The following is a 109,797-nucleotide window of genomic DNA, read 5'->3' as shown; positions in this document are numbered from 1 at the left end:
GCCGGCCGACCGCATCTGGACCCCGGCGGACTGGGCGTGGATCGGCGGCCTGCTCGACGTGCTGATGCCCGCCTGGCACCATGGCGTGACCGTCGTCTCCCACCGCTTCGAGAAGTTCGACGCGGAGGAGGCTTTCCGCCTGATCGCCGACTTCCAGGTGCGCAACGCCTTCCTGCCGCCGACCGCGCTGAAGATGATGCGCGCGGTGAAGGACCCGCAGACGCGCTGGAATTACAGCATGCGCTCCGTCGCCAGCGGCGGCGAGACGCTGGGGGCCGAGCTTCTGGACTGGGGCCGCCAGACCTTCGGGCTGACCATCAACGAGTTCTACGGCCAGACCGAGTGCAACATGATCGTGTCCTCCTGCGCCAAGGTCATGCCGCCGAAGCCCGGAGTCATGGGCCGCCCGGCGCCCGGCCACGACGTGGCGGTGATCGACGGGCAGGGCAACCGCCTCGCCCCCGGCGAACTGGGGCTGATCGCCGTGCACCGCCCGGACCCGGTGATGTTCCTGCAATACTGGAACAACCCGGAGGCCACCGCCGCGAAGTTCGTCGGGGACTGGCTGGTCACCGGCGACCAGGGCGAGCTGGACGAGGACGGCTACATCCGCTTCGTCGGGCGGGACGACGACGTCATCACGTCGGCGGGTTACCGCATCGGCCCCGGCGAGATCGAGGATTGCCTGATCGGCCATCCCGCCGTCCGCATGGCCGCCGTGGTCGGCGTGCCGGACCCCCTGCGCACCGAGATCGTGAAGGCCTTCATCGTCCTCCAGGACAGCGTGCGCCCGAGCGACGAACTGGCCGCGGAGATCCAGACCCATGTGAAGACGCGGCTCGCCGCCCACGAATACCCGCGCGCCGTGGAGTTCGTGGACAGCCTGCCGATGACGACCACGGGCAAGATCATCCGGCGCGAGCTGCGGACGAGGGGGTAGGTTGTTGAGCCCTTCTCCCCTCTGGGGAGAAGAGTATGGGATGAGGGGGCGGCCGCAGGCCGACAACGCTTCCTCATTGCAGTGCTTAAACGCCCTACGGGCGCCCCCTCACCCTAACCCGGTTGCTCGCAAGCCTCGCACCCTCTCTCCGCCTTTGATCGCCTTCGGCGTTCAACCGGCCTTTGGCCGGCGGCTCTGAGCCCCGGAGGGGCGAGGGGATATACAAACAACAAGAAAAGACAACGACCCGAACGATGGTGACGACATCCCTGCTCCTGCTCGCCGCGGCCTTCCTGGCCGGGGCGATGAACGCCGTTGCCGGCGGCGGCAGTTTCCTGACCCTTCCCGCGCTGATCTACGCCGGGGTGCCGCCGGTGACGGCCAACGCCACCGGCACGGTGGCGCTGCTGCCCGGCTATGCCAGCGGCGTCTACGGCTACCGCCACGACCTGGAGCCGGTGGGCGGGGTCGGGCTGGTCACGCTGTCGGCGGTCACTCTGGCCGGCGGGCTGATCGGGGCGGCGCTGCTGCTGGTCACGCCGGATTCGGTGTTCCGCAGCATCGTGCCCTGGCTGCTGCTGGTCGCGACCGCGCTGTTCGCCTTCGGCGGCATGCTCGCGGCCCGGCTGCGGGCGGTGGGGCTGCACGGGACGGGGGCGATGCTCGCCACCCTGTTCGTGGTGTCGGTCTATGGCGGCTATTTCAACGGCGGGCTCGGCATCCTGCTGCTGGCGCAGCTGAGCCTGTTCGGGATGACCAACCTGAACGCCATGAACGGGCTGAAGAACCTGTTCTCCACCGTGCTGACGGCCATCGCGGTGGCAACCTACGCGGTCGGCGGCGCGGTGGAATGGTCCTACGCCGCGCTGATGACCATCGCGGCGGTGGCCGGCGGCTATGTCGGGGCGCGGGTCGGGCGGAAGATCCCGTCCCACATCCTGCGCGCGGGCATCATCGCCGTGGGGCTGGTGATGAGCATCCTGTTCTTCCTGAAGTAAAAGCCGTTCGGTTCCGGCGGCGCCTGCGTTAAGGTGGCGGCCTTTCTTCCCAAGGCCGCCACGACGCAAGACCCCGCATGCTGACCGTATCCGACCTCGACCTCTTCTACGGCGACGCCCAGGCGCTCGACGGCGTGTCCATCGCGGTGGCGGAGGGCACGACGACGGCCATCGTCGGCGCCAACGGGGCGGGCAAGACCTCGCTGATCCGGACCATCTCCGGCATCCTGAAGCCGGCCCGCGGCACCATCCGCTTCCGCGGCAAGGACATCGCCGGCCTGCCGAGCCACGTCGTCTGCGACCTCGGGATCGGTCAGGTGGCGGAGGGGCGGCAGATCTTCCCGACGCTCAGCATCCGCGAGAATCTGGAGATGGGTGCCGTCATCCCGCGCGCCCGCGCCGGGGCGAAGGACACGTTCGAGCGCGTGCTGACCCTCTTCCCCCGCCTGAAGGAGCGGCTGGAGCAGGCCGCCGGCACCCTGTCGGGCGGCGAGCAGCAGATGCTGGCCATCGGGCGCTGCCTGATGGGCAAGCCCGACCTGATCATGTTCGACGAGCCGTCGCTCGGCCTGTCCCCGACCATGGTGCAGGAGCTGTTCCGCACCATCCGCGCCCTGGCGGCGGAAGGCATGACGATCATCCTGGTGGAGCAGAACGTCGCCGCCTCGCTGAAGCTGGCACAGCGCGCCTATGTGCTGGAGAACGGGCGCGTCGTTCTGGCCGGCACGGGCGAGGAACTGCTGGCCGACCCGGCGGTGAAGCAGGCCTATCTCGGCCTGTGAGGTGATGGCGGTCCCGGTGACGGAATCTCTCTTGACTTAGAGCGCGCTCGAACTCGTAGCGTCCTGTGCATCGTGATGAGAAGCAGACGCGCATGAAGATCGGAGACCTCGCGAGACGTTCGGGACTGACGGCCCACACCATCCGCTATTACGAGCGGATCGGGCTGCTGCCCTACGCCGACCGGAACCAATCCCGCCACCGCGATTACGACGCCTCGATCCTGACCTGGATCGAGTTTCTCGGCCGTCTGAAGACGACCGGCATGCCGATCCGCGACATGCTCCGCTACGCGGCGCTGCGCGAGGCGGGCGCCGGCACCGAAGCGGAACGGCGGGCGTTGCTGGAACAGCACCGCGAGCGCGTGCGTGCCCAGGTCGAAGACCTGAACGCCTGTCTTCTCGTCCTCGATACCAAGATCGACGGTTATGTCGAAACGGAACAGAGGAAGAATGACGATGACGCACTTGTCCAAAATCGAATCCGGGGGCGAGGAAAGCCGGCTTGAGCGCGGGCAACGGGCGCTTGCCGACATCGACGGCGAGGCCGGCCACAAGGTGGTGGCGGCGCTTGCCGACATCGCGCCGGACTTCGCGACCTATGTGTTCGAATTTCCCTTCGGCGACATCTATTCGCGGCCCGGCCTCGATCTGCGCTCGCGCGAGGTTGCCACCATCGCGGCGCTTGCCGCGATGGGGAACGCGGCACCCCAGCTCAAGGTGCACATCGAGGCCGGCTTGAACGTCGGGCTGACCCGCGACGAGATCGTCGAGATTCTCATCCAGATGGCGGTCTATGCGGGTTTCCCGGCCGCTCTCAACGGGCTGTTCGCGGCCAAGGAGGTGTTCGCGGCGAAAGACGGGCAACGGCCGCAGGGGCCGGCATGACATCTACCGCGCCAGCAGGTCGTGATGCTCGCGGTGGCGGTGCATCCAGTTGGCGGCGTAGCCGCAGATCGGGATGATGGTCAGCCCCTCGGCGCGGGCGATGGCCATCACCCCCTCCATCAGCCGTCCGGCGGCCCCGGTGCCGCGCAGGGACGGCGGCGCCTCCACATAGGGGATGTGCAGGATGGTCCCGCGGCGGCGGTAGGTCGCGAAGACCGTCTGGCCGTTCACGTCCAGTTCGAACCGGCTCATGGCCGGGTTGTCGGTCACGGTATCGCTCATGCCCATTCCAACAGCCGAAGCCTTTGGTTGTTCACTGCAAATGTCATGAGCCGGAAATGTCATGAGCCGGGCGCGCGCGGCGCGCTCCAGCCGCGCAGCACGCTGACCACCCGCAGCAGGAAGGCCGCCGCCGCCCCGGCGATGGCGACCGGCGCCTTCGGCAGGTCCAGCATGGCCCCGGCGATGACGATCGCCGCCCCCAGCAGGGCGGCCACCGCGTAGATCTCCTCGCGCAGCACGCGCGGCACCTCGGCCACCAGCACGTCGCGCACCAGCCCGCCGCCGCAGGCGGTCAGCACGCCCAGCAGAACCGCGGGCAGCGGACCCAGCCCATAGGCCAGCGCCTTGCCGCAGCCGGCCACCGCGAAGATGCCCAGACCGGCCGCGTCCAGCACCATCACCGGCTTGACCAGCCGGTTGATGAAGGGGTGGAAGAAGAAGGCGAACAGGCCGGAGGCCAGCGCCGTGATCAGGTACCGCTCGTCCTGCATGGTGGCCGGCGGGATCGCTCCGATCAGCAGGTCGCGCAGCACGCCGCCGGCCAGCGCCGTGACCAGCGCCAGCACCATCACGCCGAAGATGTCCAGACGGTGCCGCACGGCCAGCGTCCCTCCCGTCAGCCCGAAGATGAAGATCCCGGTCAGATCCATGGCGAGGAGGAGGGGTGAAACGTCGGGTATGATGGCGGGCATGATGGCGGTCGGCGGTGCTGGTTGAGGGGAGCCGCCATGATAGCCGTTTGTTGCGTCTCACGGAACAGATAAGCCGCAACTCCGGCAATTGTTGTTTTGCGGAAACGGGGGCACATTCCTCTCCAGACGAGGGGCCACTGGGCCTCGCAAGGGAACAGGAGGACCGGAGATGATCACGATCCGCAACCGCGACGAACGGGGCGCCGTCAACATGGGCTGGCTGAACAGCAAGCACAGCTTCTCGTTCGGCCATTACTACGACCCGGCCCACATGGGCTTCCGCGCGCTGCGCGTCATCAACGACGACCGCGTGATCCCCGGCGCCGGCTTCCCCACCCACGGGCACGCCGACATGGAGATCGTGTCCTACGTTCTGGACGGCGCGCTGGAGCACAAGGACACGCTGGGCACCAGCTCGGTCATCCGCCCCGGCGATGTGCAGCGGATGAGCGCCGGGTCGGGCATCCGGCACAGCGAGTACAACGCGTCCAAGAAGGACCCGGTGCACTTCCTGCAGATCTGGATCCTGCCCAACGAGGAAGGCATGGTCCCCGGCTATGAGCAGAAGGCCTTCGAGCGGGAGGAGAAGCAGGGCCGCCTGCGCCTCGTCGGCTCGCAGGACGGGCGCGACGGCAGCGTGACCATCCACCAGGACGTGGACCTCTACGCCACGCTGCTGGACGAGGGTGACAGCGTGACCCACGAGCTGCGTCCGGGCCGCCACGCCTGGGTGCAGGTCGCCCGCGGTCAGGTCCGGCTGAACGGCACGGTCCTGAAGGAGGGCGACGGCGCCGCGATCAGCAATGAAAGCGCCCTGACGCTGGACGGCGTCGTCAGCGCCGAGGTGCTGCTGTTCGATCTGGCCTGACGAGCGGAAGGCCCTTGCCCCATCGCGGGGCGGGGGCCTTCACATCCCCTCCGGCGCAGCGAGGCGGATGCCCATGCGGCGGGCCTCCAGCATGAAGGCGCGGGTCATCTGCACGAGGTCGGTGCGCCAGTAGAGCTGCTCCAGCGGGTTGTCGAGGAAGTCCTCCGGCAGCATCGCGTAGCAGTAGGTCTCCACCACGCGCCGGTCGGGCTGCCAGGGGTCGGTGCCGTCGCGCCAGCCGATGGTCCAGCCGGCGTGGCCGGCACCGATGGCCCAGCGCTCGAAATGCGGGGAGATGGTGGCGCTGGCCACCGGATCGGCGACCGGCACCTGATAGATCGCCACGAAGCGGCGGACGTTCAGTTGCAGCCGCATCACCAGCGATTCCTCGAAGGCGTCGACGCGGTACAGGCAGTCGGACGCCCCCTCGACGTGGCTGAAGCGCACCGCGGCCCGCCTTGCCGCCTCCAGCGTCAGGCCGGACGGCCGGTCGGCCAGCGGCGGCGATTCGTAATCCACGGCGCGCAGCGCCTCCACCATGTCGCCGGTCAGGAAAAGGCGGATGCGCTGCTGCGCCTCGTCGATGGTCAGGCGGGTCATCGCGGGGTCGGTGTCCTCTGTTTCCGGTGCCAGGACAACAGGCCGGGGCCGACTTGGTTCAGGGCTCCACATAGCCCAGCACGCGCAGGCGCAGGGCATGCGCCCGCGGGTCGCGGTCGAAGAACAGGCCGCCCTTCTGTTCGGACCCGGCGGGGACATAGTCGAACTCGGCCACCGAGGTTTCCACGGCCTCGCCGTCCGCCATCAGCTGCCCCTCGACCTGAACCTTCGCGCCGGTCTTGCCGCCGTCGTTGGTGACCAGGATGTGGGCGAGCCAGCGCGGGCCGGCGGGAACCACCCCCTCCACGACGGCGGCGATCACCGGGGGGCCGCTGCCGCGGGTGATGCCCTCGTAACCCAGCACCCCCACCGATCCCAGGAACAGCAGCAGCCCCAGGCCCGACGAGACCCAGGCCAGCCGCGACACCGACGCGCTGCCGTCCTCGTCCCTGGATGCGCTCCTGGATGCGGTGTCGTTTTCCCGGATGTCGGCCATCGGCGTCCCTCCCGTCAGACGATCAGGCGGGCGGTGGCGGCGCCCAGCGCGCTGGGGAAGCCCAGCACCACCGTGGCGGTGACCAGCTCCATCATCGACAGGCCGGCGATCCGCTCGAAGGTCCACAGCAGGTAGAGGCTGATCAGCAGGGCGATCCCGTAGCCGGCGACCGAGAAACGCAGGAAGACGGACATGAACCCGTCGTCCCCGGCGCTCTCCTGCCCGGCGAAGCCGACCGTGTAGACGAAGACGTGCAGCAGCCCCAGCGACAGCACCGCCAGAGCCACCGCGTGCCAGGGCGACATCTTGTAGGAGATCAGGATCATCTCCTCGGTCGGGGCGACATTGAAGCCGACGAACAGCGCCCCCGCCCCCATCAGGAACAGCTCGCCGGGGTAGCTGGAGCGGATGCGCCGCTCCCGATCGGCGTCGTCCTGCTGGCCGAGCTGCTTGCGCGCCAGCATGGCGCCGATGCTGGCCGGCACGGACTGGAGCGCGATCTTGCCGATGATCTCCGGCAAGGGCTGGTCGAGATGGACGATGGCGAAGACGGTCAGCAGCACCGCCGACATCAGGAAGCCGACGGCGAAGGCCGACAGCGCGTCGATCAGGTCGTCCTGCCAGCAGAAGGTTTCCTCGAACCCGGCGAAGTAGGACAGTCCGAACAGCACCGGCAGGGTCACCAGGATGAACAGGGCCAGCCGGAAGCGGTCCATGTAGAAGCCCAGCTCCCACATCTCCATGGTCATCAGCAGGGGCAGGGCGAAGATGATCGCCCCCGCCGCCGCGCGGGCCAGCGCGCGGGCGAATTGCGCTTCGTCATGGAGAAAGCTGCGCTGGCGGGTGATGTCCATGGCCCATGAATGCGCGGGCGCGGCGGTTGGTTCCGGCGGTACCACGGCAGCGATCGGGGCCATGATCGGGGTCGTGATGGGGGCCGTGATGAGGGCCGCGAATTTCCTCTTGACCTTCCAATCGTTGGAAGGTGGAGGCTGACGGCAACACCACCTCGTGGGAAGGAGTTCGTCATGGTTGCGTTCAAGGTTCCCGGCATGACCTGCGGCGGCTGCGCCGCCTCGGTCCGCCGCGCGCTCGGCGCCGTCGCCGGGGTCGAGGATGTGCAGATCGACCTGGACTCGAAGGACGTCCGCGTCGGCGGGGCGCCCAGCGCCGACGCCCTGCGGGCGGCCCTGGACAAGGCCGGCTTCGAGGCCGAAGGGCTTCCGGTTGCATAACGGTTTTCGGCCCCTTGACCTTCCAGTCATTGGAAGCCTTATCTGAGGGAGCCGGTTGACGGCGAAGAAAGGACGATCATGTCCGCCACCACCACCGACCTCGACATCGGCATTTCCGGCATGACCTGCGCCTCCTGCGTGGGGCGGGTGGAGAAGGCGCTGTCGCGCCTGCCGGGCGTCACCAACGTGTCGGTCAACCTCGCCACCGAGCGGGCGCGGGTCGCCTTCGCGGGCGATCCCGATCCGCGGGCCGTGGCGGAGGCCATCGAGAATGTCGGCTTCGAACCGCAGAGGCAGGACTTCGACCTGACGGTCGGCGGGATGACCTGCGCCTCCTGCGTCGCGCGCGTCGAGAAGGCGTTGCTGCGCGTGCCGGGGGTGGAATCCGCCGCTGTGAACCTCGCGACGGAGCGGGCGCACGTCACCGCCTACGCCGGAACGGTGGACGCCGCCCGGCTGGCCGAGGCGGTGGAGATGACCGGCTTCACCGCCGCCCCCGTCGCCGAGACCGAGGCCGCGGCGGCGGCGGAAGACCCGGCGCAGGACCGCGACCGGCGGGATCTCCACCATGTGCTGATCGCCGCCGCGCTGTCGGCGCCGCTGGTTCTCGGCATGGCGGGGGACCTGCTGGGCCTCGACCTGATGCTGCCGCCCTGGGCGCAGTTCCTGCTGGCGACTCCGGTGCAGTTCTGGTTGGGCTGGCGCTTCTACCGGGCCGGTTTCATGGCGGCGCGCGCCGGGTCCGGCAACATGGACCTGCTGGTCGCGCTCGGCACCTCCGCGGCCTGGGGACTCAGCGTCTACATGATGCTGACGGCGCATCCGGGGCACATGCCGCACCTCTATTTCGAGGCGTCGGCGGTGCTCATCACCTTCGTGCTGCTGGGCAAGTGGCTGGAGGCCCGCGCCAAGGGCCGGACGGCGGCGGCGATCCGCGCGCTCATGCGGCTTCGCCCCGACACCGCCCGCGTCCGCCGCGACGGCGTGGAAATGGAGCTTCCCATCGCCCAGGTGCGCGTCGGCGATCTGGTGGCGGTGCGACCCGGCGAGCGCATCCCCGTCGACGGGCGCGTGGCGCAGGGAGCCGGCAGTGTCGACGAATCCATGCTGACCGGCGAGAGCCTGCCGGTGGAGAAGGCGCCGGGCTCCCGCGTCACCGGCGGCTCCATCAATGTGGACGGGCTGTTGCTGGTCGAGACGGTGGCGGTGGGCGCCGAGACGATGCTCGCCAAGATCGTCCGCATGGTCGAGGGCGCCCAGGCGTCCAAGGCGCCGATCCAGCGGCTGGTCGACAAGGTGGCCGCGGTCTTCGTGCCGGTGGTGCTGGGCATCGCCGCGGCGACGCTGGCCGGCTGGTGGATCGGCACCGGGAACGCTGAGACGGCGATCATCACGGCGGTGTCGGTGCTGGTCATCGCCTGCCCCTGCGCGCTGGGCCTCGCCACGCCGACCGCCATCATGGTCGGCACCGGGGCGGCGGCCCGCCACGGCATCCTCATCAAGGACGCGGAGGCGCTGGAGCGCGCCCACGCCATCACCGCCGTCGCCTTCGACAAGACCGGTACCCTGACCGAGGGCAAGCCCCGCGTCACCGATCTGGTGCCCGCGGATGGCTTCGACGACGCGGAGTTGCTGCGGCTGGCCGCGGCGCTCCAGACCGGCAGCGAGCATCCGCTCGCCCGCGCCGTCCGCGACCGCGCGGCGGAGCGCGGCGTGCCGTCCGCGACGCCCGAGGGCTTCAAGGCGCTGGCCGGGCGCGGCGTGTCGGCCAGCGTGGAGGGCCGCGCCCTTCTGCTGGGCAGCAGGCGGCTGATCGCGGAAAGCGGCCTGTCCGACGCGGCGCTGGAGGCGCGGGCGGCGGCGCTGGAATCCGCCGGGCGCACCGTGTCCTGGCTGGCCGAAACGGCGCCGGAGCGGCGCGTTCTGGGCCTCGTCGCCTTCGGCGACACGGTGAAGGAGAGCGCCCGCGCCGCCGTCCGGTCCCTGAAGGCGCAAGGTGTGGAGACGGTGATGGTCACCGGCGACGGCGCCGGGGCCGCCCGCGCGGTGGCCGCCGACCTGGGCATCGACCGCGTCTTTGCGGAGGTGCTGCCGGACGGCAAGGCCGACGTGGTGGCGGCGCTGAAGGCGGAGGGCAAGGTGGTCGGCATGGTCGGCGACGGCATCAACGACGCGCCGGCGCTGGCCGCCGCCGATGTCGGCATCGCCATGGCGACCGGGACCGACGTGGCGATGCACACCGCCGGTGTCACGCTGATGCGCGGCGATCCGGCCCTGGTCGCCGGCGCCATCGACGTGTCGCGCCGCACCTACTCCAAGATCCGCCAGGGGCTGTTCTGGGCCTTCATCTACAATCTGGTGGGCATCCCGCTGGCGGCGTCGGGCCTGCTCAGCCCGGTGCTGGCCGGGGCGGCGATGGCGCTGAGTTCGGTCAGCGTCGTCCTGAACGCCCTGTCGCTGCGGGGGTGGAAGCCATGAGCATGGGCGGCATGACCATCGGGGACGCGGCGAAGGCGTCCGGCGTCAACGCCAAGCTGATCCGCTACTACGAATCGATCGGCCTGATCCCGGCGGCCGGACGAACCGCAGCGGGCTACCGGGTCTATTCGTCCAGCGACGTGAACGTCCTGCGCTTCGTCAAGCGGGCGCGGACGCTGGGCTTCAGCATCGAGCGCATCCAGATCCTGGTCGGGCTGTGGCAGGACCGCAGCCGCTCCAGCGCCGAGGTGAAGCGGGTGGCGCTCGACCATGTGGCGGAGCTGGAGGCCAAGATCGCCGAACTGCGGGCGATGAGCGACACGCTGACCCATCTGGCGCACGCCTGCCACGGCGACGAGCGGCCGGATTGCCCGATCCTGCGGGATCTGGAGGAGGGTGGGGGGATTTGTTGCCACGAGCCCCCGCCCTAGGTCCTGTTCTCAAACCCTGAGCCATAGTCGGATAGCCCCGATGTGGACCATGGCGAGGTAGTTGGCGGCGAGTTTCTCGTATCGGGTGGCGATGCGACGGAACTGTTTGAGGCGGTTGATCAGGCGCTCGATGGCGTTGCGGGAGCGATAGGCGGCCCAATCCACCAGAGCACAGGGCTTCTGGCTGGAGGGCTGTGGGATCACCGCCCCGATCCCGCGCCGACGCAGGTAGCGGCGGATGGCTTGGCTGGAGTAGGCGCGGTCAGCGACCACGCGCTCGGGTCTTTCCCGCGGTCGTCCACCTGCCACTCGGCGCACTGCGACCGCCTCCATCAGCACCGTCAACGCGCTCTGGTCGGCGGCTTGACCGGGGCTCAGCACGAAAGCGAGCGGTTGGCCGTGGCGGTCGGCGCGCAGGTGGATCTTGGTTGAGAAGCCGCCGCGCGAGCGGCCAAGCGCTTGGTTCAACTGCCCCCTTTTGCGCCGGCGGCGTGCTGGTGGGCGCGGACCATTGTGCTGTCGACTTGGTGCAGGCTCCAGTCCAACTTGCCGGCCTCATCCGCCTCGGCCTGAACCAGTTCCAACACGCGCTCCCATACCCCGGCCTTGCGCCAGCGGTAGAAGCGGTTGGCCGCCGTCTGCCAGGGACCGTACTCGGCCGGAAGATCGCGCCAGGGCGAGCCGGTGCGGTTCACCCACAGGATCGCCCGCACGGTGCGCTCCAGGTCCCGCGCCGGCCGGCCCGTCCACGGGCGTTCCGGCGGAAGCAACTCCAGCAAATGCTGAAGCTGCTCATCGCTCAGTTCAGATCGTGCCATCCCCCTTCAACAGGGCACAGCCAAACCCTCACAGCCTTTGAGAACAGAACCTAACTCCACCCCACGAGCCCCCTCCCTGACCCTCCCCCGCTTCGCAGGGGAGGGGGTAAGCTCCCTCTCCTGCGAAGCGGGGGAGGGAAGGGGCCCATGCGCAGCATGGGAAGGGTGGGGGCAAGCCGCTACCCCAACGCCGCCCTTAGACTCGCCTCCAGCGGCCGCACCGTATAGCCCAGCTCCCGCACCGCCTTGCCGCTGTCGAACCCGCCGCCGCCCAGCGCCAGCCGGACCCCGGTGACCGACGCGGTGGGCGGGCGGCCGGTCACATGGTCGGACAGCCATTCCTCCACCCGCGCGCCCGCCAGCGCCAGGGCGGGCGGCACGGAATGGCGGCGGAGCGGCACCCTGCCGCACAGCCGGTCGATCCGCTCCGCCAGATCGCCCAACCCGATGTCCTCTCCCCCCAGGATGTAGCGCTCCCCCAACCGCCCGCGCTCCGCGGCCAGGATCATCCCCTGCGCCACGTCGCGCACGTCCACGAGATTCAGCACGCAATCGAGGATCAGCCGTGGTCCGCCGCGCCGGAACAGGCGCAGCATGGCGTTCGGCGGGGTGGGCAGCCGGTCGCCGGGGCCGATGGGCGCCGTGGGATTGACGACGACCACCGGCAGACCCTGCGCGGCGGCGGCCAGCGCGTCCTTTTCCGCGAGATACTTTGACCGGCAATAGGGACCGGCCAGCGCCTCCAGCCCCGGATCGGCGCTCTCGTCCAGCCGTTGGGGCAGCCGTTGGGACAGCCGTTGGGGCAGCCGGCGGGGCGGCGGATGGCCGATCATCACGGCCTCGGTCGAGCAATGGACGAAGCGCCGCAACCCCGGCGCCCGCGCCGCCGCGTCCAGAACCACCCGCGTGCCCTGCCGGTTCACCCGGTCGAAGACGGTCGGATCGCGGTCCCACAGCGTGGCGACGGCGGCGAGGTGATGGACCCGCTCCACCCCCTCCAGCGCGCGGGCCACCGCCGCCGCGTCGAGGATGGAGCCGCGCCGGACCTCCACGTCCGGCGGCAGGCCGTCCGGCGGGTCCTGGAGGTCGAGGACGCGCACCCGCGCGCCGCGCGCCGCCAGCGCCGCCACCAGATGCCCGCCGATGAAGCCGCTGCCCCCGGTGACGAGGGTGATGCCCATGCGCCTACGCCCCCGCCTCTAGGCCCCGCCGAGGATGCGGTCGGCGTTGCTGTTCAGGTCGCGGGTCAGGGCGGCCAGCCCGCCGCCGCGCAGCGTGTTCTGGAACTCCGAGCGCTGGGTGGCGAGCTGGCTGACCGTGCCCTTCGCCAGCACGTCGAGGATGCGCCAGCGGTCGCCCTCCGGACGCAGCAGATAGCTCAGACGCACCGGCGCCTTGCCCGCGCGCACCAGATCGGTGTCGACCAGCAGCATCCCGCGCGGGGCGGGCCGCTCGCCGACGATCTCGAGCCGCTGGCCGTCGTAGCTGTCGAAACGGTCGACATACTGGGCGGCGCTGCGCCGGGCGAAGGCGTCCAGCGCCTGCCGCTTCTCCGGCTCCGCCGACTGGTCGAAATAGGGGGCGGCGGCGACGCGGAGCGCCGCTTCCAAATCGAAGGTGTCGAGCATCACCGGCAGGAAGCGCTGAAGCCGCGCCCGCGCCGGCTCCCGCCCCGCGGCCTCCCGCATCAGCGACAGGATGGCCTCGTTCAGCCGCGCCACCGTGGCGCGGGCGCCCGGCGTGTTGCCGGCTGCGGTGCCGGGGGCTTGCTGCGCCACGGCGGGGACCGGCAGCAGGCCAGCCGCCAGGACGGCCAGCGCGAGCGCGGCGCGCATCCATGTTCGGCGTGAGGAAGACCCAGTCATCGCGGTGCGCCCCGTCCTGTTCCGGCAAGAGTCGACGGAAAATCTGCCCGTTCGGGGCAGGCGGATTCAACCGTCCGTGTGGGATGTAACAGCGTCCGGCCCGGTCTATCCTCCTGCGCGACGCTGTCGAAGGGAGGTGTCCGGATGGGTGGATCGGCGAAGAGGGGAAGCGGATGGATGCCGATCCCGGACCATCCGCTGTATGGCTGCGACGCCGTCACGCTGCTGACCGTGCTGGCGCGCAACGGCGGGCCGCGGGGGCGCGGCTGGCCCACGGCGCTGGCGGCGTTGGCCTCGGCCATCGGGCGGGCGCCCTTCTCGCTGGCGGAGGCCGGTTGGGTGGCGGCGCGGCGCCGGAAGACCGCCGGCCTGCCGCCGCCGGTCTTCATCCTCGGCCACTGGCGCAGCGGCACGACCCATCTCTACAACGTGCTGAGCCGCGACCCGCAGTTCGGCATCATCGACCCCTTCGCGGTCGGCCTGCCCTGGGACATGCTGGGGTTGGGATCGGTCCTGCGGCCGTTGCTGGCCCGCGCCCTGCCGGAGCGGCGCTACATCGACAACGTGCCGGTCAAGGCCGACAGCCCGCAGGAGGACGAGATCGCGCTGGCGAACATGTCGCCGGTCTCCTTCTACCACGGGCTCTATTTCCCGGAGCGCTTCGACGAGAACCTGCGCCGCGGCCTCTACTTCGACGGCTGCACGGCGGCGGAGCGGGACGCCTGGAAGCGCCGCTTCCTCTATTTCCTGGAGAAGGTGTCGATCGCCCAGGGCGGACGCTGCATCCTGCTGAAGAACCCGGTCTACAGCGCGCGGGTCGCCATGATGCGGGAGATCTGGCCCGACGCGCGCTTCATCCACATCCACCGCGACCCGCGGGCGGTGTTCGTGTCCACGGTGGGCTTCTACCGGACTCTGCTGGCGCGTCTGGCGCTCCAGCCGCACGGGCACATCGACGTGGAGCGTGTGGTGCTGGACCACTACCCACGCATCATGCAAGCGCTGATCGACGACACCGCGGACCTGCCGGCGAACCGCTTCGCCGAAGTGCCCTTCGAGCGCTTCGAGCAAGCGCCGCTGGAGGAGGTGGAGCGGCTGTACCGGACGCTGGACCTGCCGGGATTCGCGGCGGCGCGGCCGAATTTCGAGGCGTATCTGGGGGCGGTGAGCGATTACGCGAAGAACCGCCACCGCCTGTCCGACGAGGGGCGGGAGCGGGTGGACCGCGAATGGGCGCCCTTCGTCGCGCGCTGGGGGGCCGGTGTGGCGTGAGGGGCGTTTGGCGTTGCGGAGTCTGGCCCCCACCCTGACCCTCCCCCGCTTCGCAGGGGAGGGAATGTGGCCCTCCCCTGCGAAGCTCTCGCGCAAACCAAAGGTTTGCGCTGACGCGTCAGGCGGACCAAAGGTCCGCCGAGAGCGGGGGAGGGAAGGGACCCACGCCGTGGGGAGGGTGGGGGCAATGACCCTTCTCCTCTTCACACTCCTGACCCATCCCGCTCAAGCCACCTGCCGCACCGTCTCCATCACCGCCAACGGCCACCCGGTCATCGGCATCGAGGACATGGCGCTCGACGCCGCGCGCGGGCAGGCGGTGCTGTCCGCTTACGACCGCCGGACCGGAACCGCGGGGGGGCTCTACCTGCTGACGCTGGACTCCCTCGACGCGCCAACGGTTGCCGCCGTCCCCCTCGCCACCGGCCTGCGCCCGGCGGGGATCGACCTGCGCGCGGAGCCGGACGGGTCGCGCTCCCTGCTCGCCATCAGCCGCCGGGAGGACGGGTCGGCCACGGTCGAGCGGTACCGCCTGGACGGCTCTGCCCTGACCCACCAAGGCACCATTGCCAGCCCTCTGCTCTGCCGGGGCAACGACGTCGCCTTCCTGGACGGCGACCGCTTCCTGTTCACCAGCAGCCACGGCGGCTGCGGCTGGGGGGCGGTGATCCGGGACAACGTCCTCGGCGGGCGCCACGGCTTCGTCGGCCTCGTCGAAAACGACGACGCCCGCGTCCTGATCGGCGGGATCGGCTTCGCCAACGGCCTGTTCGCCGACCCGAGCCACGACCGGCTGACCGTCGCCGCGACGCGGGAGGACGCGCTGCTCGTCTACCGCCTGTCCGACCCGCAGGCGCCGCCGCGGCGCATCGCCGTCCCCGGCGGGCCGGACAATCTGACGATGGCCCCGGACGGGCGGCTGCTGGTGGCGCTTCACCCGTCGCCGTTCCGGCTGGCGCTGCACCGCTACGGCTGGCCGGGCGGGGCGGCGGCCCCGACCCGCATCGCGGCGCTCGGGCCCGCCGGGACGGAGGTCCTGCTCGACGAGGATGGTGAACGCTTCCCCGCCGCCACGGTCGCGCTGGGCTGGAACGGACGGCTGATCGCCGGGTCGGTCACCGCGCCGGGGCTGCTCGTCTGCGACGCAGCCGCCAGCGGTGCCACAGGATCATCAGCGCCGGCAGGACCACCAGCGACGAGATGACCGTGTAGGTGATCGACACCGCCAGCAGCACCCCCATGCTGGACAGCCCTCGGTGATTGGACAGCGCCAGCGTGGCGAAGGCGGTGCTGGTGGTCAGCGTGCTGACCAGGACGGCGCGCGGCGTGCTGGTCACCAGAAGCTCGATGCCGAAGGCGCTGTCCGACGCCCCCTCCCGCACCAGATCCTGCCCGCGCGTGACCATGTGGATGCTGCTCGACACGCCGAGCGCGAACAGCAGCGGAATGACGATCACGTTGGCGAAGTTGAAGGGGATGTCCAGCAGGCCGGCGGTCGCCATGGTCCACAGGGCGGCCAGGATCAGCGGCGCCAGGATCAGCACCATCCCGGTCACCGAGCGCTGCACGGCGACCAGCAGCAGCACCATCAGCACCAGCGTCAGCGCCGTCGCCTCCAGGAAGGAGGAGCCGACGACCCGCGCCGCCTCCGTCACCGTCACCGGGGCGCCGGTGGCGTTGGGCGCCACGGCCAGCACCGCGTCGGCGAAGTCGGCCATCGCGCGGCTGTCGGAAATGTCGTGGGTGGGCAGCACCTCGACGCGGGCGCGCCCGTCCGTGGCGATCCAGCGGGCCTTCAGGCTGTCCGGCACGTCGGCGGCGGTGACCGGCTGCTCGACCGCCATGCCCTCGCGCAGCCGGTCGAGCAGCGGCGGCACGCCCCCGGTCAGGGCCGCGTCGAGCGTGGCGAGCCTTGCCGGCTGGATGCGGGCCAGGGCGTTGCCGAAACCCTGCACGGCGGCGCGCATCTCGGGTGGACCGTCGCGCTTGTCCGCCAGATAGCCCTCCAGCACCGTCTTCAGCGTGGTGAAGGCCCGTTCCAGCCCGCCCTGGTCCAGCGCCGCCGAGGTGGCCGGCGCGGCGAGGCTGGGGCCGAGCAGCAGCGACATGTCCGCCAGGATGGGCAGCTTGGCCTCCTGGTCCTTGGGAATGAAGCTGGCGAAGGTGCGCACGCCGCCCGACTCCGGCAGCGCGCGCAGCCGGTCGGCCAGCGCCTGCGCCGCCGCGAGGTCCGGCGTCAGGATGTTGACGGAATAGGGCGAGGTGCGCGGGGTGACGGCCAGATCGCGGTAGGTGGCGACGGCCTCCGTCCGCTCGTCCTGCAGGTTCAGCGGGTTGACGTCCAGCCGCACCAGGGGCAGCGCCGCCATGGACAGGACGGCGCTGGCCCCGGCCAAGGCGAGGATCGCGCGGTGGTGGCGGGTGACCCAGCCGGCGAAGCCGCGGTCCTCGCGCTCCGGCGCCGGGACGCCGGGGCCGGGGCGCAGCAGGACGATCAGGGCGGGCAGAAGGCTCAGGCTGATGAGCAGGGCGACCACCATGCCGACGGCGGAGATGATGCCGAACTCCGCCAGCCCCAGATAGGCGGTCGGCACGAAGGACAGGAAGCCGATGATGGCGCACAGGGTGCTGAGCACCAGCGCCGGCCCCACCGCCCGGACCGCTTCGATGGCGGCGGCCAGGGGCGGCAGGCCGCGTCTCAGCTCCTCCTGGTAGCGCAGGCCGAGGTGCCCGCCGTAATCGTCGCCCAGCCCGAAGAACATCACCGCGCAGGTGACGGAGATCAGGTTCAGCCGCCCCACGGTCAGCGCCGCCGCACCGGCGCTCAGCGTCAGGCCCAGCAGCAGGACCACCATGATGCAGGCGATCAGCCGCCCCGACCGCATCCCGGCGATCAGCACCGCCGAAACCAGGATGAAGGACAGGATGGTGGCGACGCCGGCGCTGTTGGCGACCGTGTCCAGCTCCGTCTGGCGCAGCGGCACGGCGCCGGTGACGCGCATCTCCACCCCTTGGCCGACCGGCTCCGCCATCACCGCGCCGATGGCCTCGTGCACCGCGGTCACCGCGGGCCGGCCCCGCCCGAAGGAACTGTTGTCCAGGATGGGCCGGGCCAGGACGAAGCGGCGGTTGGCCGCCCGGTCCTCCTCCTCGGCGGCCTGCACCAGCCCGGTCCAGGACAGCGGCACGGGGCGGCCGTCCGCCACCGTCGCGGTGCTCACCGCCAGCCGGTTCAGCAGTTCGGTGGGGGTGGCCGGCGCGCCCTCGTCCGCGTGGGTCAGGATCAGGTCCAGCAGATCGGCCAGCCCCTGAAGGTTCGGGGCGGCGTTCAGCGCGCCCAGCGCCGCCTGCGCCCCGGCCAGCCGGGTGGCCAGATCCTGCAATTTTTCCGTGTCGAGAAAGAGCAGGCCGTACCGGTGGAAGTACGGATCGGCGGACGGCACCTCCACCGCCGACAGCACGTCCGTACGGGCGGACATGCGCTCCGCCAGACGTACGGCGGCGGCGTCCGACTGGTCGGGGGACGGGCTGTCCACCACCACGACGATCTGGTCGTCCGCGAAGGGAAAGGCCTGCCGGTACTCTTCCGTGTGCTGGCGGAAGGCGGTGTCCGGCGCGATCATGTCCGACGTGCTGGTGCTCATCGTCAGATTGTCGGCGGAATACCAGCCGGCCAGGACCGACAGCAGCACCCAGACGCCCAGGGTCACCTTCGGCCTTCGGCAGGACAGGGCGCCCAGGCCCCCGATCATGGCGCGGCCGAAGTCCGCCATCCGGTCCAGGACACCTTGCCGTTCTGTCACGCTGTACGTCTCCCTCGAAAGCGTACGCAGTCTGCCAGGACAACCTGTGGCACCCAACGTACGCTACTGTATGTTACTTCCAACGAATGGGCGAACCGCGGCACCTCGTTACCCTGATACCTCCACCCCCAACACCTCCACCATGGGACACCGGGGCAAAGCGGGAGCGCCGATGAAAGACCACAACGCAAGCACAACCTTGCGGGTCCACCGGGCCGAGCCGTCGGCCAAGGCCGTGAGCGACGCCGTGGCCGAGGCCACGGACGCCCTGATCCGCCGCCAGCAGGCCGATGGCCATTGGGTGTTCGAGCTGGAGGCCGACGCCACCATCCCGTCCGAATATCTGCTGCTGCACCACATCCTCGACGAGATCGATCCGGAGCTGGAAGCCGGTCTGGCGGCCTTCATCCGCGGGCGGCAGGGCAGGGACGGCGGATGGCCGCTGTTCTTCGGCGGCGCCATGGACATCAGCTGCAGCGTGAAGGCCTATTTCGCGTTGAAGGCCGCGGGGGACAGCCCCGACGCGCCGCACATGCGCCGCGCCCGCGAGGCGATCCTGGCGCGCGGCGGGGCGGCGCGCTGCAACGTCTTCACCCGCATCCTGCTGGCCCAGTTCGGGCAGATTCCCTGGCGGGCGGTGCCGGCGATGCCGGTGGAGGTGATGAACCTGCCGCCCTGGTCGCCCTTCCACATTTCCCGCATCTCCTACTGGTCGCGGACGGTGGTGGTGCCGCTGCTCGTCGTCATGGCGCACCGGCTGCGCGCCCGCAACCCGCGCGGCATCGACATCGCGGAGCTGTTCACCGAGCCGCCGGAGCAGGTGCGCAACTGGCACAGCAACACCAGCCGCGGCGGCTGGGCCACGCTCTTTCGCGCGCTCGACGCGGCGCTGCACGCGGTGGAGCCGCGCCTTCCGGCCAACGGGCGCCAGACGGCCATCGACCGCGCCGTGCGCTTCGTGAGCGAGCGGCTGAACGGGGAGGACGGGCTGGGCGCCATCTTCCCGGCGATGGTCAACGCCGTGTTGATGTTCCATTGCCTGGGCGTGCCGCCCGACCATCCCGACGCGGCGACGGCGCGCCGCGCGTTGCGCGGGCTGGTGGTGCGCCAGCCGGGGCGCATCTATTGCCAGCCCTGCCTGTCGCCGGTCTGGGACACCGCGATCATCTGCAACGCCCTGCTGGAGACCGGAAGCCCGCTGGCCCGCGCCGCGGCCCGGCGCGGCGCGGACTGGCTGATCGACCGCCAGATCCTGGACGTCGAGGGCGATTGGGCGTGGCAGCGGCCGGGGCTGGCGTCGGGCGGCTGGGCCTTCCAGTACAACAACGCCCATTACCCGGACACCGACGACACCGCCATGGTGGTGATGGCCCTGCAACGGCTGGACGCCGACCGCTATGGCGAACCGATCCGCCGCGCGCGGGACTGGATCGTCGGGATGCAGAGCCGCAACGGCGGCTGGGGCGCCTTCGACGCCGAGAACCAGCACGACTTCCTGAATCACATCCCCTTCGCCGACCACGGCGCCCTGCTCGATCCGCCGACCTCCGACGTGACGGCACGCTGCGTCATGATGCTGGCCCGGCTGGGCGAGGGGCGCGACACCCTGCCGACCCGCCGCGGCCTGACCTTCCTGGAGCGCGAGCAGGAGAGCGACGGCGCCTGGTTCGGGCGTTGGGGCACCAACTACGTCTACGGCACCTGGTCGGCGCTGGAGGCGCTGAACGCCGCCGGGGTGCCGCACACGGCACCGGCGGTCCAGCGCGCCGCGCAGTGGCTGCTGGCGCACCAGCGCGCGGACGGCGGCTGGGGCGAGGATGGCGCCAGCTATTGGGCCGGCAACCCCCGCGGCGAGGGACCGGTCTCCACCGCCTCGCAGACCGCCTGGGCGCTGCTGGGGCTGATGGCGGCGGGCAAGGGCAACCACCCGGCGGTGGACCGCGGCGTGGACTATCTGCTGTCGGCCCGCGACGCCGAGGGGCTGTGGAGCGAGGAGCCCTTCACCGCCGTCGGGTTCCCGCGCGTCTTCTACCTGAAGTACCACGGCTACGCGGCGAGCTTCCCGCTGTGGGCGCTGGCCCGCTACCGGGCCCTGAGGACGTGATGGGGTGGAGGTGAGGGCAGCGGCGGTTCTGGCCGCGGCGCTGACCGTGACCGTCCAGGGCGTGCGCAACGGCGAGGGGCAGGTCGTCCTCGCCGTCTGCGAGGAGGCGGCCTACCCGGCGGGACGCTGCGCCTTCCGGGTCACCGCCCCGGCGGTCGAGGGGGCGGTGCGCATCGCCGTGCCCGACGTGCCGCCGGGGACCTACGCGCTGCGCGCCTATCACGACGAGAACGGCAATGGGCAGTTGGACCGCAACCTTCTCGGCGTGCCGCGGGAGGGCTTCGCCTTCGGCAACGACGCCCCCGTGCTCCTGGCGCCGCCGAGCTTCCGCGACGCCGCCGTGACGGTGGGGGAGGATGGCCTCGAAACGGTGTTGACGCTGCGTTACTGGACATCGCCGTAGGGAGGCGTCATGACCGCAGCGATCCTTACCGGCATGAAACTGGAAGCCCGTCTGGCCCGGCGCAGCGGGCTGACCGTCGCCTGCGCCACCGGGGATGCCGCGGCGACGGTGGCGGCGCATCGCTTGCTGGAGGGGGGCGCCTGCGGGATCGTCAGCTTCGGCATCGCGGGCGGCCTGGCGGCCGATTTGCGGCCCGGCTCGCTGGTCCTGGCGAGCGCCGTCGTCGATGAGGACGGCGCCGTCTACGAGGCGTGCCGGGCCTGGAACGACCGCCTGCGCCACGCCCTGCCGCAGACCCGGCCCGGTGTGGTGGCCGGCGCCCGGATGCCGGCGGCGACGGTGGGGGACAAGGCGCGGCTGCGGGCGCTGACCGGCGCCGTGGCGGTCGATCTGGAGAGCCTTGCCGTCGCGCGGGCCTGCCAGGCCTGGGGGCGGCCCTTCGCCGTGCTGCGCGCGGTCGCCGACCCGGCATGGCGGGCGCTGCCCAGGGCGGCCCTGGCCGGTCTGGACGGGGCGGGGCGCATGGCCCCCGGCGCCGTGCTGGCCCGGCTGGCCGCCGACCCCCGCGACCTCGTCGCGCTGGGCCGGCTGGCCTGGGACCTCGGCAAAGCCCTGGCGTCACTGCGCAGGGCCGCCAAGGCCGTTCCCGACGATTTACTCGGCGGCGGTCCGCTCGGCCTCGATCCGTCGGAGCGTGTCCGCGACGTGGCGTGAGAAGACCTCCTCCGCCGGGCGCTGGTGGTCCAGCGGGATTTCCGGAGCCATCGGCCCCTCCGTGCGCGGCCCGCGCAGGCTGACCGCGAGCGCCGCCAGAGGGTTGCGCAGCGTGTCCTCGACCGCGGTCGGCTCATAGCCGCTGTGGACCATGCAGTCGGCGCATTTCTCGTAATTGCCGGTGCCGTAGGCGTCCCAGTCCGTCTCCTCCATCAGCGCCTTGAAGGTCGGGGCGTAGCCCTCGCCCAGCAGGTAGCAGGGGCGCTGCCAGCCGAAGACGTTGCGCGTCGGGTTGCCCCAGGGCGCGCAACGGTAGCTGCGGTTGCCGGCGAGGAAGTCCAGGAACAGGGACGATTGCGAAAAGCGCCATTTTTTGCCGCGGCCCCGCGCGAAGACGTCGCGGAACAGCTCCTTGGTCTTGCGGCGGTTCAGGAAATGCTCCTGGTCCGGCGCGCGCTCGTAGGCGTAGCCGGGGGACACGGTGACGGCGTCGATGCCGGCGGCCATGGCCTCGTCGAAGAAGGCGGCGACCTTCTCGGGCTCCGCCCCGTCGAACAGGGTGCAATTGATGTTGACGCGGAAGCCGCGCGCCTTGGCGGCGCGGATCGCCGCGACGGCGCGGTCGTAGACGCCCGGCTGGCAGACCGCCCTGTCATGCTCCTCCCGCCCGCCGTCGAGATGGACCGACCACGTGAAGAAGGGGCTGGGGGTGAAGCGGTCGAGCCGCTTTTCCATCAGCAGGGCGTTGGTGCACAGATAGACGAACTTGCGCCGGGCCACGATGCCGGCGGCGATGGTGTGGATCTCGGGGTGCAGCAGCGGCTCCCCGCCGGCGATGGACACCACCGGGGCGCCGCATTCGTCGACCGCGCCCAGCGCCTCCTCCACCGACAGGCGGCGGCGCAGGATCGGGTCGGGATAGTCGATCTTGCCGCAGCCCGCGCAGGCGAGGTTGCAGCGGAACAGCGGCTCCATCATGAGAACCAGCGGGAAGCGCCGTCTGCCGCTGAGGCGTTGGCGCATGACATAGGCGCCGACCAGCGCCGCCTGGATCGCGGGAACGGCCATGGCTAAGCCAATCCCCGTCCATCATGGATCGCCGTCTGGTGGATCGCCGTCATGCGCTCATCCCTGAAATTGCGTCGCGCTCCAGTGTGGAGCGTCCGGGAACGCACGGCAGGTAGGTTACTGTATGATACTTGCCGTGCGTGGCGCGGTACGGCGGCGCGCCGGCCCCCGTACGTTTCCTAATGGCGGGTCGAACGCGGCATGAGGCGTACGGGCACGCGTACGGCCCCTTCGGCGCCGGTCCTGGCGCAAATGTTAAGGCTGCGGCGTCCTGCGCTTGTTTCGCGTGGGCTTGGCCTTTTGGGATTTGGCTTTCTGAGGCTGGGCGAGGTGCTTCAACTCCTCGTACCGGTCCAGGAAAAGGGTGTAGGCGCGGTCGGGACCGACCGGGACGATCCTGTCCGGGTGGGCGGGCGGCAGATGCCCCCAATCCAGCCAGGCGGGCGGCAGGAGATCGCGCAGTTCCGTCGCCATGCAGACGAGGTCGGCCTGCTTGATGGCCGGCGCCTCGTCATCGAAGCCGAACCAGTGGCGCAGCGCGTCCTTGACCGGATGGAGCCGCTGTTTGACGTAGTCGCGGTCGAGCATCACCTTCACCGGCGACGGCCAGTCGCCGAGGAACTCCTCGCAATCGTGCATCAGGGCCGAATAGGCCAGGGGCGGCGGCACGAGACGCGACACCATCACCGAATGCTCGGCCACCGAATACCAGGGCCGGGCGGCGCCGCCCCAGCGCGGCTGCGACGACAGGCACTGGGCGATGTCCGCGATGGGCATGCCCGTGGCGTCCGGCGTCAGCAGATCGAGAACGAAGCCGGACGGCATCAGGATGGCGGTGCGTCCGTCCGGTCTCTTGAGAAGGTCGAGTTGCATGATGGATGGCTGTTCCGAAACCGCAGGTGGGGTGCAGGGCTGTTCCCAAGGGGCGTCACCGGCCGTCGCCCCCGATCATTGACTCGGTCGTTGACCTCGGCGGGTTTAGCAGATCGCGGGCGGCGCGGACAACGGACCCCCGGCGCACGGCCGCGATCGGCCACGACAGGGCGCCGCCAGCCCTTTCCTCAGGTTGCATAAATTACAAATTTTGCATCATTTACAGGCTTTTCCGGTCCTTCCCAGCGATGTAACGTGTGTCGGCGTTTCCCCAATGCAACGACACGGATAGGGATGGCCGCGCCGATGCTCAACGAACCTGCGAAGGATGGGCTGCCGAGCCGCAGCATCGCCGACCTGCGCGTCCTGCTGATCGAAGACGACGATTTCACCCGCCGGCTGATGAGCCGCCTGCTCCAGGATCTGAAGGTTCGCCACGTGTGGGAGGCGTCGGACGGCGTGTCGGCGCTGGCCATCCTGCGCGACCATCCGGAAAAGGTCGATCTCGCCATCTGCGACCTGGAGATGCCGCGGATGAGCGGGCTGGACCTGCTGCACGCGCTGCGGACGGCCACGGGCAACCCGCTGGCCGATCTTCCGGTGATCGTTCTGACCGCGCACCGCGAGGCGGACACCGTCAAGCGGGCCATCGCCTACGGCATTTCCGGCTATCTGGTGAAGCCGGTGTCGAAGGCCGACCTCCAGAAGCGGCTGACCTTCGTCCTTCAGAAAGGCCGCTGAAGGGCGTTCCGCAATCATAAGGCGTGATCGGTCGGAATCTGAACCATTCGGCACAGTCGGGCGTTGCAGGAACGGACGGGAGGGAGCACCTTCCTTCCGAACCGCCCCTCTGACCGGAGACGCCGTGCCATGCCGGGGACCGTCCGGCCCATTCCTGCTCCGCTGCGGATCGCCTCGAATCCCATCGTGGACCGCCGCGAGGAATTGGCGCGCGCGGTCGTGGCGATCCAGTTCGAGCGCTGGCCGGCGCTCTACGCCCGTTACGGCGAGGCCGGCCGGGAGCGCTGTGTCGAGGATGTCGGCTTCCACCTCCTTTATCTGGCGGAGGCGCAGGCGAGCGACAGCCCGGCGCTGTTCCGCGAGTATGTGGCCTGGGTCAAGATCCTTTTCGCCGGAATCGGCATCCCCGACGGAGAACTGGGCGAAAGCCTGGAAATCCTTCGCGACGTGGTGGCCGCCCGGGTCGATTCCGCCACGGCGGCGCGTGTCCGCGCGTGTGTGGAGCAGGGGCTGGCCGCATTGCCCGGCCTGCCACGGGACGTGCCGCCCTTCGTCCGGTCGGACGCGCCGCTCGGCGCGCTCGCGCGCTCCTATGTGGACGCGCTGCTGGCCGGCGACCGGCGCCGGGCGGCGGTGCTGGTGACGGAAGCCGCCGCCGGCGGGGCCAGGGTGCCCGATCTCTACCTGCATGTGTTCCAGCCGGCCCTGCGCGAGATCGGTCGGCTCTGGCAGACACGGGCGATCACCGTGGCGCACGAGCATTTCGCCACCGCCGCCACCCAGGCGATCATGGGCCAGCTCTACCCGGCGATCTTCGCCACGGAGCGGAGGGGCCTGTCCATGGTCGCCACCTGCGTCAGCGGGGAGCAGCACGAGATCGGCATCCGCATGGTCGCCGACTTCTTCGAGATGGCCGGCTGGGACAGCCATTACCTTGGCGCCAACACGCCCGCGACCAGCATCATCCACACGCTGCGGGAACGGAACGCCCGGATTCTGGCGGTGTCCGCCACCATCACCGCCCATGTCGGGCGGGTCGCCGCCCTCATCGCCGCGGTGCGCGCCGAACCATGGGAACAGCCGCCGCACGTGCTGGTCGGCGGTTACCCCTTCAACCTCGTTCCGGACCTGTGGAAGACGGTCGGCGCCGACGCCTTCGCCCCCGGCGCCGAGGAGGCGGTCGCCATCGCGGAGCGGCTGATCGGCCCGGCGGCCCCGGACCGCGCCGCCGGTGTGGCGTGACGGGTTTGGTGGGACGGGCATGGCGTGATGTGTGCGGCTTGAGGGAGAGGGCATGGACGGGCTGGTCCTGACCTGCGATCACGACGGGCGTCTGCGCGCCCTGCACCGGGTGGGCGCCGGACTGCCGGGATTGACCGGAAAGCCGGGCACCCCCTTTCCGGTGCTGTTCGGACCGGACGCGGTGGCGGGCGCGCTGGACCTGTTCACCGGCTTGCGGAAGTCCGGCCGGGTGATCGACCAGCCCCTGTCCAGCCGGCTCGATCCCATGGGGGCTTTCCATGTCAGCGGGCTCAGCGACGCGGAGGGGCTGCTGTTGGCGGTGGCGCGGGCACCCGGCGGGCTCCCGGCCCTGCTTGAGGAGATGGAGGCGCTGAACCCGCGGCTGGCCCAACGGCTCGCTCCGCTCCGGACGGGGGTGCCGGGGCCGGAGGTTCCCACCGTGGACGCGCTGTTCGACGAAATGACCCTCCTCAACAACGAACTCGCCACCGTCCAGCGGGCGCTCGCCAAGGCCAACGCCGAGCTGGCCGCCAGCAACGAGCAGAAGAACCGGCTGATGGGCATGCTGGCCCACGATCTGCGCACGCCGCTCCAGGTCGTCGTCGGTTTCGCGGAGTTGCTGGAGCAGCGGCTGGACAGGCGGCTGGAGGCGACGGAGCGCGCCTGCCTGGAGCGCATCCGGGAATCCAGCCTGTCCATGCGCCACATGGTGGAGGACGCGCTGTCCCTGGCGGCCCTCCAGGCCGGGCAGCTCCGGCTGGCGCGGCGACCGTCCGATCTGGTGGCGCTGGTCCGGCGGAACGTCTCGATGAACCGCGTGTTGGCCGAGGGCAAGTCCATCACCATCGAGCTGTCCGTGCCCGAACACCCGTTGCCCATGGCCGACATCGACCCGGCCAAGCTGGATCAGCTTCTCAACAACCTCCTGTCGAACGCCATCAAATATTCCGACCGCGGCGGACGGGTCCGTGTCGCCCTGAGCGAGGCGGGCGGCCGGGCGCGCCTGCGCGTGTCCGACGACGGGCGGGGCATTCCCACGGCTGAGTTGACCCAGCTCTTCCAGCCCTTCGCCCGCACCGGCCGGCTGGGCACCGAGGGGGAGGGGACGGTCGGCCTCGGCCTCTACATCTGCCGGTCCATCGTGGAGGGGCATGACGGGCGCATCACCGCCGATTCGGCGCCGGGGCGCGGCTCGACCTTCACCGTGGATCTGCCATTGGTGGCATCATCCCCTTGAGAAACGGCGCATTCCACAGATGGGCTGGCGCGCCGACCGGCGATGCTGTAAAAGGAATCCCTACGATGTTGCGACGCGAAAGGTCCATGGGTTTACCCTTCCGCCGTTTCGGGCGGCCTCCGTGGGGAGCGCCGTGAGCGACGGCCGACCTCCCGACACGTCCCTGGACCGTCAGGCTCCGGAGGACGTTGACCGCGGCGATGCCGCGACCACCGGCTCCCCGCCGGTGAACCCCGCTTCGGCGGTGCTGGACGATTTCCTGAACCACGATCACGGTGCGCGGATCGCGCTGGGCGACCTCGTGGGCATTCTGGGCGACCGCGCCTTCGGCGCCCTGCTTCTGATCCTGTCCATTCCGAACATCCTGCCGGTGCCGGGCCTGTCCACAGCGACGGGCCTGCCGATGCTGCTGATCGGCGCGCAGATCGCCGCCGGGCGCGACCGCCCCTGGCTGCCGCGCCGGCTGGCCGCCCTCACGCTCGACCGCGACGCCTTCCTGCGCGTGATCGCGAAGGCGAAGCCGCACGTCGACCGGCTTGAGCGGCATCTGCGCCCGCGCCTGCCGGCGATGACCGCCCCCACGGCGGAGCGGCTGCTCGGCGTGGCCGTGATGATCCTGGCCGGAGTCCTGGCCCTCCCCATCGTTTTCGGCAACCAGCCGCCGGCCTTCGCCATCGCGCTGATCGCGCTGGGGCTGATCGAGAAGGATGGGGCCTTCGTCGTCGCCGGCCTCGTCGCCGGTCTGATCGCCATCGTCATCGTTGCTGCCGTCCTGTTCGGTTTCGGGCAGGCCGGCATGCTGATCTTCGACAAACTGTCTTCATAAAAGGGAGCGCCCGCGGGCTCGACGCCATGATTTGGGAAGTTCTGGTCATCATATTGCTGATCCTGCTGAACGCCTTTTTCGCGATGTCGGAAATGGCGCTGGTGTCGTCGCGACGCGCGCGGCTTCAGCAGATGGCCGAGGAAACACGCAGCAAGGGCGCCCGCGCCGCGCTGAAACTGTCGGAGGACCCCGGCAACTTCCTCTCCACCGTGCAGGTCGGCATCACGCTGATCGGCATCATCGCCGGCGCCTATGGCGGCGCGACCCTGGCCGACCGTCTGGGCTCCGTCCTGGACGCCAACGTCTCCTGGATCGCCCCCTACGGACAGCAGGTCGGCTTCGCGCTGGTCGTCGCGGCGATCACCTACCTGTCGCTGATCGTCGGCGAGCTGGTGCCCAAGCGCATGGCGCTGGTGAACGCGGAGCGCATCGCCGCCGGCGTGGCCGGTCCGATGAGCGTCCTGTCGCGCATCGCCATGCCGCTGGTCTGGCTGCTCGGCGTCTCGACCGAGGGCCTGATGAAGCTGCTGCGCCTGCCCACCGCGCGCGAGCAGACCGTCACCGAGGAGGAGGTCAAGAGCCTCATCAAGGAGGGCACCCAGACCGGCGTCTTCGAGCCGGCCGAGCGGCAGATGATCGAGGGCGTGTTCCGCCTGTCCGACCGCACCGCGCGGTCGATCATGACGCCGCGCCCGGACCTCGTGTGGATCGACCTCAACGACCCGCCCGACGCCATCGCCAAGGAGATCCAGGCCAGCGGCTATTCCCGCTTCCTGGTCTGCCGCGGCGACGTGGACGAGGTGCAGGGCATCGTGTCCAGCAAGGCGCTGCTCAACCAGGCGCTCCAGGGCCGCAGCTTCGACCTGCGCGAGGCCATGGTGGAGCCGCTGATCGTCCATGACGGCACCCCCGTCCTGCGGCTGCTGGAGCTGTTCAAGCAGGCCAGCATCCACATGGCCGTGGTGGTGGACGAGTATGGCAGCGTCGAGGGCATCGCCACCGTGACCGACATCATGGAGGCCATCGCCGGCGAGCTGCCCGAACAGGGGCAGGAAGGCGACGGATTCGCGGTCCAGCGCGAGGACGGCTCCTGGCTGGTGGACGGCATGACCCCGGTGGAGGAGGTGGAATCGCTGGTCGGCGTGAGGGGGCTGAAGGGCGAGGGCGACTACCACACCATCGCCGGCTTCATGCTCGACCGGCTGGGCCATGTCCCCACCGCCGCGGAGCATTTCCGCTGGAACGGCCTGCGCTTCGAGGTCGTCGACATGGACGGCCGCCGCATCGACAAGGTGCTGATCCAGAACCAGGACGAAAGCGCGGTGCGCACGGACGCGTGACGCGGTGCGCACGTCGCCCCGACCTGCATGGCCATGACCGGCGTGCATGGCCCGACAGAAGCGTGGGATGTGAAGGGGGGATTGGCGGCGGGGGAGCGTCAGACCCCAGCCGGTTCGACCGTCCGAATTCCTTCGCCCACTCGAATCCGGCCGGTCGCGACGCCCATGACGGGGCGTCGTACGCCGCCTCCCCGGTATCGTTTTTGTTCTGTGAACGGCGTCGTCACCTCAGCGTCGCGTAGAAGGCGCAGTTGCCGACATAGCTGGTTCGCAGCGCGGGAGGCAGGAGTTCCTTGAGCGCTGGAGACTGTGCCTTCAGGAGGTTCCGCATCGCCAGCTTCTGTTCGCATGACAGTTGGCTGTTCTGATACACGAGATCGAGAATGCCGAGGCCCTCGTTGAAGCCGGCTTTCAAGGGGTCCGCGCCATCCCTCATCGCGGCCGTCGCGGCGGCCGCGTGTCCGCTGATGGCGGCCGTGACCAGGACGAGGTGGAAGGCCTTGTCCTTCTCCGAAAGCCACTTGCTGCGATCATCATAATCCATGATCTCCGCCGTCTTGGCCTGTTCCGCCGACAGGCATTTCACCATCCTGTGCGCGGGATGCGCCGGTCGGCCGTCATATTCGAGGTGCTGATCCAGCGTTGCGTCGGAGCGGTTGTATTTCATGCGGAATTTAATCTTCGGGAAATTCTCGACGATGAACACGACGTTTCCGTCGCCCTCGTCCACATACTTTCCCAGGTAACCACCCATCAGATACGCTTCGCGGGGCGTCCGCCGCGCATCGCTCATGCCGTCGCTGATCACCTGGAGGAACTCACCCGGACGGTGGATCGTGTAGATCGTCCGTCCGCAGATCGTGCTGCCCCTGCTCCAAGCGCCCTCGATCGCCTTGATGGAGAGGGAGCCTTCGACCCCCGCTGGCGGCGTCCTGCTGGCGATGGCCCGGCCGTTGGTGGCGGACTCCCGGAAATCCTGCGGACGCACAGTCACAAGCACCTCGGCGTGCCGCCCTTTCAGGCGATCCGGTCCTCTCAGATGCTTGCAGGTCCTGAAGGTCTGGATGAGAGACTGGGCAACGCTGCGGTAGATCGGATCGGCCATCGCGCTGCGGTCGACGAGCGATATGCCGGAATAGTTCCCCTCCTCGTCAAAGAAGAGGCGGGCCGGGATCGACCGGCCGTTGAGCTTGGCGAGTTCGCCCGCGCTCCAGCAATCGGCGAGATTCCCCGTCAGTTCGGTCATCTCGGTCTGGGTGAGCGGGGTGGCTGCGTCCTGCGCCTTCACGGGGGTGGTGAATGCCACCAGATACAGCAGAGACGCCAACAACGCTGTCTTCAAAATCACCTCCAAGGCCGCGCAATGTTCCAAGCCTGACCGGCTTGGCCGGCGTCACTGCCGGCTCACATCGATGCATTGTTTCAGCGCGCCGGCAAAAACCTCCTCCATGCCGGGAAGTTTGAACTCCAGGCTGGTGGAGGCAAGAATCCCCGTCCCGGTCATTGCCCGGACCTGTCGGTCGACGATGTCCGCCATTTGATTGCAGACCTGCATGCACATGAAGTTGCCGCCGGTTTCGCATTGCTTGTGGACGCCGAGAATCCGGATGTACGTCTTCTTCGGATAAAGCCCGAGGGCCACCATCGAGCGCCACTCGGCCTGGGCTTTTTCCTTCTGAGCGCGGCAATCGGTGTCGGCCATGCACCGTTCATGGGCTTCCTTCGCGCGCTTCTGTCGAGCGATCTCCTCCTGGCGAAGCTTCTCCTGCTGCGCCATCTTCCGGCGGGCCTCCTCTTCGGCTTGCCGGGCCTTCTCCCGCTCGGCGGCGAGGCGGGCCTCCTCTTGCCGGGCGAGCGCGGCGTTCCGGTCGGCGATCTGCCGCTTGCACTCCTTCACGTTGCCTTCCAATGCCGCCACCTTGTCTTGCTGCACATAGGCGTCAAGATCGCCGACGCACCGCCGCTCCTCGGCGCTCGCCGCGGCATACAGGCGCTTGGCATCATCGTAGGTTTTCAGCGCGCCGTTGAACTCGCCATATATTGTCTGCCTCAAATCATTTGAGTTGTATTGTGCCGGATTGCTTCGCGAGTTCTTGTCGATGTCGTTGAACTTGACGCGTGCGTTCTGGAAAATTACCTTCGCGGTCCGGGATGATATGCTGCGCTGACCGACCGCCGCGGCCAGCGCGTTGGTGAACGCCACCATTTCGTCCTGGATCGACTGCAACGTGGGATTGGCATTTCCCGGCATAAACTCACGGAGATTGGCGGTGTAGCATTGTGCGAAGCTGACAAAGTCCGGGCCGCCGTGGCTTTCGCACAGCATGATCATCTCACCGACGCTTGCGTAGTTCCTCGCCGAAACGTTGCCCGTCGTGCACAGCGTCATCGCCGAGCCGAGGGCCATCGCGCCCACGATCCGCGCCGCGGTCCAAAAGTTCCCTGTTGCTGCCATGGTCGCGGATCTCACCTGATCGAATCGTTGCGCGTTGTCGGGACGAGTGCGGGACGCCCGGAACAGTGGAAGCGGCCGGACGGTCGGATGAATGCCACCCGGCGTCCGGCCATATAGGAAGCACTGCTTAGAAAATTATGCTAAGCAGTGATGCATTAATGGGTCGTTAAAGGGCGGGCGGTGGCGCCTTCGGCGGAACGCGGCTATTGTCGCCATCAGCGGTTCGGAACGGATTCAGACAGGCGCAATGGTCCAAAAACTGTCGATGACGGGGTTGGCGACGGTCGTGGAGAACACATCGCGGTTGCTGCACGCATCAGGGCATGCGGAGGGGCTGTACCCGGCCCAATGGGTGGCCCTGCGCTATTTTGTCGAGGCGCCGGAGGCGCAGCGCACCGCATCGGCGCTGGCGCGCTATCAGGATCTGGCGATCGCCAGCGTGGCGCGCACCGTCGTTACCCTGGTCGACAAGGGCTTGCTGAACAAGCGCTCCAACCCGCGCGACGCGCGGGCGGATCTGTTGGAATTGACGGACAAGGGCCGGGATCTGCTGAAGCATGACCCGCGCCAGGTGCTGGAGCGCGCGCTCGCGGAAATGCCGGACGAGGAAGCGGAGGTCTATGCCCGTGCGGCGACGCGACTCCTGCAACGTCTCTTGGAGTTGCGGCAGGGAAAGGCCGACGCGTGATTTTAGCGAGCGGCGTCGCGCTGCCGGATCGCGGCGATCAGATCGTCGTTGTCGAACGGCTTGTAGAACACCTGATCGGCCCCCCACGTCCGCGCCATCGCCGCCGTGCTTTCGATGGGAATGCGGGCTGCTCCACCCGTAATGATAAAGACGGGTGTTTGCGGGCTGATGTCGCGCATCCTCTGCAGCAGATCGATGCCGTTCAAGCGCGGCATCCACACGTCCGCCACAATGAAATTGAAAGCCTCCGATTGCAATTTGGCAAGCGCGACTTCGCCATCGGGCGCTTCGTCAACATCGTATCCGGCGTCTTCCAGGCTGGCGCGGAGCGAGTAGCGGACGTTCTCGGCGTCGTCGACGATCAATATCTTCATAGACTTCCCGCTCGGCAGTGCTCCGCAAGGGTTAGCACGAAGCGAGCCCCTTGGGGAGCCTGCGTCACGAGGCGGATGCCGCTGCCGCGCCGAAGCAGCAGATCCTGCACCACGGCCAGACCGAGCCCCGTTCCCTGCCCGTGGGGCTTGGTGGTGAAGAAGGGCTCCATGACGCGCTCCGCATCCGGGGCAGGGATGCCCGGGCCGTCATCCTCGGCCGTCATGGTCACAAATCCGCCGGCGGGCCGCCCGATGCGGATGCGCAAATGGCCTCTCTGGCCGGTGGCGTCCAGCGCGTTGACGGCGAGGTTGGTCACGATCTGCCCGATCTCCGTCCGGGTCAGGCGGACCGAAACCTCGGGCGCTTCGCTGGTCAGGGTGATGGTGAAGGTGGGCGGCAGGGTGGCGTCCAGAAGGGCGGTCACGTCGCGCACCGCGGACACCAGTTCCGCTCCCTCCTCGTCGTGGTCGCTGCCGCGGGCGAAGGACAGGACCTGCCGCACCAGCGCGGCGGCGCTGCGGGCGCTGTCCTCGATGATGGCCAGCGCGCGGCCCAGCCGCTCCGGACGGGTCGTCGCATCCGTTCGCGCCTGCCGGCTGAGGTTGAGGACCGGATGGAGCAGGTTGTTCAATTCATGGGCCATGCCGCCGGCGATCTCTCCGATGGCGACCATGCGGCGCTGGTGCTGCTCCGCCCGCTCGTTCCGGCGCTGCTCCGTCACGTCCTGGACGATGGCGATCATCGCCCCGCCCGATGGCGAGGCGGAGGCCGGCTTGACCGTCCAGGCCAGCGTCCGGCCGCCCCGCTCCACATCCTCCTCCAAGCCCTGACCGTGCGCCAAGCGGCGAGCGACGGGGGTGATGTCGGGTTCGAAGCGCCGGAAGGTGGCGTTGGCGAAGGCAACCCTCACCCCGGCGTCCCGTTGCCGCTCCAGCAGGGCGATGCCCAGCGGCGCCTCCTCGATGGCGCGCACCAGTTGCGCGTTACGCCCGAGCAGCTCCATGCGCGTGCTGCCCAGGGCCCCCAGGAGCAGCCCCGTCGCTCCGGCGGCCAGCATGAAGACCTGAAGATCGACGGCTTCAGCGGGGGTTAGCGTCCCATGCATCGTCAGCACGAGCCCGCCGTTGGTCAGGAAGGCGGTCAGCGTGGAGGCGGCGAACCCCCACAGGAAGCCCGCCGTGGCGATGGGCAGGATGAGCAGGAAGAACGCGCTGGCCGGCGTGGCCATCCGGTCGTGCGTCAACGACCAGGCCAGCAATCCGGCGGCGCTGAGCACGGCCGCCCGCAGCACCGTGCCCACGCCCGGCGACAGCCAGCGGTCCGCCCCGCCGGGCGACAGGCCGATCCGACGGAAGACGGCCAGGAACACGGGTGTGCCGAGCAGAAGCCCCGACAGGTCGCCCAGCCAATAGGCGAAATCCACGTTGCCGGCGATGGTGATGCGCTGCGCCGTGATGGCCTGCACCGCCGCGGTGGAGAGGACGAGCAGGAGGGAGACGGCGGCCAGCGCCGCGACCATGAAGACACCGATGCCCTTCGCGCTTCCGAAGACGTCGCCTCCCGGCCACCGCCGCAGGGCAAGCCCGGTGGCGCCCACCACGAGCGCCTGCGGGATGATCAGCAGGCTGAAGCCGTTCACCGTCCCGTAGACAAGCAGGTCGGACGGGAGGAGGAGAAAGGGAAGGGCGGTCCAGCCGCCGTGCAGCACGAACGCCAGCATCAGCCCGATGGGCGGGTACCAGGCGCTTGCGTTGGGCGCCACCTCGAATAGTCCGGCGGCCCGGTACAGGATGACCTTGAGCACGAGGTAGAGAAGGACGGCCGGCAGCAGGCGGCCGAAGCGCGGACGGCTCATGGCGGCGTCACAATTCGGTGACGCCGCTCTTCGGGATGCGGACCTCGCGGTGGACCGACATGCTGAGCAGAAGCCCCACGCCGATCATCAGCGTCATCATCGCCGACCCGCCGTAGGACACCAGCGGCAGCGGGATGCCCACCACCGGGATCAGGCCGGTGACCATCGACACGTTGACCATCACGTAGAGGAAGAACTGCGCGGTCATGCCGACCGCCACCAGCCGGGCGAACTGGCTGCGGCAGCTCAGCGCGATGACCACGCCGTAGATGAACAGCATCAGGTACAGCGCCAGCAGGATCAGCGCGCCGACCATCCCGAACTCCTCCGCCAGCACGACGAAGATGAAGTCGGTGTGCTTCTCCGGCAGGAACATCAGCTGGCTCTGCGAACCGGACATGAAGCCCTTGCCGAACAGCCCGCCCGACCCCAGGGCGATCTTCGACTGGAGGATGTTGTAGCCGGCGCCCAGCGGGTCGGTCTCCGGGTCGAGGAAGGTGTAGACCCGCTGCTTCTGGTAATCATGCAGGAATTCCCAGGCGATGGGGATGGCCGACAGGCCGCCGCCGATGACCACCAGGAACTTCCAGATGCGCACCCCCGCGGCGAAGAAGACGGCGCCGCTGCCCATGATCAGCAGCAGCGAGGTGCCCAGGTTCGGCTGCATCAGCACCAGGGCCACCGGGGTGAAGACCAGCAGAAGCGGTGGGATCAGCAGCAGCGGGCGGCCGATCTGGTCCAGCGAGATGCCGTGGAAATAGCGGGCCAGCGCCAGGGTCAGCGCCGGCTTCATCAGCTCCGACGGCTGGAGCTGGAAGAATCCCAGGTCGATCCAGCGCTGGGCGCCCATGCCGATGCGGCCCATCAGCTCCACCGCGACCAGCAGGCAGAGCACGATCAGGAAGATGGCGTAGGCCGATTTCATCAGATGCCGCACATCGACCAGCGCGATCATCAGCATCAGGATCAGCCCGGGGACGGCGCGCACGAGCTGCGGCTGCGCCCAGGGCTTCCAATTGCCGCCGGCGGCCGAGTAGAGCAGGGCCACCCCGACCGACGTGATGATGCAGACCAGGAGCACCAGCCCCCAGTTGATCATGCGGAACTTGCTGCCGAGCGTCAGTTCCGGGCGCTGCGGGGCCAGCCCGCCCGACCCGTGGTTCGAAAGGACCGCGACCATGAGGAAACGTTCGTTGTGTCCGGGGGCATCCGTGCCGGAAGGGCAAGCGGCGGCGCCTTGCGCGGCGGATACTGCACCAGCGCCGCCCTCCGGTAAAGCCGCCCGGTTCCCCCGGCTTAAAACTGCTTCAGCGGCCGGTCAGAACTGCTTCAGCAGGCGGTCGATGTACTCGCGCTCCATCTGCGGGCGGCCGTACTGGCCGGAGCGGCGGCGCAGCTCGTCGAGGATTTCGCGGGCGCGCTGGAGTTCGGCCTCCTCGGGGATCTTCACGTCCTCGTTGTTGTAGTTGCCGAAGCCGGAGGGGCGGCGGCCGAGCGGATCGCGGTTGCGGCCCTGGCCCTGGCGCTGCTGCGCCTGTCCGGGCTGCTGCCCGCTCATCGCCGGGCCCTGCTGCCCCATCATCTGCTGCATCATCTGCTCGGCCATGGCCTGCATGCCCTGCTGAAGCTCGTCCATCGCCTGGGTCTGCGGCGGAACGGCGGAGCCGGGCTGCCCCTGCTGGAGCGCTTGTCCGGCGTCGCGCATCGCCCGTTCGGCGCGGCCCAGCGGGCGCGGGATCTCGCCGCCCTGCTGCTCGCCCATGCGGCGCATCAGCTCGCCGAGCTGGCGGCGCAGCGCCTCCTGCTGTTCGGCCTGCTGCTGCATCAGCGGGCTGCCGGACTGACCCTGCTGGCCTTGCTGACCCTGCTGCGGACGGCCCTGGCGGTTGCGCGGCCCCTGCTGCTGGCCCTGCTGGCCGTCCTGCTGGCCCATCTGCTCCTGCGACTGGCGGAAGGTCTGGTCGAGCAGCTGCTGCTGCCGCTGCGTCAGCTCCTGAAGCTCGCGCATCATCTGCGCCGCCTCGTTCTGGCCCTGCTGCTGCATCTGGGCCATGGCGCCGTTGCGCATCTGCTCCATCATCTGCTGGAGCTGGGACAGCATCTGCCGCGCCGCGTCGCGGGCGCCGGTCTCGGCCATCTGCCGCATCTGTTCCATCATGCGCTGAAGGTCCTGGCGGTCCATCATCTGGTCGGCCATTTCCGGCGGCACCATGGGGATCTGCTCGCCGCGCTCCAGCGCCTCGCGCATCTGCTGCTCCATGGCGTCGAGGAACTTGTCGAGCGCCGCCTGAAGCTCGTCCATCAGCTTCTTCAGCTCCTGGTCGTCCGCGCCGCGCTCCAGCGCCTCGGCGAGGCGTTGCTCGGCGTCGCGCAGGTCGCGCTCGGCCAGCGACAGCCCGCCGTCCTCGATGCGCAGCGCGGTTTCCCAAAGCAGCTGCTGAACGGCGGGGACGGAGGCCCCCTCCTCGTCGAGCAGCAGGCGGTTCACCGCGGTGCGCATCGCCAGGAAGGCCACCAGATCGCCGCCGAACTGGCTGGGCCGGGAGGAAATCTCGGCCAGCGCGCGGGCCACTTCGATGCGGAGCTGCTGGGGCCGCAGGGTCAGCTTCTTGCGCTCCTCCACGATGGCGCGGGCGACGGGGTGGTTGAAGACGCGTTCAGGCAGGACCATCGCCACGTCCTCGGTGCTGCCGGTCTGGCCGGCGCCGTCGAGGGCGGTCAGGCGGATGGTGACGTTCAGCCCGGCCCAGGGATGGGCGGTGAGGTCGTGGAAGGCGGCGTTGCGCGCCTCGCGCGGGCGGACGCCGGGCAGGGCCAGCGGCAGCTCCAGCGGGCTGCGGTCGAGCGCCGGGGCCTCGCCCTCCGGCAGGTCCAGCCGGACGACGGCCTTGGCCTCGGCCAGCCCATAATCGTCCTGCGCGGTGTAGTCCAGCCGCAGCGCGCCGCGCTCGCCCTTGGCCGGGGGGCTGGCGTAGGCGATGGTCGGCGGGTTGTCCGGGATGATCCGGACGTTCCAGCCGCCCAGCAGGTTGGAGCCCTGGGTCACGGCGATGCGGTTGCCGTCCTCGATGGGCTGCTGGATCTGGAAGGTCGCGGAGTCCACGGCCTCGAAAGCGGTGGTCTTGCTGCCGGCCTCCAGCGACGGCGTGCCGCCGCCCCCGGTGACGCGGGCCAGCACGAGGCTGCCCTTGGGGACCGGAACGGGATCGGCGAGGCTCGGCGTGTGGGCGGGATTGGCCGACTTCAGGAAGACCGGCGGCAGGCCGGTGTATTCCGGCGGCGTCACCCAGAGGTCGAGCGTCGCGACGGTGGCCGTCGCCGTTCCGCCGAAATGCGGGGTGATTGCGGCGGTCAGGCGCGGCTTCCAGTCGCCCCAGGTCGCCCCGCCCGCGGCGATCAGCACCAGCGCCACCAGCGCCCGCAGGGCGTAGCGGTCCCGGGCGGCAAGCCCGTCGGACAGCGGCATGGCGACGCGCAGCCGCCGCATGGCGGCGCGCACCCGCTCCTGGTGCAGGCGCCACAGCTCCGCGGCGACGGGGTCGTTGCCGGCGGGCGTGTCGCGCAGGGCATGGAGGGGGCGGTGCGACAGGCCGCTGTCGCGCTCCAGCCGGCGGCGGGCGGCGTCCTCGTCCGGCAGGCGGAAGGCGCGCAGCCCGCGCCACCCCGTCCAGCCGATGGCAGCGGCGAACAGCAGCAGGACCAGGGCGTGCAGCCAGCCCGGCAGAAGCAGGAAGACGTTCAGCAGGGCCAAGGCCAGGAAGGCCCCGGCGATGGTGATGGGCGCCCAGAGCGCTGGCCACAGGCGTTCCCAGAGCAGGGCGGCGCGGGCCTGCCCCATGCGGAGGCGGGGCTCCCGCGGGGCGGGTGCGGGGGGCGCCTCCTTGCGCAGGGGGAAGCGGAACCCGTCCTTGCTGTCGCTCATGCCGCTCTCCCGTCAGGTCAGGCACCGGGCGGGAGGAGAAACCGCCGCCGGAACATCGTCAGGATATAGGCTCGGCTGCGCCGTCTGTCGCGGTCCGGCATGCCGGTTGGCTACCGAAACATCGGGCCATGTCCAAATTAAGGCAACCCGACGGATGGTAGAGGGGGAGCCCTTTCCAGTTCACGGCCGCGGAGGGTGGGACGTTCTCCAGAAGGCGAGGCGCAGCGCGCCCGTGCCACCGTGTCCGATCAGGAGCGTTTCCATGCCAAGCCCCAAGACATTCTCGACCGCGACCGCCGCCGGGGAACGATACACCCTCGACCCCAACAAGGCCGGACAGGTCCTTGTCTATCGGTTCGCCGACAAGGCGAAGGCGACCGACTGGAGGTCGCGCCGCCGGAACACCGTCGGCGGCGGCTTCGCCAAGCCCGGCGATTCGGCGTTGAACGACTGGGCGATCAAGCAAAGCTCGTTCGGCAGCCAATCCGAGAACTCGAACGACAACCCCTTCGTGTCCGTCGCCACGGATTACGAGACCCTCTATGTAAGAGCCGAGGGGTGGGTGAAGAAAATTCTCGAGACGGCCCCCGACCTGGACGTTTTCTCGGTGCCTTACGACAAGCTTTACCGGCCGTCACCGACAAAGCCGCTGTCGAAGGAGGAAACCGAGTGGCTTTACTATGATGGCGACGCCGAACTCGTGACTTATCTGCAGTCGTGGATGGCCAATCCCTACAAGAAATAGACGGCGCGCGGTCGCAACGTTTCGAGGGCCGGGCTGCGGCGGCCCGGCCGCTCAGGTCGTCGGGGCCGCCGCGCCGGCCTTTTCACCCCGCCCGTCGAGCCATTCGCCAAACCACTTGTCCATGACCAGGATATGGCCGCAGAGCCACATCTCGACGTAGCTCTGGAGGAACTGGACCTCCTCCAGATCGCGGGCGCCGGAGTCGGATTGCCGGCGGACGAAGTCGGCGAAGGTATCGTGCATCTTCTTGTGCTTGGCGTAGTCGGGGTAGCCGACCGCGTGCATCAGCCCTTCCTCGCGGCGGAAGTGATAGGCCGAGTAGTCGGCCAGTTCGCGCAGGAAGCGGTTGGCGGATTCCCGCGTTTCCCCCGCGGCGATCGCCGCGCTGAACTGGTTGAAGAGCTGAAAAAGCCGCTGGTGGTCTCCGTCCACCGCGCTCTGCCCGATGGCATAGGCCGCGTCCCACTCCATGATGTTCCCCGCCCGTTTCTCGAACGGGGAATCATACGCCTTATGGGTGGTTCTGTGCAGAGGTTATCGCACGTCCTTTTTTTGTGCTTCGACCCCCAAGGCCTCAGCCCTTGTGCCGGTCGGCCCACAGATAGACGTCGGCCTTGACGATTCCCGCGAACTCCGCGACGGCGCCGTAGGCCTGGGCGTCGATGCGGATGTCCTCCTGGTAATAGGCGAGGAAGCAGATGCGCCAATCGTTGGCGGGCTTCGCCAGGACGAGCTGGCGCAGTTTGGACGAACAGCCCGGCGGCCAGGCCCCGCCGGCCATCTGACGGTCCGGAGAGCGGTCCATGCAGGGGCTCTTGGTCAGCAGGATCTCGACGGTGTTGGGTTCCTGCCCGCCGTTCTGCGCGACATAGCCGGCCCAATTGACGATCAGCGCCTCCTCGGCGTGCGCCGCGCCGCCGCCCGGGACGGTGTTCTGCCCGTTGGGCAGGGAGTTGAGCGTCCAGAGGAGGGTGTCGTCCTCGTTCCAGCGCATGACCAGCGCGACGAGGTTGGGGTCCTGGGCGACGGCCAGGGCGATGTCGGCGACGGCGTCGCGAAAGGCGCCGTTGAGGCGGATGGACGTCATGGAAAGGGGCTCCCTTCGGGTTGGATGCCCCCTTCCTGACGGTCTTCGGCCGGCTCGCGTGAAGGGCCGGCTGCCGGTGCACCGGATCAGTCCTTCAGCCAGTCCGGCACGCGGTCCAGCGCCAGAAGCTCCTCCACCGGCACGCGCGGCCGGATGACCGAGAACCGGTCGCCGTTCACCAGCACCTCCGGGATCAGCGGGCGGGTGTTGTAGGTGGAGGACATGACCGCGCCATAGGCCCCCGCCGACAGGATCGCCACCAGATCGTCCGGGGCCATGGCCGGCAGCGCGCGCTGGAGCGCGAAGGTGTCGCCGCTCTCGCAGACCGGACCGACGACGTCGTAGGGCTCGGTGGCGGCGCCCCTGGCGGGCTCGGTCACCGGGACGATGCCGTGGTAGGCCTCGTAGAGGGTGGGGCGGATCAGGTCGTTCATCGCCGCGTCGATGATGACGAAACGGCGGTGCAGCCCCTGCTTCAGGTAGATCACCCGCGACACCAGGATGCCGGCGTTGCCGACCAGCGAGCGCCCCGGCTCCAGCGAGATGCGGCAGCCGAGGTTGCCGGTGATCGACTTCACCATGGCGGCGTAGTCGGCGATGTCCGGCGGCGCCTCGTGCTTGTAGACGATGCCCAGCCCGCCGCCGAGGTCGAGGCGGGTGATGTCGTGCCCGTCCTCGCGCAGGACGTGGAGCAGAGCCGCCACCCGCTCGTAGGCGGCGCGGAAGGGGGCGAGGTCGGTCAGCTGCGACCCGATGTGGACGGCGATGGCCACCGGCTTGATGCCCGGCAGCTTGGCGGCCTGGGCGTAGACCTCCCGCGCGTGGTCGTAGTCGACGCCGAACTTGTTCTCTTTCTTGCCGGTGGCGATCTTGGCGTGGGTCTTGGCGTCCACGTCCGGATTCACGCGGAAGGCGATGGGGGCGGTGACCCCCAGGCTGACCGCCACCTCCGACAGGGCCTCCACCTCCGGGATGGATTCCACGTTGATCTGGTGGATACCGGCCTCAAGCGCGGCGCGCATCTCCTCGCGCGTCTTGCCGACGCCGGAGAAGATGATCTTGCCAGCCGGGATGCCGCCGGCCAGCGCGCGGCGCATCTCGCCGCCCGACACCACGTCGGCGCCGGCGCCCAGCCGCGCGAAGGCGCGGATGACGGCGAGGTTGGAATTGGCCTTCACCGCGTAGCAGACGTCGGCGTCCTGCCCCGCGAAGGCCCCGGCGTAGGCGCTGTAATGCGCCTCCAGCGCCGCGGTGGAATAGCAGTAGAAGGGCGTGCCGACCTCCGCCGCGATGGTGGACAGCGGCACGGATTCGGCGTGCATCACGCCGTTGCGGTAGGCGAAGGCGCTCATGGGAAGCGGGCTCCGGAGGACGGCTGACCGGGCTTGGGGTCGGTCTTCGGGTTCGGGTAGACGCCGGGGAACTTGTCGGCGGCCTTGCCCTGCGGAGGATCGACGAAGCTCGGCTTCTTGCCGCAGCCAGCCAGAGTCAGAGCGACGGCGGCGGTCGCCAGGATCAGCAGCGGGCGCCTCACAGGAAGCGCTCCCGCGCCGCCTTGACGGCCTCGCGCACGCGGACGGGGGAAGCGCCGCCGAAGCTGCGCCGGCTGTCCAGCGACGCCTCGATGCTCAGCGCCGGGAAGACGGACCCGGTGATGCGCGGCTCGATGGCCTGCATCTCCTCCAGCGTCAGGGCGGTCAGCCCGACGCGCTTGTCCTCCGCCGCCTTCACGGCGCGCCCGGTGATGTGGTGCGCCTCGCGGAAGGGGATGTTCAGCTCCCGCACCAGCCAGTCGGCGAGGTCGGTGGCGTTGAGGAAGCCGCGGTCGGTCGCCTCGCGCAGCGCCGGCACGTTCGGCTGCATGTCGCGGACCATGCCTTCCATGGCGGCGATGCACAGGGCCAGCGTGTCGTCGGCCTCGAAGACCGGCTCCTTGTCCTCCTGCATGTCCTTGGAATAGGCCAGCGGCAGGCCCTTCATGGCGACCAGCAGGCTGTTCAGGCTGCCGATGACCCGCCCGGCCTTGGCGCGCACCAGCTCCGCCGCGTCCGGGTTCTTCTTCTGCGGCATGATGGAGGAGCCGGTGGTGAAGGCGTCCGTCAGCTTGATGAAGCGGAACTGGGCCGAGCACCACAGAACGATCTCCTCCGCGAAGCGCGAGAGGTGCATGCCGCAGATGCTGGCGGCGGCCAGATATTCCAGCGCGAAGTCGCGGTCGGACACGGCGTCCAGCGAGTTGGCGGTGGGCCGGTCGAAGCCCAGCGCCTCCGCCGTCATGAAGCGGTCGATGGGGTAGGGCGTGCCGGCCAGCGCGGCGGAGCCCAGCGGGCATTCGTTCAGCCGGGCGCGGGCGTCGCGCAGGCGGCCGCGGTCGCGCCCGAACATCTCCACATAGGCCAGCAGATGGTGGCCGAAGCTGATCGGCTGGGCGGCCTGGAGGTGGGTGAAGCCCGGCATCACCGTGTCGGTGTGCTTCTCCGCCAGATCGATGAGGGCGGCCTGGAGCGCCTTCAGCCCCTGGTCGGCGCGGTCGAGCGCGTCGCGCACCCACAGCTTGAAGTCGGTCGCCACCTGATCGTTGCGCGAGCGCCCGGTGTGCAGGCGCTTGGCCGGCTCGCCGATCAGTTCGGCTAGCCGGGCCTCCACGTTCATGTGGATGTCCTCCAGTTCCACCTTGAAGGTGAAGGCTCCGGAGTCGATCTCTTCCTTGACCCGGTCCAGCCCATCGCGGATGGCATCGGCGTCGGCCTGGGTTATGATGCCCTGGCGCGCCAGCATGGCGGCGTGGGCTTTCGACCCGGCGATGTCCTGGTCGGCCAGCCGCTTGTCGAAGCCGATGGAGGCGTTGATCTTCTCCATGATGGCGGCGGGACCGCGGGCGAAGCGGCCGCCCCACATCTGGCTGGCGGCCGGGGCCGAGCCGTCTTGGGTGGCGCGGTCTTGAGAGTTCGGCTTGGGCTGTTCGGCGCTCATGGCGGACACAATACGGATGGGAGGACGGGAAGCGTGAGTATGCGGACTTTGGCGGCCACCGCAATCTTTTGTGTGACGCTGGGCGGTGCCGGGCTGTGGATGGCGCTGGCCGGGCCGTCGGCCCCGCCGCCGCCCGCCGTGCTGACGCTGGACCAGCCGGCCAACCAGCCCGCGCCCGGAGCGACGGCGGTGGGGCTGGACAAGTTCCGCTACATGGAGCCGCTGAAGGCGGTGCCGGAGCTGCCCTTCCTGGACGGCGAGGGGCGCCGGGTGGACCTGTCGGAGTTCAAGGACCGGCTGGTCCTGCTGAACCTGTGGGCGACCTGGTGCGCCCCTTGCGTGAAGGAGATGCCGGCGCTCGACCGCCTGCAGGCGCAGCTGGGCGGGCCGGGCTTCCAGGTGGTGGCGCTGTCGGTGGACCGCGGCGGCAAGGATCAGGTGCAGCCCTTCTATCAGCGGACCGGGGTGAAGAACCTCGCCCTCTACCTCGACCCGTCGAGCGCCTCCATGCAGACGCTGAAGCTGCGCGGCCTGCCGACCACCCTGCTGGTGGACCAGGAGGGCCGCGAGCTTGGCCGCATCGAGGGCGCGGTGGAGTGGGATTCGCCGGAGGTCATCGCCTTCCTGCGCAAGCACATGGGCCACGGCGGCGGCCCCAACCGCGACAGCCGCGGCGGCGTGGTGCGGACGGGCGGATGAGCGGCCAGCCTTTGCTGTGACCGTGCGTCTCGGTTCGGTCTTTCCCCTCAGCCCACCGGAGCCGGATGAAAATACTGATCGCGATCTTGGCCGTTGGGGCGACGCTTTACGCAATGGTCCTGCTGCTGGCTTATGTCTTCCAGGATCGTTTGATCTTTCCGGCCATTCCGCTCGCCCAGAGGCCGGAGGAGGTCGGCGTGGGCGACATGGCGGTGGTGTCCGTGCGCACCCGCGATGGGCTCGACCTGCTGGGCTGGCACAAGGCGCCGGCTGCGTTGGGGAAGCCGACGCTTCTGCTGTTCCACGGCAATGGCGAGACGGTGGCGTGGAACGGTCATATCGCCCGTGCGCTGATCGATGCGGGGTACGGCGTGTTCATGGCGGAGTACCGCGGCTACGGCGGAAATCCCGGAAAGCCGAGCGAGGCCGGTCTGTATGAGGACGGGCGGGCGGCGATGGATTTCCTGGAGGCTGCGGGCGCGCGGGTGGTCTTGCACGGCTATTCGCTGGGAAGCGGTGTTGCTGTCCAGCTTGCGACGGAACGGCGCGTCGAGGCCGTGATCCTTGCCGCCCCTTACACCAGCATCGCGGACATCGGTGGCCGGCTGCTGCCCATCCTGCCGGTGCGTTCGATGATCCGCCACCCATTCGACAGTTTTTCAAAGATTGGACAAATAAAGGCCCCATTGCTTATCTATCATGGCACCATCGATCGGGTGATTCCTGCGGACCACTCCGAACGCTTGCTTGCAACCGCAAGCGCTCCCAAAAAATTCATTGCCCTTGAAGGTGCCGATCACGTCGGTCTCTGGAATTCCGGCGGCGACCGGGCGGTTCTGACATTCTTGGAAGAATTGTCGTCCTTGACCAGCGCACGCGCAGGCGATTGAGCCGGGGCCACCGAATCGGCGGGTCGCCGGCACCGTGCGGCATCGGGTGGCGCGAGCTTACTGGGACGACCCGGACGTTCCCGGAGAAAGATCTTCCGGTGGCGCCTGGGACTGCGGCGGGGCCGGGCCGCGCGCCAGTTCGGCCATGATGCCCCGCGCCTCCTCGAAATGGCTGTGCAGCATGGGCAGGGCGTCGCGGGCGAAGTCGCCGGTCTCGCCGCCGCGCTCGGCCTGGGCCTCGTACAGCTTGATGGCGCGGGCGTGGGTCTCCTCCTCCGCGGCCATGTAGCGGCGGTCGAAGGCGCCCTCCGGCGTGTCGCGCAGGCTGGACATGTGGGCGCGGGCGGACAGGCTCAACTCGCGCGGGATGGGGATGCCGTGGCGCATCGCCATGCCGGCCAGCCGGTCGGTCTTCAGCCCGTGGTCGTCGGCCATGCGGCGGGCGAAGCGGCGGACCGGCTCCGTCTCCGCCCGGTCCTGGGCCAGCTTGCCCAGCGTCTGCTCGGCCATGCCGTCGGCCAGCGCCTCGGCGATGAAATTGCGCTCCTGCCGGGATAAGGCGGAGGCGTAGGCCGGGGCTGAGCCCGGCGCCTGCGCCAGGACCGGGCCGGAGAGACAGGTCACCAGCATCGCCGTCAGGAAGCCGCGCCGCATCGCCCCTGTCCTTTCCGCTGTTCTCTCAGATCCCCTGCGGGACGAACAGAGCGCAAGCGCAGCGGTTCCGCACAAGCACGAAGCCCGCCCCGGTTTCCCAGGGCGGGCTTCGTTTCAGCATCCGTTCGGAACCGCCGCGTCAGCGGGTCGGGACCGGCGGGTTCTTGGAGTAGTCGTAGAAGCCGCGGCCGACCTTGCGGCCGACCCAGCCGGCTTCGACATACTTCACCAGCAGCGGGCAGGGGCGGTACTTGCTGTCGGCCAGCCCCTCGTAGAGGACCTGCATGACCGCCAGACAGGTGTCCAGGCCGATGAAGTCCGCCAGTTCCAGCGGGCCCATCGGGTGGTTGGCGCCCAGCTTCAGCGCCGTGTCGATGGCCTGGACGCCGCCCACGCCCTCATAGAGGGTGTAGACCGCCTCGTTGATCATCGGCAGCAGGATGCGGTTGACGATGAAGGCCGGGAAGTCCTCAGCCACCGCCGCGGTCTTGCCGATGTTCGCCGTCAGCTCGGCAATCGCGTTGAAGGTCGCCTCGTCCGTCGCGATGCCGCGGATCAGCTCGACGAGCTGCATCACCGGCACCGGGTTCATGAAATGCATGCCCATGAACTTGGACGGACGGTCCGTCGAGGCCGCGAGGCGGGTGATCGAGATCGACGAGGTGTTCGTCGCGATCAGCGCCTCGGGCTTCAGGTTCGGGACCAGCTTCTTGAAGATCTCGCGCTTGAGCGCTTCGTTCTCCGTCGCGGCCTCGACCACGAGATCGGCGTCATGGAACACGGACAGGTCGGACCCGGTGGAGATGCGGGCGATCGCCGCCGTCTTGTCGGCCTCCGTCAGCTTCCCCTTCTGAACCTGACGGTCCATGTTCTTGGAGATGGCGGCCACCGACTTCTGCAGAATCTCCGCGCTGATATCGGAGATGACGACCTCGTACCCCGCCTGCGCGCAGACGTGGGCGATGCCGCTGCCCATCTGGCCGGCACCGATGATGCCAATCTTCTTGATCGTGGACATATGAGCTTTCCCGCTTGTCTTTGGCCCGCTGGTCTTCCGAAGAGGACTGGCCGATTACGCCTTGTCCAGCTCGGCCGTCAGCTCCGGCACCGCCTTGAACAGGTCGGCGACGAGGCCGTAGTCGGCGACCTGGAAGATCGGCGCCTCCTCGTCCTTGTTGATGGCGACGATGACCTTGCTGTCCTTCATGCCGGCGAGGTGCTGGATGGCACCGGAGATGCCGACGGCGATGTACAGCTCGGGCGCCACGATCTTGCCGGTCTGGCCGACCTGATAGTCGTTTGGCACGAAGCCGGCGTCCACCGCCGCGCGGCTGGCGCCGACCGCCGCACCGAGCTTGTCGGCCAGCGCTTCCAGAAGCTTGAAGTTGTCGCCCGACTGCATGCCGCGGCCGCCCGACACCACGATCTTGGCCTGGGTCAGCTCCGGACGCTCCGACTTCGTCAGCTCCTGGCCGACGAACTTGGCCGAACCGGCGTCGCCCGTCCCGGCGATGCTCTCCACCGTCGCCGAGCCGCCCGTGGCGGCGGCCGCCTCGAAGGCGGTGGTGCGCACCGTGACGACCTTGATCGGGTCGGCGGACTTCACCGTGGCGATGGCGTTGCCGGCGTAGATCGGCCGCTCGAAGGTGTCGGCGGAGACCACCCCGGTGATGTCGGAGATCGCCGCGACGTCGAGCAGGGCGGCGACGCGCGGCAGCAGGTTCTTGCCCTCCGACGAGGCGGCGGCCAGCACATGGCCGTAGCCCTTGGCCAGCCCGACGACCAGCGGAGAGATATTCTCCGGCAGCGGGTGGGCGTAGGCCGCGTCGTCGGCCAGCAGCACCTTGGACACGCCGGCCACCTTGGCGGCGGCCTCGGCGACGGCCTGGGCGCCCTGGCCGGCGACCAGAACGTGGATGTCGCCACCAATCTTGGCGGCGGCGCTGACTGCGTTCAGCGTGGCGGCCTTCAGCGCGGCGTTGTCGTGTTCGGCGATGACGAGAATGGACATGTGATCACTTTCCCTATCAGATCGCGCGGGCTTCGTTCTTCAGCTTGTCGACCAGGGCGGCCACGTCGGCGACCTTGACGCCGGCCTTGCGCTTGGCCGGCTCGGCGACCTTGAGCGTGGTCAGGCGCGGCGCCACGTCGACACCCAGCGCGTCGGGAGCCAGCGTCTCGATGGGCTTCTTCTTGGCCTTCATGATGTTGGGCAGCGAGGCGTAGCGCGGCTCGTTGAGGCGCAGGTCCGCGGTGACCACCGCCGGCAGCGTCAACTCCACCGTCTCCAGGCCGCCGTCGATCTCGCGGGTCACGGTGACCGAGCCCTCGCCCGGCACGACCTTGGAGGCGAAGGTGCCCTGCGGCCAGCCCAACAGGGCGGCGAGCATCTGGCCGGTCTGGTTGCAGTCGTCGTCGATCGCCTGCTTGCCGAGGATGACCAGGGTCGGTCCCTCCTTGTCGACCAGCGCCTTGAGCACCTTGGCGACGGCCAGGGGCTGCGTCTCGGCGTCGGTCTGGACCAGGATGCCGCGGTCGGCGCCCATGGCGAGGCCGGTGCGCAGGGTCTCCTGCGCGGCCGTCGGGCCGACGGTGACCACGATGACTTCGGTCGCCTTGCCGGCTTCCTTGAGGCGGACGGCCTCTTCGACGGCGATCTCGTCGAAGGGGTTCATGCTCATCTTCACGTTGGCGGTCTCAACGCCGGAACCGTCCGCCTTGACGCGGATCTTGACGTTGTAATCGACCACCCGCTTGACCGGGACGAGGACCTTCATATCCCACCCTTTTCTTGAATTATGCAGGCGCACCTTCGCCGCTGGCGCCGAATCGGGCAGCTTGTGACAGCGCTGCGACCATAGGAGTTGACGTTTTGGCTGTCAACGCCGCCTACGCCGCAAGCGCGAAGGAGGCGGAATTGCATCAACGGTTTGCGCCCGGCACCCACAGCACGTCGGACGCTCCGTTCGCGTTCAGTTTGCGGCCCAGCACGAACAGGTGGTCGGACAGGCGGTTGGCGTATTTCACCGCCGCCGGGTTGACCGGTTCCACCTCCGCCAGCTCGGTCATCAGCCGCTCGGCGCGGCGCACCACGGTGCGCGCCAGATGCAGATGCGCCGCCGCCGGCGAGCCGCCGGGCAGAATGAAGGAGGTGAGCGGGGCGAGGTCGGCGTTCATCGCGTCGATCTCCGCCTCCAGCCGGTCCACCTGCGACTCCAGGATGCGCAGCGGCGGGTAGGCCGGGTCCTCCGCCTCCGGGGTGCAGAGGTCGGCGCCCAGATCGAACAGGTCGTTCTGGATGCGCGACAGCATGGCGTCGGTCTCCGGCTGGGCCGCGGTGTGCAGGCGGACCAGCCCGATGACGGCGTTCGCCTCGTCCACCGTGCCGTAGGCGGCGACGCGCGGGTCGTGCTTGGGCACGCGGCGCCCGTCGCCGAGCGAGGTCTGGCCGCGGTCCCCGCCGCGGGTGTAGATGCGGGTCAGCTTGACCATGATTCCTGCGGGTATCCTCAATCAGCCGTGGGTCAGGATGGCGAGCAGGAACAGCACCAGCGCCACCCCCTGGAGCGCCACGCGCATCCGCATCGCCCGGTTCGATTTGCGCGAATCGCCCTGTCCGCCGCGCGCCATGAAAAACAGCCCGGAGAACAGCGACGCCACGACGAGTCCGAGCGCCACGATCAGCAGAAACATGACGAGTCCGTTCATGGCGCCATAATACCCCACGGTCCAGGTTACGCCTACACCGGCCAAACCGGTTACACGGGCATTCCGATGCGAGGCGCCTGTTGCGCTGACGCCCGGTCTTCTTACATTGTCGCGGACGACCCGGACGGCGAGAGGAATTCGGTATGCGGCGGCGGAGTTTCCTGAAGGCGGCGGCGGCCACCGGGCTGGCGGCCTCGGCCGGGGCCTTTCTGACCACGCGCCGCGCCGCGGTGGCCCAGCCGTCGGAAGTGCTGGCCGCCTTCCCCGACCAGTTCGTCTGGGGCGCCTCGACCTCCTCCTACCAGATCGAGGGGGCGGTGACCGCGGGCGGGCGCGGCCCCAGCGTGTGGGACACCTTCAGCCATTCCTTCGGCAAGGTGGCGAACGGCGACACCGGCGACGTGGCCTGCGACCATTACAACCGCTACGCCGAGGACGTGGACCTCATGGCGAAGGCGGGGATGAACGCCTACCGATTCTCCGTCGCCTGGCCGCGCGTCCAGCCGACCGGGACCGGAGCCGCCAACGCGGAGGGGCTGGACTTCTACGACCGGCTGACCGACGCGCTGCTGGCCAAGGGCATCGCCCCCTGGCCCTGCCTGTACCATTGGGACCTGCCCCAGGCGCTTCAGGACCGCGGCGGCTGGACCAACCGGGACATCGCCGGCTGGTTCACCGACTACGCCCAGCTCGTCGCCGCGCGACTCGGCGACCGGGCCAAGCATTGGTCCATGCTGAACGAGCCGTCCGTCCACGCCATCTTCGGCCACGGGTTGGGCGGGCACGCGCCGGGGATGACCGGCAAGGACAATTACTTCAAGGCGATCCACCACCAGAATCTCGCCCAGGGCATGGCTCTGAAAGCGCTGCGGGCGGCCGGCGGCGGCAAGGGCTGGCAGCTCGGCACCGTGCTGTCGCTCCAGCCGGTCTGGCCGGTCGGCGGGCTGGACGCCAATTACGCGGCCTCGCTGATGTGGGACGCGGTGTGGAACCGCGCCTGCCTCGACCCGCTGCTGCGCGGGGAGTATCCGGAGCTTCTGCGCGACGGCTTCGCCCCGCTGGTCAAGGCCGGCGACCTGGAGGCGATCCGCCAGCCCATCGACTTCCTGGGCATCAACTACTACAGCCGGATGCACCAGCAGCCGGACCCGGCGGGCCTGTTCGGCACCGGCTACGGCTCCCCGCCGGAGGGCACGCCGACGACCGGGATGGGCTGGCCGGTGGAGCCCGACGGCATCGCGGAGATCCTGATCGAGCTGAAGCAGGAGTACGGCAACCCGCCGGTCTATGTGATGGAGAACGGCGCCGCCTATCCCGAGCAGACCGGGCCGAAGGGCTTCGTCCAGGACAACGACCGCATCAGCTACCTGCGCCGCCACATGCTGGCCGGTCATCAGGCGCTGGAGGAGGGGGTCGACCTGCGCGGCTGGTTCGTCTGGAGCCTGCTGGACAATTTCGAGTGGGCCGAGGGCTACCAGCGCCGTTTCGGCCTGATCGAGGTGGACCGCCAGACCCTGGAGCGCCGTCCCAAGGCCAGCTACCGCTGGTACGCCGACGTGATCCGCAAGAAGGGCGTTCCGACTTCGGCGTAAGCGGCCGGTGCAAGGTATGGGACCGCGATCATGGCGCCTGTTTCCGCCGCCCAGCCGACGCGCTTCGCCATCCAGAAGGCGCGCGGCAAGGGCTGGAAGACATTGGAGGTCGGAGAGGATCTCGACCACGCCCGCGCCCGCTTCAACCTGATGGTGCGGGTGAACCCGCGCGCCTATTTCCGCCTGATCCAGCTCGACCACAACGCCGGCGCCGGCGGCGACGGGATGGAGTTCAACTGGAAGCTCATCGAACTGCACGACCCCAACCAGGGGGGAGCGGCCGGGACGGGGCGCCCGCCCGCTCCGGCGAGGCCGGCGCCCCGCGCCGCCGCCAGGGGAGCGGCCATGGGCGCGGCCGGGGCGCCGCGGCGGCGGGAGAAGGTGCCGCTGCCGCTCCGCTTCTACGCCGCGGTGGTGCTGGCCGGGGTGCTGATCGGCGGCCTGCTCTATCTGCGCTACGGCCTGCCGGGGCCGTGAGGCCGGCTCAATCGTCGGCCATGTAGCCCTTGCGGCGCATGCACAGGGCGAAGATTTCCTTGCGGTAGCGGAATTGCGGCGTTTCCGGCAGCGGGCGGTAGGGATAGCCGCGCAGCCGCATGGTGTTGTCCACCTGCTCGGTGCACTCGTCGTAGGCGGCGGTCGCCGTGGTTTCCGTGGCCGTCCATTCCCGGTAGGCCGGGGTGCTGCCGCAGGCCGCCAGCATCAGCGTTCCGCCCGCCAGGATCGCGTGTCTCAGAGTCGCCATGCCATGGCCTCCCACAAAACGCCTCGACCGATCTATACCACGTTTTTGCGCGCGCATCGGTCAACGGATGGGGAATCCGCCGGTCCTTCCGGGGGCGGCGAGGGGAGGGGGGACCTGATGCCGCCGCAACGCAGGCGCACAAAAATCGCGCCCGGAAATCCGCCGCAATCTGGTAACACGGTCGCTCATCCACGATAGTGGATAGGCGATGGTCGGTTGGCGTCTCGGACGGAGGATGGTCATGACGGGTGGTTCGCACCGCGCGCGCCGCGCGGTCGCGTTGGCTGTGGTGGGGCCGGTTCTGGCGGCTGGGCTGCTGGCGGGCGCTCCGGCTCGGGCGCAATCGACGGCGGACATCCAATGGGCCCAGACCATCCTGAAGGACAAGGGCTACAACATCGGCGGGCGGGCCAACGGCCAGATGCACGCCGAGACGAAGGCGGCGCTCGGCAAGTACCAGGCCGCCCACGGACTGCCGGTGACCAACCAGCTCGACAAGGCGACCATCGCCAAGATGATGGGCGAACGGGAGGGCAAGGCTCCCGCGACGGTCGGGAACCTCGCCCAGCAGAAGGTCGGCGGCGGCGGCCCCGGTCAGGCACCGCGCGAGCCGCAGCGCGAGGTGGTGCCCCGCGCCGCTCCCACCCAGCGGATCGACAGCGGGACGGGCAGCGTCGGCGGCGGCGCGCAGTTCAGCGCCGGCCCGCCCGTGACCAGCGGCGCTCCTTCGTCGGGCGGCCCCTCCAGCGCCCCCGCTTCGGCGGCCCCCGGCGTTTCCGCCACGGCGTCCTCGCAGGGACACGGGCAGGGACCGGTGCCGCAGGCCGCGCCGCGGGCCAGCGTCACCGCGACCACCCCGTCCGGGCAGCCGGTTCCGGTGGTCGAACCGGCGGCGGACAGCGGGTCGATGCTGCCCGGCTGGGCGGCCAACGGCGCCCGCTACGGGGTGATGGGCGTGATCGGGGCGACGGTGCTGGGCATCGGCTTCGCGTGGTGGCGCAGCGGGCGGGCCAACGCCGCGCGGCCGTCGCCGCGCGACGACGGTCCGCGCGAGCAGCGCCGCGAGCCGAGCTTCGGCAGCGGCCGCCGCCGGGAGGAGCTGACCACCGGCGCCCTGCCGCCGCTGAGCAGCGGCGGGCGCGGACGGCGGTAGGCGGCCGCCTCAGGCCATTTGCGACATCGGGCACATGGCGTTGCCGCAGCCGGACGGGTTGCAGGCGGGCATCGGCGCGGGTGACGGCTTCGACGCGCCGACGCGCGGCGCCATGATCGCCTTCGACACCTCGGTCCCGCCGCAGGACGGGCAGGGCAGGCCGTCGGCCTTGCGGGTGTCGTAATCGGCCATATTCCTGAACCATTGTTCGAATTCATGGCCGCAGGCGCAGCGCAGAGCGTACAGGATCATCAGCGGTCTTCCTTGGATCGTCCTTGGGCGGGGCGGTTGCCGGACAGAAGGACGGATTCCGGAAAAACGGCGCGATGATCTGCATCAAAGCCGGTGCCGCGGAGCTTCAGCGGTGGGTCGTCACCCCCACCTGCCGGCACATGGACAGCATGGCGCAGGTCGAGCAGCGCGGGCGGTCGCCGGTGCAGATCCATTTGCCGAAGGGCACCAGCCGCTCGTTGATCTCCACCCAGTAGTGGCGGGGCAGAAGCTCCATCAGCGCGACCATGGTGCGCTCCGGCGTCGGGGCGGCGACGAAGCCCCAGCGGTTGACGATGCGGTGCACATGCACGTCCACCGCCACCGCCGGAATGCCGAATCCGACCGCCAGCGTCAGCGCCGCGATCTTCGGACCGACTCCATGGAAGGCCATCAGGAGGTCCGGCGTGTCGGGGACCACCCCGCCATGCTCCGTGATGATGCGGCGGGACAGCGCTCGGATGTCGCGGGCCTTCGGCTCCGGAAAGGTCGCGCCGTCGAGCAGGCGGGTCAGCTCCTCCGGCGTCAGGGCGACCATCTGTTGCGGCGTGCGCGCCACCGCGAACAGCCGCTCGCACACCAGGATGGTCGTCTCGTCGCGCGTCCGCGCCGAGATCAGGCTGCCGACCAGCTGCTCGAAGGGGCTGCCGTAGCCGCGGTCGCGCAGCGCGAACATGGCGGCCTTCGGGCGTCCGGCCACGGCCCGGCGCAGGCGCCGGAACGCCTCGTCGATGTCGAAGGGGTCCTTGTCGGCGAGGGGGGGCGCGGAGCGCAGGGGCATGATCGGTCGCTGGCGTGATGAAGGGAGCCACACCGAAACAGCGGGCGGGGCGGGGTTGCTCCCCATTTCCTTTGCGAAGCGGCCCGGTTTCAACGCATTAGCGTATTTTAATGTAGAAGGGTCCGGGGCATGGTCACGACGGCGTTCGGCCGGTTCGCCATGAACCCGGCCCGCTGGCCGGCTGCTCCTATCCGGCGCTGGAGAACAGCGGGCGGCGCAGGCGCCCGGCGGCGATCTCGGCGCGCAGCGCGTCGGCGTCCATGGCCTGGATGCGCTCCAGCTCCGCCTTGTTGGCGTCGATGAAGGGATTCCGGTCGGTGGAGTTCTCGGGCCGCGCGTGCTCCAGATGGTAGAGCGGCCCGGGAACCCGCTCGACCCGCAGGCCGAGACGGCGCAGCCGTTCGACGATCTCGTCGTCCTCGTACCCCCAGGAGACGAAGCGCTCGTTGTAGCCCCCGGCGGCCAGCAGCGCCGCCCGGTCGAAGAAGGCGCCGCCGCCCGGCGAGTTGCGGTGCATCAGCGGGAAGCGCGGGCAGACCGCGTTCAGCGGAGCCGCCGACAACGTGTGGCCGAAGCGATGGACCTCCCGCCCGAGAATCCAGAAGAACAGCCCGTTGTAGGGAAAGGCCATGGCCGCCCCGCCGCGCACCGCGTCGCGGGCCAAGGCATATTGCACGGGATCGACCACGACGTCGGTGTCGTGCAGGGCGACGATGGGGGTGTCCGCCGCCTCGACCATGCGGTTGAGCAGGTGGGCCTTGTGGGTGAAGGGCGTGTCGTTGCCGGTCAGCTGCAGGTGCCGGCAGCGGGCGGCCAGCTCCGGTCCCAGCGCGTCGGCGACGTCGCTCGGTCCCGCCTTGTCCTCGCCGATCAGGACCGTGGTGTTGGCGTGCTTGAGGATGAAGGAGGCGATCCAGCGTAGGTTGCGTTTGCGGTCGGCGCTGTCGGCGCGGAAGGGGACCAGGACGGTGACGTCGCGCAGGTCCAGCCGCCCGCCCGGCCCGGCCCTGTCGAGGATCGCCCGGCGGGCGCGGTAGGCCGCGGCCTGCGCCGCCAGCCGCTCCCGCGATCCCTCGTCCCGCGGGTCGATGGCGAGCGCCATCTCGTAGAAGGACACGGCGGCGCCGGGGCGGCCGAGATCGGCCTCGATGTCGCCCTTCTGCCGCCAGCCGGGGACGAAATGCGGGTGGCGGTTCAGCAGCGCGTCCAGCACGTCCAGCGCCTCGCCGATGCGGCCGATGGCCTGCAGGGCCTCGCTCAGGTGGTATTCGGCGTCGGGAAAGTCGGGGCGCAGCGCCAGGGCCCGGCGGTAGGCGGCGATCGCCTCCTCGGTCCGCAGGGCGACATGGAGCAGGGCACCCAGGTTGAAGTGCGCGTCGGCGTCCCCGCCGTCCCGTTCCACCGAACGGGCGATCATCGCCATGCCGCGCTCGCGGTCGCCGTCGAGCGCGGCGAGCAGGCCCAGCCGGTGCAGGGCCTCCGGGTTGTCGGGATCGGCGTCCAGGATCCGCCCGTACAGGTCCCCCGCCTCCGCCGCGCGTCCGGCCTTCAGATGGTCGAGCGCGATGCCCAGCGCCTCCTCGATGGTCGCCATTCGGTGGGGTCCGTCTCGTCCGTGTGTCGCCTTCCGGTGGATTCCACTTTGACACAAAGGCAATTGCGGGGAAATCATCCGCTCCGGGACCATGCCTCAGGGAAACACCCGATAATGAACGATCATCGCATCAGCAAGAATGGGTCCATGGGAGGACTCACCCGCCGTCAGTTCGGCACCGCCGCGGCCTCGGTCGCCCTCTCGGCCGGCGCGCTCGCCGCCTTCGGCCGGGCGCCGGCCTTCGCGCAGGGCGCCGCGCTGAAGGTGGGTGTTCTGCTGCCCCGCTCCGGCCTGCTCGCCCAGGCAGGCCAGGCCTGCCAGCGCGGCGCCGAGATCGCGCCGGCCATCCTCGGCGAACTCGGCTACAAGGTCGAGATCCTCTCCGCCGACACCGAATCGAACGTCGACGTCGCCCGCTCGCGCGCCGAGAAGCTGATCAACGACGGCGCCAACGTCATCGTCGGCGCCTTCGACAGCGGCCAGACCGCCGCCGCGGCGCAGGTCTGCGAGCAGCGCGGCGTCCCGCTGGTGATGAACATCGCCGCCGCCGACCGCCTGACCGAGCAGGGCTACAAGACCGTCTTCCGCAACTTCCCGACCTCCACCATGCTCGTCACCAACGGGCTGGCGCTGATGAAGGACCTGTTCGCGGTCAGCGGCGTCACCCCGAAGACGGCGGTGTTCCTGCACGCCAACGACACCTTCGGCATGGCGAACAAGCAGGCGATGGACGCCCTGTTCCCGAAGCTGGACATGCCCTTCGGCATCGTCGACAGCATCTCCTACGACCCCAAGGCCCAGGATCTCGCGGTCGAGGTGGCCAAGGCCAAGGCGACGGGCGCCGAACTCGCCATCGTCACCACCCGCGCCAACGACGCCATCATGCTGGTGCGCGAGATGGTCAAGCAGCGGTGGGAGCCCAAGGGCATCGTCTCCCCCGGCTCGCCCGGCCTGTATGACGAGCAGTTCTACAAGGTGCTGGGCAAGTACGCCGACTACGCCATCACCAACCTGCCCTGGTACGACCCCAAGGCGGAGCTGACCAAGCGCGTCGAGGCGGCTTTCAAGAAGCAGTATCCCAACGACCGCTTCGAGGGCTACGCCTTCAACGTCGCCTTCACGCTGGAAGCCATCCTGGTCGCCGCCGACGCCTTCAAGCGCGCCGGAACCGCGGAGCCGGCCACCCTGCTGGAGGCGCTGCGCCAGACCAACCTGAAGGACAAGATGATGGTCGGCCCGGCCATCACCTTCGACGAGAAGGGGCAGAACACCCAGCTCGTCTCGGCCTGCCTGCAGAACCGCAACCTGCGCCCGACGGTCGTCCTGCCCAAGGACTCGGCGGAGATGGACCCGGTGTTCCCGATGCCGGGCTGGGGCAAGCGCGCCTGATCGGGAGTGTGCGGGACGGGAGGGGACGCGGTCACAAGGAGCCGCGTCCCCTCCCTTTTCCTTTACGCCGTCTGGGCTTCGAGCGCGTAGGCGAGCAGCTTTTCCACCGACGCGCGGCGGTCGCCGGCCGCGGCGAAGCGGGCGCGGGCCTCGGCCGACTGCCGGTCGCGGAAGGCCGGATCGCTCGCCAACGCGGCGGCGCGGTCCAGGAAGGCCGCGTCGTCGGCCACGGTGAAGGCCGGACCGGCCACGGTCGCCACGTCGCCCGCCGCGACGGTCACCACCGGAACCCCGTCGGCCAGCGCGAAGGCCGCGCTGCCGCCGCCGCCCTGGCGGCGGGGGTTCAGGTAGGCGGTGGCGAGGCGGTGCAGCGCCCGCACATCATCGACATCGCCCAGCGTGTGGATGCGCCCGGCGTTGCGCAGGGCGGCGAGCCGCTGCGGCAGCGACTCCACGCCGCCGGCGACGGCGATCCGGGCCTCCGGCAGGCGGTCGAGCAGCGAATCGGCCAGCGCCAGGAAGTCCGGCCCGGCCTCCTGGTCCAGGCGGTTGCCGACCACGAGGAACAGCGGTCCCCCGTCCGGCCCGGCGTCGGGAATGCCGAAATCGGCGCGGCGGCGCTCCGGCCCCGTGGGCGGCAGGGTCCAGCCGAAGGAGAAGGGCCGGAAACGCTCCGCCATGTCCGCCGGCCAGCCCTGGGTGGTGTCGGCCTCGCCATAGCCCAGCACCAGCCGGGCCATCGACAGCGGCAGGCCGGAGGAGGTCGGCACGCAGATCACCGGGCGGGCGCCGGAGAACAGGTCGGCCACCACGTTGGACCCGCCGAAGGCGACGATGACGTCGGGGTCGAAGCCGTCCAGGTAATCGACGATGGCGTTCACCTTCTCCTCGTCGAAGCGCTTCTGCGGGAAGGACATCATACGGACCCGGGCGCCGAAGGCGGCGATGACCTGCTCCCCGTCATACTCCTCGGTGATGTTGTAGGAGTATTCGGGGACGAAACCGTTCTCGCCGGTGATCGCCATGGCGTTCGGATTGAGGATGACCACCTCGCGCCCGAACTCGTCCTGCAGGCGGCGGGCGAAGTCGAAGGCGTCCGCCGTGGGCTGGTGGCCGGCGCCGAGCATCTGGTTGGTGATCAGGGCGACCCGCTTGACCTCGCCCCGCGGCGTGGCCCGCTTCATGCGGCGGCGCAGGTGGTAGCGCAGCGCCGTCTCGTCCACCATCAGGCGGTAATAGTCGGTGAGAGTCCCGGATTGGAACGCGCCGGTGTCGCCGTGCCGCGCCGCCCCCTGGAAGAGCTGCATCGCCATGCCCCAGAAGGCGTAATGGATCGACGGCACGGTGAAGCGCATCGGGTCTTCCAGCACGGCGTTCGTCAGCGCCTCGTAATGGGCGACGTCGCCGTCGAGCAGGAACAGCAGCGAATGGCGCCGCATCACGTCGCCCATGGCGTATCCCGCATCGACCTCGCTGGCCGCGGCGCGGCGGGTCTCGTCGTCGTAGCGGCGGATCAGCCCGGCCAGCGCGCTGACGTTGCCCCAGCCTTCGCCCTCGTTGGTCAGCAGGGTCAGGGCGCGGGCGAAGCTCAGCGCCGCGTCGTGGGCCTGGCCGGTGGCGTGCAGGGCGTGCCCCAGGTTGGCGTGCAGCAGGGGCGAGGTCGGGTCACCGGCCACCGCCCGTCCGATCAGGTCCACGGCCTCCGCCGGCCGCCCGCTCTGCAGCCCGATGACGCCAAGCAGATGGAGCGCGTCCGGATGGCCGGGCGACGCCGCCAGCACCTCCCGGTACAGGCTTTCCGCCTCCGTGGTGCGGCCGGCGCGGTGGTGTTCGGTCGCAACGGCCAGCGTCTGTTCGATGGTGTCCATGGTCGGCGTTCCTGCTGCTTGGTCCCTGACGGCATGTTTACGCGCTTTTAGGGCGGATGCGCTGAACTTTTCCCATGCAGCGCACCGCGACATTCTTGTGGCATCTCGTTCCGACCGCAACCCTGGCGATTGCGCTCGCGCTCGTTTCGCCCGACGGCCTCCGCGCGCAGGACACGGCCACCACCACCGGAGCCGCCACCGGGGTCGCCACCGAGTCCATGCCGCCGCCGCGAATCGTCATCAGCCTGACGGAGCGCCGGCTTCACCTGCTGGAGGAGGGCCGTCCGCCGCGCTCCTTCCCGGTCGCCATCGGGCGGCCCGGCGTGGCGATTCCGCTGGGGGACAGCCGGGTCCTGCGCAAGCGGCGCAACCCGACCTGGCACCCGACCGCCAACCAGCGCCGGGAAAACCCGGCATTGCCGGTGTCGGTGCCGCCGGGGCCGGCGAATCCGCTGGGCAAGTTCGCGCTCGACCTCGGCTGGACGGCCATCGCCATCCATGGCACCAACGAGCCGGACTCGGTGGGCCGCCGGGCCAGCGGCGGCTGCTTCCGCATGCTGCCCGCCGACATCGCCGCCCTGTTCGAGGCGGTTCCGGTCGGGACGCCCGTCCGAGTCGTCTCCGGCCCGGCCGCCGTTCCGCCGGCGCAACCCGCCATTGCGGTTGCCGCCACGGTTGCTGCCGCGGCGGTGCCGCCCGCCAAGGCCGTGCCGCCGCCGCTTCCCATCCTGCCCGATCCGCGCTGCGCGACAGCTAGCGCACCGCTGCGCCGGATGATCTGCACGGAGCCGGACCTGGCGGCGCTGGACGGGCGGGCCCGCGGGCTGCACCAGCGTCATCTCGCCGCCCTGCCGGCGGAGCGCCGCGACGCCGCGGCCTACGCGTTGCTTCAGGAGGAACGCCGCTTCGACGACCGCATCACCGCCCGCTGCTGGGTCCGCCGCGGCATGGAGGAGGATCCGGCGGTCGCCGCCGCCGCGCGGGCCTGCCTGGGCGACGCCCTGACCGCGCGGCTGGAGGAGGCGAAGCGCCGCTGATCGCCGCCCGATCCGCACAGGAAACTTGCCACGACTACGAAGGACTGCTACGCCGCTCAGGCTTGGCCATCCGGGGCTCCGTTGGCCGTTCCGGGGCTCCGCCAAGGGCTGATCGCGCATGCCGTTTGACTATTACCTGAACATCGCCGCGTCGGGCCTGCTGACCGGACTGGTCTACGGGCTGGCGGCGCTCGGCCTGTCGGTCATCTTCGGCGTCGTGCGCGTGGTCAACTTCGCGCACGGCGAGATGATGGTCGCCGGCATGTACGGCGCCGTGCTGCTGGCGAGCCTGCTCGGGCTCGACCCGATCCTGGCGGCGCCCGTCGTCGCGGCGGTGCTGTTCGCCTTCGGCTGGGTGCTGCAGCGCGGGCTGGTCAACCGCTTCGTGGAGCGGCCCGAGCACATGCAGTTCATCCTGCTGCTGGGCATCGCGACGATCATCCTGAACGCCATGCTGATGCTGTTCGGGCCGGATTCGCGCAACGTCATGGTGCCCTACAGCTTCGACACGGTGGAGATCGGGCCGCTGCTGCTCGACGCGGTGCGGCTGCGCGCCGGGGCCGGGGCGATCGTGGTGACGGTGGCGCTGTTCGCCTTCTTCCGCTTCAGCCGCACCGGCAAGGCCATCCGCGCCTGCGCCGACAACCCGCTGGGCGCCCGCGTCGTCGGGCTGAACATCGACGGGCTCTACGCGCTGACCTTCGGCATCGGCGCCGGGGTGGTGGGGATCGCCGGCGCGCTGATGACGCTGCTGGTCGACTCCCGTCCCCAACTGGCGCCGGAATACACGCTGCTGAGCTTCATCATCGTCATCGTCGGCGGGCTGGGCAGTCTGCCGGGCGCCTTGCTGGGCGGCATGCTGATCGGCTTTTCGGAGGCGATGGCCGGCTTCCTGCTGGACCCCTCGCTCAAATCCCTCTTCAGCTATGGTGTGCTGATCGTGGTGTTGCTGCTGCGCCCGCAGGGCCTGCTGGGGAAACGGTCGTGACGGGGCGCGGGATCGTCCTTCTGGCGCTGTGCGGCGCGCTGCTGCTCGCCGCGCCGATGTTCGCCGACCGTTACGTTTTGTCGGTGCTGACCACCGTGCTGTGGTTCGCCTATGTCGGGCAGGCGTGGAACGTGATGATGGGCTTCTCCGGCCTGCTGTCGCTGGGCCATGCGCTCTATGTCGGGTTGGGGGCCTACGCCAGCGCGGCGCTGTTCGTGCATTTCGGGATCGGCCCCTGGGCGGGGATGTGGGTGGCGATGCTGGCGGCGACGGCGGCGGGCTGCTTCATCGGCTTCCTGGGCTTCCGCTTCGGGGTGCGCGGCGTGCATTTCGCGCTGCTGACCATCGCCTTCGCCGAGGTGGCGCGCATCGGCTTCGACCATCTGCTCTGGTTCGGCGGCTCGGGCGGCTTCTTCATCCCGGTGGCGGGCGACGCCGGCAACGACCTGCTGAACCTGCGCGGCTCGCCGGAGCTGTTCTACTACGTGATTCTGGCGCTGGTGCTGGCCGCGCTGGCCCTGTCGCGGGTGCTGTTGCACAGCCGCCTCGGCTACCAGTGGCTGGCCGTTCGCGAGGAGCCGGAGGCGGCGGAGGCGGTGGGCGTCGACCTGTTCCGCGCGCGCATCGCCGCGGTCGCCGTGTCCTCCGCCCTGACGGCGCTGGGCGGGGTGTTCCAGGCCTTCTACTTCAACAACCTGTTCCCCGAGCAGGTCTTCTCCATGGGCCGCTCCATCGAGATCATCCTGCCGGCCATCGTCGGCGGCATCGGCACGCTGATCGGGCCGATCCTCGGCGCCTTCATCCTGACCCCGCTGGGCGAGCTGCTGACCTTCCTGATCGAGGTGACCGGCTTCGACCTGCCGGGCCTGAAGCAGCTGTTCTACGGGGTGGCTCTGGTGGTGATCGTCGTCTACCGCCCGGACGGGGTGTGGCCGTGGCTGGCCGCCCGGCTGGGCCTCGTCCGCCGTCCCGGGGAGGACGCGTGATGGCGGCGCTTCTGGAGGTCGAGGGCCTGTCCAAGCGCTTCCGCGGGCTGAAGGCCGTCTCCAACGTCAGCTTCGCCGTGCCGGAGGGGCGGATCGTCGCGCTGATCGGCCCGAACGGCGCCGGCAAGACGACCACCTTCAATCTGATCGCCGGGGTCTTCCCGCCCGACGAGGGGCGGGTGCATCTGAAGGGCGCGGCGATCACCGGGTTGAAGCCCAACCGCATCTGCTCCGCCGGCATCGGCCGGACGTTCCAGATCGTCAAGCCGTTCGGGCAGCTGTCGGTCGAGGAGAACGTGGTCGTCGGCGCGCTGGCCCGCGAACGGTCGGTGGCCGCGGCGCGCGACCACGCTCGGAAAGTCCTGGACCGCCTGGGGCTGGCCGATCAGGCCAACCGCCCGGCGCGCAGCCTGACCCTGCCGGACCGCAAGCGGCTGGAGGTCGCCCGCGCGCTCGCCACCCGCCCGATCCTGCTGCTGCTCGACGAGGTGCTGGCCGGCCTGCGCCCGACCGAGGTCGACCGCATGGTCGAGGTGCTGCGCGACCTGAACCGGCGCGAGGGCATGACGATCCTGATGATCGAGCATGTGATGCGCGCGGTGATGGCCCTGTCCGACCAGGTGGTCGTGCTGGACCATGGCGAGAAGATCGCCGACGGCCTGCCGGCGGAGGTCGTGGCGAACCCCAAGGTGATCGAATCCTACCTGGGCGCCGAGGATATCTGACCGGCCGTCCCCAACGGACGCGCCCGGCGCTGGAAACACTCCTTTAATGTTTGTTGGCCCATCATTCGTTCCCAGATAAGGGCAACGACCGACACAGCAACGTCCGGTCGAGAAAAGAAGCGTCCGACAATGGGTGCTGCACGGGAGGAACGAATGAAGGCACTCGGCAATCTGCGGATTGGCCAAAGGCTGTCCATCGGCTTCGCGGCGGTGATCGCGGTGCTGGTGGTGACGGTCGGCACCGGCCTGCTGCTGACCGACAACGGGAAGACGCTCAGCCGTCTGGTGGCCGATGTCCGCATGCCGACGGCGCTGGCCGGGCAGGGCATCGTCGCGGCGGTCACCGCGACCAACGCCGCCATGCAGGGCTATCTGCTGACCAACCGCGAGGATCTGAAGCAGGAGCGCAACGTCGCCTGGGACCGCATCGACGCCCTGCGCCAGGAGATGGACGGCCTGTCCGCCCGCTGGTCCGACCCGCAGGTCCAGGCCACCTGGGACGCGGTGAAGCCGCTGCTCGACCATCTGCGCCGCGACCAGGACATGGCCGAATCGCTGGGCACCATCGGCGACCAGATGGGGGCGCTGAACTCCCTGAACGACGACGCGATCCCGCGCGCCAACCAGGTGATGAGCCTGCTGGTCGGCGACGCCCGCTCCAACGACGCCAGCGGCCTGATCCCGCGCCAGCGCGCCCTGCTGCAGGCCGACACGGCGGGGATGATCGAGGGCGCCGACCGTCTGGTGATGGTGCAGGCGGTTCTGCTGACCCTGGGGCTGCTGATCGCGGCGGCGGCGGTCCTGCTGACCTCGCGTTCCATCGTGCGGCCGCTCGGCGCCATGACGGAGGCGATGCGGCGGCTGGCCGACGGCGACTCCGCGACCCCTGTGCCGGCCACCGGGCGGGGTGACGAGATCGGGCAGATGGCCAAGGCCGTGCTGGTCTTCAAGGACAACATGATCGCCGCGCGGCAGGCCGCCGAGCGCGAGCACGCGGAACAGGACGTCCGCGCCCGCCGCGCCCGCGCCATCGAGGAACTGACCGGCCGCTTCGACCGCGAGGCGGCGGCCGTGCTCGGCTCGGTCTCCGCCGCCGCGGTGCAGATGAAGGCGACGGCCAGCCAGCTCGCCGCGACGGCGGAGCAGACCTCCCGCCAGTCGGTGACCGTGGCCGGCGCGTCGGAGCAGGCCAGCGCCAACGTGCAGACCGTCGCCACCGCGACGGAGGAGCTGGCCGCTTCGGTCCAGGAGATCGGCCGGCAGGTCGCCAGCAGCACCGCCATCGCCGACGAGGCGGTGCACAAGGCCGAGCGCGCCGATCAGGCGATGCGCAGCCTCGCCAGCGCCTCGGCGGAGATCGTCGCGGTGATCGACCTGATCACCCAGGTGGCCTCCCAGACCCGGCTGCTGGCGCTGAACGCCACCATCGAGGCGGCGCGGGCCGGCGAGATGGGCAAGGGCTTCGCCGTCGTGGCGGCGGAGGTGAAGGCGCTGGCCGACCAGACCACCCGCGCCACCGACGAGATCGCCGCGAAGATCGTCTCCGTCCGCAGCGAGACCGAGGGGGCGGTGGCCTCGATCGGCGACGTGATGGGCACCATCGGGCGAATCAGCGAGGTCGCCTCGACCATCGCCGCGGCGGTGGAGCAGCAGCAGGCGGCGACGCGGGAGATCGCCCGCAACATCCAGCAGGCCGCCGTCGGCACGCACGACGTGACGTCCAACATCGCCGACGTGAACCGGGCGGCCAGCGAGACCGGCAGCGCCGCCCGCAACGTGCTGGAGGCCGCGGGATCGCTGTCCGACCAGGCGGACGGGCTGCGCAGCAAGGTGGAGGTGTTCCTGACCGCGGTGCGCACGGCCTGACGCGGCGGGGGGTGCCTTGCGGAGCAAAAGTTCGGCGCGCCGGGCCTGTTGCCAGATCAGCACTTGACCCGGACGCCCGAGCCCGTCAGCTTCTCGCCGGGCTTCCCCGTGACGCATGCACATGAACCGACTGCAACGCTATCTCTTCCGCAATCTTCTGATCGCCCTTCTCTATTCCACGGCCGGCCTGACCCTGACGATCTGGCTGAGCCAGTCCTTGCGGCTGATCGAGATGGTGGTGGAAGCCGGGGCTCCGATGCGGGTGTTCCTGTGGCTGCTCGTCCTTACGGTGCCGACCTTCCTCGGCATCGTGCTGCCGCTGGCGCTGGTCGGGGCGGTGCTGTTCACCTACAACCGGCTGGCGACCGACAGCGAGCTGGTGGTGATGCGCGCCGCCGGCGTCGGCCCCTTCGCGCTGGCCGCTCCGGCGATGCTGCTGGCCTTCGGCGTCACGGTGGTCGTCTATGTGCTGAACCTCTGGCTGACGCCCGCCGCCCACCAGGAGCTGGTGCGCATGGAATACGCCGTGCGCAGCGACTACTCGCAGCTGTTCCTGCGCGAGGGCGTGTTCAACGAGGTGGGCGACCGCTTCAGCGTCTTCGTGCGCGAGCGCGACAGCGACGCCAACCTGCACAACGTGATCATCCATGACGGGCGCGTTCCGGAAAAGCCGGTGACCATCATGGGCGAGCGGGCGGTGATGCTGACCGGGTCGGAGGGTGCGCGCTTCGTCGTCTACAACGGCAACCGGCAGGAGCTGGACCGCAAGACCAACCGGCTGTCCCAGCTTTTCTTCGAACGCTACGCGGTCGACCTGAAGGTGCTGAGCAGCGCCAGCGCCGAGCGCTACCCCGACGCCCGCGAGCGCTCCACCGACGAGCTTCTGCACCCGTCCCCCCAGTTGGCGAGCGATCCGAAGATGGTGCGGGACCTGCTGGCCGAGCTGCACCACCGCCTGTCCTCGCCTCTTCTGGCGCTGGCCTACACCATGGTGGCGCTGGCCTGCCTGCTGTCGGGCGAGTTCAACCGGCGCGGCCAGTCGGTGCGCGTGACCACCGCGGTGCTGGTGGTGATGGCCATCCAGTCCGCCGTCCTCGGCCTGTCCAGCCTCGCCGCCAAGGTGACCGTGCTGGTGCCGCTGATGTATGTGCTGCCGGTGGCGGCGCTGGTGCCGGCGGCCTGGATTCTGTCGCGCAACCTGCGGCGGCGCGTGCCGCCCGGCGGCGAAGCGGCGGCGGGCTGAGGGGGCGGGCCGGGTCTTGCGCATCCTGTTCATCACGTCCAACCGTCTCGGCGACGCGGTCCTGTCCACCGGGCTGCTGGCCCATCTGACGGAACGGCATCCGGACGCCGCGCTGACCATCGCCTGCGGGCCGCTGCCGGCGCCGCTGTTCCGCTCCGTGCCGGGGCTGGAGCGGCTGATTCCCATGCCGAAGCGGGCCTGGGCGCGGCATTGGGTCGACCTGTGGCGGGCCTGCGTCGGCACGCGGTGGGATTTGGTGGTGGATCTGCGCAACTCCGCGGTCGGCCGTCTCGTCCTGGCGAAGCGCCGTTTCTTCCACGCCCGTGCCCCCCATCTCCACAAGGTGGAGGAGATCGGGCGGGTGCTGGGCCTGTCGCCGCCCCCGCCCCCCCGTCTGTGGATCGACGCGGCGGCCGAGGCGGAGGCCGACCGGCTGCTGCCCGGCGGGGCGGAGCCGTTCCTGGCCATCGGCCCGACCGCGAACTGGACCGGCAAGGAATGGCCGGCGGACCGCTTCGCCGCGCTTGCGGCGCGGCTGACCGGCCCGGGCGGCCGGCTGTCCGGCCGGCGCGTCGCCGTCCTCGCCGCCGGACCGGAGCGCGAGCGCGCCCGGCCGGTTCTGGAGGCGCTGGGCGAACGGGCCATCGACCTGACCGGGCGGACCGACCCGATGGCCGCGGCGGCCTGCGTGCGCCGGGCGGCGCTCTATGTCGGCAACGATTCCGGGCTGATGCACATCGCCGCCGCCGCCGGCACGCCGACCGTGGGGCTGTTCGGTCCGGGCTTCCCGGAGACCTACGGTCCCTGGGGCGTGGCGGCGCGCACCGTGATCAGCCGGGTTCCGCGGTCCGAACTGCTGGCCCGCCAGAAGGCCGACCCACAGGCCACCGGCCTGATGGACGGCATTTCCATCGAGGCGGTCGAGCAGGCGGCGGGTGAACTGCTCGGACCGGCAATGCCGGATCCTGTAATGCCGGAACCCCGTGAAGTCGTGACAAATCCTTGCAAATCACCGGAAACAGGTCCCTAAAGTTGACAAGGATTGAAGGATCGCTGACAATCCTTTTGGCCCGGACCTGATTCAGCATTGCTCTGTCCGGCGGCCTGTCCCGAGGGTTTGGAATGAAGCCGACACCGACATACGCGAACAAGCCGACCTCCGACAATCCCCGTGATGTCGAGGCCTGGGCTTTGGCGGAGGCGTCGCGGCGCCTGATCGATGCCGGGCGCAGCCCCGTGAACGAAGAGACGCTCCGCGCCGCCCTGCAGTTGAATCAGCGCCTGTGGACGATCTTCCAGGCCGCGATGACCGAAGAGGATTGCGGGCATCCGCCGGAGGTGCGCACCAACATCGCCGCCCTGTCGCTGCTGGTCGATCGCGAGACGGTCGCCCGGCTGATCGACCTGGACGTGTCGAAGCTGGACACGCTCATCAGCATCAACCGGTCGGTGGCCAGCGGCCTGACCGCCCGCCCCGACGCGCCCGCCCAGGGCCAGCCGGCGCCGGCTCCGCAGGCGGGGGCGCGTCCCGCCATGGCCCAGCCGATGGCTCCGCCGGTGTCCGCCCCGGATGGCCAGCCGCCGCGCCAGTCGCTGCGCATCTCGATCTGAAGCCTCGGCGCTTCGAACGAAAAACCGGCGCCCTTCGGGGCGCCGGTTTCGTTTTGGCAGTTTCGTTTTGGCAGTTTCGTTTTGATGGCGGCTGCCCGAAAAGGGTCGGTTGGCCTTGCCCCCCGGCCCTCCCCCGCAAGCAGGGGAGGGAGCCATCGCCGCTTCAGGCGATGTAGTTCAGCAGCGACAGCTTCTGGCGCTGGCCGGCGACCGTGTAGGCGGCCTCCAGCGCGTTCATGGAGGTGCGCAGGCGGGCGGCCACCTCGGTCTCGTCGATGCCTTCGATGCCGGCGATGCGCTCGACGACCGTGGCCGACGCGGTGGTGTGGGCGGTCTTCTTCTCCTCCAGCGTGGCGAGGTCGGACGCCACCTTGGAATGGACCGACCGCACCTCGTCCTTGGCCTGGGCCATCAGCTCCCGCGACTTGGTGATGTACTCCTCGTACTTGCCGGGATTGGACGCGGCGACATGGGCCATGCGGAAGGCGGCGACCAGCTTCTGGAAGGCGCGGTCGTCGCTGGTGACGCCGTAGGTCAGCGTCTGGCCATCGTCGATGGTGACCGCGGCCTTGTCCCACGCCTTGCTGTTCTTCCGGTTCGACATGTATTCCGAATCGTAGAAGGGCAGGTCCGGCGGGTCCACATAGGGCAGGTCGGTCAGGGCGTCGGCCTGCGACGGCAGGGTCGCGACCGAGATGGTGTTGTCGATCTGGCCGTTGACCGCCCGCACCGAGGTGGTGAACTGCTGCACGCGCGATGGATGGTTCGGGTCCATCGTGCTGTTGCTGGTCAATTGGATCGTCGATCCGTTGCCGGCGGCGTCGATGCTCACCGGCGGCACCGGGCTGGTCTTCCCGAACTCGGCGCGCAGCATGTCGGCCACCTTCGACACGTCGGTGACGCCGTTGTTGTAGTCCTTCTCCGTGACCGTGTAGCGGACCGTGTATTGCTGGTAGGGCGGCAGGTCCTCCGGCTCGTCCGGATGCTCCGAATAATATTTCCGGTTGAAGGGGTCGTCCGGGTTGCCGACGACGACGTTGATCTCGTAGGTGTCGCCGATGTCCACGCCGTCGCCGGTCAGCGCGAAGCTGTCGATCTGCTTCAGCCCCGTGCCGGCGGGCGCCGGCAGGGTGGCCGCCTGGGTGGTGGTCGGCGCCGTCATCGAGTTGTCGATGCTCATCGAGTTCTGGACGCGCGCCTTCACGTCGAACTTCTGGCTCGGGTCCTCGCTGATCAGCGAGATGACGCCGTTGGCCGCGGAGGCGATGATCGGCAGCTTCGGGTTGGCCGACTGGATCAGGCTGTTGAGCGTGCTGGCGACGAAGGTGACGGTCTTCGGATCGCCCGGCTGGACCTGATAGCCGAAGGGCTTGCCGTCGATCGACACCTCGAAGTAGTCGTCGGCGTTGACCATCGACCCGTTCAGCGTGACGCGGGTGGACTGCGGCTGGGCCAGCAGGTCGCCGACCGGCTCCGTGCCGTAGCGCGAGCCGGCGAACAGGTAGCGGTCGCCGAACTGCTCGTTCAGAAGCTGCTGGATGTCGCGGAGCGCGCCCTCGACCCGGTCGCGCATGTCGTTGGCCTGCGGCCAGCTCACGTTGAAGGTGCTGCTCGACGCCGCGGTGAGCTGGTCGAAGCTCAGGTTCAGCACCGCGCCTTCTCCGGGGCCGCCGTCGATCTTGAAGTTGTAGCCGCCGCCGTCGCTGGGGGGCACGGTCTTCAGATTGATGGTGCGGGTGGTCTTGCCGCCCAGCCCGTCGGTCACCGTCACGTCGAACGACCCGTTGACCCCGTCCTTCGAGGGGGTGGAGGTCACGGTGTAGCGGGCGTTCTGGGTGAAGGTGGACTTGTCGCCGTTGACCGTCAGCTTCAACGCGTCGGGATTGCTGTTGAAGGGGGACGTGACGCTGGCCGGTCCCGGCTGGAACGGCATCAGGTTGCTGCTCTGCCAGTCCGTGGCCATCTTCTCCAGGCTGTTCAGCACCGTGTCGGTCGCCTTCACGCGCGGCGACGCGGTGTTGATGTTCTGGACATAGGACTCGCGCTGGGTCAGTTCGGCGCGCAGGGCCAGCAGCTTCTGCGTCTCGGCCCCGTAGGCGTTCAGGTCGGTGGACTTCTTGCCGGTGGTCAACTGCTCGGAGAGCGTGTCCACCTTGTTCTGGCCGTTGGTCAGGTTGCGAACCAGGCCAAGATACTTGGCGTAGCTGCTGACTTGAGTGACGGAGCTCATCGGACGATCGCCTCCAGCGCGTCAAACATCGTATTGGCCACTTGCATGACCCGTGCCGACGCGGCGTAGGAGGTCTGGAGCTGCTGCAGATTCGCGATTTCCTCGTCGATGTTGACGCCGGTCGTCGCGTGATAGCGCTCCTCCAGGATCTGGCGGGAGTCCTTGTCCAGCGAGGACTTGTCCATCGCGGTCTTGGCCGCGGACATCCAGCCGCCGGTGATGTTGCTGGTGATGGAGCTGAAGGACGCGCCCTCCAGCTTCAGCCCGTCGGCCTGGAAGCTGCGGCCCGTGGCGCTGAGCGCCGTCACCACGTCCTTCACGGCCGCGCTTTTCAGTTTCTTCGTGTTGTTCAGCAGGTTCTCGTTCACGTGGATGGTGAAGCGGTCGTTGCCCATGAAGAACTGCGTGCCTTCCTCGCCCGGCACCGTCTTCGCCTGGTCGTAGGCGTCGCGGAAGCTGGTGGGCTCGCCGGGCTTGGTGGAGCCGGTGAACATCTGCGCGTAGGCGTCGAGCTGCGAGCGCAGCTTGCGGATCACCTCGGTGGTCGGGTCGGCGCTGGCCGGCTGCGGCGGGTTGGAGGTCGAGCCGTCGGCGCGCAGGTTCATCAGCGCCGCGACCTTTCCCTCCTTCAGGTGCTGGTTGACGTTGGTGACTTGATTGCCCACCGTCAGGTTGATATTGCCGCCCTCGTAGGAAAGATTTGCCGCCTGGCTGTCGACCAGCGCCAGCCCCGTCGGGGTGAAGACGGCGATGCGGCCGTCCGGGCGGGCCATCGTGCGCACGCCGACGTAGGTGCTCAGCTCGCGGATCAGCCCGTCGCGCTTGTCGGCCACCTCGTTGCCGGCCGAGCCGTAGCCCTGCAGCGACACGATGTTGTTGTTGATGCTCTCGATTTCCTTCAGCAGACGGTTGACCTCGCCGACCGATTGGCTGAGGTCGCCCTGGATCTCCCGGTCCATGTCCTCGACGCCCTGGGACACGCGATTGATCTCGCGCGCGAAGGTGTCGGCGGCCTGGACGAGCTGGTACTGCGCGACCTCGCTTTCCGGCGACGTTTCCACCGCCTTCCAGGCGGTTTGGAAGGCCTCGGCGTACTGGTTCAGCTGCGGCTTGCCGCTGGTCGTGCGCAGCAGGTCGCCCAGCTGCTGCATGTAGGAGGATTTGGTGGCCGAGGAGCCCTCGCGCGCGGTCAGGTCCTGCACCTGGCTGAGCAGGGCGGAATCGACCTCGCGGCGGTATTGGGAGGTGAGGACGAACCCGTTGGAATCCAGCACGTTCGACACGGTGTGCCGGGTGCGGGTGGGATCGTCGGCGCGGGCGACGTTGTCCGAGACCAGCTTCACCTGGGCCTGGACCGCACGGAGGCTGGCCGTCGCGCTGCCGAGGGCGCCGAAGAGGGACATGGCCGTTGGACCTTTCGTCTACGGAGAATGCGGTCTGCTGTTGGCCGGGCGGGCCGCGGATCACGCGGCCGCCCGCCGGATCGGAACCGCGCTTAGCGCTTCAGCCCGAGGACTTCCTGGAGCATCTCGTCGGAGGTCGTGACGATCTTGGTGTTGGCGGAGTAGGTGCGCTGGGTGACGATCAGCTTGGTGAACTCGTCCGCGATGTCCACGTTGGAGGACTCCACGCTGTTCGCGACCACCGCGCCGGCCCCGTTGGTGTCGGGGTCGTTGAAGTTCGGCCGGCCGCCGTCGTCCGTCTCGATGTAGACGCCGCCGGCCTCGCGCTGCAGGGCGTTGGGGTTGTTGAAGGTGACCACGGGAATGCGCCCGATGGTGCGGCTGCGGCCGTTGTCGTAATTGACGATCACGTCGCCGTTGTCGCCGTAGACCACCTCCTTGTACTGCCCGCGCGAGGCACCGTCCTGCACCAGCTCGCGCACGTTGATCTCGCTGCCGGCGAACTGGGTGACGCCGCCCGACTTGCCGATCTGGCCGAGGTTCAGGGTGATCTGCTGCGGGCCGAAGCCGTAATCCACCGTGAAGGTCACGTTGGCGTCCGCTCCCAGGCCCTGGTTGGCGGAGGTCACCGCCGTGCCGGTGCCGACCTTGGCCGTGCTGACGCTGGTGATGGTGCCGACGTTGCCGGGATCGGTGCCGAAGTTCAGCAGGACATGCGCGGGGGTGGTGCCGGCCTGGGCGGCGGTTTCCAGCGTGAACTGGTCGGCGGCGGTGCCGCTCGCCGACTTGGCGACGAGCTTCAGCACGCTGCCCTCGGCGCTGGCGGTCACCGGCAGGGAGGTGTTCTTGTTCACCAGATTGGCGAGGCTGGCCGCGATGGTCTCCATCGAGGTCTCCTCACCCGTCGTCCGGTAGGTGATCGGCGAGCCGTTGACGATGACCGTGTATTCGGCGTCCTTGTCGCCCGGCGTGCCGGTCAGGGTCACCGATTCCGACTGCCGCACCCCAGCCACGTTTGAGGTGGTGGTGGAGGCGGTCAGCGTGCCGGAGCTGCCGGTGGCGTTCTGGATGCTGGCCTTCGCCTCGAACTTGCCGGTGGTCGAGGTGTTGTGGGTGAGGGTCAGCCGGCCGCCGGTCGAGGTGGCGACGACGTTCAGGTTGGCGGCGTTGACGCGGTTGGCCAGCTCCTGCAGGACGCCGTTGATGTCCTGGAAGTTGCCGTAGTTGGACTTGTCCACCTTCACCGAGATCGGCGTGCCGTCGATCGACACCGAATAGACGTCGCCGATGTCGATCTGCGTCTGCGGGTAGGAGAATTCCTGGCGCTGACCGCGCGAGTCCGTCGGCGCGCTGATCGTCGGGCCGTTCACCTGGTTGTTGGAGGCCGCGCCCGAGGTGTATTCCTGGTCGATCTTGAAGGGCGTGCCGGGGTTGCGGGCGGTGACCTGCAACTGCGAATTCACCACCGACGCGATGACCGGTGCTTGCGGCCGGGCGGAGTTGATCTGGGCGGCCAGCGCGTTGGCGATCCCGCCGTAGGTCCCCATGGTCAGGATGTTGTCGGCGGTCACCGAGACCGCGTAAGGCACGCCGTCGACCCGCACGGTGTAGCTGTCGCCCACCCGCACGTTGTCCGTGCCGGTGATGTCCAGTTTGTTGCCGCTGACGTTCAGCGCCGTGCCATTCGTGGTCCCGGTCAGCACCAGATCACCCGCGCTGTTGACCGTGGCCCCCACGGCAAGACCAGCGTTGTTGATCTGCGTCATCAGATCGTTGACGACGCCTTTCATGTCGCTCAGCGTGTTGATGTTCGAGTAGGAGACCGTGGTCTTGAACTCGGTGCCCAGCACATTGACGACGTACTGGTCCGGCACTTTCAGGGTTGCCGCCGTGGGGAAGGAAACCTGAGTGATTTCGGGCAAGGCGGCGGTGGCTACCTGAATGGGGGTCGCCGTGGCCGCCGTAAAGTCCACCGGCGACGAAGCGACGACGTCGTTCTTGCGGCTGTCGGCGTTGGTCACGCCGTAGCTGGCCGTAAAGGTCTGTGTCGCGGCCGTTCCGTCCAGCACGAGCTGGTTGGCGGTTCCCGCCGGCACCGTGGCCGTGCCGATCAGAGCGTTGATGCCCAGTGGCGGCACGGCACCGTTGATCTGGCTCGCCAGATCGGCGACCACGCCGTTGATGTTGCCCAGCGCGCCGATGTTGGCCGAGGTGACGCGCGTCTTGAACTCTTTGCCCGCCACGGTGATGCGGAACTCGTCACCCACGTCGATGGCGGCGGTGGAGAAGGTGAAGGTGCTGCGCTGATCGCCGCTGACCGAGCCGGTCAGATTGGTCGAGGGGCCGCTGACCGTGCTGAGCTGCGGCGCGGAGTTGGAGAAGCTGCCGCTGACCTCGACCGGAGAGCCGTCCAGCTTTTTCACCAGGATTTTGCGTGGGTCGCTGCTGTCGATCTCGGCAGTGTAGGGCGCCGGCACCATCGCGTTGACCGCGCTGGCCAGCGCGTTCGCCACGTCCGAGTAATTCGGGAAGCTGGCGATGTTCGCGGCGGTCACCGCGACCGTCACGGAAGACCCGTTGAAGTTCAGGGTGTAGGTGTCACCGATCCGGATGTTGTCCTGCGATGTGCCGTCCGGATAGTAGTTGGTGCGGCCGCTCACCGTGACCGAGGAGGGCGGGACGGTGGTCGTGCCGTTGACCAGGACCTGGCTGACCTGGGCCACCGGGGTCACGCCGGACACCTGGCTGCCCGCCGCCATGGAGGCGGCGCCGCCGGTGAAGGAACCGGCCACCGGCTGGGTCGAGCTGCCCGGCGCCTCGATGCCCAGGCGCCACGCGTTGGCGGCGTCCTGGCGCCAGTTGAACTGGATGGTCCGGGCGTTGCCCTGGGTGTCGTAGACCTGAATGCTGGAGGACGGGATCGGCACGCCGGGCGTCGGGGTGGCCGGCAGGTTGGCGCCCAGCGTGATGCTGTTGGTCGACTGCGGCTTGTCGGTCAGGGTGTTGACCTGGAGCGGCTGCACCACGTCCTTCTTCAGCTGGCCGGTCACGTCGTCGACGATCCAGCCGTTCAGCGCGAAGCCGGCGCTGTTCACCAGATAGCGGTTCTTGTCCAGCTCGAAGTCGCCGACGCGGGTGTAATAGACGTTGTCGGCGTTCAGCGTGCCGGTCTGGGTCTGCACCGTCTCCCCCTGCTGGCCGGGGCCGGTCAGGCCGCGGCTGAGCTTGGACACGCTGAAGAAGCCCTGGCCCTGGATGGCGGCGTTGGTCGGGCTCTGCACCTGGGTCAGGTTGCCCTGGATGTTGTTCATGAAGACCGGCGCCGCCGTCACGCCGCCCGGCGCGTGCAACCGCTCGTTGGACTGGAGCACCAGCGTCTCGAAGGCCGTGTTGACCCGCTTGTAGCCGACCGTCGAGGCGTTGGCGATGTTGTCAGAGATGTGACCGAGGGCCTTCGACTGCGCGCTCAGGCCGAGGACGGCGGTGGTCATCGAACCGAAGATGCTCATGGCCAGGGATCTCCACGCGGAAAGGGCAAAAATCGTTGCCATTCGGGTAAGCAAGGACGATGCCAACTTCGTGGATGTCGATAACGCGTTGATTTTCAATAAAAATCAATTGGGGCAGTCGCGCCGTCCCCCTTTTTGCCGCGTGCTGGGAAAAATTGGCCTAGCGTCCGGGACGGGGAGAGGGAAGAAAGCTCCCGTCCGGTCGCTATGACCTAAGGACAGGGCGTGGCCGGGCGGAGGCTGGGCTAGAACGGGGGGAGAGGAAACGGGATGCACGCCGGCGGTGGGGCCGCCGGAGGAGGGCGGCTTGGACCGTGTGGAGCAACTTCTGATACCGTTGCTGGGGGCGGCCCTTCTGGGGCACGCGCTGAGCGGCGCGCCGCTCCGCTTCGATCGCCCGGATCCGCAGCCCTTCGATGTGGCCGCCTTCAACGCCACCCTGCTGGCGGCGGAGATGCCGGCGCTGCCGGTTGCAAGCTCTCGCCCGGCCTGGAGCGGGGACGACCCCTACGACTGTTTCTGCGGCGCCAACTGAGCGGCGGCGAAGCGCTCCAGCTCCGCGGCGACGGTGCGCAGGACGCTGTCCCAGTCGCCGGGGCGGGGCTGGCGGAACAGGCGCAGCGACGGGTACCAGGGGCTGTCCGTACGGTCGAGCAGCCAGCGCCAGTCCGGCGCGTAGGGGAGAAGCAACCACGCCGGCACGCCGAGCGCGCCCGCCAGATGGATGGTCGCCGTGTCGACCGCGATGACGAGGTCCAGATTCGCCAGGATGGCCGCGCTGTCGGCGAAGTCGCGGATGCCCGCGGTCAGGTCGGGCAGGGCGGCGGGCCGGGCCGCCGTCGCGTCGCCGGTCTGCAGGCTGAACAGGCGCAGGCCCGGCGTGTCGAGGAGCGGGGCCAGCCGGTCGGCGGGGATGGAGCGGTTGCGGTCGTTGCGGTGGTTCGGGTTGCCCGCCCAGACGAGGCCGACGCGTGGCCCGGACGCCGTTCGCGTGTCAACCTCGGCGATCCGGCGGCCCCAGCGCGCCACCTCGTCCGGTTCGGCGGCGAGGTAGGCGGGTGGGGCGGGGATGCTCGCCAGCTCGGTGCCGAAGGCGCGGGGCAGGCTCATCAGCGGGCAGTGGAGGTCGTGCGGCGCCGGGGCGGGGCCGCGCACCAGCACCTGGATCTCCGGTCCCAGCGAGCGCAGCAGACGGAATTGCAGCGGGTGCACGTCCAGGATCACCCGGCCCCCGGCGCGGGCCACCAGCGGGGCGTAGCGGGCGAACTGGATGGTGTCGCCGAATCCCTGCTCGGCGTGCAGGAGGATGCGCCGGCCGTCCAGCGGCTCCCCGGCCCAGGGCGGGGCGGGCAGGCGACGCGGGCGCCACTCGAATTCGTCCCATCCGGCCTTCAGGTCGCCCCGCACCAGCCGGCCGACGGCGCGCGCCAGATGTGCGTCGGTGTGGTCGGGCCGCGCGGCCAGCAGGGCGTCCAGGCAGGCGTCGGACTCCGCGAAGCGTCGCGCGTCGCGCAGCACGACGCCCCGGTTGAGCGCGGTGTCCGGATGGCCGGGCCGCCTCCGCTCCGCGCGCTCCAGCCAGGCCAGCGCGGCGGGGTGGTCGGCCAGCGCGTGGCGCACCGAACCCAGGTTCGTCAGGGCGTCGGGCAAAGCCGGGTCGAGGGCCAGGGCGCGGGCCAGCGCGGCGTCGGCCCGCTCCGCCGCTCCGAGCGCGCGCAGGGCACCGCCGAGGTTCGCCCAGGGCGACGCCGCGTCGGGGCGGAGCCGCAGCGAGCGGGCGATCAGCGCCGCGGCGGCGGCGTGGGCGCCGCGCTGGGCCTCCGCCACGCCGAGCAGATGCAGGGCGTCGGGCTGCGCCGGCTCCACCGCCAGCACGACGCGGTAGTCCTGCGCCGCCTCGGCGAGGCGCCCGGCCATGTGGTGGTTGACGGCGGCGTCGAGAACGTCCAGGAGTGTCGCCATGCCCGTTGTCTACACCGGGGCCTTGCGGAAGGCGAGCCCCCGGACCTTTCCGGATCGAGGATTTCCATGGACGACCGTCTGCCGACGCATCTCTGGGTGATGGCGCACATCCGCGCCGCCGATGCGGAGGGCGTCACGATGATGGTTCTGCGCAAGGGGGACCCCAGCCGCGGCACGGTCATCCTGAAATTGAACCGGCTGGACCGGACCTTCAGCGTCCTGGTCCAGGTGCGCGAGGAGGAGCGGCTGCGCTGGTCCCGCGGCACCGGCGCCGATCCGGTGGACGAGGCGACGGCCGACGCCTACATCGCCCGCCAGACCCGCTACGATCCCGACGTCTGGGTGATCGAGGTGGAGGACCGCAAGGGTCGCCACTGGTTCGAGGGCGAGGTGCGCGGATAGCTCCCCGGAGCGGCGCCGGATCACACCAGTTCCGCCTTTCCCACCGTTGCCCCCGCCGTCGGCGTGACGCGGGGGAAGCGCAGGATGAAGCGGGTGCCCTCGCCGGGAATGCTCTGCACCGTGATGGTGCCGCGCAGCGTGCCGGTGACGAGGTTGTAGACGATGTGCAGCCCCAGACCGCTGCCCCCGCTGCCCCGGCGGGTGGTGAAGAAGGGGTCGAAGATCTTCGGCAGGATGTCCGACGGGATGCCCAGCCCGTTGTCGGCCACCGTCAGCTCCACCTGATCCTGCGGCAGCAGGCGGGCGGCGATGGTCAGCCGGCCCGGATGGTGCGGCGTGAAGGCGTGGGTCAGCGCGTTGAGGACGAGGTTGGTCAGGATCTGCGACAGCGCGCCGGGATAACCGTCCAGCTCCAGCTCGTCCGGGCTGTCCACCGCGATGTCCAGGCCGGCCACGTCCTTGTAGGCCGGGCGCAGGCTGCGCAGCAGTTCGCCGATGTAGGTCTTCAGCTCGAACCGGCGGCGCTCGTCGCTCGACTGGTCCACCGCGACCATCTTGAAGCTCTGCACCAGATCGGCGGCGCGCATGCTGTTGGACAGGATCAGCCGGGCCATCTCGCCGCCGTCGGCCAGGAAGCGCTGGAACTCCGACTTCTTGATCGCCCCGGCGGCGATCTGGCGGGCCAGCTCCTCGAACTGCACGGCAAGCTGCGAGGCGCCGGTGATGGTGATGCCGATGGGCGTGTTGACCTCGTGCGCGACCCCGGCGACGAGCTGGCCGAGCGAGGCCATCTTTTCCGCCTGGATCAGGCTGGCCTGGGTCTCCTTCAACTCGCGCAGCGCCTGTTCGGCCGCGTCGCGGGACCGGCGCAGCGCCGCCTCCGCCTCGACCTCGCGGGTCACGTCGACGACGATGGACTGGACGGCGGTCTCCCCCTTCCAGTCGATGCGGCGGCTGGTCAGCTCGATCCAGCGCTCCGACCCGTCGAGCCGGCGGGCGCGCAGCCGCCGCCGCTCGCTGGGCAGGCCGGTGGCGACGATGTGCCGGTAGTTGTCCTCGACCAGCGGCCGGCTGTCCTCCGCGATGAAGTCGAGCACCGAACGCACCCGCAGCGCCCGGTCCAGGCTGCTGCCCAGGATCTGCAGGAAGGCGTCGTTGGCGTAGAGCGGGCGGAAATCGCGGTGGATGATGATTCCCTGGATGGAGCCTTCGACGAGGTCGCGGAAGCGCCGCTCGTTGTCGGCCAGATCCATCTGGCGCCGGTCGATCTCGTCGATGAAGTAGCGGATGGAGGCGGCGATGTCGGTGATCTCGTCGTTGCCCTCCACCGGCACCGTCGCGTCGCTGCCGGACAGCCGGGCCAGAACGGCGCCGTTCAGGGCGACCAGCCGCGAGGTCAGGAAGCGCCGGAAGAACAGATGGACCAGGATGGCCAGCAGGATGGAGGCGCCGCCCAGCACCATCACCATGCGCGAGCGCTCCTGGATCATCGCCGCCAGATCGCCGGTGCGGTCGGTGGACTGGTCGTGGATGGCGTCGAACAGGGCCAGCGTGAAGCGGTCCACCGTCTCCACCAGGACCCGCGACTGGCCGGACAGCGCCTGGGCGCGGTTGCGCGCCTGCAGCCGCTCGGCGGAGCTGTCGAACAGCCCGCCCGGCGCCACCAGGATCGCGGCGAGGTCGGCCCGGATGCGCTCCATGGCGGAGCCCTCCGGCTCGGGCGTGGCGGCGGCCAGACGGCCCAGCTCGGCCAGCGTGTGCTCGGCGTTGCGGCGCTCCACGCGCAGCCGGTTGAGATGGTCGGTCTGCATCGCCCCGGCGGCCCGCGCCATCAGCGCGCCCGCCCGCACCGCCCAGGCGCCCAGCATCCCGCCCCCGCCGGGCGCCGCCGCGGCCGTTCCGGTTCCCGGCTCCGCCCCTGGCAGGCGTTCCAGCGCGTCGGCGAGCTGGGCCAGCGCGCGGATCGCCTCCGCCTGACGGGCGCCGGCCTCGATCTGCCGGTCGACCTCCGCGTTCAGGTCGGCCACCGTCGCCGCCAGGATCAGCAGGGTGGACTGGGCCTGTTCCAGAAGCCGCAGCTCGTCGCCGTCACCGTCGCCCACCGGCTCGCCCTGCTGGTGGAGGTCCCGCATGCGCTCGACCAGCTTGCTCAGGAACTCCAGCTCGCTGATGAGTTCGTCGTAGATGGACCGGCGCTGCGGGGTGGTGGCCGACCCGGCCAGGACGGGCAGGCGGGCGACCAGCTTCTGGAGCGAGCCGCGCAGCTCCGCGCTGGTGATGACCTTCGGCAGGGTGGTGGAGGAAAGGACCGACACCTCCCCCCGGAACAGCTGGAAGGAGGACAGCGACACGACGCCGACCAGCAGGACCAGCATCGTCATGATGGTCAGGCCGATGGAGATGCGCAGCACGATGCCGGCCCGCGCGCGCCGCCGCCGGGGCAGGGATGCCGCGGCGGCGCTGCGGTCGGTGGGGGGCTTCGTGACCGTCGCGTCCATTCTGAGGTTACCGCTGGACCGTCAGGCGGCCGTCGAGCTGCGGCGCGAAGGAGCCCGTGCGGGCGATCCGTCCGGCGAGGATGGTCGAGACGAAATCGGCGTCCCGGTCGTCCACCAGCCGCGGGGCGGTGGACAGCATCGCATAGCCGTCCCCGCCGTTGGCGAGATAGCTGCCGGTGGCCAGCCGGAAGCGCGCCGCCGGCTCCACCGGCTTGCCGCCCACCGTCAGCGCCACCACCCGCTGGCCGGGCGGTCGCGACGCGTCGACGGTGACTCGGGCGTTGGACAGGTGCGGAAAGCGGCCCTGCAGCTGCTCGATTCCGGAGAAGCCGAACTCCAGCGCGTCGCGCAGCTGCTGCCCGGTGACCTCGATCAGCACGGCGGTGTCGTGGAAGGGGAACTCGGTCTGGATGTCGCGGCGCGTCCACACCGTGCCCGCCGCGTAGGCGCGGTCGCCGCGGAAGGAGCCCCCGTTGATCAGCGCCACGTCGGCCTCCATCGCCTCGCGCAGCGAATCGGCGACGGTGTTGGCGAAGGCGTTCTCGCTGGCCCGCACCACCTCGCGCCGCGTGTCGATGGGCGTGTCCAGCCGGCCCACCTGCATGCCCAGCATGCTGTCCAGCCGCGCGCGGTAGGCCTTGGCCTGCGCGTCCAGCGCCGGATCCGGCGCCAGGGTGGCGGTGTCGATGGCGCGCACGCCGCTGCTCCACACGGTGCGCGTGGCGTCGCCCCTGGTCACCTTCTCGGCGGTGATGTCCAAGGCCAGCACCCAGGCGGCCTGCGGCTCGACCGTCGCGTTCAGGGTCTTGCCGTCGTAGTCCACGGCGACCACGCGCCCGCGGTCCTGGTAGAGCACGATGTCGGCGGCGCCGGAGGCGATCACGTCGCGGTGGGTGCCGCCGGAATCGCCGGTCAGCGCCACCACCAGATCGGCCCCGGCGTTGCGCAGCTCCTTTGCCTTGCGCGCCAGGACCGGGCCCGGCGGCTGGAAATCCGTGCGCGGAGAGCGGGTGATCTCCCCCGTCCGCGCCGGCGCCGCGGCCAGCACGCCGACGCGCAGCGGGCCGGCGTTGAGCATCGCCCGGTCCTCCAGCCCGTCCAGCGGCTTGCCGGTCTGGCGGTCCGCCGCGTTGGAGACGACGATGGGGAAGTTCGCTTCGAAGGCGCGGGTCATCAGCACGTCGTCGCCGTGATGGAATTCCCGGTTCAGCGCCGCCATGGCGTCGATGCCGACCCCGTTCAGCAGGTCGATGACGTGCGCCCCCTGGTCGTAGAAGGACAGGACGGAGGGCGCGAGCGCCTGCCCGCCATGCAGGACCAGCACGGTTCCGCCCGCCGCCCGCTCCTGCCGGACCAGCGTGGCGAGCCGGGCGATGCCGCCGCGTCCCTGCACGTCCTCCAGCTCGGTCGTGCTGTGGGCGTAGAGGATGGTGAAGCGGCCGGGGTCCGCCCAGGCGGGTCCGCAGGCCGAAATCCCGCCGGCCAGACTTCCGAGAACCAGCGCAAACACCGGGCGCAACCAGACGCCCCTGCCGAATCCCATGCCGTCGTTCCCCATCCAGCGTCCGCGTGGTCATCCCCGCCGCGGGCCGCACCCCCAGTTCCGCGGCGGATTATGCGCGTTCGCGCGACGGCGGTGAAGCTGTACCGAGGATGACAAATCGCCCCGTTCCGCGCCGGGGCGACGCCCGCGACGCCAGGACGGATCGGATTTGCCGAAAGGCCATACTTTTTACAGGGAATTTTCGGCCTATGCGGATGCTGCACCGCACCCATTCCGCATTGGTAATACCAGTTCGAAAGGGGTGCCCCTATTCTCCGCCAGCCCATTCTCGGGGCGTTTCCTCCCTAGACTCAAGGCCGGAGCGTTGCTCCGGCCTTTTTTTCGTCCGCGACGCACCGGAGTCCGGGGGCAGCCGACGTGACGCCGGGGGGATCGCGCCGTGGATTGCGGAAGGGCGCGGTTGCGTTATCCTTCGGCCCATGCCCGCCCTGCCGCCTCCGGAAACTCTGGATATCGTCCTCAGCCGGACCGCGAAGGTTCCGCTGTCCACGCAGATCCACGCCGCCCTGCGCGATGCCATCCGCGATGGCCGTCTGGCCGGTGGGGCGCGATTGCCGTCCTGGCGGGATCTGGCCGTGCAACTCGGGGTGTCCCGCGGGACGGTGCGCGACGCCTATGAACGGCTGATCGACGAACAGCTCGCGGTCGGCCTGGGCGCCGCGGGGACGCGGGTGGCCGAGGGGGCCATGGCGGGACCGTCCCCCGACGGGCCGGCCCGAGCCCCGTCCTTCCCGGAACTGTTTTCCAATTTCGAGCGGACTCCGCTGCCCTTTCAGATGGGCGTGCCGGCGCAGGACGCCTTTCCCTTCACGCTGTGGTCCCGGATCGTCGGGCGGGCGGCGCGGGCCGCGGCGGCGGCTCCGGTCGGCTATCCCGATCCTTGCGGCCATCCGGATTTGCGGCGCGAGATCGCCGCCGTGCTGGCCATCGCCCGCGGCATCCGCTGCACGCCGGAGCAGATTTTCATCACGGCGGGCTATTCCGGCGCGCTCGGCATGGTGATCAGGGCCTTGCGGCTGGACGGTGCCACCGCCTGGATGGAGGAGCCCGGCTTTCCCCTGACCCGTCGCGCCCTTCACCTCGCCGGCATGACCGTGGTGCCCGTGCCGACGGATGGCGGTGGGATCGACGTGGATGCGGGGATCGCGCGGGCTCCGGCGGCGGGTTTGGCCGTGGTGACGCCCGGCCAGCAGGCGCCGCTCGGCGTGACCATGACGTTGCAGCGCCGCCTCGCCCTGCTGGACTGGGCGTCGCGGACCGGGGCGTGGATCGTCGAGGACGACTATCTCAGCGAACTGCAGTTGAAGGGCCGGGCCGCTCCGGCGCTGGCCTCCTTCGACCGGCAGGGGCGGGTGCTGCACGCCGGCACCTTCAGCAAGACGATCAGCCCGGCGTTGCGGCTCGGCTTCCTGATGGTGCCGCCGGGGTTGACCGGTCTCTTCGACGAGGCCGCCGCCTGCCTGTGCCCGGCGCCCGCCGCGGGCATGCAGCGGGCGGTCGCGGACTTCATGGCGAGCGGGCATTATTTCCGACATCTGCGCCGGATGAAGCGGCTCTACGCCGCCCGCCAGCAAGCGCTTCTAACGGCATTGCGCGACGCTGTGGCAGCGGAGTCGCCGATGGCGGTGGAGGCGTCGGGAAGCCTGTCGGTCCGCCTGGTCCTGCCACCGGGCAGCCGCGACATCGACATCGCCGCGGCGGCGCGGGCGGACGGCCTCGCTCCCGTGCCGCTGTCGCCCTGGTACGCCGATGGCCCGGAGTCCGCCCGTCCCCGCGGTCTGCTGCTGGGCATCACCAACCTGCAGGAGCGGCGCCTGCCCGACGACTGCCGCCGGTTGGTCGAGCTGGTGAAGCGGCACGGCTGACCCGGCGGAACGGGCTCAGGGGGCTCAGCGGGCTGCGGCGGGGACCGTGCGGAAGCTGATGGCGAGGCGGTTGTAGAGGTTCATCAGGCCGATGGCGATCGTCAGGTCGGCCACCTCCTTTTCGGAGAAGTGGGCCGACACCGCCTGGAACTCCGCGTCCGGGACGGCGGTTTCGGCCACCCGCGTCACCGTCTCCGCCCAGCGCAGCGCGGCGCGCTCGCGGTCGGTGAACAGCGCTTCGGCCTCGTGCCAGACCGGAACCAGCACCAGCTTGTCGATGGTGACGCCGTTCTTCAGCAGATCGCGGCTGTGCAGGTCGATGCAATAGGCGCAACCGTTGATCTGCGACACCCGCAGATACACGAGATCGATCAGCGTGACCGGAAGCCCGCACTGGCTGACGTAGCCGTGCGCGCCGGCGAGGGCCTTCATGCCGGCGGGGGTGGTGGCGTGGTAGTCGAGACGCGGGGACATGACGGTGATCCTCAATGGGGATGCGGGAGGTTCCCGGCTGCCGCGGATCCTGCACCGCCCGCCGGTCAGTCGTAAGGACCAAGACGTGACGGAAATCCTGTACCATCCTCCGCAGGGGGGACCGGTCAGGCGCCCGCCAACTCGCGGCGGAAGGCGCGGTCCATCATGGTGGCTACCCGCTCCAGCCTTTCGCGGTCCGCGCCGTCGCGGGCCGCCGCCGACATCCCCATCATCGCCATCACCACCAGATCGGCCAGGGCGTCGGCGCGGTCCGGCGCCTTGGTGGCGATGAAGTCACGGATCGCCGTGCGGCCTTCCCGCTTGAGCGCGTCGGCCAGGGCCTGAGCTTCCGGGTCGGCGCTGTTGCGCGCGCCATCGAGCACGAGGCACCCCGCCGTCCCATTCTGGCCAGGATAGAGCGCCGCGGCGAGCGCCAGCGTCCGTCCGATCACCGTCGCCACGTCGCCACCCTCCGCCAGAGCCCTGGCGAAGATGTTCGCCTCGCCCGCCGCGTAGCGGCGCAGCGCCCGTTCGAACAGCCCGGCCTTGCTGCCGAAGGCGGCGTAGAAGCTCGGCGGCTTGATGCCCAGTTCGGCGCCCAACTCGGCCACGCCGACCGCGTCGTAACCGCGGGCGTGGAACAGCCGCATCGCCGTCTCCACCGCCTCGTCCACGTCGAAGGAGCGCCGCCGTCCACGCGGCTCCGATTTTTTTGTAGCGACCACTATAAAAAACCCTTGCGCGATGCCCTGGAGTGATTTTATATAGCGGTCACTACATTAATTCAAGGAACCGATCATGAGCGACTTCGCGGGCAAGAACATCCTGGTCCTGGGCGGCAGCCGGGGCATCGGCAAGGCCATTGTCCAGCGCTTCGCGGCGGGCGGCGGGCAGGTCGCCTTCACCTACGCCGGTTCGCCGGACGCCGCCGCGGCGCTGGCATCCGAGACCGGATCCGAGGCGATCCGCACCGACAGCGCCGACCGCGACGCGGTGATCGCCACGGTGGCCGGGCGGGGGGCGCTGGACGTGCTGGTCGTCAACGCCGGGGTCGCGATGATCGGCGATCCGCTGACCTTCGACCCCGACGCGGTGGACCGCATGATCGACATCAACGTGCGCGGGCCCTACCACGCCGCGGTCGAGGCGGCGCGCCACATGACCGGGCCGGGGCGCATCATCGTCATCGGGTCGGTGAACGGCGACCGCATGCCCTTCGCGGGCGGCGCCGCCTACGCGCTCACCAAGGCGGCGGTCCAGGGCATGGTGCGCGGTCTGGCGCGCGACTTCGGGGATCGCGGGATCACCGTCAACGCCATCCAGCCGGGGCCGACCGACAGCGACATGAATCCCGCCGACGGTCCGATGGCCGAGGCCATGCACGGCTTCATGGCGATCAAGCGCCACGCCCACGCCAGCGAGGTCGCCGAACTGACCGCCTTCGTCGCCGGTCCGCACGGCGCGATGATCACCGGCTCGTTCCAGACCATCGACGGCGGCTTCGGGGCCTGACGCCGCGGTTCTACTCTTCCCCGCCCCAGCGGTCGCGGAAGACGAGGTCCTCAAGGGGAAGCCGGTTTCGCCAGCCGGCCTTCTCCAGTTCCGGCGTCTCGTGGAAATGGCTGACGTAGCCGAGGCAGAGATAGGCGACGGGGACGATCCGCTCCGGGATGCCCAGCGCCTCGCGCAGCTTGTCCTCGTGCAGGATGCTGACCCAGCCGACGCCCAGCCCTTCCGCCCGCGCGGCCAGCCAGAGATTCTGCACCGCGCAGACGCAGGAATAGAGGTCCATGGTCGGGATGTGCGTCCGCCCCAGCACCACCGGGCCGGAGCGCTCCCGGTCGCAGGTGATGCACAGGTTGACCGGCGCCTCGCGGATGCCCTCCAGCTTCAGGCGGCTGTAGAGCGCCTTGCGCTCCCCGGTGAAGAGGGCGGCGGCCTCCTCGTTGGCCTGGGTGAAGTCGGCGTGGACCCGCGCCTTCACCGCCGGGTCCTGGACGACGATGAAGTTCCAGGGCTGCATGAAGCCGACCGACGGCGCGTGGTGCGCGGCGGTCAGGACGCGGGTCAGCACGTCTTCCGGCACCGGGTCGGGGGCGAACTGCCCGCGCACGTCGCGGCGGGAGAAGATCGCCTTGTAGAGCGCGTCGCGCTCCTCCGGCGGGAAGGCGTGCCCGCTCATGAGTCGGCCGCGATGACGTGGAAGAAGGAGGCGAAGACGCCGCCCCGCCGCCCGCCGAGCGGCCCGAGGTCCGACCCGTCCGCCGCCGTGGCGGTGACCAGCGGCTCGTCGGCCCCGCGGTCGAGGATGGAGGCGTAATGGAACTCGTGCCCGCGCAGCGCCGTGCCCGCCCGGCCCAGCGGCGTGTCGCCGAGCAGGACGGCGCGCCGGTAGCCCAGATGCAGCTTGCGCTTGGCGAAGGAGGTCCGCACCCCCAGCAGCCCGAGCATCGGGTGGGTGGTGCCCGCCGCGTCCTCCAGCGACTCGCCCAGCACCATGTAGCCGCCGCACTCGCCGTAGACCGGCCGCCCGAGCGCGGCGAAGCGGTGCATGCCGTCGCGGAAGCGCGCGGCGGCGGCGAGTTGCCCGGCGTGCAGTTCCGGATAACCACCGGGCAGATAGACGGCGTCCGCGTCGTCGGGCGGCGCCTCGTCGGCCAGGGGCGAGAAATGCGTCACCTCGGCGCCCGCCGCGCGCCAGCCCTCCAGCAGATGCGGGTAGACGAAGGTGAAGGCGGCGTCCCGCGCGATGGCGATGCGCTGGCCCAGCGGCGGAAGGGCAGGGGCGAAGCTCCCCTCCGGCGCGCGGGAGGGGGCGGCGAGCGCGGCCACCCGGTCCAGGTCCACATGCTGCGCGATGAAGCGGCCCAGCGCCGCAAGACGCTCCTGCAGGTCCGCCGTCTCCTCCGCCTGGATCAGGCCCAGATGGCGTTCGGGCAGGATCACGTCGGGGGTGCGGGGCAGGGACCCCAGAACGGGGATGCCCAGCGCCTCGATGGCGCCGCCGGCCAAGGCGAGGTGGCGCGGGCTGGCGATGTTGTTGAGGATCACACCGCCGATCCGCACATCCTCGCGGTAGGTGGCGAAGCCCTTGACCAGGGCGGCGGCGGACTGCGACTGGCCCTTGGCGTTGACCACCAGGATCACCGGCCAGCCGGTGCGCGCGGCCAGCTCCGAGGTCGCCCCGGTGCCGGTCGCCCCGACGCCGGCCACCCCGTCGAACAGGCCCATCAGCGCCTCGCAGACCAGCAGGTCGGTGCCCTCCCCGGCGCGGCGGGCCAGCGAATCCAGAAGGTCCGGCCCCATCGCCCAGTTGTCGAGGTTGACGCTGGGCCGCCCGGTCGCCGCCTGATGGAAGGCCGGATCGATGTAGTCCGGCCCCGCCTTGACCGCGCCGACGCGCAGGCCGCGCGCCTTCAAGGCGACCAGCAACCCCAGCGTGACGGTGGTCTTGCCGGTGCCCGACGCCGGCGCTCCGACGATCAGCCCGCGCGGAGCGACCTCAGCCATGGGGGCCTCAGCCATGGGGAACCTCCTTGGGCAGCCAGTCGAGCACGGGGCGCAGCCGCACCACCTCGCCGATGACGATGATGGCCGGCGGTTCCATGCCGCTCGCCTCCAGATCGGCGACGCAGGTGCCGAGCGCGGTGACCAGCACGCGCTGCCGCTCGGTCGTGGCATCGGTCACCACGCCGACCGGCGTGTCGGCGGACCGGCCACCCTCCATCAGCGCCGCGGCGATGCCGGGCAGGCCCTTCCAGGCCATGTAGAGGATCAGCGGCGCGCCGGTGGCGGCCAGCGCCTTCCAGTCCGGCCCGCCCGCGCAGCTGTGGCCGGTCGCCAGGATCACCGCCTGGTTGGCCGTGCGGTGGGTCGCCGGGATGCCGGCGTAGGCCGGGCCGGCGATGCCCGCCGTGATGCCGGGAATGATGCGGAAGGGGATGCCCCGCTCGGCCAGCGCCTGAGCCTCCTCGCCGCCGCGCCCGAACACGAAGGGGTCGCCGCCCTTCAGGCGCAGCACGCGGTGCCCCTCGCGCGCCAGCTCGATCAGGCGGTTGGTGATGTCGTCCTGGTGGGCGGAGGGCTTGCCGCCGCGCTTTCCCGCGAACTCCAGCCTTGCCGAGGGCGCCGCCAGCGCCATGATCCGTTCACCGACCAGCGCGTCATGGACGATCACGTCGGCTTGCCTTAGACCTTGCAGGGCCAGCAGGGTCAGCAGGCCGGGATCGCCGGGGCCAGCCCCCGCCAGCCACACGCTGCCGGGCCGGAAGTCGGCCAGTTCCAAAGGAAGAGAAAGGGAGTCGGGCGACGGCTCTGCGGTCATGGACGAGCACTCAGCGACGGAAAACGGTGTGGACGGCGAGGTCGGCGGCGACGGGACCGGCGACGGCAGGACACTGCGGCGGGGCTGGACGACGGGCGCTTGCGCCACCGCCGCGACGCGGGCGGCCTGCGGGGCGCTGTTCTCCGGCGATTTCCCCGATCCGGTGACGGTAACCCTGCCCGGCGGCCAAACGCCAGCCTTCGCGCTCGCCTGGACGGATCGCGGCGACGGCTGGGCGGCGGCGGGCGTGGTCAAGGACGCCGGCGACGACCCGGACGTCACCCACGGCGCGCTGATCCGCGCCCGCGTCAGCCGCGGCGAACCCGGCCAGGGCGTGGTCTTCCGCGCGGGCGAGGGGGTGGGCACGGTGACCCGCCCCGGCCTGCCGGTCCCGGTCGGCGAGCCCGCCATCAACCCGGTGCCCCGCGCCATGATCCGCCGGGCGGTCGCGGAGGCCGCCGCGTTGGCCGGCGAGGCCCCGGACGTCGTTGTCGAAATCTCGGTGGAGAACGGGGAGGCGCTGGCCCGCCGCACCATGAACCCTCGGCTGGGCATCCTCGGCGGCCTGTCGATCCTGGGGACGACGGGGATCGTCGTGCCCTATTCCTGTGCGGCTTGGATCGCTTCGATCCAGCGCGGCGTCGATGTGGCGCGGGCAGCCGGGCTGGGCCATGTCGCGGCCTGCACCGGCGACACCTCGGAAAAGGCGGTCACCGCGCGCTACGGCCTGCCGGAGCATGCGCTGCTCGACATGGGCGACTTCGCCGGGGGCACGCTGAAGTATCTGCGCCGTCACCCGATCCCGCGCCTGACCCTGTGCGGCGGCTTCGCCAAGTTCGGCAAGCTGGCGCGAGGCCTGCTCGACCTGCATTCCAAGCGCGGCAGCGTCGATCTCGACTGGCTGGCCGACCGCATGGCCGAGCTGGGCGCCGCCCCGGACTGCGTGGCGGAGGCCCGCAACGCCAACACCGCCGCGCACGTCCTGGCCATTGCCAAGGAGGCCGGCCTGCCGCTGGCCGACCGCGTGGCGGCGCTGGCCCAGCGCACGGCGCTGGACACGCTCGACGGCGCCCCCGTGGCTGTCGAGGTGCTGGTCACCGACCGCCAGGGCAACATCGTCGGCGGTTCCGGATGGGCGGGACCTTGATCCCCTCTCCCCCCCGGGGAGAGGGCTAGGGTGAGGGGGGGTGCAAGAATCCCTCACTCGCCCAGCCCCCGGTAGCGGCGCACGTGCGACCCGTCGTAGAGCGCGCTGCACCGGAAATCCTCCACCCCCAGCGCCGGGCCGACCAGGATCAGGGCGGTGCGCTCCATCGGCGAGTCCGCCACCTGGGCGGCGATGTCGGCCAGCGTGCCGCGCAGCACCCGCTCCTCCGGCCAGCTCGCCCGGTAGACCACCGCCGCCGGGCATTCCGCGCCGTAGAGCGGGGTCAGCCGCTCCACCACCCGGTCGATGACGTGGATCGACAGGTGGATGGCCAGCGTGGCGCCCGACCGCCCCAGCACCTCCAGCGTCTCGTTCGCCGGCATGGCCGAGGCGCGGCCTTCCGTCCGTGTCAAAATCAGCGTCTGGCTGACCTCCGGCAGGGTCAGTTCCCGCCCCAGCGCGGCCGACGCGGCCGCGAAGGCCGGCACGCCGGGCGTGATGTTGTAGGGGATGCCCAGCTCCCGCAGCGCCCGCGTCTGCTCGCCGAGCGCGCTGTAGACCGACAGGTCGCCGGAATGCAGCCGCGCCACGTCCTGCCCGGCCGCGTGCGCCGCCTTGAACTCGGCGACGATCTGGTCGAGCGTCAGCGGGGCGGTGTCGACGATCCGGGCGCCCGGCGGGGCGTGGGCGATGATCTCCCTCGGCACCAGGGACCCGGCGTAGAGGCAGACCGGGCAGGACGCGATCAGGTCGCGCCCGCGCAGGGTCAGCAGGTCGGGCGCGCCCGGTCCGGCGCCGATGAAATGCACGGTCATGCGGAAACTTCCCTGGAAATCGCCAGCGCGCAGGTGGCGCGCGGGGTGGAACGGCGCGACAGCAGAAGGCTGGAGCCCGGCCCGGCGGCGGCCAGGGCGGCGGCCTCCGCGACCGAGGCGACGCCCACGGCGGCCTCGACGCGGCTGGAGCGGGTCCGTGTCCGGTCCTGCGCCGCAGCCAACGCTGAATCGTCAACAAATTGAAGGGGCAGGGCGAGCCGCCGCGCCGCCTCCGCCACCCCGGCCTCGTTGCGCTTGCGCATCGGTGCCGCCAGTCGCACGGTGCGGCGCGCGGCCTCGTCCAGCGCGGCCTCTTCGAAGGCGGCGCGGAGCAGCCCGGCGATCTCGTCGCCGGGGCAGCCCGTGCGGCAGCCGATGCCCGCCGCGATGACGCGGTCCGCCGTCACAGCGGCTTCTCCGCCAGCCACAGCGTGACCGGCATCAGCGGGCGCCAGCCGGTGAAGCCGCCGATGGGGGCGGCCCGGCTGACGGCGATCTGCGACAGTTGCCCGCCCAGCCGCTTGTGGGTGGCGATCAGCATGGCCTCGCTTTCCAGCGTCACGGCGTTGGCGACGATCCGCCCGCCGGGCTTCAGCGCCGACCAGCAGGCGTCCAGCACCCCGTCGTTGGTCAGCCCGCCGCCGATGAACACGGCGTCCGGCGCCGGCAAGCCGCTCAGCGCCTCCGGGGCCTTGCCGCGCACCAGCTCCAGGCCGGGAACGCCGAAGGCGGCGGCGTTGGCGGGGATGCGGGCGGCGCGGTCGGCCTTGTGTTCCACGGCGATGGCGCGGTTCGTCGGGTCGCTCAGCATCCATTCGACGCCGATGGAGCCGGAGCCGGCGCCGACGTCCCACAGCAGCTCGCCGCGGCGCGGGGCCAGCCAGGACAGGGTGACGGCGCGGATTTCCCGCTTGGTGATCTGGCCGTCATGCTCGAACCAGTCGTCGGGCAGGCCGGGCGTGCGGGGCAGGGCGCGGGCGCCGGGGGCGGCGACGCACTCCACCGCCAGCGTGTTCAGGTCGGCCACGCGCTCCGCCGGCCACTCGTCCGCCGTCGCAACGATGCAGCGTTCGCGCGGTCCGCCCATGGATTCCAGGGCGGTCAGGCGCGACGGGCCGAAGCCGCGCGCCGCCAGCAGCGCCGCCAGCTTGGCCGGAGTCGTTCCGTCCCAGCACAGAACCAGCAGCCGCCCGCCCGGTTGCAGATGCGGAACGACCAGCTCCAGCGGGCGTCCGTGCACGGTCAGGGTGCCGCACTCCTGCAGCGGCCAGCCCAGGCGGGCGGCGGCGAGGCTGAAGGATGACGGGGCCGGAACGATCGACAATTCTTCAACCGGAACGAGTTTCGACAGGGTGGCGCCGATGCCGTACCAGGACGGGTCGCCGCTTGCCAGCACGCAGACCCGTTGGCCGCGCCGGGCCAGCAGGGCGGGATAGGCGTCCGACAGGGGGGAGGGCCAGGGCAGTCGCTCCTGTCCGGCGCTTTCCGGCACCAGCGCCAGATGGCGGGCGCCGCCGGCCAGCAGGTCCGCGCCTTCGACCAGCGCGCGGGCGGCGGGTGACAGACTGTCCCACCCGTCCTCGCCGATGCCGACGACGCTCAGCCAACGCCCCACGGCCGTGCTATTCATGGGGTTCTCCAGGGAGGACAAGCATGAAGGCGCTGATTCTGGGCGGCACCACCGAAGCGACGGCGCTGGCCCGCCTGCTGAGCGGCCACCCGCGCATCGACGCGGCGGTGTCGCTGGCCGGGCGCACCAAGCAGCCGGTGCTGCCGCCCCTGCCGACCCGCATCGGCGGCTTCGGCGGGGTGGACGGGCTGGCGGCGCATCTCGTCGGGAACGGCATCGGCGCTGTGGTGGACGCCACGCATCCCTTCGCCGACCAGATCTCCGCCAACGCCGCGGCGGCCTGCGCGCGGGTGGGCGTGCCGCTGCTGGTGCTGACCCGCAAGCCCTGGGAACCGGGCGAGGGCGACCGCTGGATCGGCGTGCCGGACATGGATGCCGCCGCCGAGGCGCTGCGCCCGCTCGGCGGGACCGTCTTCCTGACCATCGGCCGGCAGGAGGTCGCGGCCTTCGAGGCGGTGCCGGACAAGCGCTACCTGATCCGCGCCGTCGACCCGCCGGAACCGGTGCCGAACCTGCCGGACCACCGCCTGATCCTCGATCGCGGCCCCTTCACGCTGGAGGGGGAGACCGCCTTGCTGGAGAAGCATCGGGTGGAGGTCGTCGTCAGCAAGAACAGCGGCGGCACCGCGACCGAGGCGAAGCTGGAGGCCGCGCGCCGCCGGGGCATTCCGGTGGTGATGGTCGAGCGCCCAAAGGGTAATGGCGTGGCCGAAGTGCACGCAGCGGCGGCGGCGTTGGCGTGGTTGGAGGCATTCGGCAGTTGAGCCCCCCTCCCGACCTCCCCCCGCTGCGCAGGGGGAGGAGATCCCCTCCCCTGCGCAGCGGGGGAGGGTTAGGGAGGGGGCCCGTTTCGACACCGTCCTCACCCCCGCACCGCATAGCTGCGCGGCGTGTAGACCCACGGCTGCGCACCGTCGCGCGGCACCAGCCGGCTGTGCGAGGCGCCGATGATGACGCAGGTCCGCATGTCGGCCTGCGCCGCGTCCACGGCGCCCAGCGTGGTGACCGTCAGCGCCTCGTCGGGGCGGCCGACCGCCTGGGCGAGGATCACCGGCGTCTCGGCCGGGCGGAGGTCGCGCAGCGCGTCGAAGGCGGCGCCGAGCTGCCATGGGCGGGCGCGGCTGATCGGGTTGTAAAGCGCGATGACGAAATCCGCCTCCGCCGCCAAGCGCAGGCGTTTCAGCACCACCTCCCACGGCTTCAGATTGTCGGACAGCGAGATGGCGCAGAAATCATGGCCGAGCGGTGCGCCGGCCCGCGCCGCCGCCGCCTGCATCGCGGAAATGCCGGGATCGACCGACAGCGGCACGCGGTGCCACGCCGCGGGTGCCGCCGGATCGTCCAGCGCCTCGAACACCGCGGCGGCCATGGCGAAGATGCCGGGGTCGCCGCCCGACACCACCGCCACCCGGCGGCCTTCCGCGGCCAGTTGCAGGGCGTGGCGGGCGCGGTCCAGCTCCACCCGGTTGTCGGAGGCGTGGCGCACCTGCGGACCGGGCGGGACGCGGTCCACATAGGGGAAATAGCCGACGAGGTCGGTCGCCTCCGCCAGATCGCGCCGGGCCTCCGGCGTCAGCCAATCCTCGGTGCCGGGGCCGAGCCCGACGACCTTCAGCCATCCGGCCTGGGGATCGGCGGTCATCGCCGCAGCCCTTCGCCGGGGATGACGATCTGCGAGAAGTAGGGGGCCGTCTCCGGCGCCTCGCGGAAGGGCATGACGCGCTGCTCCGCCATGCTTGCCCGCTCGATGTACCAGGCGCGGTCGGCCAGCCCGGCGGCCTCCACGGCGCGGCGGACCTTCGGCAGGTTCTGGCCCAGCTTCATGATGACCGCGGCGTCGGCGTTGCGCAGCGCGCGCAGGAGCGCCTCCTCCCCCAGCGTGCCGGGAATGACCGACAGAACGTCGTCGCGCAGGGTCAGCGGGCGCGGCAGCAGCGAGGCGCTGCACATCATCGAGGTCACGCCCGGCACCACCTCCGTCGGGAAGCGCGAGGCCAGCCGCAGGAACAGATGCATGAAGCTGCCGTAGAAGAAGGCGTCACCCTCGTTCAGCGCGGCGATGGAGCGCCCGGCGGCGAGATGCTCGGCCAGCCGCTCGGCGGACTCGTCGAAGAAGGCCTCGATCTGGCGGCCATAGTCGGGGTGGCTCGGCGGCAGCTCGACCGTCACCGGATAGACCATTGGCAGCTCAATGTGCTCCGCCGTGATGCAGCCGTCGGCGATGCGCCGGGCCTGACCGGATGTGCCGCGCTTGCAAAAATAGGCGACCACCGGGCAGGCGCCGATGGTGCGCATGGCGCGTACGGTCATCAGGTCCGGGTCGCCGGGGCCGACGCTGACGCCGTAGAGGGTGCCGGTGGAGATGCCGGTGCTTTGGGGTTCGTTGCTCATTCCACGTCGCTCGCCAGGGCGTTGACCGCCGCCGCCGCCATGGCGCTGCCGCCGCGCCGGCCCTTGATCGCCAGGAAGGGCAGGCCGAAGGGCGCCTCGGCCAGCGCGTCCTTGCTTTCCGCCGCACCGACGAAGCCCACGGGGAAGCCCAGCACCGCCGCCGGCTTCGGCGCGCCGTCGCGGATCATCTCCAGCAGCTTGAACAGGGCGGTCGGCGCGTTGCCGATGGCGACGACGGACCCGGCCAGCCGGGGCGCCCACAGCTCCAGCGCGGCGGCGGAGCGGGTGTTCTCGACCTGTCTGGCAAGCTCCGGCACCGCCGGGTCGCGCAGCGTGCAGACGACGGGGTTGTCGGCCGGCAGGCGCGCCCGCGTGATGCCGTGGGCGACCATCTCGCTGTCGCAGAGGATCGCCGCCCCGCCGCGCAGAGCCGCCCGCGCCGCCGTTCCCACGTCGGGGGAGAACATCAGATCCCTGGCCGCGTCCACCATGCCGCAGGCGTGGATGACGCGCACCGCCACCGGCTTCAGGTCGTCGGGGATGCCCGACAGGTCGGCCTCCGCCCGGATGGTGGCGAAGGACTGGCGGTAGATGGCCGCTCCATCGCGGATGTAGTCGTAAAGCGGCTCAGCGGACACGGGACAACTCCTCAACAGACAGATCGGCGCCAGACAAAGAGGCAACGGCGGTTACGGCGGCGTCGGGTGTCAGGCCGGACCGCCAGGGCGTGCCGCCGGGTGCGGCGTTCAGCGCGACGTCGTAGACGCCTTCCCGCGCGGTGAGCGTGACATCGGCCACACCGGGATGGGCGCAGCCCTTCGGGCAGCCGGAGACATGCACCATCCGCACCGCCTCCAGCAAGCCCGCCGCGCGCGCCGCGATGGCGAGGCCGTCGGCGTGTGTGTCGGTGGTGCCGACGTCGCAGCCGGTGACGCCGCTGCAGGCGGTGAGCTTCAGGCGGATGTCCTGGTGGTCGAGGATGCCGCCGAGGGCGGTTGCTCGTTCAGCGGCGCCGTCCTGCGGGGCGGCCAGCAGCAGGGCGCGCCAGGGGGTGATGCGGATCTCGTGGGTGAGGGCGGCCAGCGCTTCCAGCCGGTCGCAGTCGAGGCGGCCGAAGGGGAAGGCGACGCCGAGCCAGGAGGGTTGGGGCCAGGAGGGTTGGTGGCCGAGGAAATGTCGGGTGGGCGGCGTTTGCCCCCACCCTGACCCTCCCCCGCTGGGCGGGGGAGGGAATGAGGTTCGCGGGGGAGAAAGCTCCCTCCCCTGCCCGGCGGGGGAGGGAAGGGGCCCATGCGCAGCATGGGAAGGGTGGGGGCCGGTCAGCATCCCCGCCACCCGCTCCCGCAGCGCCTCCACCCCCAGCGCCTTGACCAGCCCGGCCATGCGCCGCGGCGGTTCGGCCAGGGTCTGCCGAAGCTCCAGGAAGGCTCGCGCCAGCGCCGCCGCCAGTTCCACCAGATCGTCGGGGCGGCAATGGCCCAGCAGAGCGGCGCCCTCGAAGGTCCCGCCCAGCCCGACGCGGAACAGCGGCCCCTCTACCGCGTCAAAGCGGACATCCGTGCTGCTGTCGAACAGGGTGGCCTGCCCGCCGCCATCGACCAGCCAGCCGAACTTCGGCGGAAGCCGGTGCAGCGCGCGATCCGCCGCCAGCCGGGCGTCGAGCGCCAGGGCGTAGGGGCGCACGTCCAGCACCGCCGTCCCGTCCAGTCCGGCGGTGGGCGAGGTCAGCACGTTGCGCACCGCCTCGCTCTCGGCATCGTCCGAGACGTAGCCGAGCGCGCGAAGCTCCGCGATCAGCGCCGCCATGTCCGGGGCGGCGACGCCGCGCAGTTGCAGGTTGCCTCGGTGGCTGAGATCGACCAGACCGTTGCCGTGACGACGCCCAAGTTCCGCGATCCGCGTCGCCGAGGCGGCGGGAAGCACCCCCGCCGGGACGCGCACGCGGACCAGCAGACCGTCGCCGACCTCCATCGGGGCGAGAACGCCGGGACACATGCCGCGCCGGCGCGGCGGGTTGCGGGGCAGGGCATTGCTGGGCTGGGTGATCGCGCTCATGCGGACATCTCCTTGCGGCGGCGCAGATCGTCGCCCGTCGAATTGCGGCGTGGGTGCCAGAGACCGCGCTCCAGGGCCTCGGTCAGCCGGTCCAGGATATGCCGGGCGGCGGCCGGATTGGACTGTGCCAGGAAGTCCCACACCCGCTGGTCGTCCACATAGGCGCCGTACAACTGGTCGAAATGGTGGGGCCGCACCGCCGTGGTGGTCGCGGCGAAGGCGAACAGCGTGTCCACGCTCGCCGCCAGCTCCCCGGCGCCGCGGTAGCCGTGGCGCATCATGCCGTCGATCCAGCGCGGGTTGGCGGCCCGGCCGCGCAGCACGCGGGCGATCTCCTCGCCCAGCGTTCGGACGGTCAGGCTCTCCGGCTCGGAGCTGTCGAGGTGGTAGAGCGCCGGGTCGTTGGCCGGGTCGTCGTTGGCCAGCGCGGCGGCGGCGGAGAAGCCGCCCTCATACTGCATGAAGCCGTCGGTGGAGAGGACGTCGTGCTCCCGCTGGTCCTGGTGGTGGACCAGCGCGTCGGCCCCGCCGATGCGGCGGCGGAACAGGGTGGGCAGCGGCACGCCCTCCAGCCCCTTGCCGTAGGCGTGGCAGCTTCCCTCAAGATAGGCGGCGCCGAAGTCGGCCCGCGCGCTCCAGTCGCCCCGCGCGATCATTCCGGGCAGCGCTGTGCCATAGGCGCCGGGAGCGGCGCCGAAGACCCGCGCGCTGGCCCAGCGTTCCGCCTCCACCGCCGGGGTGCCGCCGGTTTCCAATTCAGCGCGGTCGGTGCGCAACGCGGCGGCGACGGGATTCACGTCGTCGGGCTCGTCCTCCGCCATCACGGCGCGGACGGCCTGGTCGAACAGGGCGATCTGCTGAGGGAAGACGTCGCGGAACAGGCCGGAGATGCGCAGCGTCACGTCCACCCGCGGGCGGCCCAGGACGGAGGCCGGCATCACCTCGAAGCCGGTGACCCGGCCGGAGCCGTTCTCCCACAGCGGTCGCACGCCCAGCAGGGCCATGGCCTGGGCCAGCTCGTCGCCGCCGGTGCGCATGGCCGGCGTGCCCCAGCAATCGACCACCAGCCGCTTCGGCCAGTCGCCATGGTCCTGCAGATAGCGGGTGATCAGCGCGTCCGCCGCCTGCCAGCCCAACGTCCAGGCGGTCGGCGTCGGCACGCCGCGCGGGTCGAGCGCGTAGAGGTTCCGCCCGGTGGGCAGCGTGTCGGCCCTTCCCCGCGCCGGGGAGCCGCCAGGGCCGGGCTTCACGAAGCGCCCGTCCAGCCCGGCGAGCAGCGCGGCCATCTCCGCCTCGCCGCAGGCGTCCAGCGCCGGGGCGACGTCCTCCGGCGCGCCGAAGCGGGCGACGGCGGCGAGCAGGCGGGCACGCCGCTCCGGCTCCGGTGTCGTGCCGAAGACGTGCAGCCCGTCGCGGATCTGCATCTCCTTGATGTCGCAGAGATGGGCGTCGAGGCGGCTGAGGATGGCGTCGGGGTCGTCGTCGGGCCGCAGGTTGCAGTCGGCGGCGACGCCGGAACTCCATGCCAGATCCAGGATGGTCTGCCGCAGCGTGCCCAGCCGCCGCGGGTCCAGCCCGGTCGCCATCGAATATTCGTCGATGGCCGTTTCAAGCTCGGCGAGGTCGCCGTGCAGCCCGGCCTCGACCGGCGGCGGGGTCAGGTGGCCGATCAGCACGGCGCCCAGCCGGCGGCGCGCCTGCACGCCCTCGCCGGGGTTGTTGACGATGAAGGGGTAGAGGCAGGGCAGCGGACCGGCGACGATTTCCGGCCAGCAGTCGGCGGACAGCGCCACGGCCTTGCCCGGCAGCCATTCCAGCGTCCCGTGCGCCCCCACCTGCACCAGCGCGTGGACGCCCAGGACATGGCGGAGCCAGAGATGGAAGGCGTAATAGCCGTGGCTGGGCGGCGTCTCCGGGTCGTGATGCTGGGTTGTGGTCAGTGGGCCATGGCCGCGGCTCGGCTGCACGGCGACGGCGATGTTGCCGCAGGCCAGCACGGTGAAGCGGAAGGCCGCGCCGTTTTCCATCTGAGAGGACAGCGGGTCGGCCTCCTCGTCGCCCCAGGTGGCGGCGATGCGGGCGCGGGCCTCGGCGGGGGCAAGGCGGCGGTAGTCCTCCAGGCTCAGCGTGGCCAGGCTCAGCGCGGCGGTGGCCCCGCCGGTCAGCGCCTCCATCAGGGCGGCGGGGCCGGCGGGAAGCCCGTCCAGCGCGTAGCCTTCGGCGCGCAGCCGCTCCAGGATGCCGACGACGCTCGCCGGGGTATCGAGGCCGACCGCGTGGCCAATGCCGCCGCCCGGCCCCGGATAGTCGGACAGCACCAGCGCCAGCTTGCGCTCGGCCCGCGGCGTGGCGCCCAGCCGCACCCAGGCGGCGGCCAGATCGGCGGCGAAGGCCACGCGGTCGGGCACCGGGCGGATCAGCGTCGGGGCGAACTCCAGATCGGGGTCCGGCGCCCCTTCGGCCTTGAAGGCGATGGCGCGGGTCAGGATGCGGCCGTCCATCTCCGGCAACACGACGTTCATGGCGAGGTCGGACGGCCCCATGCCGCGGGCGGAGCCGCGCCAGCCCTCCTCGGTTGTGGTGGACAGCACGGCTTGCAGCACCGGCGTGCCGTTGGCTTCCAGCGGTGAGCCGTCCTCGCGCGCCGCCGAGAAGCCGGTCAGGTTCAGCACGACGGCGGCGTCGCGGGCGGTCAGGGTGGCGCGCATCCAGGCGGCGCAGTCCGGCTCCTTCAGGCTCGCCACGAAGAGCGGCAGCGGGGCGAGGCCGCGCGCGGCCAGCGCGTCGCACAGCGCGTGCACCGGCTCCAGATCTCCGGCCAGCAGGTGGGAGCGGTAAAAGACGACCGGCGCGCAGGACCCGGCACCTTGGCCGGACCAGCCCTCATAGACGCCGAAGCGCGGGACGGGCGCCGGCTCGCGCCAGGGGCGCTCCCGCCCGGCCAGCGTGGCGGCGTAGGCCAGCAGGTTGGCGATGTTGTCCGGCCCGCCTTCGGTGAAATAGCGCCACAGCCGTTGCGCCGCCTCGGCCGGAACGGTGCCGTAGCCCTCCAGGGCGGGGTTCGGCTGGGCGCAGCCGGGCAGCACGGCCAGCGCCACCCCCGACTCCCGGCAGGCCGCGGCGACATGGTCCAGCCCGTAGCGCCAGTAGCCCGCCCCGCCGAGCAGCCGCAGAACGACCAGCTTCGCCTTGCGGATCACGGAGTCGACGTAGAGGTCCACCGACAGCGGGTGCCCCAGCCACGCCAAGTTCGCCAGCCGCAGGGTCGGCAACAGATCGGCGGGCCGGGTGTCACGGTGGCGCTTCCAGCAGGCGGCGAGCGCCGTCAGGTCGCTGTCGGAGAAGGACAGGACGACGAGGTCCGCCGGGCTCTGCCCCAGGTCCACGGCCTGGGGGCCGGCGTCGAGGTCTTCCTGGCGGGCGGCGAGTAGGTGCATTGGCTACAGCTTTAAAGAAGTCCCCTCGCCCCTCCGGGGCTCGGAGCCGCCGGCCGAAGGCCGGTTGAGCGCCGAAGGCGATCAAAGGCGGAGAGAGGGCGCGAGACTTGCGAGCGACCGGGTTAGGGTGAGGGGGCGCCCGCGAGGGCGTCCACGCACTGCAATAAGTCGGCGTGGTCGGCCTTGCGGCCGCCCCCTCATCCCATCCCTTCTCCCCGGAGGGGAGAAGGGCAAATGGTGCATCACCCCAGCGCCGCGGTCACGGCGTCGCGGTCCAGGCCCGTCTCGCCGATCACCACCAGACGGCTGCGGCGCGGCTCGTCGGGCTTCCAGAAGCGGTCGAAATGGGTCTGGATGCGCGTTCCCACGCCCTGCACCAGCAGCCGCATCGGCTTGCCCGGCACGTCGATGAAGCCCTTCAGGCGCAGCACGCCATGGGCGGCGGCCACCCGCTCCAGCGTCTTCGCCAGGGCCGCCGGGTCGGGCTGCGGGCCGAGTTCCACGACGAAGCTGGTGAAGTCGTCGTGGTCGTGGCCCTCCTCCTCGTCATGGTGGCTGGGGCGGTTGGCGAGGTCGTCCTCGGCCCCGGCCCCGACGCCCAGCAGAACCACCGGATCGACCTTGCCGTTGCTGGCGCGCAGGATCTTGGGCTCGCGCCCAGCGCCGCCCTCAGCCATGCCGCCCTCCGCCATGGCGGCGCGGATCAGGTCCTCGACCTTCGCCAGGGCGGCGGCGTCGACCAGATCTGTCTTGTTCACCACGATCAGGTCGGCGCAGAGAAGCTGGTCCTCGAACACCTCCTCCACCGGGGTCTCGTGGTCGACCTGCCCGGCCTCGGCGGCCTGGGCGGCCAGCGCCGCCGGATCGGGGGCGAAGCGGCCCTCCGCGGCGGCGGCGGCGTCGACCACCGCGACCACCCCGTCCACCGTCACCCGCGTCTTGATCGCCGGCCAGTGGAAGGCCTGGACGAGCGGCTTCGGCAGGGCGAGGCCGCTCGTCTCGATGATGATGTGCTCCGGCGGCTGGGGGCGGGCCAGCAGCTTCTCGATGGCCGGGACGAAGTCGTCGGCGACGGTGCAGCACAGGCAGCCGTTCGCCAGTTCGATCACGTCGTCCTCGCTGCAGGTCGGGTCGCCGCAGGCGCGCAGGATCTCGCCGTCGATGCCGACGTCCCCGAACTCGTTGATGATCAGCGCCAGACGGCGCCCGCCGGCCTGCTCCAGCAGGCTGCGGATCAGCGTCGTCTTGCCGGCGCCGAGAAAGCCGGTGATGACGGTGGCCGGGGTCTTCCCGGCGGTCAGCGGGCCGGTGGTCATCGGCCGTCTCCTAAGAATAGGGGAAATAGGGGATGGGGAAGGTCGGTCCGCCGGTCAGCGGAGCGGACGCCCGGCGGCCAGCGCCATGGCCGGCGCCATGGCCAGCGCCATGGCCAGCGATGGTGCGGCGGCCTGGAGCGGCCATGCGGACGGACTGAGGACGGCGCGATGCGTCATGATCTGGTTCCCTGTCTCCGCCACACCCGGCGGATTGGATGAGTGTCGGTCCGGCGGCAGGTTTCCTGGCTCGCGGGTCGTCGTCGCGCCTCCCGCCTTCCCGGCCTCTCGGCCCGTGGCATTTCCGGAGGCGGACTCGCCGCATACAGTTGCGGGGGCAGCCGCGGCCTTGGACCCCATCGGGGTCCGCACCGCATTCCCTATTATCCCCGCGCCTTCACGGCGGACGGGGCACCGTCGGAGGCGCAGAATTGCAGGCGGACCCCCGATTTGCAAGCGGCCATTTGGCGCCCGGAAACCGTGCCGCCGAACCCGGAACGCTCCGCCCATGCCGCCGTTGGTGTGTCGGAAGATCGGTACAGTCTGTCTGGAAAGCTGACACTCCGGACGGTATGGGAGGCCCACGGTCGTGTAGGGGGAAATAAACGATTTCAAGGGCTTGTTCGAAAGTCCCGCAGTTGGCATGTTCTGTGCTTATATCAGACTAACCAAAAACGCGGACCGGCAGACGACGCGGACGAACAGGGAGGGAAAAGCGGCACCCATGGCCGACGACATCATTTTGGAAGCGCGCGGACTCTCGAAGGAGTTCAAGGGCTTCATCGCGGTGAAGGAGGTGAACCTCCAGGTCCGCCGCGGCACGATCCATGCGCTGATCGGCCCGAACGGCGCCGGCAAGAGCACGGTCTTCAACCTGCTGACCAAGTTCCTGACGCCGACGCGCGGCCAGATTCTCTACAAAGGGCGCGACATCACCGCCATGAAGCCCGCCGACGTGGCGCTGCTCGGCATGGTGCGCTCCTTCCAGATTTCCGCGGTCTTCCCGCATCTCAGCGTGCTGGAGAATGTCCGCGTCGCGCTGCAGCGCCCGCGCGGCACCAGCTTCCATTTCTGGAAGCCGGAGGCCAGCCTGCACGACCTGCACGACCGCGCCGAGGAGCTGATCGAGGCGGTGAACCTCACCCCCTGGGCCGGCCACACCGCCGCCGAGCTGCCTTACGGCCGCAAGCGCGCGCTGGAGATCGCCACCACGCTGGCGCTCGACCCGGAGGTGATGCTGCTCGACGAACCGCTGGCCGGCATGGGCCACGAGGACATCGAAGGCACCGCCGCCCTCATCAAGCGCGTCTCCGCCGACCGCACCATCCTGATGGTGGAGCACAACCTGTCGGTCGTCGCCCATCTGTCGGACACCATCACCGTGCTCCGCCGCGGCGAGATCCTGGCCGAGGGCGCATACGACGTCGTATCGCGCAACCCTCAGGTCATGGAGGCCTACATGGGGACGGGTGAGGTGGGCCATGCCTGACGGCGCGAATGTGAAAACGGCCATGCTGGAGATCCGCGATCTCCAGGCCTTCTACGGCGAGAGCCATGTGCTGCACGGCGTCAACATCGACGTGCGCCAGGGCGAGGTGGTGACCCTGCTCGGCCGCAACGGCGCCGGCAAGACGACCACCATGCGCTCGATCATGGGCATCGTCGGCAAGCGCAACGGCTCGATCCGCTTCCAGGGCAAGGAGCTGATCGGCATGGCGCAGCACAAGATTCCCCGCCTCGGCATCGGTTATGTGCCGGAGGAGCGCGGCATCTTCTCCTCGCTCAGCGTGGACGAGAATCTGATGCTGCCGCCGGTGGTGAAGTCGGGCGGCATGACCGTGCCGCAGATCTACGAGCTGTTCCCCAACCTCCAGGGCCGCGGCACCACCCAGGGCACGCGCCTGTCGGGTGGCGAGCAGCAGATGCTGGCGATCGCGCGCATCCTGCGCACCGGCGCCGACCTGATCCTGCTCGACGAGCCGACCGAGGGACTCGCCCCCGTCATCATCGAGCAGATCGGCGTGGCGGTGCGCAAGCTGAAGCAGCGCGGTTTCACCATCGTGCTGGTCGAGCAGAATTTCCGCTTCGCCGCGACCATCGCCGACCGCCATTACGTGATGGAGGAAGGCCATGTCGTGGACATGATCCCCAACGACCAGCTCGCCCAGAACATGGACAAGCTGCACACCTATCTGGGTGTCTGACCAAGCCACCCCCTCTGCCGAAAACACTCAAAACAAAGCCAATCGAAGGGAGTTCGAAATGCTCAAGACGTTGCTTTGCGGGACCGCACTGCTGGCGCTGACCGCCGGGGCCGCGCACGCCCAGGTCTCCAACAACGTGATCAAGATCGGCGTGATGAACGACCGGTCCGGCATCTACGCCGACCTCGCCGGCGAAGGCTCCGCCATCGCCGCCCGTCTGGCGGCCGAGGAGTTCGGTGGCAAGATCGCCGGCGCGCCGATCGAGATCGTCGTCGCCGATCACCAGAACAAGGCCGACATCGCCGCCAACACGGCGCGCGAGTGGATCGACGCCGGCAACGTGGACGTCATCGCCGACGTGCCGAACTCCGCCGCCGCGCTGGCCGTCCAGGGCATCACCAAGGACAAGAAGCGCATCTTCCTGATGTCCGGCCCGGGCTCGACCGACCTCAGCGGCAAGTCCTGCAGCCCCTACGGCTTCCAGTGGACCTACGACAACTACGCCATGGCCGCCGGCACCGCCCGCGCGCTGGTCGAGCAGGGCAAGAAGAACTGGTACTTCATCACCGCGGACTACGCCTTCGGCCACTCGCTGGAGGATGAGACCTCGAAGATGGTCAAGCAGCTCGACGGCAAGGTCGCGGGCAACGTCCGCCATCCGCTGGGCAACGCCGACTTCTCGTCCTACCTGCTCCAGGCCCAGGCCTCCAAGGCCGACGTGATCGGCCTCGCCAACGCGGGCGGCGACGCCACCAACGCCGTCAAGCAGGCGTCGGAGTTCGGCATCACCCAGTCGGGCCAGAGCCTCGCCGGCCTGCTGCTGTTCATCAGCGACATCCACGCGCTGGGCCTCCAGGCCTCCCAGGGCCTGCTGCTGACCACCGGCTTCTACTGGGACATGGATGAGCAGACCCGGGAGTGGACGAAGAAGTTCGAGGCCAAGGCCGGCCGCAAGCCGACCATGGTCCAGGCCGGCGTCTACTCCGCCGTCCGCCACTATCTGAAGGCGGTCGAGGCGGTCGGCTCCGACGATCCGGACAAGGTCGCGGCCAAGATGCGCGAGACCCCGGTCACCGACATGTTCACCAAGAACGGCAAGATCGCCGCGAACGGCCGCATGTTCCACGACATGTATCTGGCCCAGGTGAAGACCCCGGGCGAGTCCAAGGCCCCCTGGGACTACTACAAGATCGTGAAGACGATCCCGGCCGAGCAGGCGTTCCTCGACCCGGCCAAGAGCGGTTGCACGCTGGTGAAGTAAGGTTCTGAGCTTCGGGGCGGGCCCCCACCCTAACCCCCCCCCGCTGGGCGGGGGAGGGAATCTGAGCCCTCCCCTGCGAAGCGGGGGAGGGTTGGGTGGGGGGCCCACCCCAAGCACCCAATCAAAAAATCAAAAGTCCGATACACAGGGAGGGACGGTCATGTTCGACTTGCTGGGGGTGCCGCCCCAGGTCCTGTTCGGCCAGCTTCTGCTCGGCCTCATCAACGGGTCCTTCTACGCGCTGCTCAGCCTTGGGCTGGCGGTCATCTTCGGCATGCTGAACGTCATCAACTTCGCCCACGGCGCGCTCTACATGATCGGCGCCTTCGTGGCGTGGCTGCTGCTGACGAAGCTCGGCCTCGGCTACTGGTGGGCGCTGGGACTGTCGCCGCTGATCGTCGGGTTGCTGGGCGTGGCGCTGGAAAAGACCATGCTGTCGCGGCTCTACAAGCTCGACCATCTCTACGGGCTGCTGCTGACCTTCGGCCTCGCCCTGATCATGGAAGGCGCCTTCCGCCACTTCTACGGCGTGTCGGGACAGCCCTATCCGATCCCGGACGCGCTCAAGGGCGGTCAGAACCTGGGCTTCATGTTCCTGCCCAACTACCGCGGCTGGGTCGTCGTCGCCTCCCTGATCGTCTGCTTCGGGACATGGTTCGCCATCGAGCGGACGCGGCTCGGCGCCTATCTGCGCGCCGCCACCGAGAATCCGGTGCTGGTCCAGGCCTTCGGCATCAACGTGCCGGTGATGATCACCGCCACCTACGGCTTCGGCGTCGCGCTGGCCGGACTGGCCGGCGTGCTGGCGGCACCCATTTATCAGGTATCGCCCCTGATGGGCTCCAACCTGATCATCGTCGTCTTCGCGGTGGTGGTGATCGGCGGCATGGGCTCCATCCTCGGCGCCATCGTCACCGGCCTGGGGCTGGGGCTGCTGGAAGGCCTGACCAAGGTCTTCTACCCCGAAGCCTCCAACATCGTGGTGTTCGTCGTGATGGCGATCGTCCTTCTCATCAAGCCCGCGGGCCTCTTCGGACGGGAGCGCTGAGCCATGGCCACCCAAAGCAAGACGACCGGAATCAAGGCGGCCGGAATCAAGGCGGCCGGCATCAAGACGGCCGACACCCAGACGACCACCATCGCGCTGCGCCGACCGGGGCAGGACACCGCGCGGAACGCCATCATCCTCGGCATCGGCCTGCTGATCGCGCTGGCGGCACCCTTCGTGCTGTACCCCGTCTTCGTGATGAAGGTGCTGTGCTTCGCGCTGTTCGCCTGCGCCTTCAACCTGCTGATCGGCTTCGCCGGTCTCCTGAGCTTCGGCCATGCCGCCTTCTTCGGCGGGGCGGCCTACATCACCGCCCATTCCGCCAAGGTCTGGGGGCTGGGGCCGGAGGTCAGCATCCTGCTCGGCATGGGCTTCTCCGCCCTGCTGGGTCTCGCCTTCGGTGCGCTGGCGATCCGCCGGCAGGGCATCTACTTCGCCATGATCACGCTGGCGCTGTCGCAGATGGTCTTCTTCATGGCGCTGCAGCTCAAGTTCACCGGCGGTGAGGACGGTATCCAGGCCGTGCCGCGCGGCCATCTGTTCGGCGTGATCGACCTGAACAACTCGCTGTCCATGTACTACTTCGTGCTGGCGGTGTTCCTGGTCGGCTTCGCGGTGGTGTGGCGCGCCGTCCATTCGCCCTTCGGTCAGGTGCTGAAGGCGATCCGCGAGAACGAGCCGCGCGCCGTCTCGCTCGGCTACCGGACGGAGCGCTACAAGCTGCTGGCCTTCGTGCTGTCGGCGAGCCTCGCCGGTCTGGCCGGCGGCACCAAGGCGCTGGTCTTCCAGCTGGCCTCGCTGACCGACGTGACGTGGCAGATGTCGGGCGAGGTGGTGCTGATGACCCTGCTCGGCGGCATGGGCACGCTGCTCGGCCCGGTGGTCGGTGCGGCCATCGTCGTCACGCTGGAAAGCTATCTGGCGGCCACCAGCATGCCGGTGCCGGTGGTGATCGGCGCCATCTTCGTGGTCTGCGTGCTGGTCTTCCGCCGCGGCATCGTGGGCGAGCTTCAAGCCCGCTTCGGCCGGCGGTAAGATCGACGATACCGAACGACACAAAAAGCCAAAACCAGGATCAGCACGATGGATCAACCTTCAGATCTGCCGCTGTGGACCCCGTCGGAGGCGCGCGTCGCCGCCTCCAACCTGACGGCCTTCCGGCAGGCCGCGAGCGCCCGCTTCGGGCTGCGGCTGGACGATTACGACGCGCTCTACGACTGGTCGGTCGCCGGCAAGGAGGATTTCTGGCGCTTCCTGTGGGAGTGGGCCGGACTCAAGGGCGACCTCGGCGGCGTCGCCCTCGCCGACGGTGACAAGATGCCCGGCGCCCGCTGGTTCCCCGAAGCCAGCCTGAACTACGCCGAGAACATGCTCGCCAACGCGCCGGAGGGCGAGGCGGTCGTCTTCTGGGCAGAGGACAAGGTCAAGCGCCGCTGGTCCGGCGCCGAGCTGAAGGCCGAGGTGTCCCGCCTCCAGCAGGCCCTGAAGGCGGCCGGCGTCGGCAAGGGCGACCGCGTCGCCGCCGTCGTCCCCAATATGCCCGAGACGCTGGCCGCCATGCTCGCCACGGCGAGCCTCGGCGCCATCTGGTCCTCCTGCTCCCCCGATTTCGGCGCCCAGGGCATCACCGACCGCTTCGGCCAGATCGAGCCGACCGTCCTCTTCGCCCCCGACGGCTATTGGTACAACGGCAAGAGCCACGACGTCCGCGCCAAGATCGCCCAGGTGCTGACCGAGCTGCCCACCGTCAAGGCCGCCGTCATCATCCCCTACATCAACGAGACGCCGGACGTCTCGGCCATCCGCGGCGGCGTCACCTGGGGGGACTTCATCGCCCCCTTCGCGGCGGCGGAGCCGGGCTTCGAGCGGGTGCCCTTCAACCACCCGCTGTTCATCCTCTATTCCTCGGGCACCACCGGCAAGCCCAAGTGCATCGTCCACGGCACCGGCGGCACGCTGCTCCAGCACGTCAAGGAACACCGGCTGCACAGCGACGTGAAGCCGGGCGACCGGGTGTTCTACTACACCACCTGCGGCTGGATGATGTGGAACTGGCTGGTCTCCGGGCTGGCCGCCGGGGCGACGCTGCTGCTCTACGACGGCTCGCCCTTCGCGCCGGACGGCAACATCCTGTTCGACTACGCCGACGCCGAGGGGATGACGCTGTTCGGCACCTCGGCCAAGTTCATCCAGCAGGCCGAGAAATCGGGGCTGGAGCCGATGCGCACGCACCGGCTTGACACGCTGCGGGCGCTCGCCTCGACCGGCTCGCCGCTGATGCCGGAGAACTTCGCGTACGTCTACCGGGCGATCAAATCCGACATCCATCTGGCCTCGATCAGCGGCGGCACGGACATCGTCTCCTGCTTCGTGCTGGGCAACCCGACGGCCCCGGTGTGGGCGGGCGAGCTGCAGACGGCGGGGCTCGGCATGGCGGTGGCGGCCTTCGACGACGCCGGCCACGCGGTCAGCGGCGAGAAGGGCGAGCTGGTCTGCACGCGGCCCTTCCCCTGCATGCCGGTGGGCTTCTGGGCCGACCCGGACGGGGCGAAGTACCGGGCGGCCTATTTCGAGCGCTTCCCCAACGTGTGGACGCACGGCGACTTCATCGAACGCACCGCGCATGGCGGCTGGGTGATCTACGGGCGTTCCGACGCGGTGCTCAACCCCGGCGGCGTGCGCATCGGCACGGCGGAGATCTACCGGCAGGTCGAGCAGCTTCCGGAGATCCTGGAGGCGGTGTGCATCGGCCAGGAGTGGGACGGCGACGTGCGCGTCATCCTGTTCGTGGTGCTGCGCGAGGGGCTGACGCTCGACAAGGCGCTGGAGGACACGATCCGCAAGCGCATCAAGGAGAACTGCTCGCCGCGCCACGTCCCGGCGCGCATCGTGGCGGTCAAGGACATCCCGCGCACCCGTTCGGGCAAGATCACCGAACTGGCGGTGCGCGACGCGGTGCACGGCCGCCCGATCAAGAACACCGAAGCGCTGGCCAATCCGATGGCGCTCGACGAGTTCCGCGAGCGCCCGGAGCTGGAAGGCTGACCGCCGTTCCGCCCTCTCCCCGGACGGGGGGAGGGCACCCAAACCATCAAGACAACAGAGGATAAGCCATGACCTTGACTCAGAAGGTCGCGGTGGTCACCGGCTCGACCAGCGGGATCGGCTTGGGCATCGCGCGGGCGCTGGCCGGAGCCGGGGCGGACGTGGTGCTGAACGGCTTCGGCGACGCGGCCGCCATCGAGGAGCTGCGCGCCGGTCTGGCGGCGGAGTTCGGCGTGCGCGTCGGCTATCACGGCGCCGACCTCTCGAAGCCGGCGGAGATCGCCGCGCTGATCAGCCACGCGGAGGAGACCTTCGGTTCCGTCGACGTGCTGGTGAACAACGCCGGCATCCAGCACGTCGCCCCGGTGGAGGAGTTTCCGGCGGAGCGCTGGGACGCGGTGATCGCTCTCAACCTGTCGGCCGTCTTCCACGGCATCCACCACGCCCTGCCGGGCATGAAGCGGCGCGGCTGGGGGCGCATCCTGAACATCGCCTCGGTGCACGGCCATGTCGCGTCGGTCAACAAGGCGGCCTATGTCGCCGCCAAGCACGGCGTGGTCGGGCTGACCAAGACGGTGGCGCTGGAGACGGCGGGTACCGGCGTCACCTGCAACGCCATCTGTCCGGGCTGGGTGCTGACCCCGCTGGTGCAGAAGCAGATCGACGCGATCGCCTCGACCAAGAACATCCCGGAGCCGCAGGCGAAGGCGGAGCTTCTCGGCGCCAAGCAGCCCTCCGGCGCCTTCGTGACGCCGGACGAGCTGGGTGGGCTGGCGGTCTTCCTGTGCTCCGAAACGGCGGCGCAGATGACCGGCGCCAGCCTGCTGATGGACGGCGGCTGGACCGCGCAGTAGAGGCGTGTGACGAAACCATGTCTGGACGAGGCGCCAACCGATGACGCCGGCTGCGACATGGTGGACGGCGGCGAGGATGCCGGCGCGCCGATCATGGCGGAGCGACGCGGTGGAAGCGGCCGAACCGAGCCAGCCGGCGTTCCACCGTGCAGCGGTTCCGGCCGGCGGGAAGCCGGCATCCTATCCTTCTTCCGAGAGCGCTTTCTGTTTCTCCGCAACACCGCACCAGGGCGCCTTCGGGCGCCCTTCGCGTGTCCGGGCCCTGTCATCTCATGTTCGGGGCCGTTACTCTGCCGCGATGGCCATTTCGCAGCGAGCCTCTTCCTGCCTCGGCGTGGCCGCCCTGAAGTACTCCAGCACGTAGACCCGTACGGCGCTGGACAGGTTGCTGGCATCCACGGACCCCAACCGCTCGGCGAGGCGGTTGCACAGCTCGCCTAAGGTCAGGCTCTCCATCCGCGCAATGTCTTCCAACCCTTCCCAGAAGGCGGACTCCAGCCGCATGCTGGTGCGCTTTCCGGCGACGTAGACGTTTCTGAGCTTCTTGGATGACATGGTTCGTCCGCTGCGCGACATGTTGCACTCTTATGTGTGAAGCGTCGCGGAGTTCGAGCCGAAAAACATGTGATGAACTTCACATAAAACGCAGGGGTTCATGCCGCAGGGCCTAAGCTGGCTGGAAGGCTGCCACTGTTCCGCGAAGAACATCGGATAATGACAGCGCCGAATAGGACGGCTCGACTTTCCATGCAGCGTGCCGATCCACCCAGAGTGTCGGTGTCCGGCGCCGGGCACGCTGATACAGCCCATGGCGTTCATATCGGAAGGCCGAGTCGCACCACCCAGAACGGGAATCGAAGATCGGGCCGTTGCCGTGTTGCACCCACGCCGCAGGGGGCAAGGCTTGTGAAGCAAAGGCCGCGGGAGCTGAGTTGTTTCAGGTCGCGCACCTGCCACCGGTCATCGGGTAGATGGGCGTCGCCCTGCCGCTGGCTGACTTCCAGAATCTCCGTCGCTTCGGCGAACAGAGCGATCCATCGGGCCATCGGGATCCAACCAGCGTTCTCGACCGGCTTCTGTGGTCGAAGCTGAATGATGCGGATGCCTCGCGCTATTGGACTGCGGTCATATACTCCGATACCTCAATCAGGTTGCTGTCCGGATCACGAAAATAGACGGAACGAATCGGGCCTGTCGCACCAGTGCGGAGCACCGGCCCCTCTTCAATCTCAACGCCTTGAGCATTCAAATGGGCGGCAATCTCGGCGATGCCGGGTTCAACGATGAGACAGAGGTCGATGGCTCCCGGCGTCGGTCGCGCGGCCTTCGGCTCAAACTCCCGGCCAGCCTCATGCAAATTGATCTTCTGGTTGCCGAATGTGAGCGCTTTTCGTCCCTCGCCAAAGGTGACGACTTCCATTCCAAGTACCCGGCTGTAAAACTCACAGGCAACCGGAATGCTTGAAACGGTCAG

103 protein-coding genes, 1 pseudogene and 1 riboswitch (2 of these 105 only partly in view) are annotated in these 109,797 nt (G+C 69.9%); of the genes and pseudogenes, 48 read left to right on the top strand and 56 right to left on the bottom strand.

Annotation, left to right across the window (positions count from 1 at the left end; genetic code table 11):
* The 5 genes from TSH58p_RS24640 to TSH58p_RS24620 form a co-directional block, all read left to right on the top strand.
* Positions 1 to 940, top strand: the 3' portion of a protein-coding gene (locus TSH58p_RS24640) for an acyl-CoA synthetase (protein WP_109072354.1). 677 nt of this gene lie to the left of the window's left edge; 940 of the gene's 1,617 nt are visible here — the last part of the coding sequence; its start codon lies off the left edge, out of view; the stop codon is at positions 938 to 940.
* Positions 941 to 1,194: 254 nt separating this feature from the next.
* Positions 1,195 to 1,938: a sulfite exporter TauE/SafE family protein gene (locus TSH58p_RS24635; protein ID WP_109072353.1), complete on the top strand. Its 744-nt coding sequence runs from the start codon at positions 1,195 to 1,197 to the stop codon at positions 1,936 to 1,938.
* Positions 1,939 to 2,015: 77 nt separating this feature from the next.
* Complete coding sequence (locus tag TSH58p_RS24630; RefSeq protein WP_035678402.1) at positions 2,016 to 2,720, top strand: ABC transporter ATP-binding protein; 705 nt, start codon at positions 2,016 to 2,018, stop codon at positions 2,718 to 2,720.
* A gap of 92 nt (positions 2,721 to 2,812) precedes the next feature.
* Positions 2,813 to 3,226: a MerR family transcriptional regulator gene (locus TSH58p_RS24625; RefSeq protein WP_109072352.1), complete on the top strand. Its 414-nt coding sequence runs from the start codon at positions 2,813 to 2,815 to the stop codon at positions 3,224 to 3,226.
* Positions 3,171 to 3,605 (top strand): carboxymuconolactone decarboxylase family protein, encoded by a 435-nt coding sequence (locus TSH58p_RS24620; protein ID WP_199230233.1) that lies wholly within the window; start codon positions 3,171 to 3,173, stop codon positions 3,603 to 3,605. The genes TSH58p_RS24625 and TSH58p_RS24620 overlap by 56 nt, the downstream gene beginning before the upstream one ends.
* Positions 3,606 to 3,608: 3 nt before the next feature.
* Here TSH58p_RS24620 and TSH58p_RS24615 read toward each other — a convergent pair whose 3' ends face one another.
* A complete protein-coding gene (locus tag TSH58p_RS24615) occupies positions 3,609 to 3,887 on the bottom strand; it encodes a GNAT family N-acetyltransferase (RefSeq protein ID WP_204165726.1) in 279 nt (92 codons plus the stop codon).
* A gap of 59 nt (positions 3,888 to 3,946) precedes the next feature.
* Positions 3,947 to 4,579, bottom strand: coding sequence for a trimeric intracellular cation channel family protein (locus TSH58p_RS24610; protein ID WP_035678407.1), 633 nt, complete (start codon positions 4,577 to 4,579; stop codon positions 3,947 to 3,949).
* A gap of 169 nt (positions 4,580 to 4,748) precedes the next feature.
* Between TSH58p_RS24610 and TSH58p_RS24605 the strand changes: the two genes are divergently transcribed.
* The gene (locus TSH58p_RS24605) at positions 4,749 to 5,447 is read left to right on the top strand and encodes a pirin family protein (protein WP_109072349.1); all 699 of its coding nucleotides are present in this window, start codon (positions 4,749 to 4,751) and stop codon (positions 5,445 to 5,447) included.
* 39 nt (positions 5,448 to 5,486) lie between these two features.
* Here the strand turns inward: TSH58p_RS24605 and TSH58p_RS24600 are convergent, their stop codons facing one another.
* The 3 genes from TSH58p_RS24600 to TSH58p_RS24590 are packed head-to-tail and all read right to left on the bottom strand — an operon-like array spanning position 5,487 to position 7,397.
* Positions 5,487 to 6,047 carry a hypothetical protein gene (locus TSH58p_RS24600; RefSeq protein WP_109072348.1) on the bottom strand — a complete coding sequence of 187 codons (561 nt, stop codon included), beginning with the start codon at positions 6,045 to 6,047 and terminating at the stop codon, positions 5,487 to 5,489.
* A 58-nt stretch (positions 6,048 to 6,105) separates the two neighbouring features.
* The gene (locus tag TSH58p_RS24595) at positions 6,106 to 6,543 is read right to left on the bottom strand and encodes a hypothetical protein (protein ID WP_109072347.1); all 438 of its coding nucleotides are present in this window, start codon (positions 6,541 to 6,543) and stop codon (positions 6,106 to 6,108) included.
* A gap of 14 nt (positions 6,544 to 6,557) precedes the next feature.
* Complete coding sequence (locus tag TSH58p_RS24590; RefSeq protein WP_109072346.1) at positions 6,558 to 7,397, bottom strand: TIGR02587 family membrane protein; 840 nt, start codon at positions 7,395 to 7,397, stop codon at positions 6,558 to 6,560.
* A 174-nt stretch (positions 7,398 to 7,571) separates the two neighbouring features.
* Here TSH58p_RS24590 and TSH58p_RS33360 point away from each other — a divergent pair, with 174 nt between their 5' ends.
* From TSH58p_RS33360 to cueR, 3 genes are all read left to right on the top strand, one after another.
* Complete coding sequence (locus tag TSH58p_RS33360; RefSeq protein ID WP_146205963.1) at positions 7,572 to 7,778, top strand: heavy-metal-associated domain-containing protein; 207 nt, start codon at positions 7,572 to 7,574, stop codon at positions 7,776 to 7,778.
* Positions 7,779 to 7,856: 78 nt separating this feature from the next.
* On the top strand, positions 7,857 to 10,256 hold the full coding sequence (locus TSH58p_RS24585; RefSeq protein ID WP_146205962.1) for a heavy metal translocating P-type ATPase: 2,400 nt from the start codon (positions 7,857 to 7,859) through the stop codon (positions 10,254 to 10,256).
* A gap of 11 nt (positions 10,257 to 10,267) precedes the next feature.
* Positions 10,268 to 10,687 carry a Cu(I)-responsive transcriptional regulator gene (cueR, locus tag TSH58p_RS24580; protein ID WP_162600093.1) on the top strand — a complete coding sequence of 140 codons (420 nt, stop codon included), beginning with the start codon at positions 10,268 to 10,270 and terminating at the stop codon, positions 10,685 to 10,687.
* 9 nt (positions 10,688 to 10,696) lie between these two features.
* Here cueR and TSH58p_RS24575 read toward each other — a convergent pair.
* The 3 genes and pseudogenes from TSH58p_RS24575 to TSH58p_RS24565 all read right to left on the bottom strand — a co-directional run bounded on the left by TSH58p_RS24575 (position 10,697) and on the right by TSH58p_RS24565 (position 13,340).
* Positions 10,697 to 11,505, bottom strand: a pseudogene (locus TSH58p_RS24575) (IS5 family transposase).
* A 179-nt stretch (positions 11,506 to 11,684) separates the two neighbouring features.
* On the bottom strand, positions 11,685 to 12,686 hold the full coding sequence (locus TSH58p_RS24570; protein ID WP_109072556.1) for an NAD-dependent epimerase/dehydratase family protein: 1,002 nt from the start codon (positions 12,684 to 12,686) through the stop codon (positions 11,685 to 11,687).
* Positions 12,687 to 12,704: 18 nt separating this feature from the next.
* On the bottom strand, positions 12,705 to 13,340 hold the full coding sequence (locus TSH58p_RS24565) for an ABC transporter substrate-binding protein (RefSeq protein WP_109072555.1): 636 nt from the start codon (positions 13,338 to 13,340) through the stop codon (positions 12,705 to 12,707).
* Positions 13,341 to 13,547: 207 nt separating this feature from the next.
* Between TSH58p_RS24565 and TSH58p_RS24560 the strand changes: the two genes are divergently transcribed.
* Both TSH58p_RS24560 and TSH58p_RS24555 read left to right on the top strand, forming a co-directional pair.
* The gene (locus TSH58p_RS24560; protein ID WP_109072554.1) at positions 13,548 to 14,642 is read left to right on the top strand and encodes a sulfotransferase; all 1,095 of its coding nucleotides are present in this window, start codon (positions 13,548 to 13,550) and stop codon (positions 14,640 to 14,642) included.
* 187 nt (positions 14,643 to 14,829) lie between these two features.
* Positions 14,830 to 15,846: an SMP-30/gluconolactonase/LRE family protein gene (locus TSH58p_RS24555; RefSeq protein ID WP_109072553.1), complete on the top strand. Its 1,017-nt coding sequence runs from the start codon at positions 14,830 to 14,832 to the stop codon at positions 15,844 to 15,846.
* Here the strand turns inward: TSH58p_RS24555 and TSH58p_RS24550 are convergent.
* Positions 15,758 to 18,445, bottom strand: coding sequence for an MMPL family transporter (locus TSH58p_RS24550; protein ID WP_109072552.1), 2,688 nt, complete (start codon positions 18,443 to 18,445; stop codon positions 15,758 to 15,760). The two genes, TSH58p_RS24555 and TSH58p_RS24550, sit on opposite strands and share 89 nt — an antisense overlap.
* 172 nt (positions 18,446 to 18,617) lie before the next feature.
* On the opposite strand from TSH58p_RS24550, the gene shc reads away from it, so the two are divergent.
* The 3 genes from shc to TSH58p_RS24535 are packed head-to-tail and all read left to right on the top strand — an operon-like array spanning position 18,618 to position 21,666.
* Complete coding sequence (gene shc / locus TSH58p_RS24545; RefSeq protein ID WP_109072551.1) at positions 18,618 to 20,549, top strand: squalene--hopene cyclase; 1,932 nt, start codon at positions 18,618 to 18,620, stop codon at positions 20,547 to 20,549.
* 4 nt (positions 20,550 to 20,553) lie between these two features.
* Positions 20,554 to 20,952 carry a DUF2141 domain-containing protein gene (locus TSH58p_RS24540; RefSeq protein ID WP_247874287.1) on the top strand — a complete coding sequence of 133 codons (399 nt, stop codon included), beginning with the start codon at positions 20,554 to 20,556 and terminating at the stop codon, positions 20,950 to 20,952.
* A 9-nt stretch (positions 20,953 to 20,961) separates the two neighbouring features.
* Positions 20,962 to 21,666, top strand: a complete 705-nt coding sequence (locus TSH58p_RS24535) for a hypothetical protein (protein ID WP_146205974.1) — start codon at positions 20,962 to 20,964, stop codon at positions 21,664 to 21,666.
* On the opposite strand, the gene hpnH is transcribed toward TSH58p_RS24535, so the two are convergent.
* Positions 21,607 to 22,734 carry an adenosyl-hopene transferase HpnH gene (gene hpnH / locus TSH58p_RS24530; protein ID WP_109072549.1) on the bottom strand — a complete coding sequence of 376 codons (1,128 nt, stop codon included), beginning with the start codon at positions 22,732 to 22,734 and terminating at the stop codon, positions 21,607 to 21,609. The two genes, TSH58p_RS24535 and hpnH, sit on opposite strands and share 60 nt — an antisense overlap.
* A gap of 255 nt (positions 22,735 to 22,989) precedes the next feature.
* A complete protein-coding gene (locus TSH58p_RS24525) occupies positions 22,990 to 23,607 on the bottom strand; it encodes a hydrolase (protein WP_109072548.1) in 618 nt (205 codons plus the stop codon).
* Between the two features lie 306 nt (positions 23,608 to 23,913).
* Between TSH58p_RS24525 and TSH58p_RS24520 the strand changes: the two genes are divergently transcribed.
* From TSH58p_RS24520 to TSH58p_RS24500, 5 genes are all read left to right on the top strand, one after another.
* Positions 23,914 to 24,348 (top strand): response regulator, encoded by a 435-nt coding sequence (locus TSH58p_RS24520; RefSeq protein WP_109072557.1) that lies wholly within the window; start codon positions 23,914 to 23,916, stop codon positions 24,346 to 24,348.
* A 129-nt stretch (positions 24,349 to 24,477) separates the two neighbouring features.
* Complete coding sequence (locus TSH58p_RS24515) at positions 24,478 to 25,590, top strand: B12-binding domain-containing protein (RefSeq protein WP_109072547.1); 1,113 nt, start codon at positions 24,478 to 24,480, stop codon at positions 25,588 to 25,590.
* Between the two features lie 52 nt (positions 25,591 to 25,642).
* A complete protein-coding gene (locus TSH58p_RS24510) occupies positions 25,643 to 26,827 on the top strand; it encodes a sensor histidine kinase KdpD (RefSeq protein ID WP_109072546.1) in 1,185 nt (394 codons plus the stop codon).
* Between the two features lie 133 nt (positions 26,828 to 26,960).
* Entirely contained in the window at positions 26,961 to 27,653 is a 693-nt protein-coding gene (locus TSH58p_RS24505) for an exopolysaccharide biosynthesis protein (RefSeq protein ID WP_109072545.1), read from the top strand.
* 26 nt (positions 27,654 to 27,679) lie between these two features.
* Complete coding sequence (locus TSH58p_RS24500) at positions 27,680 to 28,993, top strand: hemolysin family protein (RefSeq protein ID WP_109072544.1); 1,314 nt, start codon at positions 27,680 to 27,682, stop codon at positions 28,991 to 28,993.
* 223 nt (positions 28,994 to 29,216) lie between these two features.
* Here the strand turns inward: TSH58p_RS24500 and TSH58p_RS24495 are convergent, their stop codons facing one another.
* Both TSH58p_RS24495 and TSH58p_RS24490 read right to left on the bottom strand, forming a co-directional pair.
* Positions 29,217 to 30,320 (bottom strand): hypothetical protein, encoded by a 1,104-nt coding sequence (locus TSH58p_RS24495; protein WP_109469529.1) that lies wholly within the window; start codon positions 30,318 to 30,320, stop codon positions 29,217 to 29,219.
* Between the two features lie 66 nt (positions 30,321 to 30,386).
* The gene (locus TSH58p_RS24490; protein WP_158282664.1) at positions 30,387 to 31,448 is read right to left on the bottom strand and encodes a hypothetical protein; all 1,062 of its coding nucleotides are present in this window, start codon (positions 31,446 to 31,448) and stop codon (positions 30,387 to 30,389) included.
* Between the two features lie 247 nt (positions 31,449 to 31,695).
* Here TSH58p_RS24490 and TSH58p_RS24485 point away from each other — a divergent pair, with 247 nt between their 5' ends.
* A complete protein-coding gene (locus tag TSH58p_RS24485; protein WP_109072541.1) occupies positions 31,696 to 32,136 on the top strand; it encodes a MarR family winged helix-turn-helix transcriptional regulator in 441 nt (146 codons plus the stop codon).
* Between the two features lie 2 nt (positions 32,137 to 32,138).
* On the opposite strand, the gene TSH58p_RS24480 is transcribed toward TSH58p_RS24485, so the two are convergent.
* The 4 genes from TSH58p_RS24480 to TSH58p_RS24465 all read right to left on the bottom strand — a co-directional run bounded on the left by TSH58p_RS24480 (position 32,139) and on the right by TSH58p_RS24465 (position 38,288).
* A complete protein-coding gene (locus TSH58p_RS24480; RefSeq protein ID WP_109072540.1) occupies positions 32,139 to 32,510 on the bottom strand; it encodes a response regulator in 372 nt (123 codons plus the stop codon).
* Positions 32,507 to 34,366, bottom strand: coding sequence for an ATP-binding protein (locus TSH58p_RS24475; protein WP_109072539.1), 1,860 nt, complete (start codon positions 34,364 to 34,366; stop codon positions 32,507 to 32,509). Before TSH58p_RS24475 ends, TSH58p_RS24480 begins: the two co-directional genes overlap by 4 nt.
* A 7-nt stretch (positions 34,367 to 34,373) precedes the next feature.
* Positions 34,374 to 35,546 (bottom strand): rod shape-determining protein RodA, encoded by a 1,173-nt coding sequence (gene rodA, locus TSH58p_RS24470; RefSeq protein ID WP_109072538.1) that lies wholly within the window; start codon positions 35,544 to 35,546, stop codon positions 34,374 to 34,376.
* A gap of 138 nt (positions 35,547 to 35,684) precedes the next feature.
* Positions 35,685 to 38,288: a TIGR02302 family protein gene (locus TSH58p_RS24465; RefSeq protein WP_109072537.1), complete on the bottom strand. Its 2,604-nt coding sequence runs from the start codon at positions 38,286 to 38,288 to the stop codon at positions 35,685 to 35,687.
* A 262-nt stretch (positions 38,289 to 38,550) separates the two neighbouring features.
* Here TSH58p_RS24465 and TSH58p_RS24460 point away from each other — a divergent pair, with 262 nt between their 5' ends.
* Complete coding sequence (locus TSH58p_RS24460) at positions 38,551 to 39,033, top strand: hypothetical protein (protein ID WP_109072536.1); 483 nt, start codon at positions 38,551 to 38,553, stop codon at positions 39,031 to 39,033.
* A 51-nt stretch (positions 39,034 to 39,084) separates the two neighbouring features.
* On the opposite strand, the gene TSH58p_RS24455 is transcribed toward TSH58p_RS24460, so the two are convergent.
* The 5 genes from TSH58p_RS24455 to argH form a co-directional block, all read right to left on the bottom strand.
* Positions 39,085 to 39,504: a bacteriohemerythrin gene (locus TSH58p_RS24455; protein WP_109072535.1), complete on the bottom strand. Its 420-nt coding sequence runs from the start codon at positions 39,502 to 39,504 to the stop codon at positions 39,085 to 39,087.
* Positions 39,505 to 39,607: 103 nt separating this feature from the next.
* Complete coding sequence (locus tag TSH58p_RS24450) at positions 39,608 to 40,120, bottom strand: hypothetical protein (protein WP_109072534.1); 513 nt, start codon at positions 40,118 to 40,120, stop codon at positions 39,608 to 39,610.
* Between the two features lie 86 nt (positions 40,121 to 40,206).
* Positions 40,207 to 41,472 carry a diaminopimelate decarboxylase gene (gene lysA / locus TSH58p_RS24445; protein ID WP_109072533.1) on the bottom strand — a complete coding sequence of 422 codons (1,266 nt, stop codon included), beginning with the start codon at positions 41,470 to 41,472 and terminating at the stop codon, positions 40,207 to 40,209.
* Positions 41,469 to 41,654: a hypothetical protein gene (locus tag TSH58p_RS24440; protein ID WP_109072532.1), complete on the bottom strand. Its 186-nt coding sequence runs from the start codon at positions 41,652 to 41,654 to the stop codon at positions 41,469 to 41,471. The genes lysA and TSH58p_RS24440 overlap by 4 nt, the downstream gene beginning before the upstream one ends.
* Positions 41,651 to 43,093: an argininosuccinate lyase gene (argH, locus tag TSH58p_RS24435; protein WP_109072531.1), complete on the bottom strand. Its 1,443-nt coding sequence runs from the start codon at positions 43,091 to 43,093 to the stop codon at positions 41,651 to 41,653. Before argH ends, TSH58p_RS24440 begins: the two co-directional genes overlap by 4 nt.
* A 72-nt stretch (positions 43,094 to 43,165) precedes the next feature.
* On the opposite strand from argH, the gene TSH58p_RS24430 reads away from it, so the two are divergent.
* Positions 43,166 to 43,792 (top strand): TlpA disulfide reductase family protein, encoded by a 627-nt coding sequence (locus TSH58p_RS24430; protein ID WP_247874286.1) that lies wholly within the window; start codon positions 43,166 to 43,168, stop codon positions 43,790 to 43,792.
* A 65-nt stretch (positions 43,793 to 43,857) separates the two neighbouring features.
* Positions 43,858 to 44,682, top strand: a complete 825-nt coding sequence (locus TSH58p_RS24425) for an alpha/beta hydrolase (protein ID WP_109072529.1) — start codon at positions 43,858 to 43,860, stop codon at positions 44,680 to 44,682.
* 57 nt (positions 44,683 to 44,739) lie between these two features.
* Here the strand turns inward: TSH58p_RS24425 and TSH58p_RS24420 are convergent, their stop codons facing one another.
* The 6 genes from TSH58p_RS24420 to TSH58p_RS24395 all read right to left on the bottom strand — a co-directional run bounded on the left by TSH58p_RS24420 (position 44,740) and on the right by TSH58p_RS24395 (position 49,044).
* A complete protein-coding gene (locus tag TSH58p_RS24420; RefSeq protein WP_109072528.1) occupies positions 44,740 to 45,336 on the bottom strand; it encodes a DUF4142 domain-containing protein in 597 nt (198 codons plus the stop codon).
* A 139-nt stretch (positions 45,337 to 45,475) separates the two neighbouring features.
* Complete coding sequence (locus TSH58p_RS24415) at positions 45,476 to 46,354, bottom strand: 3-hydroxybutyryl-CoA dehydrogenase (protein ID WP_040134476.1); 879 nt, start codon at positions 46,352 to 46,354, stop codon at positions 45,476 to 45,478.
* Between the two features lie 54 nt (positions 46,355 to 46,408).
* Positions 46,409 to 47,347: an electron transfer flavoprotein subunit alpha/FixB family protein gene (locus TSH58p_RS24410; RefSeq protein ID WP_109469528.1), complete on the bottom strand. Its 939-nt coding sequence runs from the start codon at positions 47,345 to 47,347 to the stop codon at positions 46,409 to 46,411.
* Positions 47,348 to 47,363: 16 nt separating this feature from the next.
* Positions 47,364 to 48,113 (bottom strand): electron transfer flavoprotein subunit beta/FixA family protein, encoded by a 750-nt coding sequence (locus tag TSH58p_RS24405; RefSeq protein WP_109469527.1) that lies wholly within the window; start codon positions 48,111 to 48,113, stop codon positions 47,364 to 47,366.
* A 145-nt stretch (positions 48,114 to 48,258) separates the two neighbouring features.
* Positions 48,259 to 48,828 (bottom strand): cob(I)yrinic acid a,c-diamide adenosyltransferase, encoded by a 570-nt coding sequence (locus TSH58p_RS24400; protein WP_109469526.1) that lies wholly within the window; start codon positions 48,826 to 48,828, stop codon positions 48,259 to 48,261.
* A 21-nt stretch (positions 48,829 to 48,849) separates the two neighbouring features.
* Positions 48,850 to 49,044 (bottom strand): twin transmembrane helix small protein, encoded by a 195-nt coding sequence (locus TSH58p_RS24395; RefSeq protein WP_014197605.1) that lies wholly within the window; start codon positions 49,042 to 49,044, stop codon positions 48,850 to 48,852.
* Between the two features lie 143 nt (positions 49,045 to 49,187).
* Here TSH58p_RS24395 and TSH58p_RS24390 point away from each other — a divergent pair, with 143 nt between their 5' ends.
* Together TSH58p_RS24390 and TSH58p_RS24385 are read left to right on the top strand one after the other, a co-directional pair.
* Positions 49,188 to 50,636: a GH1 family beta-glucosidase gene (locus tag TSH58p_RS24390; protein WP_109469525.1), complete on the top strand. Its 1,449-nt coding sequence runs from the start codon at positions 49,188 to 49,190 to the stop codon at positions 50,634 to 50,636.
* 30 nt (positions 50,637 to 50,666) lie between these two features.
* A complete protein-coding gene (locus tag TSH58p_RS24385; protein ID WP_109469524.1) occupies positions 50,667 to 51,113 on the top strand; it encodes a hypothetical protein in 447 nt (148 codons plus the stop codon).
* Positions 51,114 to 51,120: 7 nt separating this feature from the next.
* Here TSH58p_RS24385 and TSH58p_RS24380 read toward each other — a convergent pair whose 3' ends face one another.
* A complete protein-coding gene (locus tag TSH58p_RS24380; RefSeq protein WP_109469523.1) occupies positions 51,121 to 51,381 on the bottom strand; it encodes a hypothetical protein in 261 nt (86 codons plus the stop codon).
* Positions 51,382 to 51,622: 241 nt separating this feature from the next.
* On the opposite strand from TSH58p_RS24380, the gene TSH58p_RS24375 reads away from it, so the two are divergent.
* Positions 51,623 to 52,534, top strand: a complete 912-nt coding sequence (locus TSH58p_RS24375; protein WP_109469614.1) for a peptidoglycan-binding domain-containing protein — start codon at positions 51,623 to 51,625, stop codon at positions 52,532 to 52,534.
* 9 nt (positions 52,535 to 52,543) lie between these two features.
* On the opposite strand, the gene TSH58p_RS24370 is transcribed toward TSH58p_RS24375, so the two are convergent.
* From TSH58p_RS24370 to TSH58p_RS24360, 3 genes are all read right to left on the bottom strand, one after another.
* Positions 52,544 to 52,786, bottom strand: a complete 243-nt coding sequence (locus tag TSH58p_RS24370) for a DUF1178 family protein (RefSeq protein ID WP_109469522.1) — start codon at positions 52,784 to 52,786, stop codon at positions 52,544 to 52,546.
* 106 nt (positions 52,787 to 52,892) lie between these two features.
* On the bottom strand, positions 52,893 to 53,585 hold the full coding sequence (gene nth / locus TSH58p_RS24365) for an endonuclease III (protein ID WP_109469521.1): 693 nt from the start codon (positions 53,583 to 53,585) through the stop codon (positions 52,893 to 52,895).
* Between the two features lie 187 nt (positions 53,586 to 53,772).
* The gene (locus TSH58p_RS24360; RefSeq protein ID WP_109469520.1) at positions 53,773 to 55,179 is read right to left on the bottom strand and encodes a tetratricopeptide repeat protein; all 1,407 of its coding nucleotides are present in this window, start codon (positions 55,177 to 55,179) and stop codon (positions 53,773 to 53,775) included.
* Between the two features lie 147 nt (positions 55,180 to 55,326).
* On the opposite strand from TSH58p_RS24360, the gene TSH58p_RS24355 reads away from it, so the two are divergent.
* Entirely contained in the window at positions 55,327 to 56,568 is a 1,242-nt protein-coding gene (locus tag TSH58p_RS24355) for an ABC transporter substrate-binding protein (protein ID WP_247874322.1), read from the top strand.
* A 62-nt stretch (positions 56,569 to 56,630) separates the two neighbouring features.
* Here the strand turns inward: TSH58p_RS24355 and TSH58p_RS24350 are convergent, their stop codons facing one another.
* Entirely contained in the window at positions 56,631 to 58,436 is a 1,806-nt protein-coding gene (locus TSH58p_RS24350; RefSeq protein ID WP_109469518.1) for a tetratricopeptide repeat protein, read from the bottom strand.
* 74 nt (positions 58,437 to 58,510) lie between these two features.
* Here TSH58p_RS24350 and TSH58p_RS24345 point away from each other — a divergent pair, with 74 nt between their 5' ends.
* The 8 genes from TSH58p_RS24345 (at position 58,511) to TSH58p_RS24310 (ending at position 66,892) form a co-directional block, all read left to right on the top strand.
* Positions 58,511 to 59,473 (top strand): L,D-transpeptidase, encoded by a 963-nt coding sequence (locus tag TSH58p_RS24345; protein ID WP_109469517.1) that lies wholly within the window; start codon positions 58,511 to 58,513, stop codon positions 59,471 to 59,473.
* A 118-nt stretch (positions 59,474 to 59,591) separates the two neighbouring features.
* A complete protein-coding gene (locus TSH58p_RS24340; RefSeq protein ID WP_109469516.1) occupies positions 59,592 to 60,461 on the top strand; it encodes a branched-chain amino acid ABC transporter permease in 870 nt (289 codons plus the stop codon).
* Complete coding sequence (locus TSH58p_RS24335) at positions 60,458 to 61,447, top strand: branched-chain amino acid ABC transporter permease (protein ID WP_109469515.1); 990 nt, start codon at positions 60,458 to 60,460, stop codon at positions 61,445 to 61,447. Before TSH58p_RS24340 ends, TSH58p_RS24335 begins: the two co-directional genes overlap by 4 nt.
* Positions 61,447 to 62,172, top strand: coding sequence for an ABC transporter ATP-binding protein (locus TSH58p_RS24330; RefSeq protein ID WP_109469514.1), 726 nt, complete (start codon positions 61,447 to 61,449; stop codon positions 62,170 to 62,172). The genes TSH58p_RS24335 and TSH58p_RS24330 overlap by 1 nt, the downstream gene beginning before the upstream one ends.
* Positions 62,173 to 62,325: 153 nt before the next feature.
* Positions 62,326 to 64,038 (top strand): methyl-accepting chemotaxis protein, encoded by a 1,713-nt coding sequence (locus TSH58p_RS24325; protein WP_109469513.1) that lies wholly within the window; start codon positions 62,326 to 62,328, stop codon positions 64,036 to 64,038.
* A 121-nt stretch (positions 64,039 to 64,159) separates the two neighbouring features.
* Complete coding sequence (lptF, locus tag TSH58p_RS24320; RefSeq protein WP_109469613.1) at positions 64,160 to 65,281, top strand: LPS export ABC transporter permease LptF; 1,122 nt, start codon at positions 64,160 to 64,162, stop codon at positions 65,279 to 65,281.
* A gap of 16 nt (positions 65,282 to 65,297) precedes the next feature.
* Positions 65,298 to 66,311, top strand: coding sequence for a glycosyltransferase family 9 protein (locus TSH58p_RS24315; protein ID WP_109469512.1), 1,014 nt, complete (start codon positions 65,298 to 65,300; stop codon positions 66,309 to 66,311).
* 92 nt (positions 66,312 to 66,403) lie between these two features.
* Complete coding sequence (locus TSH58p_RS24310) at positions 66,404 to 66,892, top strand: flagellar biosynthesis regulator FlaF (RefSeq protein WP_109469511.1); 489 nt, start codon at positions 66,404 to 66,406, stop codon at positions 66,890 to 66,892.
* A 163-nt stretch (positions 66,893 to 67,055) separates the two neighbouring features.
* Here the strand turns inward: TSH58p_RS24310 and TSH58p_RS24305 are convergent, their stop codons facing one another.
* The 3 genes from TSH58p_RS24305 to TSH58p_RS24295 all read right to left on the bottom strand — a co-directional run bounded on the left by TSH58p_RS24305 (position 67,056) and on the right by TSH58p_RS24295 (position 74,034).
* Positions 67,056 to 69,122, bottom strand: coding sequence for a hypothetical protein (locus TSH58p_RS24305; protein ID WP_109070468.1), 2,067 nt, complete (start codon positions 69,120 to 69,122; stop codon positions 67,056 to 67,058).
* Entirely contained in the window at positions 69,119 to 70,525 is a 1,407-nt protein-coding gene (flgK, locus tag TSH58p_RS24300; protein ID WP_109070467.1) for a flagellar hook-associated protein FlgK, read from the bottom strand. Before flgK ends, TSH58p_RS24305 begins: the two co-directional genes overlap by 4 nt.
* A 92-nt stretch (positions 70,526 to 70,617) precedes the next feature.
* Positions 70,618 to 74,034: a flagellar hook-basal body complex protein gene (locus TSH58p_RS24295; protein ID WP_109070466.1), complete on the bottom strand. Its 3,417-nt coding sequence runs from the start codon at positions 74,032 to 74,034 to the stop codon at positions 70,618 to 70,620.
* Between the two features lie 316 nt (positions 74,035 to 74,350).
* On the opposite strand from TSH58p_RS24295, the gene TSH58p_RS24290 reads away from it, so the two are divergent.
* On the top strand, positions 74,351 to 74,569 hold the full coding sequence (locus tag TSH58p_RS24290; RefSeq protein ID WP_247874073.1) for a hypothetical protein: 219 nt from the start codon (positions 74,351 to 74,353) through the stop codon (positions 74,567 to 74,569).
* Here TSH58p_RS24290 and TSH58p_RS24285 read toward each other — a convergent pair.
* Positions 74,542 to 75,996 (bottom strand): tetratricopeptide repeat protein, encoded by a 1,455-nt coding sequence (locus TSH58p_RS24285; RefSeq protein WP_109070465.1) that lies wholly within the window; start codon positions 75,994 to 75,996, stop codon positions 74,542 to 74,544. The genes TSH58p_RS24290 and TSH58p_RS24285 overlap by 28 nt on opposite strands.
* Positions 75,997 to 76,062: 66 nt before the next feature.
* Here TSH58p_RS24285 and TSH58p_RS24280 point away from each other — a divergent pair, with 66 nt between their 5' ends.
* Positions 76,063 to 76,398 carry a DUF1491 family protein gene (locus TSH58p_RS24280; RefSeq protein WP_109070464.1) on the top strand — a complete coding sequence of 112 codons (336 nt, stop codon included), beginning with the start codon at positions 76,063 to 76,065 and terminating at the stop codon, positions 76,396 to 76,398.
* Positions 76,399 to 76,418: 20 nt separating this feature from the next.
* Here TSH58p_RS24280 and TSH58p_RS24275 read toward each other — a convergent pair whose 3' ends face one another.
* Positions 76,419 to 78,896: an ATP-binding protein gene (locus TSH58p_RS24275; protein ID WP_109070463.1), complete on the bottom strand. Its 2,478-nt coding sequence runs from the start codon at positions 78,894 to 78,896 to the stop codon at positions 76,419 to 76,421.
* A gap of 7 nt (positions 78,897 to 78,903) precedes the next feature.
* Positions 78,904 to 80,439, bottom strand: coding sequence for a bifunctional UDP-sugar hydrolase/5'-nucleotidase (locus TSH58p_RS24270; protein WP_109070470.1), 1,536 nt, complete (start codon positions 80,437 to 80,439; stop codon positions 78,904 to 78,906).
* Between the two features lie 440 nt (positions 80,440 to 80,879).
* Here TSH58p_RS24270 and TSH58p_RS24265 point away from each other — a divergent pair, with 440 nt between their 5' ends.
* The gene (locus TSH58p_RS24265) at positions 80,880 to 82,325 is read left to right on the top strand and encodes a PLP-dependent aminotransferase family protein (protein WP_109070462.1); all 1,446 of its coding nucleotides are present in this window, start codon (positions 80,880 to 80,882) and stop codon (positions 82,323 to 82,325) included.
* A 24-nt stretch (positions 82,326 to 82,349) separates the two neighbouring features.
* Here TSH58p_RS24265 and TSH58p_RS24260 read toward each other — a convergent pair whose 3' ends face one another.
* Both TSH58p_RS24260 and TSH58p_RS24255 read right to left on the bottom strand, forming a co-directional pair.
* Positions 82,350 to 82,799, bottom strand: coding sequence for a carboxymuconolactone decarboxylase family protein (locus TSH58p_RS24260; RefSeq protein WP_109070461.1), 450 nt, complete (start codon positions 82,797 to 82,799; stop codon positions 82,350 to 82,352).
* Between the two features lie 125 nt (positions 82,800 to 82,924).
* A complete protein-coding gene (locus TSH58p_RS24255) occupies positions 82,925 to 83,524 on the bottom strand; it encodes a TetR/AcrR family transcriptional regulator (protein WP_247874072.1) in 600 nt (199 codons plus the stop codon).
* Between the two features lie 73 nt (positions 83,525 to 83,597).
* Here TSH58p_RS24255 and bdcA point away from each other — a divergent pair, with 73 nt between their 5' ends.
* Positions 83,598 to 84,311 carry an SDR family oxidoreductase gene (gene bdcA, locus TSH58p_RS24250; protein WP_109070459.1) on the top strand — a complete coding sequence of 238 codons (714 nt, stop codon included), beginning with the start codon at positions 83,598 to 83,600 and terminating at the stop codon, positions 84,309 to 84,311.
* Between the two features lie 10 nt (positions 84,312 to 84,321).
* On the opposite strand, the gene bluB is transcribed toward bdcA, so the two are convergent.
* The 3 genes from bluB to cobA are packed head-to-tail and all read right to left on the bottom strand — an operon-like array spanning position 84,322 to position 87,123.
* Positions 84,322 to 84,981, bottom strand: a complete 660-nt coding sequence (gene bluB, locus TSH58p_RS24245; protein ID WP_109070458.1) for a 5,6-dimethylbenzimidazole synthase — start codon at positions 84,979 to 84,981, stop codon at positions 84,322 to 84,324.
* Positions 84,978 to 86,324 carry a cobyrinate a,c-diamide synthase gene (locus TSH58p_RS24240; RefSeq protein ID WP_247874071.1) on the bottom strand — a complete coding sequence of 449 codons (1,347 nt, stop codon included), beginning with the start codon at positions 86,322 to 86,324 and terminating at the stop codon, positions 84,978 to 84,980. Before TSH58p_RS24240 ends, bluB begins: the two co-directional genes overlap by 4 nt.
* Entirely contained in the window at positions 86,317 to 87,123 is an 807-nt protein-coding gene (gene cobA, locus TSH58p_RS24235) for a uroporphyrinogen-III C-methyltransferase (RefSeq protein WP_109070456.1), read from the bottom strand. The genes TSH58p_RS24240 and cobA overlap by 8 nt, the downstream gene beginning before the upstream one ends.
* Here cobA and TSH58p_RS24230 point away from each other — a divergent pair.
* Positions 87,122 to 88,270, top strand: a complete 1,149-nt coding sequence (locus TSH58p_RS24230; RefSeq protein ID WP_247874070.1) for a cobalt-precorrin-5B (C(1))-methyltransferase — start codon at positions 87,122 to 87,124, stop codon at positions 88,268 to 88,270. The genes cobA and TSH58p_RS24230 overlap by 2 nt on opposite strands.
* Positions 88,271 to 88,323: 53 nt before the next feature.
* Here the strand turns inward: TSH58p_RS24230 and cobM are convergent, their stop codons facing one another.
* The 3 genes from cobM to cbiE are packed head-to-tail and all read right to left on the bottom strand — an operon-like array spanning position 88,324 to position 90,715.
* Complete coding sequence (gene cobM / locus TSH58p_RS24225) at positions 88,324 to 89,085, bottom strand: precorrin-4 C(11)-methyltransferase (protein WP_109070455.1); 762 nt, start codon at positions 89,083 to 89,085, stop codon at positions 88,324 to 88,326.
* Entirely contained in the window at positions 89,082 to 89,492 is a 411-nt protein-coding gene (locus tag TSH58p_RS24220; RefSeq protein WP_109070454.1) for a cobalamin biosynthesis protein, read from the bottom strand. The genes cobM and TSH58p_RS24220 overlap by 4 nt, the downstream gene beginning before the upstream one ends.
* Positions 89,489 to 90,715 carry a precorrin-6y C5,15-methyltransferase (decarboxylating) subunit CbiE gene (gene cbiE / locus TSH58p_RS24215; RefSeq protein ID WP_109070453.1) on the bottom strand — a complete coding sequence of 409 codons (1,227 nt, stop codon included), beginning with the start codon at positions 90,713 to 90,715 and terminating at the stop codon, positions 89,489 to 89,491. The genes TSH58p_RS24220 and cbiE overlap by 4 nt, the downstream gene beginning before the upstream one ends.
* 23 nt (positions 90,716 to 90,738) lie before the next feature.
* Here cbiE and TSH58p_RS24210 point away from each other — a divergent pair, with 23 nt between their 5' ends.
* On the top strand, positions 90,739 to 91,479 hold the full coding sequence (locus TSH58p_RS24210; RefSeq protein ID WP_109070452.1) for a cobalt-precorrin-6A reductase: 741 nt from the start codon (positions 90,739 to 90,741) through the stop codon (positions 91,477 to 91,479).
* 98 nt (positions 91,480 to 91,577) lie between these two features.
* Here TSH58p_RS24210 and cobJ read toward each other — a convergent pair whose 3' ends face one another.
* From cobJ to TSH58p_RS34495, 7 genes are all read right to left on the bottom strand, one after another.
* Complete coding sequence (cobJ, locus tag TSH58p_RS24205; protein WP_109070451.1) at positions 91,578 to 92,357, bottom strand: precorrin-3B C(17)-methyltransferase; 780 nt, start codon at positions 92,355 to 92,357, stop codon at positions 91,578 to 91,580.
* On the bottom strand, positions 92,354 to 93,106 hold the full coding sequence (locus TSH58p_RS24200) for a precorrin-2 C(20)-methyltransferase (RefSeq protein WP_109070450.1): 753 nt from the start codon (positions 93,104 to 93,106) through the stop codon (positions 92,354 to 92,356). The genes cobJ and TSH58p_RS24200 overlap by 4 nt, the downstream gene beginning before the upstream one ends.
* Complete coding sequence (locus TSH58p_RS24195) at positions 93,103 to 93,744, bottom strand: precorrin-8X methylmutase (RefSeq protein WP_109070449.1); 642 nt, start codon at positions 93,742 to 93,744, stop codon at positions 93,103 to 93,105. Before TSH58p_RS24195 ends, TSH58p_RS24200 begins: the two co-directional genes overlap by 4 nt.
* The gene (gene cobG / locus TSH58p_RS24190) at positions 93,734 to 95,161 is read right to left on the bottom strand and encodes a precorrin-3B synthase (RefSeq protein WP_109070448.1); all 1,428 of its coding nucleotides are present in this window, start codon (positions 95,159 to 95,161) and stop codon (positions 93,734 to 93,736) included. The genes TSH58p_RS24195 and cobG overlap by 11 nt, the downstream gene beginning before the upstream one ends.
* Complete coding sequence (gene cobN, locus TSH58p_RS24185; RefSeq protein ID WP_109070447.1) at positions 95,158 to 98,598, bottom strand: cobaltochelatase subunit CobN; 3,441 nt, start codon at positions 98,596 to 98,598, stop codon at positions 95,158 to 95,160. The genes cobG and cobN overlap by 4 nt, the downstream gene beginning before the upstream one ends.
* A gap of 242 nt (positions 98,599 to 98,840) precedes the next feature.
* Positions 98,841 to 99,914, bottom strand: a complete 1,074-nt coding sequence (gene cobW, locus TSH58p_RS24180; RefSeq protein ID WP_109070446.1) for a cobalamin biosynthesis protein CobW — start codon at positions 99,912 to 99,914, stop codon at positions 98,841 to 98,843.
* A 54-nt stretch (positions 99,915 to 99,968) separates the two neighbouring features.
* Positions 99,969 to 100,091: a hypothetical protein gene (locus TSH58p_RS34495; protein WP_256380085.1), complete on the bottom strand. Its 123-nt coding sequence runs from the start codon at positions 100,089 to 100,091 to the stop codon at positions 99,969 to 99,971.
* A 37-nt stretch (positions 100,092 to 100,128) separates the two neighbouring features.
* Positions 100,129 to 100,345, bottom strand: a riboswitch (cobalamin riboswitch).
* Positions 100,346 to 100,635: 290 nt separating this feature from the next.
* Between TSH58p_RS34495 and TSH58p_RS24175 the strand changes: the two genes are divergently transcribed.
* From TSH58p_RS24175 to TSH58p_RS24145, 7 genes are all read left to right on the top strand, one after another.
* The gene (locus tag TSH58p_RS24175; RefSeq protein WP_040134438.1) at positions 100,636 to 101,400 is read left to right on the top strand and encodes an ABC transporter ATP-binding protein; all 765 of its coding nucleotides are present in this window, start codon (positions 100,636 to 100,638) and stop codon (positions 101,398 to 101,400) included.
* Entirely contained in the window at positions 101,393 to 102,115 is a 723-nt protein-coding gene (locus TSH58p_RS24170) for an ABC transporter ATP-binding protein (protein ID WP_109070445.1), read from the top strand. Before TSH58p_RS24175 ends, TSH58p_RS24170 begins: the two co-directional genes overlap by 8 nt.
* A gap of 58 nt (positions 102,116 to 102,173) precedes the next feature.
* Entirely contained in the window at positions 102,174 to 103,376 is a 1,203-nt protein-coding gene (locus tag TSH58p_RS24165; RefSeq protein WP_109070444.1) for an ABC transporter substrate-binding protein, read from the top strand.
* 160 nt (positions 103,377 to 103,536) lie between these two features.
* Positions 103,537 to 104,424, top strand: a complete 888-nt coding sequence (locus tag TSH58p_RS24160; protein ID WP_109070443.1) for a branched-chain amino acid ABC transporter permease — start codon at positions 103,537 to 103,539, stop codon at positions 104,422 to 104,424.
* 3 nt (positions 104,425 to 104,427) lie between these two features.
* Positions 104,428 to 105,459, top strand: coding sequence for a branched-chain amino acid ABC transporter permease (locus TSH58p_RS24155; protein ID WP_109469510.1), 1,032 nt, complete (start codon positions 104,428 to 104,430; stop codon positions 105,457 to 105,459).
* A 48-nt stretch (positions 105,460 to 105,507) separates the two neighbouring features.
* Positions 105,508 to 107,469: an acetoacetate--CoA ligase gene (locus TSH58p_RS24150; protein ID WP_109469509.1), complete on the top strand. Its 1,962-nt coding sequence runs from the start codon at positions 105,508 to 105,510 to the stop codon at positions 107,467 to 107,469.
* Between the two features lie 68 nt (positions 107,470 to 107,537).
* Positions 107,538 to 108,323, top strand: coding sequence for a 3-hydroxybutyrate dehydrogenase (locus TSH58p_RS24145; protein ID WP_109469508.1), 786 nt, complete (start codon positions 107,538 to 107,540; stop codon positions 108,321 to 108,323).
* Between the two features lie 285 nt (positions 108,324 to 108,608).
* Here TSH58p_RS24145 and TSH58p_RS24140 read toward each other — a convergent pair whose 3' ends face one another.
* Entirely contained in the window at positions 108,609 to 108,878 is a 270-nt protein-coding gene (locus tag TSH58p_RS24140) for a ribbon-helix-helix domain-containing protein (RefSeq protein ID WP_109469507.1), read from the bottom strand.
* 556 nt (positions 108,879 to 109,434) lie between these two features.
* Positions 109,435 to 109,797, bottom strand: partial view of a VOC family protein gene (locus TSH58p_RS24135; protein ID WP_109469506.1) — the 3' portion only. The gene runs 30 nt beyond the window's last position; 363 of the gene's 393 nt are visible here — the last part of the coding sequence; its start codon lies off the right edge, out of view — the gene reads right to left on this strand; the stop codon is at positions 109,435 to 109,437.

The organism is Azospirillum sp. TSH58, assembly GCF_003119115.1.
Classification (GTDB): Bacteria; Pseudomonadota; Alphaproteobacteria; order Azospirillales; family Azospirillaceae; genus Azospirillum.
The sequence above is the reverse complement of the archived record's forward strand: the minus strand, read 5'-3'. Positions and strand labels throughout refer to the sequence as shown.

Excerpts from the sequence above, each read along its gene's own strand:
- TSH58p_RS33360 (WP_146205963.1), top strand. The coding sequence starts at position 7,572 with ATGGTTGCGTTCAAGGTTCCCGGCATGACCTGCGGCGGCTGCGCCGCC.
- TSH58p_RS24630 (WP_035678402.1), top strand. The coding sequence starts at position 2,016 with ATGCTGACCGTATCCGACCTCGACCTCTTCTACGGCGACGCCCAGGCG.
- TSH58p_RS24310 (WP_109469511.1), top strand. The coding sequence starts at position 66,404 with ATGAAGCCGACACCGACATACGCGAACAAGCCGACCTCCGACAATCCC.
- TSH58p_RS24165 (WP_109070444.1), top strand. The coding sequence starts at position 102,174 with ATGCTCAAGACGTTGCTTTGCGGGACCGCACTGCTGGCGCTGACCGCC.
- TSH58p_RS24560 (WP_109072554.1), top strand. The coding sequence starts at position 13,548 with ATGCCGATCCCGGACCATCCGCTGTATGGCTGCGACGCCGTCACGCTG.
- TSH58p_RS24160 (WP_109070443.1), top strand. The coding sequence starts at position 103,537 with ATGTTCGACTTGCTGGGGGTGCCGCCCCAGGTCCTGTTCGGCCAGCTT.
- shc (WP_109072551.1), top strand. The coding sequence starts at position 18,618 with ATGAAAGACCACAACGCAAGCACAACCTTGCGGGTCCACCGGGCCGAG.
- TSH58p_RS24625 (WP_109072352.1), top strand. The coding sequence starts at position 2,813 with ATGAAGATCGGAGACCTCGCGAGACGTTCGGGACTGACGGCCCACACC.
- cueR (WP_162600093.1), top strand. The coding sequence starts at position 10,268 with ATGACCATCGGGGACGCGGCGAAGGCGTCCGGCGTCAACGCCAAGCTG.
- TSH58p_RS24500 (WP_109072544.1), top strand. The coding sequence starts at position 27,680 with ATGATTTGGGAAGTTCTGGTCATCATATTGCTGATCCTGCTGAACGCC.
- TSH58p_RS24485 (WP_109072541.1), top strand. The coding sequence starts at position 31,696 with ATGGTCCAAAAACTGTCGATGACGGGGTTGGCGACGGTCGTGGAGAAC.
- cobG (WP_109070448.1), bottom strand. The coding sequence starts at position 95,161 with ATGAGCGCGATCACCCAGCCCAGCAATGCCCTGCCCCGCAACCCGCCG.
- TSH58p_RS24480 (WP_109072540.1), bottom strand. The coding sequence starts at position 32,510 with ATGAAGATATTGATCGTCGACGACGCCGAGAACGTCCGCTACTCGCTC.
- rodA (WP_109072538.1), bottom strand. The coding sequence starts at position 35,546 with ATGGTCGCGGTCCTTTCGAACCACGGGTCGGGCGGGCTGGCCCCGCAG.
- TSH58p_RS24420 (WP_109072528.1), bottom strand. The coding sequence starts at position 45,336 with ATGCGGCGCGGCTTCCTGACGGCGATGCTGGTGACCTGTCTCTCCGGC.
- TSH58p_RS34495 (WP_256380085.1), bottom strand. The coding sequence starts at position 100,091 with ATGACGCATCGCGCCGTCCTCAGTCCGTCCGCATGGCCGCTCCAGGCC.
- TSH58p_RS24295 (WP_109070466.1), bottom strand. The coding sequence starts at position 74,034 with ATGAGCATCTTCGGTTCGATGACCACCGCCGTCCTCGGCCTGAGCGCG.
- TSH58p_RS24635 (WP_109072353.1), top strand. The coding sequence starts at position 1,195 with ATGGTGACGACATCCCTGCTCCTGCTCGCCGCGGCCTTCCTGGCCGGG.
- TSH58p_RS24410 (WP_109469528.1), bottom strand. The coding sequence starts at position 47,347 with ATGTCCATTCTCGTCATCGCCGAACACGACAACGCCGCGCTGAAGGCC.
- nth (WP_109469521.1), bottom strand. The coding sequence starts at position 53,585 with ATGCCCCTGCGCTCCGCGCCCCCCCTCGCCGACAAGGACCCCTTCGAC.
- TSH58p_RS24555 (WP_109072553.1), top strand. The coding sequence starts at position 14,830 with ATGACCCTTCTCCTCTTCACACTCCTGACCCATCCCGCTCAAGCCACC.
- TSH58p_RS24360 (WP_109469520.1), bottom strand. The coding sequence starts at position 55,179 with ATGGCGACCATCGAGGAGGCGCTGGGCATCGCGCTCGACCATCTGAAG.
- cobJ (WP_109070451.1), bottom strand. The coding sequence starts at position 92,357 with ATGACCGCCGATCCCCAGGCCGGATGGCTGAAGGTCGTCGGGCTCGGC.
- TSH58p_RS24155 (WP_109469510.1), top strand. The coding sequence starts at position 104,428 with ATGGCCACCCAAAGCAAGACGACCGGAATCAAGGCGGCCGGAATCAAG.
- cobN (WP_109070447.1), bottom strand. The coding sequence starts at position 98,598 with ATGCACCTACTCGCCGCCCGCCAGGAAGACCTCGACGCCGGCCCCCAG.
- TSH58p_RS24450 (WP_109072534.1), bottom strand. The coding sequence starts at position 40,120 with ATGACGTCCATCCGCCTCAACGGCGCCTTTCGCGACGCCGTCGCCGAC.
- TSH58p_RS24595 (WP_109072347.1), bottom strand. The coding sequence starts at position 6,543 with ATGGCCGACATCCGGGAAAACGACACCGCATCCAGGAGCGCATCCAGG.
- bluB (WP_109070458.1), bottom strand. The coding sequence starts at position 84,981 with ATGAGCGGGCACGCCTTCCCGCCGGAGGAGCGCGACGCGCTCTACAAG.
- TSH58p_RS24145 (WP_109469508.1), top strand. The coding sequence starts at position 107,538 with ATGACCTTGACTCAGAAGGTCGCGGTGGTCACCGGCTCGACCAGCGGG.
- TSH58p_RS24455 (WP_109072535.1), bottom strand. The coding sequence starts at position 39,504 with ATGGAGTGGGACGCGGCCTATGCCATCGGGCAGAGCGCGGTGGACGGA.
- TSH58p_RS24200 (WP_109070450.1), bottom strand. The coding sequence starts at position 93,106 with ATGAGCAACGAACCCCAAAGCACCGGCATCTCCACCGGCACCCTCTAC.
- TSH58p_RS24565 (WP_109072555.1), bottom strand. The coding sequence starts at position 13,340 with ATGCGCGCCGCGCTCGCGCTGGCCGTCCTGGCGGCTGGCCTGCTGCCG.
- TSH58p_RS24280 (WP_109070464.1), top strand. The coding sequence starts at position 76,063 with ATGGACGACCGTCTGCCGACGCATCTCTGGGTGATGGCGCACATCCGC.
- cobW (WP_109070446.1), bottom strand. The coding sequence starts at position 99,914 with ATGACCACCGGCCCGCTGACCGCCGGGAAGACCCCGGCCACCGTCATC.
- TSH58p_RS24620 (WP_199230233.1), top strand. The coding sequence starts at position 3,171 with ATGACGATGACGCACTTGTCCAAAATCGAATCCGGGGGCGAGGAAAGC.
- TSH58p_RS24585 (WP_146205962.1), top strand. The coding sequence starts at position 7,857 with ATGTCCGCCACCACCACCGACCTCGACATCGGCATTTCCGGCATGACC.
- TSH58p_RS24400 (WP_109469526.1), bottom strand. The coding sequence starts at position 48,828 with ATGGTCAAGCTGACCCGCATCTACACCCGCGGCGGGGACCGCGGCCAG.
- TSH58p_RS24330 (WP_109469514.1), top strand. The coding sequence starts at position 61,447 with ATGGCGGCGCTTCTGGAGGTCGAGGGCCTGTCCAAGCGCTTCCGCGGG.
- TSH58p_RS24385 (WP_109469524.1), top strand. The coding sequence starts at position 50,667 with ATGGCGCCTGTTTCCGCCGCCCAGCCGACGCGCTTCGCCATCCAGAAG.
- TSH58p_RS24615 (WP_204165726.1), bottom strand. The coding sequence starts at position 3,887 with ATGAGCGATACCGTGACCGACAACCCGGCCATGAGCCGGTTCGAACTG.
- TSH58p_RS24605 (WP_109072349.1), top strand. The coding sequence starts at position 4,749 with ATGATCACGATCCGCAACCGCGACGAACGGGGCGCCGTCAACATGGGC.
- TSH58p_RS24270 (WP_109070470.1), bottom strand. The coding sequence starts at position 80,439 with ATGGGATTCGGCAGGGGCGTCTGGTTGCGCCCGGTGTTTGCGCTGGTT.
- TSH58p_RS24285 (WP_109070465.1), bottom strand. The coding sequence starts at position 75,996 with ATGGCGACACTCCTGGACGTTCTCGACGCCGCCGTCAACCACCACATG.
- TSH58p_RS24140 (WP_109469507.1), bottom strand. The coding sequence starts at position 108,878 with ATGTCATCCAAGAAGCTCAGAAACGTCTACGTCGCCGGAAAGCGCACC.
- TSH58p_RS24210 (WP_109070452.1), top strand. The coding sequence starts at position 90,739 with ATGAAGGCGCTGATTCTGGGCGGCACCACCGAAGCGACGGCGCTGGCC.
- TSH58p_RS24175 (WP_040134438.1), top strand. The coding sequence starts at position 100,636 with ATGGCCGACGACATCATTTTGGAAGCGCGCGGACTCTCGAAGGAGTTC.
- TSH58p_RS24475 (WP_109072539.1), bottom strand. The coding sequence starts at position 34,366 with ATGAGCCGTCCGCGCTTCGGCCGCCTGCTGCCGGCCGTCCTTCTCTAC.
- TSH58p_RS24425 (WP_109072529.1), top strand. The coding sequence starts at position 43,858 with ATGAAAATACTGATCGCGATCTTGGCCGTTGGGGCGACGCTTTACGCA.
- TSH58p_RS24535 (WP_146205974.1), top strand. The coding sequence starts at position 20,962 with ATGACCGCAGCGATCCTTACCGGCATGAAACTGGAAGCCCGTCTGGCC.
- TSH58p_RS24570 (WP_109072556.1), bottom strand. The coding sequence starts at position 12,686 with ATGGGCATCACCCTCGTCACCGGGGGCAGCGGCTTCATCGGCGGGCAT.
- TSH58p_RS24355 (WP_247874322.1), top strand. The coding sequence starts at position 55,327 with ATGGGAGGACTCACCCGCCGTCAGTTCGGCACCGCCGCGGCCTCGGTC.
- lysA (WP_109072533.1), bottom strand. The coding sequence starts at position 41,472 with ATGAGCGCCTTCGCCTACCGCAACGGCGTGATGCACGCCGAATCCGTG.
- TSH58p_RS24515 (WP_109072547.1), top strand. The coding sequence starts at position 24,478 with ATGCCGGGGACCGTCCGGCCCATTCCTGCTCCGCTGCGGATCGCCTCG.
- bdcA (WP_109070459.1), top strand. The coding sequence starts at position 83,598 with ATGAGCGACTTCGCGGGCAAGAACATCCTGGTCCTGGGCGGCAGCCGG.
- TSH58p_RS24460 (WP_109072536.1), top strand. The coding sequence starts at position 38,551 with ATGCCAAGCCCCAAGACATTCTCGACCGCGACCGCCGCCGGGGAACGA.
- TSH58p_RS24525 (WP_109072548.1), bottom strand. The coding sequence starts at position 23,607 with ATGCAACTCGACCTTCTCAAGAGACCGGACGGACGCACCGCCATCCTG.
- TSH58p_RS24265 (WP_109070462.1), top strand. The coding sequence starts at position 80,880 with ATGCCCGCCCTGCCGCCTCCGGAAACTCTGGATATCGTCCTCAGCCGG.
- TSH58p_RS24380 (WP_109469523.1), bottom strand. The coding sequence starts at position 51,381 with ATGGCGACTCTGAGACACGCGATCCTGGCGGGCGGAACGCTGATGCTG.
- TSH58p_RS24230 (WP_247874070.1), top strand. The coding sequence starts at position 87,122 with ATGGACGAGCACTCAGCGACGGAAAACGGTGTGGACGGCGAGGTCGGC.
- TSH58p_RS24305 (WP_109070468.1), bottom strand. The coding sequence starts at position 69,122 with ATGAGCTCCGTCACTCAAGTCAGCAGCTACGCCAAGTATCTTGGCCTG.
- TSH58p_RS24150 (WP_109469509.1), top strand. The coding sequence starts at position 105,508 with ATGGATCAACCTTCAGATCTGCCGCTGTGGACCCCGTCGGAGGCGCGC.
- TSH58p_RS24465 (WP_109072537.1), bottom strand. The coding sequence starts at position 38,288 with ATGAGCGACAGCAAGGACGGGTTCCGCTTCCCCCTGCGCAAGGAGGCG.
- TSH58p_RS24170 (WP_109070445.1), top strand. The coding sequence starts at position 101,393 with ATGCCTGACGGCGCGAATGTGAAAACGGCCATGCTGGAGATCCGCGAT.
- cbiE (WP_109070453.1), bottom strand. The coding sequence starts at position 90,715 with ATGAATAGCACGGCCGTGGGGCGTTGGCTGAGCGTCGTCGGCATCGGC.
- TSH58p_RS24520 (WP_109072557.1), top strand. The coding sequence starts at position 23,914 with ATGCTCAACGAACCTGCGAAGGATGGGCTGCCGAGCCGCAGCATCGCC.
- argH (WP_109072531.1), bottom strand. The coding sequence starts at position 43,093 with ATGAGCGCCGAACAGCCCAAGCCGAACTCTCAAGACCGCGCCACCCAA.
- TSH58p_RS24510 (WP_109072546.1), top strand. The coding sequence starts at position 25,643 with ATGGACGGGCTGGTCCTGACCTGCGATCACGACGGGCGTCTGCGCGCC.
- TSH58p_RS24490 (WP_158282664.1), bottom strand. The coding sequence starts at position 31,448 with ATGGCAGCAACAGGGAACTTTTGGACCGCGGCGCGGATCGTGGGCGCG.
- TSH58p_RS24370 (WP_109469522.1), bottom strand. The coding sequence starts at position 52,786 with ATGATCCTGTACGCTCTGCGCTGCGCCTGCGGCCATGAATTCGAACAA.
- TSH58p_RS24375 (WP_109469614.1), top strand. The coding sequence starts at position 51,623 with ATGACGGGTGGTTCGCACCGCGCGCGCCGCGCGGTCGCGTTGGCTGTG.
- TSH58p_RS24325 (WP_109469513.1), top strand. The coding sequence starts at position 62,326 with ATGAAGGCACTCGGCAATCTGCGGATTGGCCAAAGGCTGTCCATCGGC.
- TSH58p_RS24275 (WP_109070463.1), bottom strand. The coding sequence starts at position 78,896 with ATGGACGCGACGGTCACGAAGCCCCCCACCGACCGCAGCGCCGCCGCG.
- TSH58p_RS24340 (WP_109469516.1), top strand. The coding sequence starts at position 59,592 with ATGCCGTTTGACTATTACCTGAACATCGCCGCGTCGGGCCTGCTGACC.
- flgK (WP_109070467.1), bottom strand. The coding sequence starts at position 70,525 with ATGTCCCTCTTCGGCGCCCTCGGCAGCGCGACGGCCAGCCTCCGTGCG.
- TSH58p_RS24395 (WP_014197605.1), bottom strand. The coding sequence starts at position 49,044 with ATGAACGGACTCGTCATGTTTCTGCTGATCGTGGCGCTCGGACTCGTC.
- TSH58p_RS24590 (WP_109072346.1), bottom strand. The coding sequence starts at position 7,397 with ATGGACATCACCCGCCAGCGCAGCTTTCTCCATGACGAAGCGCAATTC.
- cobA (WP_109070456.1), bottom strand. The coding sequence starts at position 87,123 with ATGACCGCAGAGCCGTCGCCCGACTCCCTTTCTCTTCCTTTGGAACTG.
- hpnH (WP_109072549.1), bottom strand. The coding sequence starts at position 22,734 with ATGGCCGTTCCCGCGATCCAGGCGGCGCTGGTCGGCGCCTATGTCATG.
- TSH58p_RS24600 (WP_109072348.1), bottom strand. The coding sequence starts at position 6,047 with ATGACCCGCCTGACCATCGACGAGGCGCAGCAGCGCATCCGCCTTTTC.
- cobM (WP_109070455.1), bottom strand. The coding sequence starts at position 89,085 with ATGACCGTGCATTTCATCGGCGCCGGACCGGGCGCGCCCGACCTGCTG.
- TSH58p_RS24405 (WP_109469527.1), bottom strand. The coding sequence starts at position 48,113 with ATGAAGGTCCTCGTCCCGGTCAAGCGGGTGGTCGATTACAACGTCAAG.
- TSH58p_RS24240 (WP_247874071.1), bottom strand. The coding sequence starts at position 86,324 with ATGGCTGAGGCCCCCATGGCTGAGGTCGCTCCGCGCGGGCTGATCGTC.
- TSH58p_RS24390 (WP_109469525.1), top strand. The coding sequence starts at position 49,188 with ATGCGGCGGCGGAGTTTCCTGAAGGCGGCGGCGGCCACCGGGCTGGCG.
- TSH58p_RS24415 (WP_040134476.1), bottom strand. The coding sequence starts at position 46,354 with ATGTCCACGATCAAGAAGATTGGCATCATCGGTGCCGGCCAGATGGGC.
- TSH58p_RS24260 (WP_109070461.1), bottom strand. The coding sequence starts at position 82,799 with ATGTCCCCGCGTCTCGACTACCACGCCACCACCCCCGCCGGCATGAAG.
- TSH58p_RS24345 (WP_109469517.1), top strand. The coding sequence starts at position 58,511 with ATGCAGCGCACCGCGACATTCTTGTGGCATCTCGTTCCGACCGCAACC.
- lptF (WP_109469613.1), top strand. The coding sequence starts at position 64,160 with ATGAACCGACTGCAACGCTATCTCTTCCGCAATCTTCTGATCGCCCTT.
- TSH58p_RS24350 (WP_109469518.1), bottom strand. The coding sequence starts at position 58,436 with ATGGACACCATCGAACAGACGCTGGCCGTTGCGACCGAACACCACCGC.
- TSH58p_RS24610 (WP_035678407.1), bottom strand. The coding sequence starts at position 4,579 with ATGCCCGCCATCATACCCGACGTTTCACCCCTCCTCCTCGCCATGGAT.